Raw genomic sequence first — 115343 nt, 5'->3', positions numbered from 1 at the left:
CCCAGTTCCTTTTCCCACAGCTCGAAGAGGCTGGCGACGATGGCGGAGGATTTTTCCTGGCGCCGCGCCGCGCGGCTGACGCCATCCGCACATTGCGTGATGGCATCATGGACACCGGTCAGCGATGGGTGATCGACGCAGATATCTCGAAGTATTTCGACAGCATCGATCATGGGCATTTACGCAGGTTCCTCGACCTGAGGATCAGAGACGGCGTCATCAGACGCATGATTGACAAGTGGTTGAACGCAGGGGTGTCGGAGCAAGGCACCCTGAGCCGACCGGTAGCTGGAACGCCACAAGGCGGAGTGATCAGCCCACTTCTTGCGAACATCTTCTTGCACTATGTGCTGGATAAGTGGTTCGCAGAGGTGGCGAAGCCCCGCCTAAAGCGGAGGTGCCAGATGGTGCGGTACGCTGACGACTTCGTCATGAGCTTCGAGGATCACTTGGACGGTCGGCGCATGCTGGCCGTGCTGGGCAAGCGTTTCGAACGGTATGGGCTTCGGCTACATCCTGACAAGACGCGCTATGTGGACTTCCGTTTCCGGCGCCCTTATGGGCAGCATCCGGCAACGAGTGCCACCAGTTTCAATTTTCTCGGCTTCACCCATGTCTGGGGCCAGTCGCGGAGAGGGAAGCCGGTGGTGCGGCAGGTCACGGCCAAGGATCGGTTTGCGCGGGCCTTACGGGCAGCCAGGGAATGGTGCATCAAGCATCTGCACCTGTCGCTCACGGTTCAGCATCGCCACCTGACCCGGATGATGCGAGGCCACTACGCCTACTACGGGATCACGGGTAACGGACGACGTCTGACGTGGTATCACCACCAGGTCGAGCGTATCTGGAAAAGCGGGCTCTCGCGCCGCAGCCGATCTGGAAAGCCGAACTGGAACCGGATGGCCCAGGTCCTTGACCGATTTCCCCTACCGCCAACCCGGATCGTACATCAATGGAGCCGTATCTGAGCGAAACTGGACCGTGAGGAACCGGATGCGGGAAATCTGCACGTCCGGATCTGTGAGGGGCGGGGCTCGGTAACGACCCCGCCTACTCGGCACCCTGCAAGCTGGATCGTTTCGTTGCTGCCGGTTTTCGCCCGCGTCTTGGCGAGATTGGTATAGGCCGAGTAGCCGTCCACCTGCAGGATACCGGTGAATCCGGCGAGATGACGCGTCACGCAATCCGCGCCTCTGCTGTCTTCAAAACGATAGGCCACCATCGGCGGACTGGTCCCACCATAGGGGCGGTCGTCGCGTGCGTAAGCCCAAAGCCAGGCCTTGGTGGTTTTGCCCGAACCGGGCGCAAGAGTGGGCAGGGTCGTCTCGTCGGCAAAGATCCTTTCGCCCTCCTTGACCCTCTCCAGGATATAATCGGCCAGCATCTGCAGTTCGAAGCCCAGATGCCCCATCCATTGGGCCATCAGCGATCGGCTGATCTCGACGCCATCACGCAAAGAGATCGCTTCCTGCCGATAAAGAGGAAGACCATCGGCGTATTTGGAAACGGCGATATAGGCGAGCAGCCGTTCCGTCGGCAGGCCGCCTTCGATGATGTGTGCCGGCGCCAGGGCCTGGACCACGCCGTCGCTGCCCCGGAAAGCGTATTTGGGGCGACGCGTCACGATGACCCTGAACTTCGGCGGCACGACGTCCAGCCGCTCGGAGCGGTCCTCTCCGATCAGAACCTTTGCCAGCCCCTCGCACCCGGCCGGGATTTCCGGCTCGATGACTTCCTCGATGCGCTCGAGATGCGCAGCAAAACCTTTGCGCGGACGCGGCGCTCGCTTCGGTTTGTCCTTGGCCGCGCGATCGAGTTCGCTGCGGATTGCCGATAGGCCGGTTTCGACCTCTTCGAAGGCAAAGGAGACCTGCTCGTCATTGACCCCGAGGCGGAGCCGCTCAGAGCGCTTGCCATTTTGCGTGCGCTGCAAAACCTTCATGATCAAGGTCAGGTTGGCAATCCGCTCGTTGGCGCTCTTCTCAACCGCCTCCAACCGCGCGATCTCAGCCTCGGCCACCTTCAGCCGGACCTCTTTCGCGGCTTGTTCGCGCGCCAACGCGAGAACCATCGCTTTCAGCGCATCAACGTCGTCCGGAAGGTCGCTAAGGGGCAAATCCATGGGGTCATGTAGAGCACAAAAACAGCCGCTTTCCCAATCATTACAGCAGCATGATTCATCTTGCCGCAGTCCTGTTCAGCCCGTCAGCAACGGCCGTCTGACCTTGGTTGGCCGGATCTTCTTCCAATCCAGACCGGCCAGAAGCGCCATCAATTGCGAATGGTCCAGACGTATCCTGGCGGCCGATATGCCCGGCCAGCAAAAGCTCTGCTCCTCGAGGGTTTTCGAATAGAGGCAGACACCGCTGCCATCCCACCAGACGATGCGAACACGGTCCGCCCGTTTCGACCGGAACACATAAAGCGCTCCGTTGAACGGGTCGAGACCGCCATCTCTGACCAGAGCCATCAAGGATGCCGCACCTTTGCGGAAGTCTACCGGCTGGCACGACACGTAAACGACGACGCCGGACGCGATCATGCCTTGCGGACCGCTCGGAGTATCTTCACCAGGTGATCCGACTCGATGTCGCCGGCGACCCGCACCACGACATCACCGAGGACGATTTCGACCGTAGAGCTTGCTACCGGCTCAACGCGCGCGAACTTGACCTCCGTCTTCGCGGTTTCCGTCAGGGGCGCAACCAACCCCGATGACAGTGCCTTGCGACGCCACCCGTAAAGCTGCGAGGGATCCAATCCCTCAGCGCGCGCGATCGCGGAGACATTGGCTCCAGGCAACAGCGTCTCGGCAATCAGGCGCTCCTTTTCCTCGTTCGGCCAGTCTCGCGGTTTGCGTCGCGCCCGCACCGGCGCCGCCGTCAAAACCTCGAATGTTCGCGGCTGATTCACACTGTCACTCATAGGATTCTCCGCATGATTCATGCAGAAGATCCCCGATCAGCAGGCCAAATGAAACGTGGGGGTCCCTACGTGCTTACTGAGCAGCGAGCCGCCCACAAGAAAGAAGCGATGGGAAAACATCCGCCAACATCGTGGGGCCGAGCGCTGGGAGAAGCCTGGCGCAACCAGCCACCTGTCCAGTGTCGGAGACGCCCAGAATGTAAGTCGGCTGAAGTTCGTCGAAGCGATCGGATTCGCGTCCGTCGGAAACCTCGACGTCCCAACCCAGCCGATCAGAAAAGACACGAGCCCGCAGCTGATGGTGGGCGTGTAGAAGTCTTGCCTCGTTTTTGTTTCGGGGCGTTGAAATCGCGCGGATCTGCATGAATTCCTCCCATCAGTGGCGATCGGGAAGAAGTCAGCACGAATCGGATTGGCGCGGCAGTTGTAGGATTCGACAAGGTCGCACGAGTGAGTCGCAGGCTGAGTCGTTGGGGATGTTCAAAGACACAGCCTTTAGGAGCCAGCTCACGCAGGCAGCCCATGCAGGATTCACAGTAAAACCTATGGTGAACAAATAAGCGGAGACGATGACTAAGGTACTGAATTGAAACGAATATACGGCATTGAACTTAAACGCGGCGCCCGCGGCATTAACCATCTGTTAACCATTAAGTCCTTGCCAAGAAATGCCTTTTGCGTATCGTCACGCTAAATATGCCGAACCGGCAAAAAAACCGTGACGAGAGATATCAGCGTGAGCGTGGCGAGAAACCAACACCTTGAAGCTTTGCCCAGTGTCGATGAGACCATTGGCGAACAGGCCGATCTTCTAAGTTCACAGCTCCGGTCGATGAGCGAGGCGCTGTTTCCGCCAACGGCGCACAAAATTCTGCGGAAGTTCACGTCTGGGGAAGCCGCCCGGTTAATGAAGGTATCTGATTCTACCCTCCGGAAGATGACGCTCGCTGGCGAAGGCCCGCAGCCGCAAACCACGAGCAATGGCCGACGGCTATACACATTGGCCGAAATCAATCAGATCAGGCGTCTCCTGGCTCAGTCGACGCGCGGACGAGAAAGTATTGATTTTGTTCCCCACCGTCGCCCGGGCGAACATCTCCAGGTTTTGGCTGTAACGAACTTCAAGGGCGGATCGGGCAAGACAACTACTTCCGCGCACTTGGCGCAGTACCTGGCGCTTCAGGGATACCGGGTGCTCGCCGTAGACCTAGACCCACAAGCCAGCCTGTCCGCGCTCCTCGGGGTTCTTCCCGAGCTCGATGTTGCGTCCAATCAGACCCTTTATGCCGCGATCCGATATGACGATGAGCGTCGCAAACTGTCTGATGTGATCCGCACGACCTATTTCGACGGCCTCGATCTCGTTCCGGGCAACCTCGAATTGATGGAGTTTGAGCACACGACACCGAGAGCGCTGAGCGCTGGAACGACCGGCGAAACGCTGTTCTTTGCACGCGTGGCGGCAGCTCTCGACGAAGTAGCGGACAACTACGATATAGTCGTGATCGATTGCCCGCCCCAATTGGGCTTTCTCACTTTGAGTGGCTTGTGCGCTGCTACCTCCATGATCGTGACCGTGCATCCGCAGATGCTGGATATTTCGTCGATGAGCCAGTTCCTCTTGATGACGCGCGATCTTTTGGGTGTCGTGCGGGACGCAGGCGGTGACCTAAAGTACGACTTTATTCGCTATCTCCTGACGCGTTATGAGCCACAGGATGCTCCGCAGACGAAGGTGGCGGCTCTCCTCCGAAACCTGTTCGACGATCACGTGCTCACGAACCCGATGGTCAAGTCCGCGGCCGTTTCCGACGCCGGACTGACGAAGCAGACGCTTTATGAGATTGGCCGTGAGAACTTGACGCGGTCCACCTATGACCGCGCCATGGAAGCGCTCGACGCAGTGAATTCCGAGGTCGAAACCTTGATAAAGCAGGCGTGGGGGCGAGCGTAATGCACGCCCTCGAAATCACCAGCGCGGGACAAATTCCCCATACTGCGGAGTTTTGGAGAATGTTTCTCCTCGTTCGATGGACGTCGCTGGTGGTGACACCAGGAGACTTCAACAGCCGTAACTCTACAAATGACTTCACCACAAGCGAGGCGACATGAGCAGGCGAGATTCCATTGACTCTCTCTTCCTGAAGAAGCCAGTTGCAACGGCGTCCTCCGCGTCAAAATCTGCCGACCGCGTGCGTACAGGTGCGATCTCTGCAATGGGAACCTCGCTACACGAGATGGCCGAGAATGCGAAGCAGGCTACAAGACTTCAGCAGCAACTAGCTGAAGGCGAAGCCGTCATCTCAATCGAAACGGGTTCTATCGATAGCTCCAAGATCTTGGATCGCATCCCAATTGACGTTGATTCAGCCTTCGATGCACTTGTCGAGAGCATCGCAGAGCACGGACAGCAGGTCCCGATCCTTGTTCGGCCGAACCCGCAGGATTCTAGCCGCTTCCAGATTGCCTACGGTCGTCGTCGATTGAAGGCTGCCGAGAAGCTTGGCCGTCCAGTCAGGGCGATCGTCAGGAACCTCTCTGACAGCCAGCTCTATGTCGCCCAGGGCCGCGAAAACCTCGACCGCAAAGATCTGTCGTTTATTGAAAAGGCATTCTTCGCAAAGAACCTCGAAGATGGCGGATGCGACCGTCCGACGATCATTGCCGCGCTGGCCGCAGATAAAGCAGATGTGAGCCGCTACATTGCGATCGCGCGTCAATTACCCGATGAATTAGTGCGAAAGATCGGCCCCGCTCCGAAAGCTGGGCGCGCACGTTGGATGGCGCTGGCTGATCATCTTTCCTCTCCCGAGAGGCTGGGTATTGCTCAGGAACTCCTTACGAACTACGCGGAAAACAAGCTGGAGAGTGACGCACGTCTAGACTCGCTGCTTCGCGCATTGCTTAAGCCTGCCAAGAATTCCAAGCCTGACAGAGAAGATTGGCGCACCCCGCATGGAAAGCGCGGAGTACAAATTGAGGCGCGCGAGGGCAAGACGACGATCACTTTCGATGAGAAATCCGTCCCGGCATTCGCACAATTCGTATCAGGCAAACTGGACGCCCTCTTCAGGGAGTTCCAACAGCTTAAAGGCGAGGGAGAGAGTCGATGAAGTAAGCGTGTGATGGTTCGGTAATTCGCACTCACACGGCAAAGAAAAAGCCCCCCGAAACGAATTCCGAAGAGCCTTCTCCACTTTGGTCGGTTAAGAGAATCGCACTTCCCGGAATCCCCGTCAAGAGTTTTTGGCACCGTCTTCGGTGAGCGTTTTTCTGTTGCCTCTCTAAAGGTGAAGAAAAATGCAGAGTGGATATGTGACGACGCCTTTTGGGCGGCGGCCGATGACGCTTGCCCTCGTGAAAAATCAATTCGTCGCGGCGGATATCGAGGAAGGCAAATCAGTCGACAAGTGGAAGGTTTATCACGATGCCTGTGCGGCGCGTTCGCTGCTTGGTGTGCGTGACCGAGCGCTGGCAGTGCTCAGCGCGCTTCTGTCCTTCTACCCAGCGACGGATCTGCACGAAGCCTCGAACCTCATAGTGTTTCCGTCAAACGCACAGCTCACTGCACGTGCGAACGGAATTGCAGGCACGACCCTTCGGGAGAATCTGGCGATCCTGGTACAGGCGGGTCTGATTCATCGCCACGACAGCCCGAACGGCAAGCGCTACGCCCGGAAAGATCGCGATGGCACGGTCGAGGCCGCTTACGGCTTCAGCTTGGCACCGCTGCTCGCACGCTCCGAAGAAATCGCCCTCCTGGCCCAACAGGTCAATGACGAGAATCGTCGGCTGAAGGTGATCAAGGAGAGGGTTACGATCACGAGGCGGGATGTGCGCAAGCTCATATCAGCCGCGATCGATGAAGGTGCTGCGGGGGACTGGGAGAGCGTCGAAGCACAATTCATTGCGACCGTCGCGAAGCTGCGCACGGCAAAGGAAGCGGCGGACTTCGCCGAATGCCTCGACGATCTCACCCTTTTGCACGAGGGGATCGCCAACCTGTTGGAAGCTCAGCTTATTTCGGAGAAAAGCGCTGCCAATGATGACGAATTCCGTCGGCACATACAGAATTCAAATACCGACTCTAATATTGAACTTGAACCTAGCTCTAGAAATGAGCTCGGGGCGGGAGCGCAGTACGAACCGCGAAGTCGTAAGGATGCGATCTCGGCGTTTCCTCTGGGTATGGTCCTTCGGGCTTGCCCGCAGATTGCTGACTATGGGCAAAGTGGCCGAATAGAGAACTGGCGAGATCTGATGAGTGCCGCAGTAGTCGTCCGGTCCATGCTGGGCGTTTCGCCGTCTGCCTATCAGGAGGCTTGCGAAGCCATGGGACCCGAGAATGCAGCCGTCGTAACCGCGTGCATTCTCGAACGAGCAGGACATATCAACTCTGCTGGGGGATATCTCCGTGATCTTACTGGGCGTGCGGCACGGGGTGAGTTCAGCTTGGGGCCGATGCTGATGGCGCTTCTGCGAACTGGGGGAGCAACGCAGCGCAGATCGGCTTAGCGGTTACGTATTCGCGCGCCAGAGCGTGCGTTTGGCTTTCAGCAAGCTTAGCCGAGACATGACGATAGGTGGTGGGCTCTGTGCCAGGCACGACAGTTTCAGCAATTGAATATGGGCAAACGCTTCGGAGGAGATACGTGCCGCGCCGGCTCCCATATTTTCAGGACAACTGATCTTGGGCAGCCGGCGGTTAGGATCATTGGCCGTTCCCAAAAGGAGCTGCGGTACCCACGTCCAAAGGACAAGAATTCGATCGTTCTCCTCTGCGCCAGGCGCAAGGCTCGGCACTAGAATGCCAACGGCGCGACGCTGACGCAGTCGATGGTGAATCGCGCACGAGGCGGGCCGTCTCCCTTTGGCAAGGGCTGTAGCCAAGCTACGGGCCATCTTCTCCATCGAGACCGAATATGCCCCCTCCCCTCCCCCGTGGTCAGGTCGGCCACGTCGTCGCAATCGACATCGTAGTAGCGGCATTGCCGTACCGCGAATTCTCTTTATTCTGCACGAATAATGGCCATCGGATTTCAGAGATGAATACTTTAAACCGCCCAGACCTAAGCGACATCAAACATGGGGATTGGGTGGATCGCCGTCTGCCACAGGCCTGGCGTCCCTACACCAGACTTGCGAGACTGGATCGTCCAGTCGGCATATGGCTCACACTTTTCCCTTGCTGGGCGGCGCTCATTCAGGCATCGCAAGGTTTCCCTGACCTAGTGCATCTGACGGTATTTTCCCTCGGCGCTCTGCTGATGAGAAGCGCTGGTTCAACTGTCAACGATATCGCCGATAGGAAGTTCGACGGTCACGTCGAGAGAACCCGCTTTCGACCGCTGGCAAGTAGGCAGATGAGCGTCCCAAGTGCTCTTTTGTTTCTGGCGGTGCAGCTCGCATTGGCGGCCTCGCTTCTGGCGTTCTTGACACCTTACACCCGTCTCGTCGCAATCTGCGTTCTACCGCTCGTCTTCGTGTACCCGCTTTGCAAACGTTTCACTCATTGGCCCCAGGCCGTCCTTGGAGCGGCATTCAACTGGGGGATGCTGATGGCATGGTCAGAAGTCGTTGGAGAGATTCCGTTGGGAGCCGCCCTTGTGTGGTTCGGAGCCATCGCATGGCAGATCGGCTATGACACCGTCTATGCCTATGTTGATATCAAGGACGATACTCAGTTAGGTCTCAGATCAACAGCAATCCTGTTCGGCGAACGCGGCAAGACCTGGATTGGGGCATTCTATGCGTTGACCGTCGCCGCTTGGTCAATCGGAGGGTGGATGGTCGGCATGGGGCCGCTCTATGTTCTTGGCATGGCGGTGATCGCTGCGCATTTGGCTTGGCAGACTTCCCGCATCGACCTTTCGCGTCCAGAAATGAGCTATCGGCTTTTTCTGGCGAACATCCTTACAGGCGTCCTGCTTGCCGTAGCGTCCATTGCTGGGACATGGTGACAGCCCTGGGCCGAACTATGACCTCCAGGAGATTGTCCAACTACCGAATTCCTACCCGCGAGCGGCAGGAGTCGCTTAGGGTGTCATTTCGCCCTCAGCCGGAACCGACCCCCAGATTATCCTGCACCGTACTGTGCGCTATTCCCAACACGACGGCAATCTCGCGGGAGCTCGTCCCGCTTCCGGCAAGCCGCAGCATTTGTCGTACCTGCCTCATGGTCAGCCTTCTTTCCGCCTTTGTCTATGTAGAGTGGGATCTTTTTGGCCCGGACCATCTTCCTATCATATCCGTAAGCAGATTTATTGTGCAGTATATATGTATATATCTATATGAATGATGCCGCTGCAGTATCTCGACGGAGACCGTCGCGGCACTCCTGCACCCAGGGGTGCCCTTCCCTGCGCCAGGAAGCGTGCTCCTGAACACGGCTGGTCAACGCGCATAGGATCATGGCGGGCCGGCAGAGGTTGAGGAGAGCCTGCGCATCGGATGCCAGTTCGGGGGTGATCAGACTAAATGTCTCTGATCCGATTTCTAGGCGCCCTGACGGGGTGTCGCTCAAGTCGTTTTGGGTCATGCAGTTGCGCCGGTTCCGGTCAGCCCACGATCCTGTGCGATGGCAGCTGCCGAAGAGCACACAAAAGAGACGGCTCTTTTCCTTTGGCGACTACGCGGCCAACTCGCACCGACGTGTACGATGCTAGGAGTGACCGACTCGTCTGCTTCGGCGGCGAGACGCGGTTCAACGCCGGCGCGTGTTGGGAGCTCCCAACAAAGCTCTTCAATCCTCATCGGATTACGGGCGACGGTTCACCACGGCTCGGGAGACCCCGACTCCGAACCCGTTGCATCACCAGTTGTTTAGTGGCTTCGATAAGACTAGGAGATCGCTAGCTGGCGATTTCGCCCCGCGACTGTTTGACAACGCGCGAGCCGGGCACGCCTGGATGCCAGGGCGCCGTGACTTATGGCAATCGGCATCCGTGGATTAGAGACCAGTTTGTCAAGCGGCCCTGCCCGACGCACCATGGCGCTCGTCTGGTGTGAGACGAGGCCTCGGAATTCTGGCATGGCAATCCTCTCAGGTACTCGAAATTTGCGCAGTTGCTGTCTAAGAGCAAACCTGTTGGGAGCTCCCAACAACCGACGGGATAAGAGTGCGCGTGCGAGGCCGTGCGACCCCTCAAGGGAGAGGGAGAGAGTAGTCGGCTGGGGTCGCCTGACGGTGGCAGTTGGTAGCAGGCGAGAGGGGATCTGCCATGGCGGCACGCGTGGAATAACTCGCGTAGAGCCGTGTTGCCGGTACCTCGAGAGCAATGCCGATGGCCGAGGTACTTGCAGTATTACGCACCGGGGCGGGAGAGGGTAAACTCTTGATCGAATCCCATCCAGATCGGCCTGTCCGGCCATAGGGATGAGCCACGCCATAAGCTTGGCACCAGATTATCCACCGAAGCGATCGTAAAATTGCGCCTTGCCGACGCGTCTTAGCGTCGTCTGTTGGGCCTCCAAGATTGTCTCGATGAATAAATCAGCCGCTCGGTGACAATCGAGCGCGCGGTGATGTTTCTCAAGCTGACTGTCGTGCGCCTTCCCGCCATGTTCGATCGTGAAGGCGAGGGCGATCAGACTTGGTTGCCCGATGTCTTGTGCAAGGGACTTTTCCGCAAGCGCACGGCCGAGCCTGCCATTGCCATCTTCGACGAAATAGAGGGGGCAATACCGGCGCGCGTGAGTTGAGCCACTCGACATAAGCCGTCATGCCCTCTAGCACTCGTGGCGACGGTGGATCGTCGAAGTGGGTAACCGGGGTACCGTGCTTCCGGGGCACAATCTGCATGGTATCCTCGTGCGGTCGATAACCGCCAATCGTTGCGGGATGACGGTTTCAGGTCATCAACATCCCATGCCAGCGAAGCAAGGCCTCATCGTCGGCCGATTAAAGGTGATGGGCCGACGATTTTCGGTAGCAGGCTTTTGATTGCTGGGCAGGGGAGGGGGTTACCTGTCACAAGCTAACACCATGCCGCGAGGTAGCCGATGGGGAAGGCAAGCGCGTGAAGCGTATTGTCGCCCATGCCTTCGTTGGCAAGATGTTTGAGCGTGGTGACGTCGTCGTCGGTTAGAAAGGCAGCACGCTGATCGCGCCGGATCAAGGGTAGAATGGCGTCGAGATCGTCCGCGCGCTGGAGGGCCGCGCCGGCCAGTGGTTGGTTCTGCGGCCTATTGGGGCGGGATACCATTTAAGATCGGCCTCGCTACAGTCGAGGTGTTTCATCTGGGGAGACCATGTTCGTTGTATAGGTCGTCATGATTGGCCTCGCACCAGTCGGTACGGCGTGCCTGTTGCGAGGCGCAAGCCGTCGATTGGGCGGGCTAATTCGTGTTGGGGCGGTCGTTTGTGTCGCGTTCCAGCAGGACCACCCTCGGACTCCCAAGGGGAACGTAAGCTTCAATTACGCTGAGACGCGGCGCGAGCGCCTGCTTGAACTGACAAGCGCCCTGGGGGCAGACGAACTCGCCGCCGTCGAAACATCGACGACGTATCCGGGCCTCGATCATCTCAATGCCGAATTGCTGACGGAAAAAAGCCTGCTGCCGACTAACGTCAAGGTTCCTCACGCGTTCACAGAGTGTGTTGTCATGCCGCCTCTATGTCAGTGCGCGAGAAATCGTCACCCTTGAAGAGCAGCGGTTCACTACGCGTCTTGGCCAGCGCATAGGAGAAACAGTCCCCATAATTCAGACCCGCCGGATGTCGGCCCTTGCCGTAGTTGCGCCAGGCTCGCCTGGCCACCGCGATCTGATCGGCGTCGACGGCAACAACTTCGACTCCAGCCTTATAGAGCCATAGATCCAATTCTGCGGCACCTGCCTCGCCCAAGCGCGCCTCGATGACGATGGCGAGTTCCAGAATCGTCGCGGCCGAGATGAAGCGCCGTGGAGCATCGACAACTTTTTGTTCGAAGGTTTCGGCTTCAGGCTCATTGAATGCGATTGCTACAATCGCGGACGTGTCGATGACCATCAGCTGGGCAGCCCATTCTCGTCATACCCCAAGATCTCTTCGGCAGAACGTATGTCGAGTACCGGAAGCTTGGCCCAACGTCGCCGGCTGGCTGCAAGCTCCTCCAGAAGGACGTCACGGTTTCCGGCATTTGCGAGGCGCCGGAGCCGTTCTTCCAGAGCGCGACGGGTCGCCATCGTGATGGTTTCACCTGTTTTCTCGGCCAATGCCTTTGCGAGACGCTCCGTCTCTAAATCTTTTATGCTTAGCGCCATTTCTCGTCATCCTGGTTCCTAATTGTCTATATTCTACCTCGATCCGGCGGAGGCGCAAGTGCCGGACGTTCGGGCAAGCAATCGACATCAGGAGGGCACCAACGTCGGCGTTCCTGCCGCCATCACCAAGGGTACCTGCGCCGCTATCCACGCTGGCCTCGTCGAGCCTCGTGCGGTCGGACCTGTCCCGCCCTTCCTGCATGAAGCCTTCAGGACGTTCCGAGCAGGGGAGGGGCCGGAAGAACTGCCGCCCGCCGCTCAGGATGAAAGAGCTGAGCTCAAACTGCGGACCGATAGCGACTACCGGCGCCGCAGACCCTCAAAAACCAGGCCTGGAAGTTTATGCTGTCGAACGGCGGCAAGAAAAAGACACCGTGCCCTCAGCGGCGGATGAGGCCGAACAGGTGGGCTTCGTCCAGCAGGTCTCGGACCGAGGAGGGCTGCCACTTCTTGCCGCCGCGCGCAGGCCGTTCTCCCATCTGGTCCAGTTGAGCGGCAATGTCGCGAAGCGACAGATCGGGATCGGCAATGGCGATCGCCGCCACCAACTTCATCAGATGGTTCTCGGGGGCGCGACGAGGGGAGCGGGCCAGGAGTTCTTCCTCCGCGAGCTTTTCGCGGACCATGCGATGAACGGCGCGACGGAGGCGCTCGACGGTCCAGTCGTGACCGCGGCGATTGAGCACCCGAACGACATTGTCCCAGCTATGCCGAGGCCGGAGTTGCCGCACGAGTGGCAGCCACGTCTGCGCGGACGCAATGAGCTCATCAAGATAGCGTTTCTCGCGTGCTTGCGAGATTGCCTTGATCGCTTCCGGTCTTCGTTCTCGGAGACCCGGGTTTCCAGGAAGCTTGCCGCGTGCCTTGGCCGCCTTGATGCCGGCTTTGGTGCGTTCGGCGATCAGCGCACGCTCCAGCTGCGCGACCGCGCCGAGGACCTGAAGGGAAAACATCCCCTGCGGGGTCGAGGTGTCGATCGGATCGCGGATCGACCGAAAATGAACGCCCCGTTGCTCGAGGTCTTCGATCACCTGTAGCAGATGGCTCACGGATCGCGCCAACCGATCGAGGCGGACGACGACGAGGACGTCTCCTTCGGTGAGCTCCCCGAGCAATCGCGCCAGAACCGGTCGAGCACGCGATGCCCCGGAACCATGTTCTTGGTAGATCCGATCGCAGCCGGCGGACCGCAGCTCGTCCAGCTGGGCATCGTGCACCTGGTCATCCGTCGAGACGCGGGCATAGCCGATCAGCCGCTTTAAAGGCTGTCGGACGTTGACTGTTTGTCGCTTCGCCATAGCCCTTTTAACGGCCTCGTTTCGAGGTAATTTGTACAGATAAGGAAAGCGCTAGAAATTGGTCAGTTGCAAGTGTGTTTTAGACATCGAATGGCGGGCCGCCAGACTCGAAATGTCACCGTGGACGAGCAACCGAGCGTCCGCATGAGCAAACGCGCGTCAGCGGGCTTCTGAGGCGGAAATGCCGGAAGAACGGCGGTTTCGGAAATGGTTGCGAGAGCAGGAGCCTGCAGGAGGGCGCCGGCGCTCAGTTTCGGAAGCGGAGGCGGGACCAGGTGCGCCGACTGCGGCCGTCGAATTCTGTCTTTGTGAGTCCGGTCACCCCCGGGCGAAATCGCCTTGGAAGCCCGGAAAACCGGGCGTTTCCGGTGATCCTGGAGAACCGACATAGGCCGTTTGCGGCTGCGGATGCTTCATTTTCGATACTTAGGCCTTATCGATAGTGATATCGTGCAGAAATTGGCGTCCGGATGACGGAAGCGTGAGTCCGATTGACTTCCGTTTGTAAAATTAGGGACGTTAATTCATATGGTTAATGGACGCCTAAGATGACCAAGGCTGGCGGGGAGGGGGTAACCGGGGCAGATTTGGTGGCCGCGCCGTTTTGATGGGCGAAGCGCGTCGCGATGCGGATCATAGCATGGGACGCAGACATTCGGTTGATGCCGTCCAGCCGTTCGTAGGGGAGGGGCGCCTAGGCTTTGGTCGCGACAAGGGTGGCCAACGGCGGAATGGCCTGGCCTTCGAGACCGATGCGATCACCGAGATACTGCCAGAAGGAAAGTCCGAGCTTCCGGCAGGTCTTCATCAGCCCAAGCATAGTGTCGCGTGCGACGCGACCATCGCGGCTCATCGTGCCGCCCGAGATCTTTCGCTTGGTGACGAAGCTGCGCAGATCGTTCTCCGAGGCATTGGTGTGCAGCGGGATCCCTGGCCGCTCCAGAGCAGTTCGTCCTTTCGGCGACAAAGACGAGCCAGAAGCTTGTCGAGCTCTTGATAGCCGGTGCGCAGCGAGAAGATCCGCGCGAAGCGTTTGTGGAATGCGGCGGCAAGGCCGGGCGAGGGCTTTCGCCTGACGCTCTTCAGCGTCCGGTAGAATCGCCACACGAGATCCCGCACCGTCTCGACTTTGCGGGCCTGCCGCGGCGTTGCCGGCATCAGTTTTTGCAGCAGTCGCTCTGCGTGAACCCAACACAGGGCGTGGTTGCCGACCCGGAACTGGCCGGCATCGTCAGAGACGATCACGGTGTCGCCGAGAAGACCGTGATGGCGAATGGATCCCCAGATGCCGGCTTCCGCGAGCACGCGGACCGCCTGCCTGTCGAAGATGTCGATGCCCTTGCCGGCCAGATATTCGAGAAACGGCACCTGGTTGCAAAAGCGCCGCGGTTCGTGGTTGCGGAGTTTGGCTACAAGCGCCGGGTCGGCGCGACGGCCGTCCAGGTAGTCGAAGGCGTCGTCGTTGAGGACATAGTCTTGATAGCTGCCTCTGAGCAGCGACAGGAAGTTCAGCCGAGACTTTGATGCGGCTGTGCGGAAAACGCTAAAATGCTCAGACCCGATCTGGGTGGTGTGGCAGTTATCGCGCGCATGGCGGGCGCCGGTATCGTCGACGGTGATGTAGGGGGCCGAGACCAGGCCGGCATGCAGCACGGTCGCATCCTCGGCAACAAAGCCGTCCAGCCCTTTCGTCAAAAGGCGAACCACCTGGCGCTTGGAGACGTTGGCGCCGACATCGTTCAACAACGTTGTCAGCCGCGCCATCGTCACCTGTCCTTGCGCATGCAGCATCAGGCAAAACCGCCTGAGGTTTGGGCCGTAGCCGCCGACGACCCCTCGCGGCAACGGCGCGAGCACCATCTTGCCGTCCGGCAGGATCCAGCATTCGCGCCGGTAATGCACGAGCTCAGCTGTGACAATCAGTTCCCGGACATGGCAGCTTTTGTAGCCCTTGAAGCGCGAGCCGGGCGGAACATCGACGTGCAGGATTTGCTCGCGGCTCACCCGCTTGAGATCGAGCTTCGGGCCGCGCGGTTTCTTGCAAGTGGCTTGCGGCTCGTCCTGTTTGTCATCGGTCGCCTTCTCCATGCCCGATGGTCGAAACGGCGGTCGCGGTGGCAGGTTCTTCAGCCGCGCGATCTCGTCGCGCAAAAGCTGGTTCTCGACCTTAAGCCGGGTGTTTTCCAGCCGCAGCGCCGCATTGTCTTCCCGCAGGGCGGCGTTCTCGGCGCGAAGGGTCGTGACTTCTGTTGAAAGCTTCCTGACCTCATCGACCAGACCCGTCACAAGCTCGCGCAACGCCTTCAGCGAGAGCGTGTCGGCATGTTCGGGCGAGGCAAGTCGCTTCTTGGCCATGGACGAAAGGAATCATGATTTGCCCCCGGTCCGGAATCCCCCCGGCACCACACAACACATCCCGCCCTCACTTATTCACACTTCCCTCAGTGGACCGGCGAAAAGTCTGCCACCAAATCTGCCCCGGTTACGGGGAGGGCCTTTAAAGCGGAAGCGGGCGAGCGCGGCGCTGTTTGTTTGCGCGTCAACTCAGCTGGAACGTGCCCCAGATGTTTTTGAACGTTGCGCTCCTCGATATCGGCCGAGGAGGCAAGGCGGCGCGCAGCAAATGGCCGGTCCGGTTGCGGTTTCCGCTCAATCCGGCTTGAAGCCGATCACCATGGAGTCCGGCCCCAGCAACGGTTCGACGCGTGTGGAGACGAAACCGGCGTCGCGCATCCAGGCCTGGCAGTCGGCCCCGGTGTAGTCGAACCCTCCGCGGGTCTCGATCAGCATGTTCAGGCTCATCAGCAGGCCGAAGGCGTTGCTGCGGCGCTCGTCATCGATGACGGCGTCGTAGACGATCAGGGCCCCGCCGTTCGGCAGCGCGGCGAAGGCCTTGTCCAACAGCTTCCTCTTTTCGGCAAGATCCCAGTCGTGCAGGATGTGCCCCATCACGATTACATCCGCATTCGGCATCGGGCCGTCAAAGAAGTTGCCGCTTTGGAAGCGGATGCGGTCGGCGAGGCCCTGCCGGGCGACGAACTCGTTGAATATCGGCTGCACGGCGGGCAGGTCGAAGCCGATGGCCTGGAGGTGCGGATGGGCTCGCGCGATTACCACTGGCACCATGCCCTGCGCCGCGCCCACATCCGCGAAGGTCGTGTATTTCGACCAGTCGAACCTGGCGGCGATCGCCTGCGCCGCACCGGCGCTAATCCCGCTCATGGCCTCAAGGAACCCGCGCAACCGTGCCGGCTCCGCATAGATCGCGGCGAAGAAGTCTTCGCTGTGCTTGGCTTCGTTCTGCGGCTCTCCGGTGAGCAGGGCTTCGGTCAGCGAGCCCCAGAAACCATAGAGCCGGGCATTGGCCATTTCGAGGATGCCACCGATATAGGACGGCTTGGCTTTGTCGAGGAAGAGGTCCGTATCAGGGGCATTGCGATAGCGGCCGTCCTCGCGTTCGAGCAGCTTCAGAGCTACTAGCGTGTCGAGGAAGTCGCGGGCCGAGCGGGGATGTAGTTTCAGCCGGGCCTGCAGGTCAGGCAGGTCGGCCGGGCCGGCTGCGAGTTCGGTGAAGACGCCGAACTCGACCGCGCTGAGCATGGCCTTGGAGGCCCAGAACCCCATGCCGAGCTGCATGATGTTGTCCGGCGTCGTTGCCATCGCTCGTCTCCTCGTGGATCGTGTCGTCGAACGGCATCTGGGATTGGTGCGGAAATCGAAGTGGTCCGGCCGCTGCGAAGCCAAGACGTCCCGTCCCGTCTCGTCGAGGCACCCTGCAAGGGAAAATAGAGCGTTTCGCGATGGGGTGCAATTAATCAAGAATCACTAGCTCAGAGCCCAACCGAAAATTGCGTTGAGTGATTTCAGGTGGCAGGCGGAATTGCTCGCGTCGTGTCGTGCTGATGATTTCCCCGGTCCCGCTCGCAAGGCGCTTGCGCTATGCGTCGCGCCCTCATCCGAAATCGCTCGAGCGGCCGTTGAGGTTGATTGTGCAATCGCTTCGGCAAAACATGAGTTTCACTGAAATCGTTAGCGGAAAATTAGGTCGCATGTATCGGCTAACGCTAACGGACATATGACATTTTGCCGTTTGCAATGACGAAGTAAAACCCACACACGGGTAACGTTCTTGAACTCGGAAACCTTGATCTTCTCGCCGTGCCGATAGAGCGAATGCATGATGACGGCCGTCGCCGAGAGGTTGAGACCCTGGGCGAGCGTTGGTGATGAGATCGTGACCTTGAGCACGCCGTCGCGCAAGAGACGTTCGATCTCCTTTCGATAGGCTGTCGGCAGCGCGCCGTGGTGAAGCGCCACCCCAAGCCGGAGGCATTTCAAGATGTCGCTCTTTGCGCCGAGCCATTCCTCGCCAAGGGCGATAGCGGTCCGCAGGATGGCCGGATCGACGGTTAGCAGAGAGGAAAGCGCGCCGCGCGAGTGCAAATCGACAATGATCTTGGCAAACGGTTCCACGCTTCGGCGCTCCGGGCAGTAGATCAGAACGGTCTGCCCATCGCCAACGAGCCGCCAGGCTGTTGCCAGGCTCAGCTCCTGCTGGTTATCGGGGAATAGCCGAGTCCGGAGCTTTTTCGGAGGAACGAACCGTGGCGGAGCCGCGCCAGTTAGGAACCGAGGGACGAAAGGCCTTTCGTCCCCGACGCGAAGATCAAGCCGCGCGGTCGACGAATTCCATTTCACCTCGCCGAAACGCAGGCGAGTTGGCCGCCAGTCATCTTTGATGGGGCCGCCGGGCTGATCGCGGCGCAGCCACGCGGAGAAATCCTCGAGCTGGTCCCCGTCTGGAAGGATTGCGGAAAGACAGACAATGCGGCGTTGGTCGGCGTCCTGGCGGCGCAAAAGACGTTGGATCTGGACCTCGTATCGAACCTCGCGTTCGCCCGGACCGATCATGTGGCCTTCGTCGAAGATAAGCAGCCCGACTTTGTCGAGCAACGACGGGTCGTTCCGCAAAGCGAAATCGAGCTTTTCCGGAGTTGCTACGACAATGTCGCGCTCGCGTATAGCGTCCTCATCGAACCCGGAAACGCCAATGCTGCCATATAGGGCGGAAATGGTTTTGCCGAGGGGGCCAAAGGTGCGCTGAAGCGTGGTTTCCGTTTGCGCCGATAGCGCCCGCAGCGGCGTTACGAACACGACCCGCCGCCCACCGGCCAGGCACCTTAGAATTGCCAACTCGGCGATCCGGGTCTTGCCGGAGCTGGTCGGTAATGAGACGACGAGATTGTCGGATTGATCGACGGCGCGCGCCGCAGCCGCCGTCTGTGACGGCCACAAGTCCACCTCCGCCCTCGGGCGCCGAGCGAGCAAGGCGATGAACAGCTCTCGAAGGCTGCGCCATGAAGCCACAGCCGTGCCGGCGGGAATGAGAGGCACTTTCTCATGGAAGGTGCTGGACCAGAGATCGGAAAGCAGATGGATAGCAACCCGGTGGCCCCACCATTGCGGAAGAAGGTTCAATTCCCCACAGATGTCGAGGCCTTCACGAAGCTGGGCGATCGCCCGGTCGACGAGATCACGTTCGCCGCGATCGAGCGCGAGCAGGAACATCGAGAGAGCACCGAAGAAGGCGTCGGTCAGGGCCAGATCGAGACCCTCAAACAGGAAGTCATGTCCATCTCGATCATCCGCGTCGTCGGCCGTCTGCTCGGCGAGGCGGCGCTGAAAGAGGTCCGCAATGCTTGCGTCCGACCCTTCACCGTCAAGGCGGAACGCATGAACCCGGCTGCGCAGCGCGTCGATGTCCCGGCGCATGAGCAGGGCGAGCGCCTGTTCGATATAGGAGAAATTTTCCTCCACAGCGACGATCGCAAGCAGGGAGTAGGCCCGGGCTGACAGGTGGGCGAGGTGATAGCTCGCCGCGGCCATGACGAAATGAAAGTCGCGGTCAGGATCCGCACGGTGGCCTTTCGCCATAACAGCTTCAAGTGCGGTCGCCGCCTGTTCAAAAGCGATGCGCGCTTGGGTTGGATCGCCGCCGAGGTCGAGGAGCCGCAAACCAAGCCCAAGCAGCCCATAGGCGTAGCTGTGAAGATCATAACTGAGCTGGGGTGAAAAGAGCGGTGCCTCTGGAGGTAGAACACCGTCGCGCCAGATCATCCCGCGAGCCTGGCCTCGGGCAATCAGTTTGCCGCGAAATCCCGCGCTCGTCGCATCCGCAATGGCAGCAATAATTGCCTCAGGGCTGGTTGGCATCGGCGATAACCTTCACGTAAACGGCTCCGACAAAGGCTGTATGGCCATCGACGTGCAGGCCGACACCCCATTGTCCGATTGGGCCGGTATAGGACTGGAGGGCCTGCGTCAGCAGCGCATGCGGAGCGTTTCCGGAGAAAGTGAAAAGGAGATGTCGGACGCTGTCCGGTGCGATGCCGTGGTTATAAAGCGCGTCGTCGATCGCGTCGACGAGCGGCATGTCTTTGCCAAGCTCCATCAGCCTGGCCGCGATATATGACAGTGCATGTGGGGATGGGAGGCCACCATCCTTGTCCAGCCCCGCTCGCGCCTCGTTGAGTGTTTTCGTTTTGAGGGCGGCGCGGCTTTTTGCCTCCGTCTTGAGGAAGCGCAGGCGTTGGGTCTTGGGATCAAGGACTATTCCAATGACGTCGTCCCCGCGCATCGCCATGTCGCGGTGATCTCCCCAGCGAAGGCGCTTAATGGGCGCATAATAGCCGCTATGAGCGTTGATCCATTCGGTTGCATAGATTTCCCCAAGGTCGCCCGAGCGGATCTGCGCCGTTTGTGGAAGCAGATCGGTGATCAACTTGGCCGCCTTGGTTTTACCCATCCTTGCAAGCGCTCTCGCGATGCGTTCCTCGGCAGCGTAGTGAGCGGGCAGCGCTTTTGCTGTCACCTGGACAGCTGTTGCGGCATCGGCTCCGCGACCTGTCATGACTCGGATGTGGTGATTTCCGACAGGCGTGTCGTTGTAATCGCACCAGTCCTTGAATTGAACCATACTGCCTTTCCTCAATTCGCGACGAGGTCGCGAGCGCGTGAAAACGGCATGCCGGTTTCAGCGGCTCGGCGCAAGGCCTCATCGATCGTCTCTCTGGCGGCGGTGCTACCGAATCTTTCGAACGACAGCTCGGCCGATTGTCCATCGTGAGAAACTCGCCGCCACGAACGGAGCTGCCGAAAAAATGCTCATATATTTGTGATCGATATAGATCGTATTGCATACGTTTGTGTGTTCAAGAGCGATATCTTTGCTCATTTTTATATGCTATATATTCTCCGCAATGGACACAAATAGATGAACAAAAATCAAGCTGCGCTCGCGCGAAAACAGTTGGAACGACGCCTCGCGCCTGTGCGGGAGCTGAAGCTCATCGCACCGCCTCGGGGTTGGATGAAAGCCATCCGCGAGGCCCTCGGCATGACCACCCGGCAGCTCGCCATGCGTATGGGTGCGGCTCCCTCCCGTATACCGGCGATCGAGAAGGCGGAAGTTTCGGGTGCGACCACGATCAAGACGCTTCGGGAAGCGGCCGCGGCGATGAACTGCACCTTCGTCTACGCTTTCGTGCCAATCAAGCCACTAGACGACATCCTTCGCGAGCGCGCAGCCGAAAAAGTCGGCGAGCAGATGATACGGCTCGATCATACGATGCGGCTGGAAAACCAGGCGTTGGTTAAGTCGGACCTGGAGGACGAACGTCGTCGGCTCATCGATGCTTTGCTTGCAGACTCTGGGCGACGCCTGTGGGACGAGGATTGATCCATGGAGGAGGATCCTCTTTTCCAGGACGACGACGAAGCAAATACGCCGCTAACCGCTGAGGAGCGGGAGCAGCTGATCCCCTCCTACATCACATTGCGGCACGAATTGAACGAGGCCGAGCAAGTCAACATCGGCGAAGGTTTACGATGGGCGACGTCGCGAAAAAGGGACGTGCTCGCCCAGGAATTCCTCAGCGAGTTGCACCGCCGCATGTTTGGGGACGTTTGGCATTGGGCTGGCCAGTACCGGACAACCCCCCGCAACATCGGCGTCGATGCCTATCGCATTGCAATGGATGTGAGGCAGGTGGTTGACGATGTGCGCTACTGGGTCGAACACGAGACGTACCCGCCCGACGAGATCGCTGTCCGGTTCAGCCACAGGCTCGTGGCCATCCATCCCTTTCCGAACGGTAACGGCCGATTCTCTCGCCTCGCCGGCGATCTGCTCGCGCGCCAGCTTGGACTACCGCCGTTTAGCTGGGGCAGGGCAAACCTGGTGGATGCGGGCGAGACCCGCGCCCGTTATGTTGCGGCGCTTCGAGCAGCCGATGATCACGATATAGGACCCTTGCTGGAGTTCGCCCGATCTTGAGTGTTTCGAACATGGTAAGTGAGCTTCTCAAACTGGAAGCAAGAAAGGACTGACATGAAGACATTCACGCAGTCGCAGTTGCAGGCCATTGCGGATGCGCTGGGGGATACGGAACACGGCCTGACGGGTTCTGAAATCGCCCATCTTCTGGCGACGGTAAAAATCGTTGATACGACACCCCAGATGACCAAGCGCCACAGGCTTTATAATGCGTTTGCCAATGACCAGAACAGTCGCCAAATGCGCACCCACATCATCGCTTTCATCCGAAAGGCGATGAAGCCTGAGCGTTTCGCTCGTGAGCCGGAGCGCTTCGAACCGATGCGGCTCAATCTCAACCGGGCCTTGGCGTTCGCCGGCCTGGCTGTTGAAGCCTCCGGCGCTCTGGGGTCTGTCGAGGCGGCCGAGACCCTTTCACAAGCGACACGGCGCGCGCGTGAATTGAGGTCGGATCTGACCAGCCGCGGCGTTCACCCGGACGTTCTGCGCTTTTGCCGGGAGGAATTGCTCTCAGATAACTATTTTCATGCCGTGCTCGAGGCCGTGAAAAGCGTCGCCGAAAAAACCCGGCAACGTACCGGTCTGGCGGATGATGGGGCAGTCCTTGTCGATCGAGCCTTTGGCGGTGACCAGCCGATGCTCGCGATCAACACCCTGGCCAGCGAAAGCGAAAAGAGTGAGCAACGGGGGTTTTGCAACTTGGTCAAAGGCACTTTCAGCATGTTTCGCAACACCACCGCGCATGCCCCAAGGGTCCATTGGCAGATGTCGAAAGACGACGCAGAAGATCTTTTCTCAATGGTTTCGCTGATGCATCGCCGCATTGATGCTGCGGTCATGCTACCCCGAGCGTGAGACGTCGACCCCTCTGAAAGGCAAGCATATGATTGTCGACAAGCCAGCAACACGATCGGACGAGGTTGTTGCTGCCGCGTCGCGTCTTGATGAAGGTGGGCGGGAAACGGCGTCCCGCCCTTTTCCGTTCATGCGGCGTGAGCCAGCACCCGCGGCCCGTACATCGCAAGGACGATTGCACGATCCTCTTCCCGCGAGTTCCTGCTCCAGCCTCGAGACGCGTTCACCGTCTGCATGGAGATGTTGAGATAGGCGTCGTATGAATCAAACGCGGCACGCTTCACCGTGAAGCCCGTTGTGAGGGCGGCGGCGATAAGCATGCCGTTGGCGACGTAGTCGCCCAGATGGGTAAATAGGCCGAATGCTCGGGAGAGGTTTTCGGCGCGATGCTTCAGACTATAGCTCCGCGCCTGGCGGTTGAGCGACTTGATCCTGTCCTGCCGTGCGAGGAAAATCAGCGCCAATTCGAACTGGTCAGCGGCCCAGTCGCCGTCATAGGCTTCGCGCCGCCTTTCTGCAAAAAGAGCTTCCCGCTCTGCCGTCGACTTGCGCAACTCATTGTGATTGCCATGCCAGATGGAATCGAACCCACGAAGTGTCAGATCCGGATGCTGGTCAAGCACGTTGCGCAGCATGGCTCGCGCAACAGCGCGCGAAAGAGCCCGGTCGTGCTTGCCACTGTTTACGATCGGGGGAACGCACAGACTGGAACGATAAAGCGCATCGTCAACGCTCACCGACAGTCCGCCGGTATTCAGTGAGTCCAAGAAACTGGCATAGGTGAAGAAGCCGAAGCCCTTCGCGGCCGCCTCGGTGCGGTGCGTTGGCTTTGTTTCAGGATGGGCCTTTCTTAGGCTCTCCTTAATGGATGGCAAATCGGTTCGATGGACAAGCAAATGCATGACGAAACCTCGTTTCGGCAGCCGGACGCCATTTAATCAGCAGCCGATGGACAGGGTTCGGCGTGCACGGTCGAGGCAGGGGGTAGCTTTTAACTTGGCGACAGGTTGGGAGTTACGGTCCGTGCAAAAGCATCGCGAGAGGGCGGTGATTCGTCAATGGCTCACACCTACCGATCGTTATCGGCCGTAGACCGACACGCTGCTCACCTTGTCGTAGAAGCGATCGAGAAGCACCGGGTCATCCACGCGAGCGACGCGGATTGGCCTGCCGATATTGGCAGCACCGGCGTTGGGAAAGGCCCATTTCAGGTCCGGGTTGCGCTGCAGGCTTTTCACTGCGAACAGGACCCCAAACGGTCCGCGTATGCCGGCGTCGTCGAACACACGTTGGATATCGCCCATGTAGCGGGCGAATGCGGAACGAAACTCATGGATCGTCAGGCGGCCTTCGCCCTTGCGAACAGCGAACGGATGGGAAACGTAGGAGTGGGTGAGCCAGTCATCCCCGATGAAAAAGCGTGAGATTGAGCGGCCTTCCTGAAAGGTCTTTTCCAAGACCTCGACGCCGTCTTCGCATCCCTTGTAAACGCCACCATCTTCGGCGTGATAATAGCGCATCCTTTTCAGAACGCCCCGTCCGGGATCGAAAGGCGCGCGATCTCGTTCGTAATGTTCTTGCGGCACGATGGCGATATGCAGGGTAGCGCCGTTCTTCTGCATGATGTCGCGCGTCTCGACTGCGGAGTTTTCACGCTCCATCAGCTTTGCAGTATCGGCCTCCAGCTTCTCGATCGGCGTGAAAAGAGCGTGGAGCTGGTCGCGGGGGATCGGCGTGTTCTGCGCGCCAGTGCGGAGATAGAAGCCACCCGTGATCTTGTTTTGATAGGGCCGAAGCCGATGATCGGGAAGATCGAGGCATAGGACGAACCTTGATGGGTCGAGATCAAGGAACTCAACACGCACGCCCAACGGCTTGGGTTCGATGTTGTCCTGGATGACCGAGGTGATGCGGCGCTGCAAGGCGTCGCGATCGCCATCCAGAGGATCGAACCGTTCAAAGGCGCCCTTCTTTTCGTGTACGCCAACAACAAGAAAACCGGGGCCGGAATTCAGGAAGGCCACGACGTCATCGATGAAGTTCGATTTTCCCCTTTGCTCGTCGAGATTAAGACGAGCCTTGAACTCGTAGTGCTGCCCCTCGGTCACGAGGCCGGAGGTGATGCCATCGATGGTCGGCGGAGCCGCTCGTTCGTTCATTCTGCAGCCCTCGCAATGTTTGCCGACAAATTCTGTTGGTAACATTTCATTCTGTCGGATCGAGATCAACGCGCGCTTGAGAAGAGCACCCTTAAGCAACAGTATTTTGAGATCAAAGACGTCCGGAAAGCAGAAGTTGCACCTCGCCGATATCGACCTCGACATTTTCCTCGATCAGATTTGCTCGATCGACCGGCGGCCCCGGGCACCGTCAACGATGCGTCCATGGGACGAGGACAAGCTTCGGGATTTCCTTGAAGGCCAGTGCATGCTGAAGCGCGGACCACTGAGGCCGAAAGGTCGGTTTATCATCCATCATGACGAAGCCTTCCCCATCCTGGATGCGCTGTCTGGGAACGGCGCTACGCCACTCACCCTCACCCATATCGACGCCCATTCCGATCTGGGAACGGGTTTTGGCGATGCGTCGTGGAAGGATATCGGTGGGAGGCTTCTTGGCCTGGCGCCAAAACAGCGCGTTGGAGCGATCCCACGCGAAGGAATGCAGCGCCTCGCGCCGAGCAACTATCTGTCCTATGCACTGGCATGCCGTTGGCTCAGATCATTGACTTATGTGCATCATGCGCATGGCGGTGATGATTTGATGCCTTTCCTTTTCCGGGATTTCGACACGGGCTGCGGTGCGATGGAGTTGCGATACGTCCCCCGTCTCGACGAGGCGAGCTCGGGGGAGGAACTGCGCACCCTACCGCACGTCTTGGAACCAGCGATCCCGTTCGAGAAGGTTTCGGTCGACCATTATCAGGCGACGGAGCCATTCGACTACGTGATCCTTTGCCAATCGCCAGGGTACACGCCGGTTGAGGCCGATGTCCTCGTCTCGGTCTTTCAGGACTATGTCGACTTCGATCAGGATGACTTCCTGGGTGTCGGGTTGAGCCTTCATCCGGGCGCTATGGGAGGCATCCGGTGACCCTCGACGGTTTCTTGAGTTTTCTCGCGCTTTTCATCGCGTTCTACGCCATCGTTTCGCCGGTCACGCGCCTGCGCGCGCAGTTGCACCTTGCCGTTCAGATCCCCTTGGCGCTTCTGGCGGTGTTGCTTGTTCTTTATTTCGAGTTCTTTGCACTTCTCGGGCAACCGTGCCGACTGCCAAACGCCGACGCCTGCCGCTGGTTGGTCTTTCCGAGTGACGGCCGCTTTGCGCCGCCGCAGGCCGCTTTTCTTGTCGTGTTCGTCTGGATGATCGCGGCAGGCGGCCTTAGCTTCCTCCTGAAACCCGGGCCGCGGTCGCTGACCACCATCGGCAAAATCGTTCAGACGCTGCTTTACGAGCAGCGCTTTGCGGAACTGCTGGATTTCATACGCTCGCATCTAGGTCTGATAGAAGCAGCGGCTGGGCGGCGCCTGCGCCGGCAGAGGATGCACGATTGGGTGGCCGATGCGAACTGGGTTCGCCGCCGGAATATCCGGGCGATCATGCCGGTCGAGTTGGAGGAAGATGAGAAAGAGCAGCCGGAGGCAGGCTATGGCAAACGGATCTACGAGGGCTTCAGGCGCCGCATTCGCTGGATAAGGTATGTCCTCCCGGCCGGCCACAAAGCCGAGGCCGTCGCGCATGACATCGCACGCGTTCTTTTACGCTCGGAGGAGTTGAGGAAATTCCTCGTAACGCTGCGGCCGGACGCTCTGCCGGACCTGATGGCTATCAAGCTACAAATTCGCTTCGACTTCTCGGACAAGGTCCTTCGGGACTTGATCGCCGACACTGGCAGCAGGCTCTACCAGGAGATCGAACACAACCAGAATCTCCGCGACAAAGGTGGCTATGCAATTCCGGAGGAGAATGTCCTTCTTCGATATCTGTTTGGGGATGCCGAGGTCGCTCATAAGCTTGGAGCCTGGAAGCCTGTCGGCGACGAGATCCTTAACATGATCCGTGGGGGGGCGAAGAGCGGCTACGCTGACGACCTCAACGACCTTCCGGATAATTTCGACGACCAGCGGTGGCGAGACCCCACCTTCGTCTGCGTCCGGTACTTCGACATCATGGTGCACGAGGCCATGCGACAGGGTGTGCCCTATCACATGTGGCTGTTTTACCTGCCGCTCATCCTCAAGGAGCTGGACGATATCTACGATACCTCTCGCGAAACAATCGACACACTCGCCGAGTTTCCCACGCGCAATGCGCGCCTGATGTACGAAATTTTCGACGTGCTCGGCGATTGGGTAAAAAATATCCGGCACCTCGACAAATCGTCGCCGCATGCCGCGGTCTCCGATGACGGCGAGTTTGCGTCAGGCGTTATCCCGATGGATGCTGCCGTAGCTCTTGGCACCGCCATGGCGACCGTTGCGCTGTCCAACAGGATTGGCGACACCTTTGCCGGCTATCTCCATGACTGCGTTCTGTCGGACATTGCTTCTCTTTCGCGAAAAGGGTTGGAAGGGCAAATGCGCGCAATGCTGATCCGCTCGATTATTTCAGGGGGCAATCGCCATCTAAAGGGGCGATATGGCGAACGGCTCAAAACCTTTGTCGCCATGGCGGACCCTGTGCTGCGTCACTCGGTCAAGGATTATACCGACGCACTCGCGGCTGCGTTCCCGGAGCCAGGTGGCCGACGGTGAGGCTTTAGAGGCCGCAGGCGAAAAATACTCCCATAAACCGGATGTTTATATTGAACTTCCGGTTTATGGATGTTATCTAGTGACCATGGCTAGACCCCGAAAAGACGCACCCATCAACCTGTTCACATCCTCCGAGCTTGCGCTGGCCGCACGCATATCGCTGCGCAATTTCAATGTCCTGATTGAACATCGGCTTGCTCCGCCGACGGATCATGATAAGTCCGGCAAGCACAGCACGCGATACTGGGACCAGTTCGGCATCGGCGAAATGGCGCTCACCGGCGCTTTGATCCGGGCGGGCGCCGAGTTGTTCACTGCTGCGCGCCTGTCTCACGTCATTCTCGATGATTTCACCTCGGCGCGAGGGCGGCTCCCCTCTCGTCTCGATATGTTCCTGGACAAGGACTACAACAATCATCACCCCAAGTTTCCGTGGCCGGCAAACGCTGCCGAGGGCAACTGGGCGGACGATGATTTCTGGCTGCATCGCACACTTCGCCTTCACTCGGATGTCTATCTTCCCGATACCCGGCTGAATGGCGACATGATCCTGGAGATCGCAGACCGCAGGTACGTCTACACCCGCTTCGACTACTTCGGTCGGATCCCAAATGTCAGCCGTGTACAGCCTTGGGGCCTCACCGATGGCAACGAACCCGACGTCGAATACGAGATCGTCGGCTGGGAACGAGGGCGAGAAGCAAGCCTGCGCCATTTCGCAGACCTGGTGGATCTCTCCGGCATGATGGACAATCCGGAAAAGAAAAAAGCCGCGAAAGAGCTTGAGGATGAGTGGTTGACAGCTCGGCGCAACGCGCTGGGGCTGCTGCGTGTTAATGTGTCACTGGCTATTCGGACCGCCTTTGACGCAATCCATGAGAGCCGCGCCGGCGAAGCGGACAGCGTTACCAACGCCAAGCGAATTTGAACTTGACCTTTCAGGCGCAGGTAAGGGGAAACCGAGGTCCGTTTGGCAGAAGTGGCATCTAACCGAAGCAACGCTTCTTTTCCCCTTGGGACCGGACCTCGTTTAACATCACTTGTTCAAGGCATCCTTGAGTGCTTTGGCCGCGTGAAAGTAACCTTCTTTGCAGCCGCAACCTTAATGGTTGCGCCGGTTGCCGGATTGCGTGCCTCGCGCTCTGGCGTGTCCTGTCGGGTAGGAACGACCCGTTGCCGGGTCGCTCCTCCCTAAGAACCGTACGTGCGAGTTTCCCCGCATACGGCTCAAGCCTCCACTAAGCCCTGTTTGACCAGAGCCGCCAGTTCCTGTTTGTCGGCAGAGTGGGCGGTTCCACCAGGCCGATCCGTAGTTTCCGAGGGCAGACCACGCCATGCGGCGAAGTAGCGGTCCCACATCGGATCAAACGGATTCGCTTCGAGAAGTTGCACGTCAGCGATGTGGAGGCGATTGGGGAATCGAACGCAGAGTCAGATCCTGCTCTGATGCGGAGTATGCGATCTTTCCGACGATGTCGCTTGCGGCAGCAACCTGACTGGAGATGCGCGTCAGCGCACCGCCTGTCTCCTGGACGAGACGCACTCCATTCTGGACCTGACCCGAGGAACGAAGGATTTGGTCCTTGATCTCCTTTGCGGCGGCCGCGGAACGCTGCGCTAGCTCTCGAACCTCCTGGGCTACGACCGCGAAGCCCTTTCCTGACTCGCCGGCGCGAGCTGCCTCGACCCCTGCATTGAGAGCGAGCAGGTTGGTCTGGAATGCGATCTCGTCGATCACACCGATGATCTTCGAGACTTCGTCCGACGAACTCGCAATGTCGTTCATGGCCTGGATCGCTTCCGATACGACGATGTCGGAGTGGTCTGCCTCAACGCTCACCGATTTCACGCGCTGGGCGGCGTCGTTTGCACCTTCTGCAGTCTGCCTCACCGTAGCTGTCAATTCGTCGAGGGCGGCAGACGTCTCTTCGAGGTTTGCGGCTTGGCGTTCGGTACGCTAGGACAGCTCGTTGGATGCCCGCCGAATTTCATCTTTGGCGCCTGCGATGTCTAAGCCCTTTGCGTTGACCTCCGCCATGGCTGTTTCAAGATGGTCCAGCGCTTGATTAAAATTGGTGCGAAGCGACTCATATGCTGGGCCAATGTCGCTGCATCGAACGGTGAGATCACTTGTGGCGAGCTTCTCCAGGGCTTCGCTGATCGTGGACACGACGCGGGCCTGACTTGCTGCGTCCCTTTCCTGCAAGGCGTAATTCTGCTGGCGCTCGCGATCGAGTTCCCGCCTTTGCTGTTCTTCGCGCTCGGCGATGGCATGGCGCTCTCGGATCTTCTCTTGCAAGGCGTGCGTAGCCTTCGCCATGGTCCCGATCTCGTTCGACATCCCGGTGTGCGGAATTGTTGTTAGGACGTCTTCGTCGGCCACGGCCTGCAGAGCGACATGGACCGCGGCGAGTGGTTTCGTGATGTTACGCATCACGACGAAGGCGGCAACGAGCGCAAGGAGAAAGGCTGTGAACCAGGCCGCGGCGACTTCGAAGATCGTCTTGCTGATCTCCGCCTCAAGATCATCGGTATAGACACCCGTCGCGACAACGATTTTCCAGGGTTCGAAGACGCGGGAATAGGTCGCCTTCTCGAAAAACTGACCCGAAGGCTCGCCGGGCTTTTCCCAGTAGTAGAGGGTGATGCCTCCGCCGGCTCGCGCTTTTGCAAGCATATCCTCACGGAACAGATTGCCTTGCCTGTCCGGCTGACCCTTGAAGTTCGTGCCGACCAGCTTCGAGTTGTAGTGGAACCGCACCGTGATATCGGAATCAAATGCCCAGAGATAGCCTGACGGCTCGAACTTGACGGCGGCGGCCGTTGCGTAAGCCTGGCGCTGGGCGTCCTCTCGGCTGAGTTCGCCCGCTTTCTCGCGGTCATAGTAGAGTTGAAGGATGGACAGCCCCGATTCCACCTGCGTACGGAGCATGTCGTAACGCTCCTTGTAGATCGCGCCGATGGAAGTTCGGACCTGGTAGTAGGTTACGGCGGCGAACGCCACCATCAGGACTGCGACGAGACACAGCAACTGTCGAGATATTCTCAAGTTTTTCATTATATCGTCCGTGTTCAGTTGGCCTCAGCGTTTGAAGCGAAGCCAATTTTAAAAATAGCAATCTCGATAACAGCGTGCCGTCCCGAATATTAATTCGCACGTATCGCTAATGAATTACATTGGGTTCTATGTTTGAATAAAAATATAATTTCTTCAGTTTGAGAAAAGTGAGATAAATATGTTCGGTATTCGCACAAGATACATGTAAAATCTCGGCGGAGACAAAGTAAGCAACTGATTGCAGGGAGCCTTGACCCTAAAGTTGACTTAAGGGTTATGGTGCGCATTGACCCCACTAGCTTGCCGGCGGCACGCAGCGACAAAATTCGAAGAGGCTTCCTCTATATGAGCAAACGCATTCTCCACGTAGTCAGCAACGTAGCGCACTACACGGATCCGTCGCATCCAACCGGCCTTTGGCTTTCAGAGCTCACGCATGCGTATGATCTCTTCGCAGAAAAAGGTTACGAGCAGCACATCATGAGCCCCAAGGGAGGCGTTTCACCGCTAGAGCCGCGAGCCCTCAAATGGCCGCTTTTGGACGCTTCCGCCAAGGCTTGGCTTGCGGATAGAAGCCGATCCGCGCTCCTGACGTCGACCCTAAGACCTGATGAAATCGATCCGGCTGACTACGACGCCATCTACTTCACCGGCGGCCATGCGGTCATGTGGGACTTTCCGGAAGACGAGGCCCTGCAGAGGATCACCCGTGCCATTTGGGAGCGGGGCGGAATCGTTTCGTCCGTGTGCCACGGGTATTGCGGCCTATTGAATACGCGCCTTTCCGATGGAAAGCTGCTTGTCGCGGGCAAACGGGTGACTGGCTTCTCCTGGGCCGAAGAAGTGTTGGCAGGAGTAGCCCGGAAAATGCCTTACAATGCTGAAGCGGAAATGAAACGGCGGGGCGCCCGCTACGAAAAGGCTTTGCTGCCGTTCGTTTCCTATGCGGTTGCGGACGGTCGGCTTGTAACAGGCCAGAATCCATGGTCGGCCAAGGCCACGGCTGAAAAGGTCCTGGCTCTGCTCTGATCGTTACTGCCAACCCTTGCTAACTAACCGCCGGTAGATCGGCGCCGATTTGCTTTTGCGAGCTTGATGCCGTTGGCCCCGGCCCCTGTCGCCTCCACTTCTCTGCCCAGCATTCGCGTAAGGACTCTGCGCGCGTTGGTGGCGCAGTCGATATCATCCGGCTTCGTCTCTATATCGTTGATGAGGGCGATGAGTTGGGCTTTGCTTTGTGAGAGTCGAACCTCCATCGCTTCAATATCAGCTACTTTCCGGCGAAGCGTTTCGGTCAGTACGCCGTGTTCCCACTGCTCCAGGTCGGGCGGCAGCAGAGTACGGATTTCATCGAGGCTGAAACCGGCATTCTGCGCAGTCGTAATCAATTCAAGTACCAGAACGGCCTCCGATGGATAGGTTCTGTAGCCGTTCGGCCGGCGCTCCACGGTGTTCAACAAGCCTGCGCTCTCGTAGAAGCGAATACGTGAACTCGTAAGCCCGGTGCGCTTGGCTAGTTCTCCGATATTCATGTTCGACACCTTCAAAAAAATCCGCTTGACCCTCAAGTTAACTTAAACGTTAGGGTCTGTCCAAATCTTTTTTGGAGACCTTCGATGTCACTCTTTTCCCCCCTGACGCTGCCCAACGGCGCTGTCATCCCGAACCGTATCGCCAAAGCCGCGATGGAAGAGAACATGGCCGACGATGATCATGCGCCTTCTTGCGCCCTGCTCCAGCTCTATAAGGCCTGGGCCGAAGGTGAAACTGGTCTGATCATCACCGGAAACGTCATGGTCGACGCCCGCGCCATGACTGGCCCCGGCGGCGTGGTGCTTGAAGACGACCGCCACCTCGACCGTTTCAAAACTTGGGCGAAGGTTTCGCGGTCGCGAGGCGGGCAGGTCTGGATGCAGATCAATCATCCGGGCCGGCAGATGCCTGCGGGTCTCGGTCAGGAGACCCTGGCGCCTTCGGCGATCGCACTTGATCTGGGAGCGCAGTCAAAAATCTTCGCTCTGCCGCGGGAGATGACGGCGGCCGACATCGCCGATGTTGAACGCCGTTTCGTGGCAACCGCGCGGCTTGCGGAGCGCGCCGGCTTCACTGGCGTCGAGATCCATGCTGCGCATGGCTATCTCCTCAGCCAGTTTCTCTCCCCCCTGTCGAACCACCGGCAGGACCGCTGGGGCGGCAGTTTAGAGAATCGCGCACGCCTGCTCATCGACATCGTGCGCGGTGTGCGCGCTGTGGTCTCTCCCGGCTTCGTGGTGTCCGTCAAACTCAATTCGGCCGACTTCCAGCGCGGTGGCTTCTCACCAGAAGATGCTCTTTCCGTGGTCGAGATGCTTAATCCCCTCGGCGTCGATCTCGTCGAGCTCTCTGGCGGCAGCTACGAGGCGCCGGCAATGATGGGGACGGCGCGTGACGAGCGAACCCTGGCGCGCGAGGCGTACTTCCTTGAATTTGCCCGTGAGATTGCCGGTGTCGCGGCGATGCCCCTGATGGTCACCGGTGGAATTCGGCGGCGCGAAGTCGCGCAGCGGGTGATCGACAGCGGTGTCGCGATGGCTGGTATCGCCACGGCGCTCGCAATTGAGCCAAACCTGCCGCGCAACTGGCGGAAGGGCCAGGCGGATGCGCCGACGCTTAAACCGATCACTTGGAAGAACAAGCCTGTTGCGTCGTCCGCCCACATGGCGGCCGTCCGCTACCAATTGGCGCGCCTGAGCCGCCAGCGGCGCACGGCACCCGGCGTGTCACCTGTTTGGGCGCTGATTTGCGCGCAAACCGAAGCAAAGCGCCGCGCCCGTCAATATCGCCGCTGGATGGAGCAACGGACAGTTGCCGCGTGACGGTCAGCCGTCGTGATCGAACGCAAACGGAAGGATCTTCATTGAATGCTTGACCTTAAAGTTGGGTTTAATCTTACCATCAACGGACGCGCTGGTGACTGGCTGTCCCTCAAGGGGGAACTGTCCGGCCAGTCGTCCAGCGAGGCGGTCACACATGGATAAGTTCATGGCAGAAGTGGAGTTCGGCGGGCAGAAGGTCGAAGTGCCTGCTGGCGGATATTATGATCGCTTTCGGATGAACCCGGATCTCGGCGAGATTGCACGGGATCCAAAAGCCGGAAACATCGACTTCTTTCGCCGGATACCCAAACAGCAGGTGGCCACAAGAGTAGGTCCAACATGGGCTCCGAACTTCTACTACCGCAGCAACAGCGTACAACTTCTGTTCCTGGCCCCTGTCGATCGACTCCGGGCGACGCTGCCGCAACCTCTTGAGCCCCTGCGTGCGTTTCCAGGTCATGGGCTGGTCGCGCTGACGTTCTTCTCCTATTCGGTCTGCGACAATGACCCCTACAACGAAGTGTCCGTCGCAGTGGTTATCCGCCAGCCAGACGCGCAGCGGTCACATGCGCTGGAATTGCTGAAGGATATCAAACGTCGAAGCTTCTTTGCGCATGTGCTGGCGCTGCCGGTCAACACGGAAATCGCGCGCGTGCGCGGTGTCTACGGCTACCAATTACCAAAATGGCTTGCTGAGATCGATGTGAGCATTGGAACTGACGTGCGGGCCAGTATCGCTTCGAACGACGGCAAGCAGGATCTCATTCTCAGCACACCGCTTCCGGCCCTGAAAACTGTGCCGTCACAGTCCCGCATGGGCACGAACACCATGATCCACCTGATCGATGGCCAATGGCACCAGACGGTTGTGCAGACCAATACGATCTCGTTCGCCCAAAAGCTGTTTCCGAAAGGTGTGAGCCTGACGCGCAGTGGTGGGCCGTTAAGCGAACTACTCGACGGCCTGGGGGTGTCCACCATTCTCCGCCTGGACGTGGTGAAAGACGCTCAACTTGTTTTGAACATGCCCACTCCCTTGAAGGGGTTTGGTCGCGCCCTATCGTGAAAAAGCAGTGCCTGCCCGTACCCAATACAAGTCTCACCAAATCAACAAGGAGGAGTGACGATGACATTCGTAACAACAAAAGACGGGGTTGATATCTTCTTCAAGGATTGGGGGCCAAAGGACGCACAGGTGATCCACTTCCACCACGGCTGGCCGCTCAGTGCCGACGACTGGGATGCGCAGATGCTGTTCTTCCTCAAGCATGGTTACCGCGTTGTCGCCCACGACCGGCGCGGGCATGGTCGTTCGAGCCAGGTCGGCGAGGGCCATGACATGGACCATTATGCCGCAGATGCCTCTGCGGTCGCGGAGCATCTCGATCTTCGGAATGCCATCCATATCGGCCATTCGACCGGCGGCGGACAGGTTGCGCGCTATGTCGCGCAGCACGGTCAGCCACAAGGGCGTGTTGCCAAGGCGGTGCTGGTCAGTGCCGTTCCGCCGCTGATGGTCAAGACAGCCGGCAATCCAGATGGTACGCCGATCGAGGTGTTCGACGGTTTCCGTGCCGCGCTCGCCGCCAACCGCGCGCAATTTTTCTTCGATGTGCCGTCCGGTCCTTTCTACGGATACAACCGGTCGGGTGCGAAGCCTTCGCAGGGCGTCATCGAGAACTGGTGGCGGCAGGGCATGATGGGCAGCGCCAAGGCGCATTACGAGGGCATCAAGGCGTTCTCGGAAACTGACCAGACGGAGGACCTGAAGGCGATCAAGGTGCCGACGCTCGTCATGCAGGGCGATGACGATCAGGTCGTCCCCTACAAGGCGGCGGCGATCATGCAGGACAAGCTTTTGCAGAACAGCAAACTGATTGTCTATCCCGGCTTCTCGCACGGGATGCTTACGGTCAACGCCGATGTCGTCAACGCGGACCTGTTGGAGTTCATCCGCGGATGAATGCAGCGCGCCGGACGACCTCCGGCGCGCCCTTCTCAAGAGATACAACGCGATGTTTCCAGCTCATCCCAATCCCAGTTTTGATATGACGGCCTTGCTGGCCGGTCAGCGCTCCGCGTTCCTCAGGGACGGACCGCCAAGTTTTGCCGATCGCAAAGACCGGCTGAAACGCCTGCGTGCGGCCGTGCTGGCGCACCGGCGCAAGGTAGGCGAAGCGATCAGCGCTGATTTCGGGCATCGCTCCCACCACGAGACCGATATCATGGAGATCGTCGGCGTAATCCAGACGATCGACTATCTCATCCGCAATCTGCGTCGCTTCATGAAGCCGGAGCGCCGGCATGTCGGCCTGTTCTATCGCTCCGGCCGAGCTCATGTGGAATATCAGCCCAAGGGTGTCATCGGCGTGATGGCGCCGTGGAACTATCCGTTCTCCCTGACGATCATTCCGCTCGCGACAGCGCTCGCCGCCGGGAACCGAGCGATGCTGAAACCATCCGAACTCACACCGCGCACCAGTGAAGTGATCCGGCGGATGCTCGAGGAGATCCTTCCGACCGATGAGGTCGCCGTCGTGCTGGGCGGCCCGGACGTCGGTGCTGCCTTTAGTGCGCTTCCCTTCGATCATCTGCTCTTCACCGGCAGCACTCAGGTTGGCCGCAAGGTCATGAAGGCTGCAAGCGACAATCTGGTGCCGTTGACACTCGAACTGGGTGGCAAGAGTCCCGCGATCGTAGCGCGCGGACATGTGAATGGACGAACAATAGCAAGCATCGTTTTCGGCAAGTTAGCCAACGCCGGCCAGACCTGCGTTGCGCCTGACTATGCCCTGGTTCACGAAGACGACCTGGATTCGTTCGTCACGCAGTTCAATGCGGCAGTTGCGCGCTTCTATCCGGATGGTACGATCGGCACGGACTACACCTCGATCATCAACGAGCGGCACTATGAGCGCCTCAAAGCCCTCGTCGAGGATGCGAGAAGCAGCGGCGCGCGGGTCATTGAAATTGGGGTACGACCGGAAACTGCCGCCGACAGGCCCCGCGCACTTCCTCCTACGCTCGTCATCGGTGCAGGTGATGACATTGCGATCATGCGGGAGGAGATCTTTGGTCCTGTACTGCCGGTGCGGACCTACCGCAGCCTCGACGAAGTTATCGACTACGTGAATGAACGACCACGGCCGCTGGCACTCTACTACTTCGGCACCACGGATGCTGACTGTCAAAGACTGCTGCAGCGTACCACATCCGGCAATGTCGGTATCAACAACACGATGATCCATGTCGCGCAGGACGATCTGCCTTTCGGAGGCGTGGGCCCAAGCGGAATGGGTGCATACCATGGGATCGAGGGCTTCCGGGCGATGAGCCACGCTAAGGGCGTGTTTGTTCAGGGCCGTTGGAATCTACCGACGCTGCTGAGAGCGCCCTTCGGAAGGCTTGTAGATCTGGCGCTCAGGGTGACGTTGGGACCGAGCCGGCGTTGAGCGTTGAATCCAGCGTGGTTCCTGCCGGCTTGGGGTGAGAGTGCTCCCAAAGCGGCCGTCAACGACGTGGCGTGCATGGTGTTGAAAATATTAGAGGCACAGTCTCGCGATTGAATAGCTTCCTGCTTGGGCCAAGTGGCAAGGGTCGCCCACGTAAGGACGAAATTCTGCATATGTTCATGTTTTGGACTTTGAAGATCGCATAATGTATCAAACGGGACTACGAGTTCTCGCTACGATCTTTGTCGGTCTCACGGGCGACGACAGCATCTCGCACTCTTCCCAGTCGATCCCGAATATCCTCAATCTCGCTCGCAAGTCCGCCATCGTTCTCTGATGCAAGAGCGAAAGACCGTTCCAGGCGCTCTACGATTTCTGCCGTGACGGATCGCGCATTCGTACGCGCCGCCGCCTCGATTTGCTGTTTAAGCGCCTCGGGAACGCGAAGTCTGAAATGAGGGTCCTGACGCGTCATTTCGACCTCGATACACTTTTCACTTGCATCAATGACGCACCGTGTGCTATCCGAATTAATGACGCACGGTGCGTTACTGTAGGTCTTAACAGTCGTGGAGGCAGCGAAAATGGATTGGCACTGCCGCGGCTGACGGAGGACAGCTTCGTCGCGCTCAAATTATGCACCTCCATAGTCAGCTGCGTCAAACGCCCGGCTGTGCTTGAGTTCGCGTGCACTGCGAACAGGTTGTCGTTTTATATCGCGGCGGTTGGCCTCTGCGCAAATTCATAACCGGGTGGGACCCTTCTTTCTCCACTGATTATCAATCTTCGAACCGAGCCACACTGACCGGAGTTGGAGCCGACATGGAACTTCGCCAGCTGAGCTATTTCGTGGCGGTTGCCGAGGAGCTGCATTTCGGTCGGGCGGCAGCACGGGTGCATATCGCCCAGCCGGCCTTGAGCTGTCAGATCCAGTCGCTGGAAAAGGAACTCGGCGTTCGCCTGCTGGAGCGCTCGACCAGAAGGGTCGAACTGACCAGGGCAGGGGAGATCTACTACGATCGCTGTGTGAGGATCCTCGGCGATGTCGATCTGTCGGCCGAACTGGTGCGCTCGGTTGCCGGCAAGTCGATGAGGAAAATCCGGATCGGAACCGTCTATCCGGCAACGATCGGTCTGCTGCCGGCGTTTCTGGCCCGCATCGGCCGCAAGTATCCCGATATCGAGCTGCATATCTCCAGCGGCTCCACCAACGACATCATCCGTGGACTGGAGAACGGTCAGATCAACCTCGGCTTATCCGTCCGGTCGAAAACATCGGCTCGCTCCGGTTCTTCTCGATCGCGCATGAGCGCTATCTGCTGGCGGTGGAGAAGAACAGCGCACTGCTTGCTCGAAGCGAGATCGGCATCGAGGATCTGAAGGGCGAGAAGATCATCTCGTTCTCGCGTCAGAACCTGTCCTACACGGAACGCTACTTCGCAGAGAAGTTCGAGGAGAACGATCTTTCAAAGAGCGTCGCCTATACGTGTGACGACACCTTCTCGCTGGTATCACTGGTCTCGGCCGGCCTTGGCATCGGTTTTGCGCCGGAATGGACGCTCGATCTCCCCAACCGCAATTTCGAGCTCAGGAAGGTGCGGGGTGTCGACTTCCGCATCGGGCTTGGAGTCGCCTGGTCCAAGGATGACCCGACGGCTGCGAGAGATGACATAATTGACATCGCCCGGTCGCTGGTCAGGGCGGGCAGGTGAGGGGTGGGGTCACTCCTTCCCGCATTTGTCTGTTGTGCTTTCCTCACCAGGATGTTTGACATACGCGAATGTACGTGGAGATCGGCGGGGAAGTGCTTTGAGCGGATGGAGCGAAGATCGGGCGCGCGATGCGGCTCAGTTTCTACAGGCGATAGCCCATCCAACACGCCTTCTGTTGCTGTTGCTTTTGACCGAACGGCAGTTGCCCGCGAGCAAGTTAGCGCGGGCCGTCGGCGTTTCCCAGCCGGCGGCGTTTCGACATCTCCGGCGATTGGCCGAAGTCGGCATCCTTTCGGTGAGTTCAAAGACCACAAGCATGACCTTCGCCATCGCCTCACCCGAAACGATGCGGGTTTTGCTCGAGATGAAGGCGGCCCTTTCGGCTCAACTATAGTTGGTCGACCGATGTTGGTGATCGTGCACGGGACTGGTCACGCGGGACGCACTAGCACATTGTCGCATTCTGCACAGTATCGAGCTTCTGGACCCAGGCCGGCCGCTGCCCCAGTCTCAGCAGGATCATCCTGTCTTTCGGCAGTGGATTGATTTCGTCGCCATTAGTGAGGTGACAAGCCGAGATGTGCTCGGAGGATGAGTTCTTGCCCTCGCTCCGCCGCGTTGGCCGCAAAGACCGAGCTCCGAATAGCCGCCTGGAAAGCGATGTGTCCAGCTATATCGGGTGAGAATGCATGGGCTGGACGTACCCCACAAGGGAACCGGGGTGTCGAGATGGTTCAAAGATTTTCTTTGAGCAGCACTTCGATTCGGATTTTGTCTTGTGCGGCGTGGGCGCCCCACGCATCGACGGGTGCTCGCATAACTTGGATGGCACTCCTGATAGCGTGTCCACAGTCCTGGACGATTACAGCATCAATGCGCTCGTCACGTAAGCCGCTCTCGGTGAAAGGTGTCCGTTCGTGTACGACGACCGCCAGGCGCTGAAGATCGGTAAAGGACGCAGCGCTTTCCAGGGGGATCCTCGCCTCCGAGCTCAGGACATAGATCGCGACGACGTCCTGGTTTGTTTCCAAGGCTCTTCTGAGAATCTGGCTGGCCTTGCTTTCGTCCCCATAGGTTTCGACAGAGGGCAAGCACTGGAGGTGGGTGAACTGCGAGCTGATGACGCTGTCGAATCCAAGGCGCCGCTGGATGCTGTCGAGGGTTCGCATCGTCTCGGCAACGATCATCACCTTTCCCGTTTTACCGCCGACGAAACGACCGATGATTTTGGCAGCGGTGGCCCCGGCGGCGAAGTTGTCGACGCCGACGAAGTCGGCCCTCGGAAGCTTTTCCTTGCAGCAGAGAAATTGCACGAACTTGATTCCGCGGCCGGTGAGACGGCTTATTGCGTCGCGAACCTCCGGCGAATCCGGTGCCATTAAGGCGACTCCATCGAAGTCGTTCACATCCATGTCGGACAAGTATTTCGCAACTTTGGACGGGTCATCGACAGCGATCTGGACGATGTCGAGATCGACAAGGTCGCCCTTCACGCTGGCTTGCGCCTCCTTCATGCGTCGGATCAGTTCTATAAGATACAGGTCGCCGATCGTCGGCAGGATGAACTGAAATCGATAGCTCTTGTTGCGCGCAAGACTAACGGCTGCAGGATTCCGAACAAATCCTATTTGTTCAATCGTCTCGTTCACTTTACGAACGGCCGCCTTGCTGACGTTGGGGCGGTCGTTCAGGACGCGGTCCACGGTCGCGAGGCTCACCCCCGCGACCCTAGCAAGGTCCTTGGCCGTCGGACGCATGATCAGTCAAGGTTGGGCGAAATGGCGTCGAGGCCCGCCTGCGCGCAGCTCTCGTCCTGATCCTCACTCGCGCCACTGACGCCGATCCCGCCAATTAAATCGCCTGCTGCTGTCTTGACGGGCAGCCCGCCGGCAAAGGCCACGAGGCCGGGAACAAAGGCAGCGCCGGGTAGTCCGGCATTCACACCGTCGCGTTTCGCTCCAAAGGACAGATCAGCCATGGCACGGGTTGGCGCAGCATAGAGCGAAGCAGTTATCGCCTTGTTTTCTGCGATGTCGGTGCAGGCCTTGCAGGCACCATCCTGCCGTGCGGCGGCAATTAACCGGCCGCCGTCATCGACAACGACAACATTGACCTTGGGATAAGCCGCAGCTTTCTGAGCAGTAAAACAGGCGGCAATCATCGTTTCGGCCACCGCTTGTGTCAGCACGGGTTTTCTTGGCAGGTCCTCGGCCCGCAGAAGAGTCGGTGCAAATGCAATAAGAACAGTCGCGGCAAAAAGCCCCTTGGGCATTTCGTCCTCCCCCTCAATGCCATCAAGCCCTCAGGTGATTACCCGATCAGATGCGCACCTCAGTAAATAAAACGACCGTACCAAGCGATCTATAGCGTAAACTCGCGATGCCGACTTGGGCCGTCAATACAGCCTACACGGCGGCGTAAGATTTTGAATTGTCTTATAATTCCGCTGTGGCGTGGAGGCTTGCTCCGCGCGCGAACGCGACCCTTGTCAGAAATTGCGATCCGCGTTTGCTCATCGCGAAAATAGATCGATCTTCGCGAGCAGGCTGATAAGGGTGGATGTACTTGAGGCACCGGTCTTCTGCCGGATGCTCCTGAGCTGATGATCGATCGTCGAAATGGACCTACCGCGAATTAAGGCAATTTCCTTATAGCTCATGCCCTTCGCAACCAGCCTTGCAACCTCGATCTCTGAGCCTGTCAGCCTCACGGCCGATACACAGTCAGAATTTCCTTCGGCAACAATTCCTGGATTACCGTCAGGGGCAAGTCTGCGGCGACGAGCGCGATCCCCATCGTCGATCGCCTTTGCAACGGCAATGATCGGGCTCAACACATCGGCCACCGTCTGCTCGAAGCGATCGTATATATTTGAGTCACTTGGAGCAAAGTGCTCGGTCCAGTCGGCGCAAATCAGGCCATAGCTGCCGCCGCCGGCACGAAGCGCGCCTCCGAACTTAGTTTTCGTCCGTGCTTTCGAAAGCCGCTGCCGCAACCTTATCTGAACGCGGCGGTCCTGCTTTATATCCGCGAATATTACGGGGCGAGGTGCGAGCCACATCGCCTGCATGACAGGGTCATGATTGTCGACCGCCGATCCGCCCAGCGTAGGCACATCAAAGTTCGCGTCCTTTGCCTCCGCATAGCTCGGGAAGTACTGTCTGGCATGGGGGCTGCCGAACCCGCCGTCGACTCGGTGGCATCCAATCTCGGCCCGCAGCCAGTTGGTTGCGAGGGCCCAGCAAGCCGTAAGATCATCGAGACGGAGAAGCATATGGGCAGCAAGGTCGCGCGCTGGCATGTATCGGATGAAGGAACCGTCAATGAGTTGGGCTCGCAATCGCCGTTGCGTTGCGAAGACATCGCCGCAAAAGCCATCCGCGATGACCAAGGTGCTCCACGGTTTTGGATTTCTTGGATCCGACAACTCGTTGCCCTCTTTCTGCCTCCCATGTCCGCGTCTGCGTTTTAACGAAAGTAATAACATCAGCGCTTCGCGGAACGCAGGCGATCGGTAATAGACAACCCTATTCTGGGCCCTGCTGAGTCAAATAGAAACCGGTCCCTGAAGAATTAGGCAACGCGAGCGATCGCCGGAGGCTAGAACCCCAAAGCCCCGGTCTTCGGCGCCGGTGGGTTGGTCCGGCGACGTCATCGCTCAAGGATATTTTGCCCGATCAGGAGCCCATTCCGCCTCGAAGGAGGATGAGGCTCTAGCGGTTTCAGGTGAGCTGAGGTTCGCGGCAAACACAATGCGAGCTACACTTCACTTTGGGTCGACGTCAGTGAAGTGTTTGAGACTCTTGACAAGGCTGGAATAGAGGTCCTCATCGCCCTCTTGGCTCGCGGCATCTCTTTGCATTCTCTGCCGCACGACCCGCGGATCGGCGAGACGCCGGTGGTGTTCTCGCATAGCGGCATTCACCGCCAACCTGAACAGGTTCGGACTGATTGGCTTAATTGCAAAGCGATAGATCTTTCCGCTGTTGATCAGCTTTATGACAGTGTCGCTTTGAGGAGCTTCCGTCATCACCACAACGGTGATAGCCGGATCAACGTGCGCCAACTGCGAAAGCAGATCGGTCATGTCGACGCCTTCTACCTCGGCGTTTGTCACGATTACGCCGATTTGCTCCTGGGCAAGAATTTTGATCGCCTCGCTAATTGAAGGCGCTGCATGCACACTGTAGTCGCGCGCAAACATTTCGACGACTTCCTGGCGATCGGCGTCGCAACCGTCGATGGCGAGAAGCTGCGATGAAATGCTGAACTGCGGTTCGTTTTTAGTTCCCGTCCACACGGGAGAAATAGCCTGCCGCGCTGACCGGGAAGCTCTGGCTCTTTCGACCGCCTCGGCGATCACGGTACGCAGCTCCGTCTGGTTCCATGGCTTACTCAAAAAGCGATATACTTCGCCCTCGTTGACCGCTCCGATGATCGCGACGAGATCGCTGTAGCCTGTAAGCAGCACGCGAACGGTTTCTGGCCACCGCGCACGGACTTGCGACAAAAGCTCGATGCCTGTGATCTCCGGCATCCTTTGATCGCTTGCCAGTACATCAACCGGAATAGTTTCCAATAGATTTATCGCTTCGCGCGCACTTAGGGCAGTATAAACATCATACTCTCGGCGAAACATTATCTTGAGCAAACGGACAATACGCTCTTCATCGTCCACGAAAAGAACTACAGGCTTATCATTCATTTCAGCAGACCTCAGAAGCATTCCATAGGGGTTTACGAGCTTTATAGGGCAGGCCGGGTACTGTCGAGTTCCTTATCGGCGTTGTACTTGCGCTTGTGGCCGCTAATGAGCAACTTCCGTGGATTTTTCGTCCTGTCTTGGGAGTGTTACCGTGAATACGGTGCCTTTCCCGAGTCTTGAATTGACCGCAATCGTCCCGCCATGATTTTCGACTATGCGATAGCTGATGGACAACCCCATACCCGTTCCTTCGCCAATTGCCTTCGTCGTAAAGAACGGATCGAAGACCTTGGCTAAATGCTCTTCAGAAATGCCAGGCCCGTTGTCACAGAATTCAATCTGTACGGTATCTGAGGACGTCAGTCTCGTGCGTACAATCAGAAGGCCACGGCGATCCATCGTCGCCATCGCCTGCGCGCTATTAATGATGAGGTTGAGCAGCACCTGTCTCAACTGTGACGGTGAACCAATAATGTGGGGTACCGAGTCGTACTCTCGCTTAGTATCCGCGAATTGCTTGAGTTGCGGTTGAGCTATGAGCAATGCGTTCTCGATTTCTTGCTCCACGTTAAATCTCTCTACCTCACCCTTATCGAGTCGGCTGAAGTTTTTCATGGTTCGCACAAGGGCAGCCATTTCCTCTAGACCATGCAACCCATCGTCCAGCAGAGTCTCCAACTCCTCACGCCACTCTCTTGCGACGTCTGCGTCATCTTCATCCATACCATCGCTGGCAATCATTTCGGGTTCCGAAACCACGCGCTCCTTGATGACCTCGAAGACAGCTTTAACGTAGGCGAGAGGCGTGTTGATTTCGTGGGTGATGCCTGCAACCATTTGTCCGAGGGACGACAATTTTGCGGATTGCATTAATTGTTGTTCGACGGTTTCGTTCGCTTGGTGGAGCATGCGATTGTCTTTGTTCAGTTTTGCGAAGCGACGCCATATGACAATGACGATAGCAGCCAGCACAAGGGCGGAAAGTCCGCCCAGCAGGGCCCTGCGTTGCGCCTCTGTGTTGCGCAACTCAAGCGACTGAAGCCGCGCTTGGATATCGTTGGAAAGCGCCGCGCTTGGAATAGCGGTAATATCGAGCATCACCGCATTTCCGCGTTGCCGTTCTTTTATCACCACTTCGCTCTGGACCAGGAAGCGTTCGATCGCGTCAGAAAGTCCTGGAGGCAGGGACTTCGTTGCCGCGCGTGTTGCCGAGAGGCGCTCCAGGACCGTGTCACGTAGCGAGGCCGTCGGCGCCGTCGCAAAGCTCAGCATACTTGTTATGGCCTCGGTGATAAGATCCGAGGGACGCCTGTTCAGCTCCGCAATGGGCTGCGAAATTGCAGGGTGTCTGTAGGCGTCTGAAACGGCATTCGGTAGCACGCTTATGGAGTTGCGCAACATAGCGTAGCTGGCTTTGACTTGCTCAGATAGCCAATCTTTCTGCTCGATCGCTTGCCGGTAGGCTTGCACTCCAGCCAGAAGCGAGGCCAAGTCGTCGTGCAACGAAACTGACTTCTCCAGGTCCCTGACGCCAAGCTTGAGATCGCGTGCGCTACTTGTCACTCGATCGTAATTGGAGGCGATACCGAGCTGCAGCGAAAGAATTTCGTTGTCCCATTTCGTTTCCAGATCTCGCATTCGTTCGAACTGCTGGCGGAAGTCCGTGAGCGTGTCTTTTGATGACTGAATTGACCAGAAGAGCGCCGCTAAGGTGACGGACAGAATAACAAAAAAGCCGGCATAGAAAGCCCACGCTCTGTTCGAAGCAATGAAATTCACCGACAGTTTGTTCAAGGTCGCAGCTCTTCGCTTCACTGTTAATCCAATGGCTTTCGATTCAACTCCATGCGAGCTCAAAGGTCACCAACCGAGATGCCCTGGTATTCCCCTGTAAGAGAATTGAGGAATGCTTCAATTTTCGTGATGTCTTCATCAGGTACATCACGCCCAAGTTGATATCGGGTCATGGCGCTGATTGCAGCAGACAAAGTTTTCGCTGATCCATCGTGAAAATAGGGCGCAGTATGCTGCACGTTTCGCAGGCTGGGCACCCGAAAGACAGCGCGATCGTCAGCAATTCCGGAGTTCTTGGCGGAGCCAGGTGTTGTCGGCCCCGCGGCAGATCCTAAAGGTGTGCCGAATATCCCAAAGGCCCCAAGCATGTTTCCTCCCAGGTTGACCCCTTGGTGGCAAGAAACGCACCCATATTCTTCAAACAGGCGGTACCCCGCCTGCGCGTCGTCGCTTATCGCCGCCTTGTCGCCGCGAAGATATCGGTCGAAGGGCGCGTTGGGCGTCGTGAGCGATTTTTCAAATTCTGCGAGCGCGTTAATGACAGTTTCGCGCTCCAATCCGCCATCGTATATTTTTTGAAATGCCGTCGTCAGGTCCGTATCGCCCCGTAGCAGGGCGATCACGTCTGGCCAATGAGCTCCCATAGCACGTTTATTTTCAACCACGCGTTCGATCTGTTCCTCAAGCGTCTGCGTCTGCCCATCCCACCCCAATTTGGAGTTGAATCCGACGTTGAAAAGTGTTGGCGTGTTCGTCAGACCTGGGTTTTCAGGCAGCCCAGGCGAGATTGGCATCTCGTCTGTCAGCCCCTTCTCAAAAAAGTGGCAACTCGCGCAGGAGACGCGGTTGTCTCCCGATAGGCGGCTATCGAAAAACAAACGCCGTCCCAATACCACCTTCCGCTCGTCCAACCCCAACTCGAGCGGGATTGGCGTGATCCGCTCATCTACCGCGGGCCCAGTTGCGCTCACGAGGTGCGGCGTCAGCACAAAGGCGAGCAAGCACAATAGGGCGATCGCAGAGCTTTTTTTCCGTCCGACTGAGCGGATAGTGGGCGAGATTGGCGAAAGGACTAACATTGAAACGTGGTTGCTCGTCAGCGTCTGGTTTTCCGACCGACTTCCGGTCTTCGCACAACTATCTGTTCTCAATGAACAATTCCTCTCCTGCACATCGATTGCTCGTGAACAAAGCGCTCTATGCGCGATCGTGTTTGGCTAGCTGCATTCGGCCACAGGCCGACGCAATTGAGCTCTCAAGCCACACCTTGTCTTTGCGATAGGGGATGACGACTGGGAAGAACACGCGCTCGGCCTAGAACCGAAGTTCGCATGAATAGGCACTAGATTTGCAGCCTATCAGTCACACGCGCGGCACCATGATCTTTCCTATTGCATGAATCTCTGCCAAAGCCCCGCTGCCCGTAGGCCGCCAGCTCGTGACACCGTTAGGTTGTCTGTAGCTGGCAGATAATGACTCTTTGTTCAAGATGTTCCCCCGAAACTTATGCGCGCAATTTTTGCGTTAGGTGTCCTTGACGGCTGCATAAATTACTCGTTATGGGTGTTTAATCAACGAGCAAAATCACTAAACTCTCACTAAACTCGGCAAATCAAATCGACGAAGCTCCGCCGGCGATTTTGGGGGAGGGAGGGGCAATTTCGACGGCATTTACTTGTTCTTGGTGGAGATAGTCCGGCCTAGATAGGCAGGCGCCTTCTTGCGAGATCATGGAAGCGAAGTTGCTTGGCGACTTAGCGCTCATATCCCAAGGAGACCCTGGAAAGACTGCACGACACTCCTTCAATGAATTTACGAAATAGGGGCGAAAGGCGGTCATGCATTGGCAGCGTTGCATTGAGGCAAAAGAGGGTGCGGTCGGCGACGAAAAGAACAAGCCAGATGTTTCCCTGGAGAGGAAACTAGCTGAAATTGATTTGAATCTTCTCGTGACGCTCGAGGCGCTGTTAGTTTGCCGCAACGTAACCCATGCGGCCAAACGAATTGGGCAAACGCAGCCTGCGGTCAGTCGGGCGCTTGCCAGATTGCGAGATGTCTTGGGCGACGATCTTCTCGTCCGCGGGTCGGCAGGACCGACGTTGACGCCGCGCGGCGAACATCTTGCCCAGATTGTACCCGTGACGATGTTGCATGTGCGCGATGTGATTTCTTCTCGGCAGGGAAAGACCGAGGTCCGCATGAGCATCAACGTGAACCTTGTGCCGACACTCGTCCCTACCCTTTTGCAATCGGCTGGGCGGGAGAAGGAAATCCTCAAGCTCAATACGCATATGACGTGCAGCGAAGGCATATCGCATCTGCGCGCACGCACAACTCAACTAATGCTTTGCATGGTTGGGGATACGACCGGCGAATTGGAACGCCACGCCTTTCTCTCCGAGGAGTTCGTTACACTATTGGCATCCGAGGGTCGGCATTGCCGCAGTGTGGGCTTGGGCGAGAACAGCTATTTTGAGCTCACGCACATCAACCTCATAGAGAACGGAAAGGATGTTTTTCCGCAGGCGGCCGAAATGTTCCTCGGCCATGGAGTGCAGCGATCGCGCATGTTGCAGATACCGGACATCAGATCGGCAGCCATGATGGTGTCGGAGAGTGAATTGGCGATGACCGTGCCTCGATCAATCGCTGCCTGGTTAATGAAGACCCTGCCTTTGCAGGCTTTTCGACCGCCAATCTTTATTCCAACCCAAGAGGTGGCGATTTGTTGGCTTGCTGGAGCGGCGGATCCCGACCGCCTCCAATTGATATTAGATATGGGCGAAGCGGCTAGAGATGCGATGATGGAAGATCAGCGTTCAATCGAAAAGCTGGGGCTCGTCAGGCCGGAAGCATAAGGTCGATGTCCGCAGTTTCGGCGTTGAAGATCGACGATCTTGACCACACGCTTGACCTAAGCGGCTTTGATTTAAACCTGCTCCTCATCCTCAGCGCACTGCTGCGTTGCCGTAATATCACCCAGGCCGGAATCGAGATGCAACTCAGCCAGCCGACAGTCAGTCGGGCACTGGCTCGATTGCGTGAGCAATTCAATGACGAGCTTCTCGTCCGGGATCAACGGTCATTCGAGCTCACGCCGCTGGCAAAGACTCTCGTTCCCAAGGTTGAGGCCGCCCTTGAGAACATAAAGGAAATATTCAGCCGTCGGATACCAACGCCGGAGCGTTTTGCGCTTGCTATGCCGGACTACTTGGCACTTTTGCTTGTCAAAAATCTCTCCGGATATTTCCGTGAAGTTTCACCGACCACCGTTTTTCTGCCAATCCTCGGGCTGTCGGATGTTCTCGCGCAGCTCGAAGGCGGGCAGCTCGACCTTGCGATCGGGGTTGCCGACGACACGCCATCAGGCTTTTTTTGCCGCTCACTCCCAGCGATACCGTCGCTGTGTTTGAGTAGGAAAGGACATGCCGCCGCGGAGGGCCATATCGCCTACAAGGATCTGGGAAAATTTCTCACGATTCGCATCGGCTCATCCCACAATACGGCATTTGGTGAGGTCTACGACGGACTCAAGGAACTTCGTCCGCGTGGCGGCGAAACGGTGACCGTTCCTGATATTCATACAGCGGCCCGGCTCGCGCAGGACACGGATGCTGTGCTCGTTCTGCCGGCCCCATCAGCGATTTACATCGCATCGCGGTACCAACTGGAAACCTATACCCCTAGAAAAGGGGCCGGATTACCTTCCTACCGTGTGTCGCTGATCTGGCATGAGAGGTGGAACCGCAACGGCATTCACGCCGGCGTCCGTAGCATCATTGCCGCCCACATTCTGGAGGGCGTGACCTAGAGACTGCTGGGCGATGTCCGGTTGGCAGCCTTGGGAGGCTGGCCCGCGCGAGCGAGCACGGCACCTTCGAGAATGCTATGCGCCGGCGTCACGCTGACACCGGGCTTCCCCGTCAACTTCACCTCTTCAGACTTGGCTTTGCAGCCTGACCTTTCGTCTCTGCAATCCCTCTCTCCGGTCTGACAAACGGCGCCCTATTTCGGTGTCCATGAACCGTCAGCAGATCGATCATGCGGTGTGACCAAAGCTGCGCCAGTCCAGTCATTCATTTTGAGCATGGCGGTATGCTCGAGATGGCGATTGTGACCAGTCATCGGAGTATCTAGGCTCCTTGCATAGGCTTTCAGAGCTGCTCAAACGGGCCTTTTCCGATGGAGTGGCGACGAAAAACATTCCCGCCTTGGACGCGACCCGCAAGTAAGACAAAGCATCAATATACGCCTGGCTGGCACTCGGCTTGAGACCGTAGTCTGGAAACGGCAGATCGCTGTACCGCGCTGTACAGCATGGTCCGTCGTTAGGGATTGGCTGCGCGAGTTTCGATCCGGCCGCTACTATGAGAGGGAGGCTGAAATGACGACGACAGCAATGGTTGGCTTTATGCCGAATGCAGGTGCGCCGGTGAACGGTTCGCCGCGTGTGTGGTTCGATGATGTGCTTTCAATCGATGTCCAGACTGCTGCAGATGCGGCCCTTTTGTCCAGTCAGTTGCCTGGCATGCGGCAACGGCTATTCTCCCCAGTCGATGACAAGAGCCTTCGCAGATTCTCGTGTGGCGAAGCGGCACGCCTGATCGGCGTGTCTGACGGCTACCTGCGTCAACTTTCGCTCTCCGGTGAGGGGCCGGAGCCTTCCCATGTCAGCCGAACCGGGCGCCGGGCCTACACGCTGGAGGTCGTCAATGAAATGCGGGCGTATCTCGCCTCGCAGAGCGGCGCAAAAGCCGGACAATATATAAGGCATCGCAACGCGCAAGCCGGCGAGCAGCTGCAGATCATAGCGGTCACCAACTTCAAATGCCGCTCTGGAAAAACCACGACAGCGACCCATCTGGCTCAACACATGGCGCTTCAGGGCTATCGCGTGCTGGCGATCGATCTCGATCCGCAGGCTTCGATGTCGGCCCTTCTTGGCTATCAGCCAGACGTCGACCATTATTCAACGGCATCGATCTACGACGCCGTGCGTTATGATTGCGAGCGGGTTCCACTCGGCTCTGTGATTCTCAATACCTATTTCCCGGGCCTCGATCTCGCACCGGCCAGTTTCGAACTGCAGGAATTCGAGCATGCGACGCCGCGTAGCCTGGCCATGCGAGACAGCGGCAGTCCGGAAGCGTACGAAGGGCTATTCTTGGCTCGGATAAAGACGGTGATCGCCATGGTTGCCGACCGCTATGACGTCGTGATTCTGGATTGCCCACCGCAGCTCGGCGTCTTGACCTTGAGTGCTCTGTACGCAGCCACCGCCGTGATCGTCACTGTGAATCCGCAAATGCCGGACGTCGCCTCCACCAGCCGGTTCCTGAGAATGACCTCGGATCTTCTGTCCGAGATCCCGGTGGCTTGTGGCGAGCTGAACGGCAAACTTCTGCGCTATCTCATTACCCAATATGAACCCAACGACGGACTGCAGACGCAGGTAGCGGCGCTCTTGCGCGCGCAGTTCGCAGAGAGGGTTTTGACGGCTCCCATGATCAAATCGCCGGTCATTTCCGATGCGGGTTTGTCAAAACAGACACTGTATGACGTCGGCCGCGAAGGGTTTCCCCGGGGCGCATATGATCGCGCGATGGAATCGCTGACAGCTGTCAATTCGGAAATCGAGGGCCTCGTCAAAGCTGCTTGGGGTCGAGCGGATCGATGAGCAATGGCAAAATCCGTCGACGTACCGGCCTGAAATAGCCGCATAACGAAGACGTGTCGAAGGTGGAGGTGGGGAGCCTCCACGTCCGGCAGGCAACCGGAAGCTCCGGGCGGCATCGAAAGATCACCGCTCCCAAGGGCCGATGGGCCTGCTGGCCCGACGACGCCGTTGGCTGCGTGTTTCCCGGCTTATTTTCTAGAGACGAAATTGAGATCGACCCGCGGGCGGCGGCCATTCTGTAGCCGCTCCTGAAGACTGCCGTGTTGGCCGAAGACTTCAGACAGATTGGCGAACGCTGGGATGGGTTCGCCAGCCAAATGCCGCGCCATCGCCGGCACGAACAGACCCAAGATCAAATCCGCAAGAGTGGGACCGCCTGGCCAGAGCCTGTCAGGCGGCCGGGTTTCCGAATGAGGTTTTTTGTGTCCTCGCCAGATAACGAAGGAAACGTCATGAAACAATCAGGTTGGCGCAAGCCGACGCCTGGCCTTTGTAGGGCGAACATACTCGCCGACGACGGCGAACGGGCACCCACGTCCAAAAGCCGGGCAATGCTGGCCGTCAGGCGCGTCGCGCCTGTTATCGGCGTGAGACCCGGCGACCTCATGCTGCTTGATACCTTGGTCGCTTTCACCAGCCCTCCCGATTGGGAAGAGGGCGCCAGACCGATTGTCTGGCCATCCAACGAGTATCTGATCCATCACACGGGATACTCTCTGTCTGCGATCAAGCGTCATCTGCGCAATCTCGCGGAAATGGGTCTCATAGCCTACAAGGACAGTTCCAACGGCAAACGCTGGGGACGCAGGGGCGACGACGGTCGAATAGTCGAAGCCTATGGCCTCGATCTTTCCCCGCTCGCGGCAAGGTCGGGGGAGTTTGAAACCCTTTATGCGTCTGTCCGAGCCCAACGAAATCTGACGAAAGAGCTGAAGCGGAAGATAACGATCTTCCGGCGAATTGTCTGGGCAATTCTGCAAAGCGATTACGCGCGGCAGCCAGACGACCTGTGGTGCCAAATCAGGCAGCGCTATGAGGCGCTTGCGGAGGCACTGGCCTGCAACACAAGTGGCAATGCCGACCTGTCAAGCGTCTGTGATGCCTTTGAAGCGCTGAAAAACGAGGCTGAGGAGAAGCTGCGCAACGTGGAGCCGGAAAGCCCCGAAGAGAATAGCTCAACTGGTTGTTTTGAAAAAGAAAATCATTCTTTTATGGACCCCACGGGCGCCGCTCTTGAACCTCACATACAACCTACAAACCACCTTCAAAGCGTAAGATGTAAGAGCATCGAAAATGCTCCGGCGCGGTCGGGCCCGGCAGAGCGGACCTGGAACGTTGGCAAGAATGATGACATCGGAAATACGAGTGTTCCCCCGCGGGAAACCGAACGAAATCCAGCCACAGCCGCGCCGCCGGTTTCTGTCGGCGACGTCACGATCCGGTCGGTCGTCTTTGCATGCCCGGCCTTCGCTGAAATGGCGCATGGAATTGATGCTTACATACGCAGCTGGCGCGATTTTGTCACGGTTGCGGACAAGATCCGGTCGATGATCGGGATTTCAGGCGATGCTTGGGCAGCAGCGCAGGCGGCGATCGGATCCGAAGCAGCCGCGGTTGCGGTCGCCCTGATCACGGACAAGTATTCGGAGGGCAAGGTGGTTTCACCCGGTGGCTACCTGCGCGGGCTGGTTCTGAAGGCGCAGAAAGGCGATCTGAACTTGGCGCGTAGTGTCTTCGGGCGGATGAATGAACGTCATGGAAAAGCTGAAGGCTAGGAGCCGGCTCGTCGGGCGCAGCCTGGCGAAGATCGATGTCGGCGGGCAGCAATCATCGATGATACGAGAATTGGACTGGGAGGCACCGCGCTGAACCAGTTGCGCGGAGGCGACAACGCCGCGCGCCAAATATGACGCGCAAACGACACTTTCACATATTGGACTTGCTGCATAATTCCTTAAATCACCCCTGATGAAAGGAGCTATGCAGTGGTAGGCCAAAACCAAAATCCCGACTTCAGACTTAAGGCAGCATCAGCCCCACTGTCCCCGCCCGAACGCGCGGCAGGGCTGCCCTCAAAGCTCGATAGTGGACGAGCGGCTACGCTCGCGATTGTCGAGTTGCTGGCGCTTTGGCTGCGGCCCTTCGTTCGAGCTGGTGTCGTAACGTTGATCGACTGGGGTTTCTTCCCGCCTGCGCTTATCCACCCGGCCCGCTGGGTTTGAAGGTCCGGCCGGAAAAATTGAGGCGGCCCCCTCGTCGTCAGACGCGATCGCGATGGCCTCACTTGCCGACATCCCAAGCCTATTGCCAAACCGCCGCGACGTCGGGTTATCCAGATATTGCACCTCGTGATTAGTGCGGGCGCTTGAGCCGTCGACCACGGAGGTGGACACGGAGCGACTGCGACCGTGCTCTCGGCGCCCGCCACCAGCGTTTGTGAGGGATTGTTGATCGGTTTCATCGTCCGACGAGATCGAGATGGCGGCACTGGCCGAGGTACCCATCCAGTTTTCCGCGTGTTGCATCCTCGTTGAAGGCGGGTCGTAGAACTCGACCTCAATGTCCTGGTCCCAGGCGTCGTCCAGGGACGTTGACACGGACCGATTGCTGCGCAACCTTTGCTGCCGGGGAGCGGCGTGCGTGCCGCCGCCATTGTCGTCATCTGATGAGCCTTGGGTAGACCCGCCACTGTACGAGCTTCCCTCCTCGCTCTGCCATTCATCGATCATGCTTGAAGCGCGGTGTCCTTCAGCATCCGACCGATCGCTCGCGTCGTCCGTCCCGTCGTGCTCGGCCACGCCTATCTCCTCGACAGAGTTTGCCCACTGAGCTGCTCGAAGATTGGAAATGGCTTCGCCAGCCCACTTTGCCAAGCATCGCACTGCGTGCCCAGTGCAGGTGGCCAACAGCGCCCGGGCGTTGCCATCCATATCACCAAAGTCACGAATGCTCTGTCGCGCGGTGCGGTCTGCTGCCTCCAAGATAGACTCGATATCTTGGCTGCGCAGATACTTGGCGTTCTGTGCTAGATCTGCGAAAGCGGGCGCCGCATTTTCATAGTTCCCATCGCCTGCGGCGAATTCGAGTTGGCGTTTGACTAGTCTCGTTCTCTGATCTGGGGTGAAGTACGCAAGATTATTGCAAATATTGTACTCAGTTACCTCTATTGAGAAATCATCGTGAAAGTATTGCTGTGCTGAAAGGCCGTCGTCCTCTGCCTCAGGAGCGATTATCCCGGAAAAGTAGGCTTGTCTTTCTTCGATTGTCAAATCCTTGATGCGAGCGCTGAGCGCATATGCGAACGACGCATGCTGTTCTTCACCTTGCTCGAGCGCGGTCGCGATAAAGTTACGCCGCTGAACTTCAGGAAGTTGGGTGATGAGCTGCGCTTGTGCTTCGAATCGCTGCGGGTCGGTTCGCTCGGTCGTTTCTCTTAGGTGGCCGTTGACCTCATGCCATTGCGGCGGGCTGAGATGCGCCCGATGGGCCGACAAATGAAGGAGTGCTTCAATCTTGCAAAAATCGGCTCTGACATACCAGGCGGGTTCTGGCGTATCGTTTTCATTCGTGTCAGATGTGTAATTGGCGATGAAATAATCAGCGACTTTCCCCTGATCTCCCAAAGCAAGGCTCGGCAAATGTTCGGCGAGATAGCTGATTGCCTGCCATTTTCCCTGATTGTCAGCCGGTAGCCGGATAATCTGGTCAGCCAGTTCTGCCCTGTTTCGCGGCGAAAGTTTGTCAAGATGCTCGGCAAAGCAGGCGAGCGAACGTCCCTTTTCGGCGCCGTCTTTATAGATATGCGACAGAACTTGGGACTGGTCGTCTTCACTGAGAAGATGCGCTTTTTCGGCCCAGAACTCCAGCAGTTCACGGCGGTCTTCGGGGAGGAGGATGCCGCAGGAGGTAGCCACAAGCTTGGATCTGTCGGCAGGCGCCAGATGTTCTGCTTTTTTGATCGTCTGCAATACTAGCCTTTCCGCCATCGGCGAAAGTGCGTATTCTCTTTTCTGCAATAAATGTTCGTGGAACGAGCAGACGTGCGTTGAAACATGGCTTCTCTCTTCCGGCATCAGATATTCCAGATTGGATATCAGATTGCTCATCGCATGCTCGGGAAACGCGTCGAATTTATAGTTCAATAGTTTCTCTTTAGTCTCGCTTCTATCTTTGACAGAGCGAAGCGGAATGAAATTGGCTCGAACAGTGAGAGCTTGCAGCTCCAGTGAGTTGTGGGTGAACCCTTGCAGGTTACCGATCGGGATCTCGTTCAGGCTCGCCGTGTTTCTTAGAAGAATAGTGTTGATCTGCCCTATCGTGTCGGAATTAAGCGCGGCTTTTGCGTAGTTGTTTAGCGACTTATTGAGACCCCGCAGGTTGTTGAGGCTCGTCAGCGTGCCGACAAGATCGTTGGGGTCAACGAGAGGGCCGGTAATTTTTTCGAGGATTTCTGTCGGCAAAGTCTCAAAAGTTGATGGCATTGTTTTCTCACTGATTGGGTCGCCGGGGGCTTCTGGGCCTCGACACTTACCGGTTGAGATCAGGCGCAGTTCGCGTCACTGCCTTGTGTCGCCCGATAGCGTTTCCCCGAGTCTGATGGGCAATCATCCGCTCCGGCAGCTCGCAGCCGGCAGCGACCGAACGCCGTGTTCGATTGGCCTTTGAAGCGCTGTTGACGTTCTCGCCTGTGGCCGTTGGGTCTGAGTTTTCAGAGCGCGTCGAAATACAGCTGAGCGTGACATGCCGTTTCCCCCCGGCACGAGGAGCAGTGCCAAACTTCGAGTGGGTCGCGTTCACCTGGTGCTGCATGTGAGCACCGCATCCGCGAAATTCACAACAAGGCGCATCGTCGTCCTTTGTATAATAGTTCTGCTGAAAGGAAATCGACAGATAGTAGATGATTATGCAATGATAAAATCAGAAAAGTCATTTATATTCACGGATAACTGAATATCATCGTGTTAATTGACGGTCAATATGTCGATTTTCAATTAATTCAGGCGACAATGAATATTCTGCTGAAAATTATACAATTACATTAATGAACGATATTACGATTATACACTCAATCAGTCGGATCGTTGCTCGAAGCAGGCTATTGTGGTTGTGTTCACCGCTGGTGCGCAATTCGAAGCGCGGCGTTGATCAAAATCAACAAGGACCGGCCGGCTGGCCCAGATGTCCGAAACGCGATCGGCAGGAACGCCGGGATCCGCCAGATGTCGCCGTGGTTGCCGATGAACGTCACTTGTCGCTGTTTCGTTTGAATGGGTGGAGGGAGTGTGTTTGTGATGGACGGGCAGATGTCACGCTCGTTTGAGCGAATGGGGCCCCATCATCGTCCCAGGGCGAGCTCGCGCCGGTGCCGGCAGCACCCTGGCGATCGACGAGTGCCGGCGTCGAGCGCTACTCGACTGGCTTTTGACGATTGAGCCTCGGCACGGGCAGGCACATTCTGTGCTCGGCGGAACGGCTTGTGGTCAACGTCGGAACAAAGCGGCTGAATGTTTTTGTTTCCCTCGTCATCAGGACAGGGGCTCTGTCGGCGCTCCACAGAAGTCCGTTGGCGGCCCTCAACCGGCGGGAGATGGTCGGGGCACTGGCAGGATATATGCAGGTGTAGTCAATCGCCTCTCCTCGAGAACGCTCAAGACAACCGACTGAGCTGGTTCGCAGGGCTGCCGTGTCGGCCGTATTGGCGGCAGAGGCCGTTTGCAGCCAGGAAGCCTGCCGGCAGCGCCCGGGAGCGTTATGAGGCGCGTGGCCGGGCACGGGCTCTGCCGGTACTCCAGTGACGGGCGGCGTTTTGCTGGCATTCGAGCTTCGGTGGCCGAAGGCAGGGTTGGGGCGCTGGAGGTGATTTGCGCTTCTCGACAATGTCCGCGCCAGGTTGGGCACTTCAGGCAGGCTTCCGGGTAAGAGGCGAACGACGCGGCCACGGCTGCAGAATGAGGTGCGCCGAATACCGGAGGCAATGCGCCAGCCTTTTGGCTGCTGGCTGGCCGTTGTCGGCACTGGGCGGTCTGGTCATCGCTGCTTTGAGTGTTGCGCTCTGTCGCCGTTTGCGGGGCGTCCCATGGCAGGGCAATCTTGGAGGTGGCTGCTTTCCGATCACGCGTAGACCCGGCACTGGCAGGATATATGCAGGTGTAGTCAACTCCGCGCGCTCAGCCTTCCAGGGACCCTCCTCACACTCCGCCTGGGGCTGCGCTTCGCGCCCTCGCAAGCTCGGAGGAGCCCCGAGGCTCCATTCCCGGAGGGTCCCTTCTCGGCTGAGGGCGCTTACGTTGACTACACCTGCATATATCGTGGGAGCCGATCTGGTTCTCGCGCTTATGTAAGCGCATGCATGATGTCACTTATTTAATGGTTACACGCAAGAACATACAAACAATTACACAAATTTATATTTTAAGCTTGGAACAAATAAAATCTTGATTTTATTTAAAGAAGGCCACTTTTAGTGCGGGGCATATTGGGAAGTACTATAAATAATATTCCGGTCCGAAGCGTCCCGTGGCTTGCGGATGGCTGCGCTTAGCCACGGGCAGCATCAAGGGCGGTAGACCAAGCAACAGCCAACTGGGCAACAGCCTCTAGGAATGCGGCGGTCTGGTGTGTGCCAAACAAAAGCCCGTTGACGTAGTTGGGGATCGTCATGCTCTCGCCGGGGGGGACCACCTTGAATGAAAGGCCGCCCATGTCCTTAACCCCTTGCTGTGCCGCGATGTCATTCTTGTCATCCCCGAAGAACAGGACGAAGGTTCTGCGGTCGGCAAGGTGGTTCAGGAAGTCCACAAGGGCACGCCACTTTCCAGGTTTGTCAGCGGGCTCAAGTGTCACGCCGATGGTGTGGTCTTCAATGGCGACGCCATTCTTGGCAAAGGGAGCGAGTAAATCATAGATCTCTTGGTAGCGAGGGTGAGTTTTGTTGATAAAGACGCCCAAAAAGTGGCCCATGATCTGGAAAACCACTGGGGGACCAGCATCGTTTGCGAAGTCGACGGCTACTTTCGAGGGAGCGGAATAGTCGGGTTTGCGCACAACATTGGTTTTCTGCCCGTTGATCAAAGTGACGCAGCCCTCGTTGGCGGCCAGATTGATGCCTTCAATGAGACCAAAGAGGTTGTCGAGAAGCGTGTATTCCCGGGCAGACGCCACGAGGACGTGGCCTTTCGCCTTGATCAAGCGGGTGAGGGAGGCAGCGATCGTGGGCTGGAGAACAGGTTCGGAGGAGGTGGCGGGAAGGGTCAACGTCTTGTCAACGTCGGTACCGACGACGATTTCCACAGCGGCCTCGATTTGGCTTCGGACGGTTTCAAGGTGCGGGAGGAGCTGGTCGTAGTGGGCGTCGCAGGCGTTCTTGAGGCCGTCACAGATATCCTTCCAAACGGTCTCGGGGATGCGGATCTTGGGAGACTCGTTCATCGTGGTAGGGAGGTGGGTATGGAAAGCGGGTGCTTGAGTGCTTGAGTGTTTGTGTGTGGAAGAAGAGAAAGTGGAGGTAGATTGTTGAGAGTTGAAAGAGGAGGGAACGGCCTCTTTTTATAGCTTTGAGAGAGGTTGGACTGGGGCACGCCTGGGCGTATGACCCATGCTTATCGGCTGATCTTTGTTGATAGGGGGGCGCATGATGCGATGGCGTGATCTTGCCAAGCACCAATCAGATGTGGGGGCAGTGGCACGTTTTGGGGATGGGAGAGGCTAGACCATGTCGCATGACACAAACAACGGAGCCCGTTTCTAGATAAATTGCGGCGAAGGGGACTGCGAATGACGTCAGGTGGCAGGATATGGGATGATGTAATGTTCGTTTGTTTATGTCTTCCTGAATGCAATTGTCTGTGCGGGACAAAGTCGATGCGCGCGAAAGTCGGCGCTACTTGATCGTCTCTCGTCTGTTGCGAAGGAAGACTGGGAGAGTTGATGGACGCGCGAAAGAGGCTGAGGCTCTCAATGGCCACGATGCCGGCCAGGCGTGTCGCCGCGGCGGCGTGCCGCGATTGCTGCGCTGCGCGTGCTGGAGTTCACTTGGCTTGCTGAAAGTGAAAGAAGAGGGGTCCTAGGGCCCCAAATCCCATCCTGGAAAACATGGTCCCCGGCGCGTCTCCTACGCTTTTCTCCGGCGGGGCATTGGCTGCCTGACGAAGCAAAGCAACGGGCAAACCAAGTATCGCGCAGGAAGGCAGCTGGCGGCGTCCAGGAGCGGCAGAATGCACATGGCCGGGGAAGTGGGCCCCGCCGATCACCCAGGCCGTCAGCGCCGTTCTCCGGGCGCCTGGATGGTCTCGACGATCTCGACGATCTGAAGGGCATTGCGGCTCGCCTGGCAGGATATATGCAGGTGTAGTCAACTCCGCGCGCTCAGCCTTCCAGGGACCCTCCTCACATTCCGCCTGGGGCTGCGCTTCGCGCCTCGCAAAGCTCGGAGGAGCCCCGAGGCTCCATTCCCGGAGGGTCCCTTCTCGGCTGAGGGCGCTTACGTTGACTACACCTGCATATATCGTGGGAGCCGATCTGGTTCCCGCGCTTATGTAAGCTCATGCATGATGTCATTTATTTAATGGTTACACGAAAGAACATACAAACAATTACACAAATTTATATTTTAAGTTTGAAACAAATAAAAGCATGGTTTTATTTAAAGTGAGCCACTTTTAGTGGGGAGGCATATTGGGGACTACTAAAAAGTATAGTCCGGGCTGAGCTGTCCCGTGGCGTGGGGTTTGGGCATTCAGCCACTGATACCCTCGAGGTGAGAAATCACGACCTGGTTCACGGCGCGGAAGAAGCCCTCGGCGTCGGCGTCGGCGTCGGCGGGAACGGTGGCGGTGCCGTTGTACTGACAAGCATGCGAGAGGCGATCGGCGTTGATGGTAGTGGACATGGCTTTCTTTGCGTACTTGTTAGCCAAGTCCTCTTTCATGACCTCTTTCTCGGACTTCTTGAGGGTATCAACTAAGAGCTCTCCGGTTTCAGCGTCGAAAAGACCCGAGAAACGGAGGTGGCGTGCGTCAGTCGAGTACACCGCGCTGGCGTCATCGATCAAAGCGTAGAGTGCCTGATCCATGGGGAGTGGGCGCTGACCGGGACGGCGCAGGTGCCAGGCCCAAACGCCGCACGAATTTGCGCTGACGTGAATTCCGAGGGAGGCTACTTTGCCGCGTTCATGGGAAAGCATGATGAGCTCCCGAACGATCGTCGCTTCCGTCATCTCATCAGCAGTAAGGTCATGCTCAAGGACAGCAAAAGTTTCGTAGATGACCTTTTCCGGGTCGCCCACACTGGCTGAAATCACGCGGTTGAACGAGTACGGGTTCTTGCCCGCCCAGTAGGCATCGACGACGTTGGGTTGGCCAAGCTTGCTGTTGCGTGGATCCGCATACAGTTTCTCGAAGGGAGATGCAGGAGTTCGCAAGGCCTTCGATAGCTTCCGAGCAGCGTAGATTTCGGAAACCATTTCATCCCCCTCCTTAGTCAGCGGACGAGCGAAGGTGTCAATGCCGGTGTATGAACCCCAAGGGTTACCGTCCTCGGGAGCGAACCTGCACTCGGCGTGAATGCCGCGTTCCTCGCCGAGGCTGGTAAGTGCACGCTGTAGGCCGACGTAGAGCTTGCCGCCCTCTGTGGGAGCAGTGCCGGCTCGGATACGGTCCAGATCGGCGAGACAAAGCACGTCGGAGTTCGCGATGATGGCCTCGCCAGGGGTCTTGAAGTTGGACACAGGCTGGAAGCCGAGTTCGCGGGTGGCGCCGGCGGCATCGGGGTCCTGTCGAGCTATTCTCGCGTTCTGTGCTCCAATGGCAGCGAGATCACGGTCGCTACCTTCGTAAGAACCCATGGCGGTCGCGCTGGCGACTCCGGGAACCAGTTTAGAGAGGGCCGAGACAGAAGCACCCTGGGCGAGCTTGGCGTAATTGAGCGGTCCATAGACACCGGTGATGAACGGCTGGGCGGAGGACATGCTGTTCAAGCGGCGGTTAGTTTCCAGGTAGTGTTAAGGGATAGAAAGAAGAGTGCGAGTGGATACTTACGTTGCGTCAAAGGTAGGCGGTTCTTGGTAAAGTTGTTTGAGTGTTTGAGCGTTTGTGTGTGGAAGAAGAAAAGAAGAGTGCGTTGGTGATGATTGAAAGAGGGGGAGCGGCCTCTTTTTATACCTTTATGAGAGGTTAGACCGGGTCACCCCTGGGCGCGTATGACCCATGCTTATCGGCTGATCTTTGTTGATAAGGGGGCGCATGATGGGATGGCGTGATTTTGCCAAGCACCAATGAGATTTGAGGGCAGTGGCACATTTTGGGGATGGGAGAGGCTAGGCCATGTCGCATGACACAAACAAAGGAGCCCGTTTCTAGATAAATTGCGGCGAAGGGGACTGCGGATGACGTCAGGTGGCAGGATATGGGATGACGTAATGTTCGTTTGTTCATGTCTTCCTGAATGCAATTGTCTGTGCGGGAGAAAGTCGATGCGCCCAAAAAACCTCGGTCCCGTCTGAACGAGCAAAAAAAGCGATCGCAAAATTAAGGCTTGCAGCTACGGGAATCGGAAGTCGCGGCTGGTCCCCCCGCGGCTTGCACTGTGATCGAAACACGTCTAGCACTATGGGCGGCGACGGGATGGAGGGGCTCTATCTAGGAGCCGTGAATGCCCCATCGTGAACATGAGATGCCCGCCGTCCAGTATTTGCAGGAAGTCGTTCGGCGTCGGATGCTGCCTTCTGCTCTCGCCGATAAGATCAGCATCGCACAGCCGGGATCTGATGAATCCGCTCGTCGGTCCGAGACACACCAGATCGCCCGATCCATCGACGACCTGTTAACGACGGCTATCCCCGCAGGTCCGGAATACAACTTTCAGCGTCTCTATGCGCTTAGAGCCATTCGTGGCGCGGGTTTCGATAGACAAGATCCACAATCGGAAGCCGGCTCAGCCAATATTCGGGGCATCATCGGCGCCATCGACCGCAAGCGGCCGCAATTCGCTCAAAACGTTTCGGTCGAGATTGTTGATGAACTGTACAAGAAGCTTCAGAGCTATTCAAAAATCAAGGGCGGCGATCCGCGGGAATTCCCACCCATAGACAACCTGGGCCATCGCTACGACGAAGTGTCACGTCAACGTGGAAATGTCGCTCGCAGAGGCGCGATGATCCATTGTGCTTCGCTGAGCCAGATGTTTGCGCCTGCGCCAGAACGGGAATGGCCTTCTTCTTCGGGCTGTTCTCGTCTATTGCCGCGACCTTCCGAACTGCTCGACGCTGGTCAGTCACCGCATCCCGAATTGGCCTGAGAATAGACTTTCCGACCGACATGTCGGCGCCCAGCCGATGACCGCAGCCCCATGGACCCAGCCGCCAAATCTTGCGGGTGGTATGAGCGACACGGCCCCGACGTGGCGGCCGCCCTTGGGGTGCGGGATCATTGCAGCTGTCGCTATGAATTCAGAAGCTCGCGCAAATTCGCGTCAACCTGCTTCATGTAACCGGGCTCGAAGCCGTTGAGCGCAAAATGCCCCTCCTTGGATTGAAGGACCTTCAGAGTGGCATTTGGCATTTGCTGTGCGTCGGCCTCGCACTCGTTTGGCGGAAAGAACTGATCGTGGCTGATGGGCATGACATATGTCCGTGCCTTGATGCGCCCGAGTGCGGCGGAGAGATCACCGTTCGTATGCCTTGAGATATCGGCCCGCTGCCACTTCCAGATGGCGCTCAAAAGGGCGTTTGGGTCCATCGGCTCGAAATAGGCCTTCATCACGCCATTGATGAAATCGGCAAGCGAAGACATGCCGAGCACGGTGCGCCACCGTTCCTCCTGGTAGAACTCGCGGCTCCATCCGAGGCTGGCAACGATCTTGGCCATGCGGTCCATGCCGTCACGCACGTCGGTGCCCTGACGGTACCAGCCGCCATTCCACGCGGGATCGGACGTCAAAGCGTCCTGCAGCGTCTCGGTGAAATTTACCTGGTGCAGGGAGATCCGCGCCGTCGCTGCGATTGGTGCAGCGCGCTTGACCATCTCGGGGTAGCGTATCGCCCATTCATAGACTTGCTGACCGCCCATCGAGCCGCCGACGACGAGGGCGAGTTCGGTGATGCCGAACTTCTCTGTCAGCAGCCTGTGCTGGGCGCGCACGTCGTCGCCGATACGGATCTTGGGAAACTTGCCCATCGCCTGCGGCGCCGGCGTGTTGTGCGGTGAAGACGAGGTGCCGCAGCCGATCTGATCGACGATGACGATGAAGTACTTTTGCGGGTCGAGCGCGTGATCCGGGCCGACATAAATGTCCTCCATGACCTTCCCTGTTCCCGAGAACCATGTGGTGACCAGGATGGTATTGTCGCGCGCCGCGTTTAGTTCGCCGAAGGTGCGATAGGCGAGCTGACAGTTCCTCAGCGTTTCGCCCGTCTCCTCAAGCACCAGGTCTCCGATGCCGTGCAGTTCGTAGTGCCCCTGAAACGCGGGCGCTGCGTAGTAGGTATTCTCGATCATGATTGCCTCCCATATCACGGAGCGACCCTCCACGACCGCACCGTTACTCCTCCCAAAAATCACTAAACTCAAGTAAATGTTTTTGCAAGAGACTGGCGCGAGGCGCCGTGGTTTTATTGGCAAAGCACGAGTATTGTCGCCGTCGATATCTAGTTATCTCATTGAAAACAATGTGGAATAGATCGTTTGATCCTACGCCTCAGCAAATTTGAGTCCCTCCTCTTGATAGTTTAGTTTATTTATGTTTAGCTTAAATGAACGCGGCGCGAGGAGGCGCTTCGTCGGAGGCGTATCGGCAATCCGCAAGGGTTGCGGGAGGAGATTCACATGAAAAGACCGAAGCTGGCGATCAGGAACGCCACGAAGGTGTATGGCGCTGGAGAGAACCGTCTCGTCGCGCTCGACCGCATCAATCTCGATGTGGAGGAAGGGGAATTCGTCTCCCTCGTCGGCCCATCTGGCTGCGGCAAGACCACGCTTTTGTGGTCCATCGCGGGTCTGCATCGGTTAAGCGAAGGGGCGATCGAGCTTGATGGCGTCGCGATCGAGGGGCCGCATCCGCAGATCGGCATGATGTTTCAGGAAGCCAATCTTCTGCCTTGGCGCAATGTGCAGAAGAACATCGAGTTTCCCTTTGAAATTCGCAGACAGAAGCCGGCGCGTGCGACGATAGAAGCGTTGCTTTCACGCGTCGGCCTTGGAAGTTTCGGGTCGAAAATGCCGCGAGAGTTATCCGGCGGCATGCAGCAGCGCGCTTCGATCGTACGGGCACTCTCATCCGACCCGGACGTGCTTTTGATGGACGAACCATTTGGTGCGCTCGACGCGTTCACGCGCGACGAGATGAACCTGCTCATGGAGGAAATCTGGCTCGAGACGCGCAAGACCATCGTTTTGATTACCCACAGCATCCAGGAGGCGGTGTTCCTTTCCAACAAGGTTCACGTCATGAGCGCGCGCCCGGGGCGCATGTCCCGGACATTTGACGTTCCGTTCCCGCGCAAGCGCTCGCTTGCACTCACGGAGACCCGGGAGTTCTTCGACCTGGTCAATGAAATCAAATCGGAAATTCAACACCAGCCCGGCGTCCGTCGCGTCGCGGCAGCTGCTGCGGAGTAAGACGATGGGCGATAATACAATGAAAGCGGCTGTCGATTTCGGTGGCAACGCACCGGGCGGAGGCGTGGCGGCCTCTGGGCTCGCAGGCAACCCCGGTATCCGCAGTGCTTCGGAGATTTTTGCGGTTCTCGCCGTGGCGGTGGTGATCATCGGCGGAGCGGAAGTGCTGCTGCGCCTCTTTGAGGTGCCAGACTTCGTCATGCCGACGCCGTCGGCGATCGTCACGGCGCTCTTTCGCAGCATGCCAGAGATCGCGCCGCATCTCGGCTATACGCTCGTGGAACTTGTAGTGGGATATGCCATCGGCGCCTCCATCGGCATGATCCTGGCGGCGGTCATCACCCAGTTCCCCTTCGTCGAGAAGATCATCACACCTTACATCCTGCTTCTCGTGACAACACCCATGCTGGCGCTGGTGCCGCTGCTGATCCTCAATTTCGGCTTCGGCTATACCCCGCGCATCATTGCGGTGGCGCTCGCATCCGGGCCTATGGTGATGATCAATTCGGCGACAGGTTTCCGAAGAGTGGATCGAGCGAAGATTGCGCTGGCTCAGGTCTATGGTGCAACCACCTTGCAGATCTTCATGAGGATCCGTGTGCCGATGGCCATGCCGATGATCATCGTCGGTTTGATGATGGGCGCGATCTTCAGCGTGATAACGGCGATCGGTGCCGAGATGTCGGGCGGTGGCTTCGGCCTTGGAAGCAGGCTTACGACATTCTCCTCGACCCTTAGAACAGCCGATTTCTTCGCCGTGATCCTGATTCTCGCGGTCATGGGCATCCTGATCTACGCCTTCTTTTCCTGGCTCGGCAGGAGGTTGGCTGGCTGGGAAAGCTGACGTAGCCGGCGGGCCCGTGGAACCGCTCGCAGGGCCCGCCGCAATTCGCGAGCGGATATCAAGTGGAGGAGATGGACATGAAGACTGTTTTCGAGGCTGGCGTTTCACGCCGCCGTTTGTTGCAGGTGAGTGGCGCAGGTGTCGTCACGATCGCGGCCCTTGGCAGCGGCATTCTGCCTGCCCGTGCAAAACCCTATGACGGCAAGTTTACCTGGATTTCGCCACGCGGCACGATCGAGGTGATGGACGACTATGCGATCTGGGTTGCCAAGGCGATGGGCTACTACGACGATCTCGGCGTGGAGGTGGAGCTGCAGCCGGGACCGCCGGGTGGGACCGCGGTCGTGCAGTTCACGTCGGTCGGGCAGGCGGACATGGGCTTTCCGGCCCCGGGCATTCTCGGCAATTCGATCGAAGCGAACATGGGCCTCGTTTCTGTGTTCGGAACAGGCGCACGCGATCTCTTCAACATCGCCTTCCGCAAGGGCGAGGGTATGCAGGATCTGAAAGGGCTTGAGGGCAAGACCGTTCTCCTCGGTTCGGCCGCATGGCAGTCCATTGCCGACCCCATGCTGGCGGCCGTCGGTGTCGACACAAGCAAGGTCACCTACCTTGAGGCGGGGTTCCCGAACTGGACGAACGCGCTTGCTTCAGGCCAGGGCGACGCATGCCTTGCCTGGGAAGGCTTGCGGGCGACGCTCGACGCCAAGAAGCTTGAGTTCGACTATTGGATGGGCATGCTGGGCTCGCCCTTGCCTTCCAACAGTCAGGTCGTGCGTCGTTCTGATGTCGACGACCCCGATCGAAACGCCTTCCTGAAGAAGTTCCTCAAGGGACTGGCCATGGGGCACGCCTTTGCGGAGTACAACCCGCGCGCGGCGACCGATATCATTTTCAAGGCCCTGCCGGCGACCCGGGAGGCGCTCGGCCCGCGTTACGGGACCGAAAGCCTCATGCAGATCCACCGCACCTTCAAGGGGCCGATGACCGAGACCAACGGCTGGGGCCACCACGACATCAGGGCCTTCGACCTCTTTTTCAAGATCCAGAAGAAGCTGGGACTGCTATCCGTCGACATCGACGCGCAGGACTATGTTCTCAATGACTTCATCCCCGAGGCCAATGAGTTCGATCACCAGAAGGTCAAGGCTGCGGCGGAGGCCTACGACCTTCCGGAAGATCTGGCAGCGGTGGACATGGCGGATGTCGAAGCCCACTTCTATGACCGCGCAATTAATCAACTAAACTAAACTGTTCACTGGCAGAGCCCGGCGTTATGTTGGCTGGGTCTCGAGTCGGCGAGGAGACGTTCCGGCAGGTGGATCCCCACGGATCCACCTGCAGAAGGTGTCGGAGGACGAGGCGATGAGGAACCGGAAATGGCAAGCCAAAGCGAAATCATCGGGAAAATCGTCGATCGGTGCTGCTCGTCCATACAGGAGAACCGCGCGGCCTTGACCGGTCTCGACCTGGCGATCGGTGATGGCGACCACGGAGACAACATGGCGCGCGGTTTCGCGGCGGTGCAAAACACCTATCGAGAGCACCTGGGTTTGGAATTTCGGGAGTTCTGTCACACGCTCGGCATGACGCTGGTGATGAATGTCGGCGGCGCGTCGGGCCCACTTTTTGGGTCGATGCTCATGGATTTTGGCAAGGGGTCCGGTGCCCTGCCGAACGATGCGAAGGCAGCCTGCGACATGCTGCGGGCCGGGGCCGAGGCTGTCAAGCGGCGCGGCAAGTCGGATGCGGGGGCAAAGACAATGTTGGATGTGCTCGTGCCCCTCTGTAAAGAGCTCGACAGGCCGCTGGTCGCGCTCAGCGACGTGCGGGCCTGTGCCGCACGCTCACTGGAGGACACGAGGGACATGATTGCTACAAGCGGGCGCAGCGCCTTCCTGGGTGCACGCTCACGCGGCCATCTCGACCCGGGGGCGATGACGGTTTGCCTCCTGGTGAACGCGGTTTGTGATGTGCTTGAGGAAACGGCATGAACAGGAATGTCGCTTTGGTTATCGTTTCGCACTCCAAGGCAGTTGCCGAAGGAACGCGGGACATGGTGCGCCAGATGGTTGGCGGCGAGGTTGATGTGGTCGCGTGCGGCGGCAATGCTGAGGGCGGCCTGGGCACCAATATTGTGGAGATCATCGCGGCGTTGAAATCTGTCTGCCGCCCCCAGGGTGTGCTGATCTTCGTCGATCTTGGTGGTGCGGAGACCAATTCGGAAATGGCAATCGAGATGCTGCCTCCCGAACATCAGGCGTATTTCGCGATTTGCGATGCGGCCATTGTCGAAGGAGCCATCATGGCGGCGACAGAGGCCGTGTCCGGTGCGGCGCTGGAGCAAGTCCGAGCGGCGGCGGAGGAGTACAAGTCGTGAGCGAGAATGCGACCGGCAGTGCGACGATTCTGGACCCGACGGGCCTTCATGCCCGCCCGGCCGTGAAACTTGCGCGGCTGGCCAAGACGTTTGATTGTTCGGTGGAGGTCGCGGCCTCGCCGGAAGGGGCGTGGATCAATGCGAAATCGACGAACTCGCTCATGAAGATGAAGGCGAGAAACGGTGCGGCCATTTTCATCCGCGCACGCGGAGCTGGCGCCGATAGCGCAGTTTGCGAACTTGTCGCCCTGATATCGAGCAATTTCGGGGACGACTGATGAGGCACTATCACGGCACTCCGGCTGCAGTTGGCCGCGCGCGGGGAAAGGTTCTGGTCATGCGCAGCGACACGCAAGCGGCTGGCTATGCACCTGGTCTGCCGGCTCGAGAACGTGCGCACCTCGAAAGAGCGATCTTGCATGCGGTGCAAGAGCTACGCGATCTCGCGGGCGGGGTGGATCGCGAGGCCGCCGACATCCTCGAATTTCAGTGCGCGCTTCTCGATGACCCGGATTTCATTGCTGAAGCTTGGCACGCGGTCGAGGCAGGGCTGAGCGCCCCGGTCGCATGGCGGCAAGCCCTCGATGCCGAGATCACTGACTACCGGGCTGGCGGCGGCGCCTTGAGCGCCCGAGCCGACGACGTGGCCGACCTCATGTTGCGCGTTGAGCGCCATTTGTTCGGCGCCGGCACGCCACACGATATCCTAGACAAGGCCAGCGGCGTCATCCTGATTGCCGACCTCCTCACACCTTCCCGCCTGCTGGAATTCGAACCGGGTGCCATTGGCGGCATCGCGACCGTTGGCGGAAGCCCCGCGAGCCATGTCTGCCTGCTGGCGCGGGCGCGCGCTATTCCCATGATTGTCGGCTGTGGAGCGCTCATTCGCGCAATCGAGGATGGCTCGGAGGTTGTTCTTGATGCCAATCTTGGATCACTGGTGGCGGGATCAGCTGACGAACTGGCGCCTTTTCCTCGGTCATGGGAGCACCAAAGCGCCGTCGATAAAGATGCGGAACGGCGGCAGGTGGAGCCTGCGATCACCAGGGACGGCATCCGGATCGGCATCCACGTCAATCTCGACAATTCACGGCTGCTTCGCAGTCTCGACGTGACACCGTTTGACGGCGTGGGATTGGTGCGCACCGAGTTCCTGTTCAACGACGGTGTCCTGCCGGATGAGGACCGCCAATATGACGCTTATCGCGAAATTCTAAAGTGGGCAGCCGGGCGACCCGTCACCGTTCGGCTCCTCGATGCCGGAGGCGACAAGCCGGTCGTGGGACTGACGGTCCCCGGGGAGGCAAACCCGTTTCTTGGCCTTCGTGGCATTCGGCTCTTCCAAATCCGCCCGGAGGTGTTTCGCACCCAGATGCGGGCGCTCGCTCGCGCTGCGGCACACGGCAATCTCAAGGCGATGGTGCCGATGGTCACAGTCCCGCGCGAGCTTTCCGAAGTTAGGCAGGGCTTCGTAGAGGCTGTTGCAGAGCTTGAATCCAAGGGCGTCGCTTGCCGCATGCCGCCACTCGGCATGATGGTGGAGGTGCCATCGGCGGCGCTGATGGCGGCGGAGTTCGATACCGAGTTTTTCTCGGTCGGAACGAATGATTTGGCACAATACGTACTCGCTGCCGCGCGCGACGAGCACCGCCTAAATGTGCTCGTTGGCGAGGGCAACCGCGCCGTCGCGAGGCTGATCGAGCTGGTCGTCGAAGCAGGGCGAAGAAAGCAGGTGGAGGTTAGCGTCTGTGGCGACATGGCTTCGCAGGCGGAGCAGACCGGCCTGCTCCTGCGCGCTGGCGTGCGCAACCTGTCGCTCGCCCCGGCCTCCGTCGCATCGGTAAAGCAGGCGGTTCGTGATTGGACCGACAAGGTGGTGGCAGATGAATGACACGCAGACCCCGAACGATCTGATTGCCGCCTACAAGGAGCTGTTGCGCGACTTTCTCGCCAAGCGCCCCTCAGGGCTGCGCAAAAAAATCTCCGACGCGATCGGTACGAACCGAAGCTTCGTTTCGCAGATCACCAATCCAAAATATTCGGTGCCGATTCCCTCGCACTATGTGCAAAAGATCATCGCCGTCTGCCATCTGACGCCGTCCGAACGCGCGCAGTTCCTAGAAGCCTATGTGGAGGCTCATCCGGGGCAGGCAGAGCTCCTGACAAATGGTGCGCTTTCCGATGCAGACGCAATCACGATTGATCTTTCTGCGGTCAAGGATGAAGCCCAACGGGACCTTATCCGTCAGACACTTAAGTATACAGCAGAAAGCTTGATTGGGCTTGCGACCGGCAGGCGGAAAGACCGGCCATGAAAAAACTGATGAATGCGCCGGAGACCTTGCTGGCTGACGCGCTCGCTGGTTTCGCCGAAGTCCATGCAGATCTCGTGCGCTTCGATCCCACGAGCCGGTCGATCTTTCGTCGCGTGGCCAAGGGAGAGGGCAAGGTGACGCTCGTTTCAGGCGGCGGGTCCGGACACGAGCCTATGCACATCGGCTATGTCGGGCGAGGCATGCTCGATGCAGCTTGCGCCGGTCAGATCTTCAGTGCCCCAACCCCCGATCAGATGATGGCAGCGGCCGCAGCTGTCGATACCGGGGCTGGCGTACTCTTCATCGTTAAGAACTATGCCGGCGACGTCATGAATTTCGACATGGTCGCTGATCTGCGTTCGGGTATCACTGACCGCGTGCTCGTCGACGATGACGTCGCACTCGTCGGGCAACCGGCCGGACGGGCGCAGGGTGGCCGCGGTGTCGCAGGCACGGTCGTCGTCGAGAAGATCGTTGGCGCGGCGGCAGAACAGGGCGCTCGCCTGGAAGAATGCGCCGCGATCGGGCGAAGGGTGACGGCAAAGACCGGCTCGATGGCCGCGGCGTTGAGAGGCTGCACCGTCCCGGCAGCAGGCCGGCCAACATTTTTCCTGGGCGAGGGGGAAATCGAGCTCGGTGTCGGCATCCACGGTGAAGCGGGACGTGAACGCGTCGCCATGAAGACTGCCTCAGAGCTGGCCGAGATTTTTCTCGACGGCATCCTTGATAAGATCCGGGCGGAGCGCGGTGAGCCGCTGCTTCTGATGTGCAACGGCCTTGGTGCTACCCCGCCGATCGAGCTCTACTCATTCTACCATGCGGCCCGACAGGCTCTTGATCACCGCGGCTATCGCGTGGAGCGCAGTCTCGCAGGCACCTTTTGTACTGCCCTCGACATGGCCGGTGCGTCTCTGACCGTCACTGCTCTTGATCAAGACACGTTACCGCTCTTTGACACCCCAGCCCAAACGCCGGCCTTCCGATGTAGCTAGCAGGGACGAGCCGCCTTCTCACCAACTCGTAGAAAATTGGCGACCCGCCAAAAGGAGAACTCATGCGCAATTTTTATAACACCAGAGACAACATCGTTTCCGACGCGCTCGACGGTTTGATTGCCGCTCGGGGCGGTGAGGTCCTTCGGTTCGACCATTCCAGTCATGCGCGTGTCGTCATCCGAGGCGGCTCAGACAAATCGAAGGTTGCGGTCGTTTCCGGCGGCGGCTCGGGCCACGAGCCCGCGCATGCGGGCCTTGTCGGAGCGGGTTTGCTGACGGCGGCAGTTTGCGGCGATGTCTTTGCCTCGCCGAGCGTCGATGCGGTGCTCTCGGCAATCATCGCGGTCACCGGCCCGGCCGGCTGCATTCTGGTGGTCAAGAACTATACCGGCGACCGGCTGAATTTTGGGCTCGCGGCGGAAAAGGCCAAGGCGTTGGGCCTGCGTGTTGAAATGGTGATCGTGGCCGATGACATCGCTATTCGCGACGCGGTCCAGCCGCGCGGCGTAGCCGGCACGGTTTTCGTGCACAAGATTGCCGGCTATCTGGCGGATGCGGGTCGGAGCCTGGGCGAGATCGTCTCGGTGGTCGAGCGGGCCAAGCGCGGCATCCTGACCATCGGCGCGGCCCGCGATACCTGCACCGTGCCCGGCAGCCCAAAACAGGAACGAATGGCTGACGGTGAGGTGGAGATTGGCCTAGGCATTCACGGTGAAGCCGGCGTCGAACTGGTCCGCCCGCAGTCATCGGTCGAACTTGTGGAGATGCTCGCTTCGCGGCTTCAGGAAAGGCTCGACCCGGGCGCCCGCTATGCGTTGCTGTTCAACAATCTGGGTGGCCTATCGGGCCTCGAATGCTCGGTGCTCCTGGCCGACGTCATGCGCTCGCGGGTGAAGGACCGGATCGCCTATGTGGCAGGCCCGGCCAGCGTGATGACGGCGTTGGACATGCCCGGGTTCTCGCTCTCGTTGCTCGAGCTCACGCCGGAATTCGAGGAAATCCTGCTGGCGCCGACCGGATGCCCGGCGCTGCCGCCCTTTACCGCCGTGCGCAACACCACTGCGATTGCTACTCCAGCCATGGAGCAGGCCTCCGCGTGGGTGCCGTCCACAGACGAAACAGTCCGGAAGATCGTTGAGGCGATAGTCGAAACGTGCATCGCGATGGAGAGTGATATCAACGACCTCGACGCGAAGGTCGGCGACGGCGACACGGGCAGCACATTTGCTACCGCGGCACGCGCCGTGCGCCGCAACATTGACGCCCTTCCATTCGCATCGGGCGCTGCCCTTCTGTCGGCTCTCAGTGAAATCAAGCGCAAGGCGATGGGGGGCTCTAGCGGCGTTTTGTTTGCGATCCTGCTCGCCCGCGCTGCGGAAGCCTACGGTCAGAAGGACGATTGGACAGCGGCTTTGACCGCCGGCGTCGAGGCGATGCAGAAGTATGGTGGGGCTCGCATTGGGGACCGGACAATGGTCGACGCACTCAAGCCCGCCTTCGACACGCTTGCGGCAGGTGGTGACCTGAAGGTTGCCGCAGCCGCTGCACGCAAGGGTGCAGATGCGACAGCTGGGATGCTGCGTGCAGGTGCCGGACGCTCTTCCTATCTCGATGCTCGTTCCTTGGAGGGAAACAAGGATCCGGGTGCCGAAGCCGTCGCGCGCGTTTTCGAGACGCTGGCGATGGTTTAATCGGCCCTTTCATCCTATGCCGCCGTGGCGGTGGTGTAGGATCTAGGCAATTGTGGATGCTTGGGCAGGCTCGATCGGGGGCGATGTTGCAATCGCCCCCGATGCGGAGCTTTGCGCGGTCGTTGTTAACATGCCCCGTCGGGGGCTCCCCGTTGCCTCATTTGCGCTTCTCCTCCCTCTCGAAAAAGCAGGCCAGCGCCGCGCATGCCAGCTTGCGACCAAACGCCCGTGTGCTCTCAAAGCCGAGCGGGTCGAAATGCGTACGGGCGATGTCGATCAAGCGGACAGGCATCATGCGCGAGGTCTGGATGATCGCCGGTTTGTCTTTGTTCCCAATCGCATACTCGGCTGCCGACGCCCGGTACGAGCCATCATCAAGCCGGGTTTCATAATCGTCCAAGGCCCGGCGTAGGATCATTTGAAGCGCTTTTGTCGCCGAATATTGCTTGGTGAGTGCGTCATAGCTTGCCGAGACACCGCGCGCGGGGAGCGGCGCCGACAGGAACACCTGGATTTTGGGTTCTTCCGGCTCGAACTCGGGAAAGACGAGGCCGGTGAACATAGGGCTAGGCGTGGTTGCAACTTCCTGATGAGGAGCCACTGCTGCTGCCGCAAGTTCTTCCGGCAGGATATCGGTCCGCAAAGACTGGAATACGGCCCTTGGACCGGGCCGGCTGTTTTCGGTGGCCGAAGGGGCTTGCGGCAATGGTGCCGAGGCCTGCGTCGCCAGTGGTGCCGTTTCCTGGCTCGGGTCAGTCGCCTGACTGCTCGCCTTGTCCTGACCGTCGTCGGCATCCGGTCTCAATTTTGCTAAACGTTTGGCTTCCTCGACGGAAACACTGGGCTTTCGGATCGCCATTTCAACCCTCCAGCGCCGATGTCAAGAATGTCCGAAGTGCTTCCACTTCGCTCATTGCCGCGGCGTAGTTGCGCGCCATCAACCGCATCGCCGGATTGGTCGTCATGTTCTCCAGGATCAAATGCAGCATGCCTCGCTTCTTCATCGCCGCGTAGGCGTCGCGCTCATACATCGGCGTTTCGAATTGGGGCAGGACGCTCAGCATATCCGAGGCGGCCCGTTGCGAGGCCGTCACCCGCCCGATCGGGACGCGCTGTTGCAGGATCGCGGTTTCCGCATGCAGATTTTCGGCAACGAGAAGCTCGATAATGTAGCGATAGGTCGCCAACGCTTCATCGATGTCGAGCGGCGTCAGCATCGTCGGGATCAGCAAAAAATCCGAGCTGGCGATAATCGTATTGTTCAGCTCGCTCGACCCGCCATGGGTATCGGCGAACGCATAGTCGAACCCCTGATTTTCGGCCTCCTGATAGGCCGCTTCCAGCAGCGGCAACTCATCGGCGACGAAAACGCTGCACCGGTCATCCCAGGTTCCGTTCTCCTTGGCGTTTTCCCTCCAGGTGGTCAGCGGCCGGTTTTCATCGGCCTCAAACAGGGCGACCGTTTTGTTGTCGGCCACAAGCGCTGAGCAGAGGCCCATCAGTGCAGTCGTTTTGCCGGCGCCGCCTTTGAATGAGCAGAAAGTAATAAGCTTCATTGCAGTAACCCTTTTTAATCGTAAATCCGGTAAAAGTCGTATCTACAAATATTTGTACATCAGATTGTTTGTTTGTTCGTATCAATATTAAATACTATTGCAATTTTGATTGGTCAATGACGATTTTTATTGACGGTGATATTGATTTGTAGTTCGTATACGCCATATTGTTATTGAGTTTATTGGTGATTGTAAGCGGTATGGCTTGCGTGCCGATTTTGATCGAATGGGATGTTCCGGCCATTGCCGGGTCCGTTTCTGAAAAAGGCGATTGCAAAGTATGGCAACAGGCAACCAGACAGGCCTTTTTGGCGAGTGGCCGATTTCGACCGGTGCCACGAAAAACCCCGCCGAACACGGCGGCTACAAAGTCGTCAGCGTCCGGCTCCGGCACGCGGAGTTCGTGAGTTTTTCGGAGCAGGTGCAGAAACTGGGGCTGACCAACAATATGGCCCTGCGCATCGTTGCGCGCCGTGTCGCCGGGTTCCTCGAGGTTGACCGCGAGACGCGTCATATGTTGCGGCAGATCTCCAGCAATATCGGCGAAATCTCGGCAAGCCTGAGCCATTTGCAGCGCGATGCGCAGCGGTCCGGCAGCGGCGACGTGGACAAGCTGTTCGAGCTTCGCGCGGCCTTCGGCAAGGAATTCGCAATGCTCGATGACAAGCTGCAAACGCTGCTGAACGTTTCCAAGCGGCGGATCGACGGCCAGGTTCTGCTGAAACGTGCAGTGCGCAAGTCGTAGCCTTGGACGGTCTTAAGCAAATGGGCGCAGCAAATGCCGGTTGAAGCAATGATCAGGAGGGTTCCCAGAGGCGGGACTCGGTCCGTCAAGGGATTGGCAAGGCAGCTCGGCTACCTGTCTCGCCAGACGGACCCCCGACCCGAGGTTCTATTGGTGGGCGCGCAGCGCCACCAGTTCAACCCGGGCACACCGGATGCGATCGACCCCAACGCTGTCTGGGCCTTTGCCCGCCGGGTGTACGAGCGCTCGGGCCATCTTCCGCATGGCGGTGCCAATGCCGTACTGAACCATGATCTGACGATGCATTTTGTCATCAGCTTTCCGGCCGGTACGAATGCTGCGGCTGCAGAACGCGCCGGGCGCGACTGGGCGGAATCCGTTTTCGGCCATGGCTATCCCAATGCTGAGGGCTATGTGAACCGTCATGACTATGTAACGGCGTTTCACAACCACGGGGCGGAGCACAATCACCCGCATATGCATGTTGTCGTCGATCGGGTTCCGCTCGGCGGCGGTCATCTCCTCACTCTCACACGAAACCACGCCCATTGGAGCTATGACGCCATGCGCTTGGCCGCAGTTGAGGCAGGGCGCGACCATAACATCGAACTGGTGGCAACGCCCTTCGGGGCCGCGATACCGCCGCCGGCCGAAGCGGCCCGCAGGGTCCCTTACTATGATCCGAGTTTTGACGGAGAAGGGCAGGCGCCCGGGGTTAATGAGGCTGTCAACGTTCCCACACTGGAGACCGTGCTGGAGACGTGCGAACCGGTATTTGTTCCCGATCCGGATCTTGGCGACGGTCCTGGAGACGATCCGGGCGATGACGGATCGGACGGCGGGAGCGAAGGCGGCGGCGATGGAGGAACGAGTCCGAACCGCACTTCCCAAGTGTCGAGCCGGGAGACGTCTACTTCTGGCATGGACGTCTATTTCGACTTTGACGCCGCTGCAGCCGGTGTCGACAGGGAGATGGCGCCTGCCGATGACAACGACGGAGAAGGGTCGTCAGTCCCCCATCAGCAGCCGGCCCGTTTCGATCCGCTGGATCACCCGCAAGCTGTCGCCGGCTCGTCTCGCAGTGCGAATAGCCAGCTGCCCACGATGACGCCGGACGATCTCGCGGAACAGAGAAGAGAAGCTCAAAGGTGGGCGGACAGATTGCGGCGCGAACAGCGAGCTGAAGACGAAGATGAGCTTCGGCATCGGCTGCCCCAACGTCCCGAAGAGGTGGCGATGTCGGCGAGCGAAGCTGAACCGCCGACCGACCTTGCGCATGAGGAGTTGTTGCGGCGCGAGCGAAGACTGAAACGGCCTGCGCGCTCCGGCACTGCCCCACATGAGGGGAGCAGTTCGGAAGCAGATCTGTCCGCCTCTGAATTGGATAATGCAGACGACTCTGACTTGGACGTCTATTTCGACTTTGACGCCGCTGCGGCCGATGTCGACAAAGATATGGAGCCTGCCGATGACAATGGCGGAGAAGGACTGTCAGTCCCCCGTCAACAGCTCGCCCATTTCGGTCAGTTGGATCACCCGCAACCGGACGAACCTTCGGTCGCTCACCCCTGGGAACTGGAAAGCGAAGCTCAAAGGCAGGCGGACAGGGTACGGCGCGAACAGGAAGCTGACGACGAGGAGTTTCGGCATCGGCTGCCTCAACGTTCCGCGGAGGTGGCGATACCGGCGACCGAAGCTGAGCCGCCGATCGACCTTGCGCGTGAGGAGTTGTTGCGGCGCGAGCGAATGCTCAAGCGGCGTGCGGGCTCCGGCGCTGCCCCACAAGAGGGGAGCAGTTCCGAAACAGATCTGTCTGATGCCGGCCCGTCAAGCGGGCGCGAAAATGACCCCGGCTTCCAGCCGCCGTCGCAGATTTCGCCTCAGCGCGCAGCCAGGATCAGGCGAGACAACGCCAGGGCAGCATTGAGAGACCACAAGCTGGCGAGGCCGGAGGGCGGATCGCAGGAAGAACTGCGCGCTTGGCGTATCGAGCTGAAGAACCGCGAGAAGGATGCCAAGGAGGCGCGAGTAGCCGTTTACCGAGCCGACTACGGCAAGCCAAATGTAACAACACGCGCGGCTTCGAAAGCGCAGTCGGACGCCGCAAGACAAGCGCAGGCCGAGGCCGCGCAGCCACGCCAAAGGCAGGTGGAGGGGGCGCATGGAGAAGAGAACCTGCGGCATAGAACCCCTACGAACCGGCGGCAGCAACAGGCGCCCACGCCCGATGCAGCTACACAGACCGGTCTCCCTGCGCGGCAAGCCACAGCCGAGCAGACCCGAAATGAGCGCAACCGGCAGGAGCCTGACCCGTCGCGCTCGACCAATAGTCGCACTGAATAGATGCAGGCGGCATCAGCAATCAACCAAAGGAGTTTTCCATGACGTTTCGCAAACTTAACGAGCAATCGCGGCATCTGTTGCAGTCTGTGGTATCCGGTCAAAGTGTCGGCTCAGTTTCTGTGGGCAATACTGATGGATCTACGGCAAAGAAACGGAATGATATTTCCGGTGAAGAAGAAGGGTATAATATGGTGTTGGCATGCCTAGATAGTTTTGAAATAGAAAGAATTCGACTTCAGGAGACAATATCCAGAATTACGATAAAGAGATGATTGAGTTATAATCTATTATTTACAATACTTCAATTTACAGATTTGATTGGATTAACCGAATGCCCAAAGAAGATCAAAGTATGAAATCTCCCGATTACCAGGAGCCAGCAGATCACATCGCTGCCAACGGTAGCGGACGTGGCGGAAATGTTTATGGATCGAATGTTCAAAAACCCGCTCTTCTCTTGAACGATAAATCAACTTTATTGTTTGCCGATCCAAGTCACGAGCAAAAAGGTGAAACAAATTGGATTACAGGAAAGAAATATAGCGAAATATACGCTGCGATGAATAAAGGCTCCCGCCCGTCGACGCGGCACATGGAGGGAGTTCGATGCATCGTAAAAAATGCCGAAGGTAATTACTTCCCAAAGGCGACGCTGGCCGAGAATATATGGGTCGAACGAACAAAAGAGATGAATAATACGGCGTATTGGGCAAAGAAATACGCCGGTGCAAGAGCAATATTGATGAATAATGGATTGTCAGGCGAGCTCTATAATGGGGTAAAGATGCAGGCCGGAGGTGGTTATGACTTGCCGATCGATAAGCGTTGGCTAACGACAAGCACAGGATCGAGAAAGCAACAAGTCGAGTATGTAAATCCTCTGCAGGCGGGAGTAGACAACGAAAATATCCTGTTGTTTAACCGCAAGGATGGAACGATCAAAAGTTTTGATATCACGAGAAAAGACCCTAGGGCTGGGCTCTCGGTACGTGAGTTGGAGGAGGAGTTGGGGGGGCAAATTCAACTCAAGTCCGAAAAATGCAACGGTTACCACTCCGTTGGTTACTTGGATCATGTGAGCAGCAGTAAAACTGGAGGGCAAGACAGATATAATTCACAAGTATACAGGGACGTTAATCCCAATGGTAGCTTGCCAAAAGTCGGTATCATTGTCGGGGGACGATTATTTAATGTTGATACGATCTTTAAGGAGGCAATGGATCGCGAAAATAGCCGAAAAGAGCTCGAAGAAGTTAAGGTAGAGGAAGGCGAACAAAATATACCAGCTGAAAAAAAGAGCGAAATTGAGGTACTTGCTGATTTGATCAAGGCAGGAGACCCGAGCATTGCTCCCCTTATCAGAATTCGCAGTAGAAAAGGTGGTTATCATACCGCAGAACACGCAAGGCAAGACGATCCGACGTACTTCAATGAGCTGATGCCGGAGCATAAGATACCAGTTGCGGTTGCTGATTGTAACTGCAGTGACGATCAAATCGTACGAGATACATTCAATTTCGACATTCCGACTGTTCTAATTGATACGGGAGACGGCTATCTAGAAGATGAATCGAGTGTAATTGCGAGGCTTGGTGAGAATGAGACGATTCTATCTAAGTATAAAAAGAGTCAGATTCTTGTCACGAATATTGGAAAAGATGGAAAGGCAACCGGATTTTACGGACAAATAGGTATTTTGGAGAAAGATAATGGCCTTGGAAAAGTGCATCCGCATGCGATGAAGTTAATACAGATGGACAGGGAAATTAATGAGCGTCCTGATTTGGTGCAGGGTATCCTAACTTACCCATCTGAGGAGGCGCATGTTAAGAGAGGTTATGAATCTAAGAATAGATCCAGTTATGGGAGATCGTAGTTCCGTTTATTTGGACGGAAACGCAGCATTGGATCAATGAAACGCCTGTTGCGCTTCAACGACGTCGGCTCGACTTCATCGTCGGCATGATTTACCTTTTCTTGTAAGCTAGAGGCGGTCCCGTAGGAGGATACGAAATGGCTGCAGATATACATAAAGACGTTAAGGAAAAAACCGTCAGGGCCGGAGGATTGCTTAATAAGCAAAACGTCTATGGCCGAATCTACGGTAAAGTTCAGAAAGCAAGTAAAGACGGGAAGAAATTATCCACTCAGACCGAGTGGTTCTTTGGTCTGCGGCGTTCGGAAGAAAAGTTTGTTTTTGATCGACTTGGGGAGGATGGCGAGAGTATTTTCCATCGCACCCAGAAAGTCTCATTCAACGGTCTTCGGACGAAGATATCAAACTACAATGAATCAAGCGGCAAGAAATCGGAACATCGGAGATATTTGGGCGGCCTTTTCAAAACGGCCTACGAATATGACCTGGACGGGCGGGTTACAAAGTCATCGTTTTCGGATCCAGTCGGCACTGTCACTCGGTCAATTAAGGGTCGGGAGCTTTATCATGAGGAAAAGAATTTCGGGGGACTACATTCCAGCCGTCAGGTAGCTTTGTGGTCTCCAGATGGGGATGACGTGAAATGGAGAACGATGGAGCGGAAAATCGGTCCATATTCAATGAAGATTAAGCTTGATGCTGTTGGAAATGGTGAGACCAAGACACATGTTTTCGGTCGCCTCTTTGGCAAAAAGCTCTTTGAGCATGAAGTTCATTACAACTTCGACACCAAAAAAAAGACGATACATTATAAGGGCTTTTTTAGGGTGCGCGATAAATACGTCGATTTAACGGATGAAGAGCTGGAGAAGTTCGAGGAGCGGAAAGAGCGTGAAGAGGCCGTCTTAAGGGAGTGGGAGAAACGAACGCCAGAGAAGGTTGATACGCATCGCGAGGGGACCGGCATCGAAACGCGATCATCGTTCGTGACAGGACGATCAAACGTTTCGTCTCAACTGGGGGCCAACATGTCGGGCAGTTTGCCTAACGAGCAGCAGCGCCAGGCAGGAGGTTTTTCAAACGATCACACTGCAAAAAACCAAGAGCAACGAGGGCCGTATATACCGAACGATACGTTCGGTATATCGGCAGGCCCGATCGCCAAGAACAACGAGAGCTTGCCACCACAGAAACCCAAGACACCAGCCATAACTTCCGCGCGATTGAACGAAAGTGTGAAGGCAATGTTTGCAGGGGCGAACGCGAATGGTTCCGAGGTGGATGGTGATAACGTCGGTGTCAACGGTGCATCGGCTACAAAGGCGAAGCCGCAACTAGATGGATCTTCAAACGTCTCGGCGACAAAAGACGAGGCGCCACGAGGGCTGTATAAACCTAGTCAGCTATACGGTAGGGCGGCTGGACCTCCTTCGACGACAGATTGGTTCACGATGGCACCGAAGGCAGACCCTGAAAAAGAGGCCAAGGTCGCCGCGCTGTTGAACAAAAGTGTGAGCGAGATGTTTTCAAACACTGACTTTTTCCCTGGCAATACGGGGAAGTCCCTAAGCTCCGGGATAAGCTACCATGGGGGCGGCAACGTGGTAGATATGCGAAAGACTCAAAAGGGTGGTTCCAGCGAAAAGCCATCTCTGTACGTAGAGCGCGACAGGAGCACGGACGGGATCAGTGCATCGAGCGGGTAAGGAAATGTCTGCCCATGTCGCTGCTAACCTAGCATCAAATTGATCTTTGGCTTTGGAGACCGGGAACGGAGTCAGGCACTAGGTGCGTTCGAAACAGAGCTGCCGGTATCGTTGCTGAAAACAGCCGAAGGCACTCCGACTATTGACGGGATTGATTAGGTCGCATCCATGGTAATACAAAACGCCAACAGCAAAGTGAACACCCTGCTTCTTGCTATGGTCGGCGCGTTGCCGGTTGGGCTGATCTTCTCAAGCATCTATGTGACGTTTAAAAACGGGTCCGGTCTTCGTGGACTGAAGGACATGGATCTTCTCGCCTTCTGGTATGAGACGCCGATCCATCTGGGGGCGGTTACCGATGCCTTTCTCGTTTGCCTCGGCATCGTGGCTGCGACATCGTTGATCGTTCCGCTGATCCTGACGGTCTTCCTGTTCAAGAAAAAGCACTTCGGCACAGCCCAATGGGCCCGGTTCCAGGACATGGCCAGAGCGGGCTACATCAAGCCCTACCGGAAAATCGCCGGGCCGATCTTCGGCAGGACATCCGGGCCGCGCGGCTTTGGCCAGTACCTGACCAACGGCGAGCAGCCGCACAGTCTCGTGGTCGCACCAACCCGCGCCGGCAAGGGGGTCGGTATCGTCGTTCCCACCTTGCTCACCTTCAACGGTTCGGTCCTGGCGCTCGACGTGAAGGGGGAACTGTTCGAGATGACGTCGCGTGCCCGGCTGAAACGCGGCGACCGGATCTTCAAGTTCTCGCCATTGGACAAACAGGGCAGAACCCATTGCTTCAATCCGGTGCTCGACATCGTCGCCATGCCGCCTGAACGGCGGTTTACCGAAACGAGGCGCCTTGCCGTCAACCTCATCGAGGCAAAAGGCAAGGGCGCGGAAGGGTTTATCGACGGCGCGCGCGACCTGTTCGTTGCCGGCGTTCTTGCCTGCATCGAGCGGGGCAATCCGACCATCGGCGCTGTCTACGACCTGTTTGCCTCTCCGGGCGAGAAATACAAGCTGTTCGCCCAGCTCGCCGAGGAAAGCAGCATTCCCGAGGTCACCCGCATCTTCGACAACATGGCCGGCAACGACACCAAGATCATCACCTCCTATACCTCGGTGCTCGGCGACGGTGGGCTCAATCTCTGGGCCGATCCGATGATCAAGGGTGCAACCTCGAGGTCAGATTTCTCGATCTATGATTTGAGGCGGGATCCGACCTCGATCTATCTCTGTGTCAGCCCGAACGATCTGGAGGTGATCGCGCCGCTCGTGCGCCTGTTCTTTCAGCAGGTGGTTTCGATCCTTCAGCGCGAAATGCCCGGCAAGGACGAGATCTTCGAAGTCCTGTTCCTGCTTGACGAATTCAAGCATCTCGGCCGGCTGGAAGCCATCGAGACGGCGGTGACGACCATTGCCGGCTACAAGGGCCGGTTCATGTTTATCATCCAGAGCCTGTCAGCGCTGACAGGAGCCTATGAACAGGCGGGAAAATCGAACTTTCTCTCCAACACCGGCGTCCAGGTTTTCATGGCCACTGCCGACGACGAGACGCCCGAATATATTTCCAAGGCGATTGGCGAATACACCTTCACCAACAAATCCACGTCCTACAATCAAAAGGAATGGTGGTCCGCCAATATCCAGAAGTCGGAACAGGGCGCCTTGCTGATGCGTCCGGAACAGGTGCGGCTGGTCGATGACGACAAGCAGATCGTTCTGATCAAGGGCCGCCCGCCGCTGCATATGCACAAGGTCAAGTATTACTCGGATCGCCACCTGAAACGTCTCTTCGATACCCAGACGGGCGAGTTGCCGGAACCCAAGTCACTTCTGGGCAGCGGACACGCCGACGTGTTCGCCAGCGGTGCGGGCGAGCCGGTGCGGGCTCAGTCAATCGGAAATCAGCAGGACGATTACGAGCCAGATCATGATGTGGTGGGCTTCGAGGACGCCTTCGCTGAACCGGACCCAGTTTTCCAAATGCCCCCCAAATCCGCCGTTGAAGCCGACCCACGCCCCATGGCGGAATACGCGGAGATCCGCAAGCAAGCGCAGTCCAGTCAGCCAGTGCCCAAACCAACGGCACAGACGCAGACGACGCAACAGTCAAACACCGGCGCTAACGGCGGTGTTGGTGGCGGCGGTGGAGTGGATATATCGGTGCTTGCGGGGCAGCGCGAATTGCTGCAGCGGATCAAGTCGGTGCAAGAGCAATATCGCGCGAATCTTAGCGATTGATGTACGCGTCCGGGTTGCCGCCAAGCTAGCCACCCGCGCAGTCTCAATCGTTGGCGGTCTGGCGTTGGGCCGACGGGTTAGGACCACCGTCGCGTCGTTTAAACGCGCCTGCGCAATGCCTCAAATCTAATCCGAACTCGGCATCTGCCAGCAAAATGCTGGAGCTATTGCCGCAGAAGGTGGTCCGCCAGTCGTCGACCTCACACCGCAGCCCGGACCCGCCGATGCACCCGAAATGTGAAGGCTGGATCATTGCGTCGATTGTGTGCCGAAAGAACGTCCAAGCTGCGCCCGACTTCAATCGGGGAGGGCGCTGGTCAGTGCGCCGGGGAAACGCCGTCCAGATAGGCCCCCGTGCCTTCAATTGTCTTTTTGCTAAAGACGCCGGCTGGCGCCGGTCGCCTCAAGAACATTTGGCTGACGTTACGTGACTAATGAACTCATTGAAGTAAAAATAAGCATTAATTACAATTGAAGTTACGATTATTATCGAATAGACGAATATTATTCGTAATAAGTCCATAATATATTTGCAGATTCAGCGTTATTTGCTATTGATAACCTAAAATTTGATGATATAAGTGAGGAACATTATGACCAAGTAATTTTATATTTGTTTCGAAAGAGCAATTTATGTCTTTGTTTCCAAAAAGACGATCAAGCTATAGTAGGAAATTGATTTGCGCAGCCTATGCATCAGCGGCAGTTGCATCGTCGCCGGGGCAGAATATGCAAGCCCAGGCGGCGGTATTTGAACAAACTTGTAATGGTACAGTCGTTGTGCTCGGAGACGGCGCGCCCACCAGCGCGCCTTCTCTGAAGCACGGCCCTCTGGTGGTTGAGGATAACGCCACCTCCTCTTCAGTTATCGAATTCGGCAGGCCCGTAGTGGCGGCCGTATCCAACGTTCCGACCGGCGAACCAATGGTTGCAGGCCTCCCCCGCCTCTCCTCCCACTGCACCAGTTCTCCGGTCGGGACGCCCACCAACAGCGCGCTCGCCATGCGGGCCGTTCAAAAGTCCTTCTCGCTTCCAGCGCCGCGGCGATTGTCCCAGGCGCTCAGCGATAAACAGCTGCAGATGCGCCAGCTCGCCGCCAGCGTCGGAGCGCAGTTCGCCCATGCACCGGGCGTGCGCGAGGCAAAGCTGGATGAGCCTGCGTTCGTCAAGCTGTTTACGACGCTTGTCCACCGGGAGAGCAACTTCTGGCCGCACGCGGTGTCGCCGGCAGGCGCCCGGGGCTTGGGGCAATTGATGCCGGGAACGGCACGCGATCTCGGTGTCAAGGACAGTTTCGCGCCCGAAGAGAACTTGATCGGTGCCGCCACGTACCTGACCGACATGCTCAAGCAGTTCGGCTCACCCGAACTCGCGCTCGCAGCCTACAATGCCGGCCCAGGCGCGGTTGCCAAACACGGAGGCATCCCGCCCTATCGGGAAACGCGCCAATACGTCGCCGATATTTTTCACGAAGTGCTGCGCGAGCCAATTCCCTCTCGCGACGAGAAAGAGTTGAGCGATGTTGCACGTCGCGGGCTCGCGGCGTTTGTCGCCGATACGAATGTATCGGCGAGCGGCGAGAGCCCTTTCGACAAAATTTTGACCGAAAGATCGCAGCAGCAATCAGGCATGCAGGAACAGAACGTTCTGGCCTTTGCCGGCAAGTCGGAAGCCGCAACCACCATTTCGGCCGGAGGCGGGCAAGCTTCGGCACGGCCGGGCGGGCATGCGAACGCTCAGTCGGAGAAGGCGTCGAAACCGGACCAAGAGCCAGATCCGATGATGTTGGCAATGAACCGGCCATCGCCGGCTTTGAGCACTCTCCCAGAGCCTCGGGCGTTTGGCGGCGCTCTGACGAAATCGCAGCTCGTCGTGCGCGACCTTGCCATCGACATGGCCCTGGTCCATTCCAGAGCGCCCGGTGTGAAGGCGGCGGGCTTGAGCGAGGAAGCGTTCGTCACGTTGTTCGTCGCGTTGATCGGCCGCCAGAGCAGCTTCAACCACCGTGCGGTTTCCCCTGACGGCGCCAAGGGGCTCGGTCAGCTGATGCCGGACACGGTCCGTGTGTCCGGGATCAAGGACGCCTTTGCACCACAGGAAAACCTCGAGGTGGCAGCGAGCCGGCTGATCAAGCTGCTCGATCAATTCGGTTCACCCGTCTTGGCGCTCGCCGCCTACAATGCCGGCGAGAAAGCGATCACCGATAGGGCCGTTATTCCTGACGCTCGCGACACCCGCCAGCTTGTCGCAGATGTGTTCTACGACATAAAGAATGATCCGCGGCCTGATTATGTCATGGCACGCTTTCAGGCGGTCGGCCGAATGGATGTTGCTCTGGTCGGTAGGGTGCCTGGCGACCGTCTGGGCTCCACGCATCAGAGCATCTTGGCCCCACCCTGAACGCGACAGACGTTCCCCTCGATTGATTTCATGGTTTGGCGGCGACCTTGGGTTGGCTCAGGACCAGCCGCGCCGGGTGGGTCCCCCCCCCTCGACCTCAACGGGCAGGATTGCACCCGACCGGAAGATGTCGGTTGCCCTTTGAAAGAAGGCGGCTCGGCCCGCAGCCCTGCATTTCAGGAAGAGAAGAAGCCCGGAGGCTCTTTTCTTCGAAAGTACACGAAAAGTAATCCACTGGGTAAATGGAGAAGAACATGACGATTTTTAAGTGCACGGTCGATGGCGCCAAGGTTTTCCGCATTGTCGCTGCCGCGCTCATGATGACGTTAGCCCTCGCGGAACCGAGCGCTGCTCAGGATTTTGGCGGAGTGACGACCTTCCTCGAGGCGATCGTCGAGGCGATCACCGGCCCGATCGGTATCGCTATCTCTGCACTGGCGGTCATGGCTGTCGGCTTTTCCTTCATGACCGGACGCATGGATTGGACCTTCGCGGTCTCGATCATCATTGGCATCGCAATCGTGTTCGGTGCCGCCACGTTCGTTTCGTCGATCACCGCATCCTGACGAAGGCGCAACATCTGTCCCCGATCGGCGGCATCGTGAGTGCCGTCGATCGCCACTGCAGTTGCCAGTGTGGACTGACATCAGGGCCCGTCTAGCCTGATCGAAAGGGAGTGACGACTATGAAAACCACAACACTATTCATTGGCCTGACACGAGAGGTTGCCTTCGCCGGTCTTCCGATCATGTATCTGGTCGTACTGATTTCCATCGTGATGCTTGGCTTTATCTTCACGGGTTCGTTTATGTATTTCGTGGTGATGAGCAGCGTCGGCTACGTGGCCCTCAGGGCTCTTGCAGCTTACGATCCCAAGATCATTGATGTGTTCATCGCCACAATGAAGAGCACGCGAATGAGCTTGGCGCTCCTTAAGGGTGAAGGAGCGATCTATCGTGCTTGAGGCTCCACTGACCAAGGCGACGCACAGCGTCGAAGACAGGCACATCAACAAGGGCGAACTGCTTGTCAGTGGCCTGCCATATCTCAGCGTCGTGGACGACACGACTATCATGCTTCGTGATGGCGACCTCATGAGCTCGTTCGCAGTCGAGGGCATCAACGCCGACACGATCGACAGCCGGCGAACGATGGAACTGTGCAACGCCTTTTCCCGCTTCATCGCCCAACAGCGCGGCGACGTCGCCTACTACGTTCACCGCATTTCGGTGGAGACACGGCCGACGATCAAGGCGGTAGAGGGGCATCCCTTCAACGTCGAGATTGACCGTCGGTGGCAAGATTACCTGCAGACCATTGGCCTTCGCGACCGCATCACCATGGTCACAATCGTCATCAGGCCGCCAAAGAGGATCACCAAGTTCCTGCACCTGCTTTCGAACAGAGGAGGGTATAACCGTGAGGAGGTGAAAGTTCGTGCGGTCCGCCTCGACCAGATGATCAACACGTTCATGGTCGGCGTCAGCGATGGCAAGCCACGCCGACTGACGATCAACGACGGCGAATGGCTCGGTCTCCTGCGCACGCTGATCGACGGCTCCAGCGGGCGCCTAATTCCGGGAATGAAATTCCTGCCTCTTTCCGATCTCCTGGCGAATTCGGTGATGACGTTTCGCGGGAAGGTGTTCGAGTGTGACACACCCGACCCGAACCGCAAACGGTATGGCACCATTGTCTCGGTCAAGGATTATCCGACCGAGACCTATCCCGGCATTCTCGACCGGCTGAACCTGCCCTACGACACGGTGGTTACGCAGAGCTTCACGCCGATGGACAACATCTCCGCCCAGGGAAAGATCGCCCGAGTGCGCAAGCAGATGAAGGCGGCCGAGGACGCCGCGGTTTCGCTGATGGCGCAGCTTGAGGATGCGGAGGACGATGTTGCCTCCGGCCGGGTGGTTTTCGGCGATCACCATTGTAGCATCGCGCTGTTCTGTGAAAGCCTGGCCGAGCTGGAAGAGGCGATGGCCTATGTGACGCGCGCCATGCAGGATGCGGGGGCCGCCGTCGTGCGTGAAAGTTTCTCGTCCCGCGCCGTCTATTTCGCGCAGCATCCGGGCAACTTCACATACCGCACCCGCCCGTCAATGATCTCGTCGCAGAATTTCGCCGAGCTGTGCGCCATGCACGGCCTGTCGAAGGGCAATCCGCCGGAAAACTGCCCCTGGGGCGATTGCATAACCATCATCCCCACGGCCCGTGGCGAAACGTTCCGTTTCAACTTCCACCTTGCCGGCAAACTGGGCCAGCGCACCGTCGGTCATTCGCTGGTTCTCGGGCAGACCGGTTCGGGCAAGACCCTTGGTACTGCCTTCCTGCTCAGCCAGGCGCAACGCCTCGGCGCCCGGATCATCGTGTTTGACAAGGACAACGGTTTCGAGATGGCTGTCCGGGCGATGGGCGGGCGGTACTCTTCCGTCCGCATGGGCGAGGAGACGGGCTTTAACCCGATGCGTGCCGAGGCGGACAACCGTGGCGCCGCCTGGCTTGCCGACTGGTTGACGGCGCTCTGCGACAATGAGGGCGGCCATCTCAATCCGATCCAGCTCCAGGCGCTGACCGATGCGGTGCAAGCGAACAGCTCCGCCGATCCTCGTCTGCAGAATTTCGAGCAGTTCCGCGGCCAGCTCCGCGCCACGGACGATGACGGCGATCTCTACAACCGTCTCGGCCGTTGGGACGAAACCGGGCAGTTCGGCTGGCTGTTCGGAGGCAAGGGCCTGGATCCGCTCGCCTTCGACGCCGGGCTGACTGCCTTCGACCTCACCGAGATTTTCGACAACGACACGGTGCGGACTGCCTGGCTCAGCTACGTGTTTCGCAGGATCGAGCGGCTGGTCGAGGATGAGAACCCGACGCTGCTGGTGCTCGATGAGGCCTGGAAGCTGCTCGACGATCCCTACTTCCAGCTCCGCCTTAAAGATTGGATGCTGACCATGCGTAAGAAGAATGTCGCGGTCGTTTTGCTGACACAGCGCGTTTCGCATCTGACCAACAGTGCCGCAGGGGATGCCATTCTGGAAAGCGCGGTTACGCGTCTCGTTTACCCCAGTTCCTACAACACCGAGGGTGAGTTGGCGCCGCTCCACCTGACCCCGACCGAGAGCGCTTTTCTTCAGACCAGCAACGTCGACAACCATCTGGTGCTCATGAAATCCGGCTCCGACAGCGTCGTGCTCGACTTCGATCTCAGCGCGATCGGCAAGGGGCTGAACATCCTCGGCGGAGGCCGTGGTGAAAAAGCGCCGGCGGGCTGGCGGGATAATTCTGACTTTCAGATGGAGATGTTGCGATGAAAAAGAGGGCATTCACACTGATGATCGTGCTCGTCGGACTGACGTCTTGCCAGAGCATTCCGGCAGAACGCAAAAACAACTGCGCGTGTCTCTGGGAAGCCGTTCCCGTGCTGTCTGAAGGAGCTGTGTCATGAAGTGCTTCGCAAGAACGCTGACCACCTCCCTTCTTCTTGCAATGGCGCCCTTGGGTCCATTTTTGACGGCAAACGCGCAGACGCCGACGGTCACGCCCCTGACCCGGCCAACCATCGGCGCGGTTCCGACCGCAACCGCGACCGAGCAGGAGACCCACGACGTCGATACGATCGAACAACTCATGTACTTGGTTGAATTGTCGCGACTGATAGGGGGCGGCATCTCTCAGATACTCGGCGCCACCCAGCAGATGAGCACTCTGTTGGGGGCTATCCGTGACGCCGCAAACGCCCAGCTCACCGCCATCACTGGCCCCAAGACCTTTCCCATAGGCAACGGCCCGGATGAGGTGAGTGGTCGCGGTGGCGGAACGACGATCCGGCAAATGGTGACCGATGGGCTTGCGGGCAACCTTTCGGGCCCGCCGGATATCGCCAGCGCATTTTCGCAGTTTGCGACAACCTACAAGCTTGCCTTGGCCTTTGGCTACAAGGACAGTGATACGCTTGCCGAGGCGGTTATCGCTTACATGGCCGCCAATGGAGCGGTTGCCTCGTCGATTTCGGAACATTCCTATCTCAGCGCAAACGCAAGCATGGGCCGGATCGATGGTTACATCACCGCTCTTGGCGCCAGTCCCGATCTCAAGACAAGCGTTGACATCAACACGCGTGTCAACCTTGAGGTTGCCCAGCAATTGAACGAAATGCTCCGCAATCAGGCGGCGCTGACCACCCTTGCCGGTTTCTATTTCATGGGAACCGCAGGCGTGCATGCGGACATGGAGGACAATCTCGACTTCACCAGGCTCAAGGATATGTTCAGATGATCGCTTACCTCGTTGGCCTGGTCGATAAGACGTTGCTGGCCTATCTGGAGACGGTTTTCGGCTATATCTCCGGTCCGCTTGGTACTTTGCTGCAGGCGACCGCGCTTGTCGCGCTGCTTTTTATCGCCGTCAATCACGTGTTGCAGTTCAAACAGGTAAGCTACGCGGATTACCTCACATGGGGGATCAGATATGTTCTGATTTCCATGTTTGCCCTCGTGTGGGGCAATTTCAGCGCGATTTACGATGTCATCACCCAAACCCCAGGTGACTACTCCGCATTGCTTGTGAAGGGTGTAGCCGCGAAGTTTGTCACGCATCGCGCCGATATTCTGGACGTCTCCACGATAACCGACGAATACACCGCCATGGATGCGTTTACTTATGCACTCTTCTGGATGGCGAGGGATTTCTTCAGGGATACCAGCATTTGGGATATCGGCATGTCGCTCAAGAATATCGGCCTTGGTATTCTCATGGGCATCATCGGTGCCATTTGGACTGCCGTATGCGCAATCGTTATCATGATGGCCAAGATCGGCCTTATGATGGCCCTCAGTCTGGCGCCGCTTGCGATCTGCATGTTGATGCTGGAGCAGACGCGCCAGTATTTCGAGGCCTGGTCTCGGTTCGTGTTCAGTTTTCTCGTCATACCACTGCTGCTCGCCTCATTGACCTCGATCGTCCTTTATGTCGCCAGCTCTTTGCTCGTGGAGTCGAACGCCGGCAGCAACAACAAGGAAGCCTATCTGATGTTCGCGGTGATCATGATCGCTGCCTTCGTCCTGATATGGAAACTGCCGGAGATGGGGCAGGCGATTGCCGGGTCCGCCATCGGCGCCGCGGGTGTCGGAATGGGTCGTGCAATGACTTCAATGGCGCTGCGATCTCCCAAGACGGTTGCCAGTTCGCTTTCCAGTGCGGGGGGGCGCGTTCGCGACGGCTACCAAGTGGGCAGCGCAGCGCGCAAAGGCGGAGCTTCGACCGCCCAATCCGTATGGGGCGCGATCAGCGCCATGCGGCAGAGCAAGATGGCCCGTGTGAACCGACGCGACGATCGCCGTGCTCAAAGGTTTATGAAGTTTACCAATAGCAACCCCAAGAATTCAAAGGAGCCGGAAGCGCCAGATGGGGGGTCGAAAGCCGAAGGCGCCAAAGAGAATAAATCAGAAGAGTAGTCAATATTATCTGTAGCGATATTTATTAAAGTAAATTTCTCTTAATATTAGGCGGAGGATCGATGAAGATTCAATCGACCCAACATGCATTTGAAGACGAATTGTTCTTCACCTTGCGGAATCAGCGCAACAATTGGGCAAAAATTGCCGTCGGCAGTGTGGCGGTAGCAGTGCTCTCTCTGGTCTGCTTGATTGTCATCCTACCCTTGAATGAAACCAAACCCTATGTGGTTATGGTTGATAAGACGACGGGTGAAGCCGAGAAGATCGTGCAGGTGCGCCCGGCGACGCTCGACCAGCAAGATGCTGTCCTGCAGGCCGAACTTGTTTCCTACGTGGCCGATCGGGAGACCTACGACCAATCCGACAATCGCATCCGCATCCCAGATGTCTTGGCACGTTCATCCGACAGGGCCGCGGAGACATTGACTTCGCTCTGGAAGTCGACGTCCCCGAACTATCCGCCGAACGTTTACGGCAACGATGTCCGTGTGCGTGTTGTGGTCAAGTCGATCTCGCTGACCCCGTCTGCACGGCGAGGCGGCGCCGATCTGGCGCGCGTCCGTCTGACCAAGATCCGTGAGGAGAAAGGCAAACAGACGGCGCAACGCTCCTACGTTGCAACTGTCGCTTATCAGTTCGCTCCCCAGGAAAGCGCGACACTGGAAACTGTCTGGAAAAATCCACTTGGCTTCAATGTTGTGTCTTACAGAATTGACGCGGAGACCGCCGACTGATGAACGAATAATAGTTGAGGAATTTTCATGTTTAAAAGATTTATTCTATCTCTTTCAATTCTACTATCCCTTTCCAGTTTATCATTTGCTGAACAATCTCCGATCGGATTCAAGTCGGATGTGCGAATTAAACGCTACGTATATGATGAAAACAACGTCTATAAACTTAATCTTTACTTGAAATCCGTCACCGCCCTTCAGTTCGCTGATGGAGAGCAGGTCGAGTCGATTCTGATAGGCGACAGTGCGTCCTGGGAAGTGGTGAAGCTGAGGATGGGCAACGTAGTCAGTCTGAAGCCGATTATCGTGAACGCACTCACCAACATGACGGTCTATACCGACCGCCGCGTTTACACGTTCGAACTGTTTTCTGCCGGTGAAATCAAGGCAGGCATGAAGGCTGGAGCTGACCAGTCTTTCCGTACCGTCTTCACCTATCCGCAGGACCAGTTCACCCCGATCGACAAGAGTTTAGTCAAGGGTGGGCCGGTCAACCAAAACTATCTTGTCTCCGGTGTTGGGCCTTTCCGCCCGATAGCGATTCACGACAACACACTTCAAACCACGTTCGTGTTGCGCAAGGGAGCGCCGCGCCCCGCCATCTTCAAGGTTGGCCAGGATCGTGAGGAAAAGTTGGTGAACTCGCGCACCGATGGCGATCGCATCATCGTTGACGGCACGAGTGACTACTGGGTGATGCGGATTGGCGATGAGATGATCTGTGTTGGCAGGGCAGGCTTGATCCACACATCCCAAATGGAAGCGAAAGGAGCCAACTATGTCAAGTGAACGGGTAAAGCCGATCGACGAGACGTCTCTGGCCCTTCAGGAGCGCGAAACTTTCGAGGGGACTGTTGATCTTCCGGGACGGCCGGCCTCCGGCGGTGGGGAGCAGGGGAGGGCAGGTGGCTCTCGCACTGTTCCACCTCTGACAGCAGCAATGGATCTGGGAAACGGGGCCTTCGCGCGCCTTCTAATCCCCCGAAAAGGAGCCGCCCATGGCTGACCGCACGCGTGAAGAATACCACGGCGACAATGGCCCTGTTGACAACGCCGAGGCGGAAGCGAACGCCCGTCAAGCGGCCGAGCGAGACGCCCTTCTCGAAGAGCGTCGAGCGCGCCAGATGGGGGGGCAAAAGACCAAAGGCGGCAAGCTCTTCATGGGGGGGCTCTTGCTCGGCCTCGCCGGCCTTGCCTTTGTCATCGCCGTCGGCCCGAGCCAGGCCGTCAGGCTCATGGGCCTCATCAAGGACGATGAAGCTCCGCAGACATCGCAGGTGGATCTGGAGGTTGAGAAACAAGCTAAGGACCGGTTCTCAATGGATTTTCTTATGCCGGAGGGTCCACCTGAGCAGGCTCCGCCCGATCCGAACGTCGAGTGGAGCAAGCGCTTCGAAGAGCTGCAGAAGCAGCTTGCCGATGTCGCACGCGCGAACAAGAAGCCCGAGGTCTCAATCCGAGACATGCAGGACCTTCTGAAGAAATACAACGACCAGATGGCGGACAAGCTCGAGGAGGAGCGAAAGAAAATGTCTGCCGAAAACGCCAGGTTGCGGGCCGAGGCCGAGCGTCTGCAAGAAGACAAGAGGCGCGCTGAAGAACTCGCACAAAAGGACGCGATGCTCCTGAAGAAGCAACAGGAAATCGACAATCTTCAGCGGGAATCGAAAGGCGTGGTCGTCGACGGTTCCGGCGGTGAGCGGGTGGGAGCGGGAGCGATGCCTGCCAATCCGGACGACCTCGATGGGAATGCACGATTCCTGGCATCTGCCGCTGGCTCGGTGTTCGAGACCTCCATGTCGACGCGACTTGCAGATCCCTCACGGACGGTGGTTCAAGGCACCATAATATCTGCGGTGCTTGAGACGGCGATTGACACGGAACTGCCCGGTAACATCCGCGCGCAGGTTATGGAGCCAGTGTTCTCCTTCGATGGCAAGCGCATCCTGATGCCGGCTGGTACAGCACTGATCGGCACGTTCAACAATGACGTGGAGGTCGCGCAAAAGCGTGTTCTGATTGCCTGGAACCGGGCGGTCACGCCACAAGGAAAATCCATCGCCCTTGGCTCGACGGGTACGGACGTCCTCGGCCGAGCGGGAACCGGCGGAAACGTCGACAACAGGATCGCGACCAAATTCGGTGCGGCGATGCTGATCAGTTCGATCTCAGCGATCCCGACCGCCATCGCGGCCGCTACCGGAAACCGGTCGGGGGGTGGCACGACGATCAACGTTGGCAACAACGGCTCTTCCGGCTCGTCGGGCGGCAACAATGGCGGCCAGCAGGTGGCATCGGACATGGCGGGGAAAGTCTCGCAGCAGAGCCAGGACATCCTGGGTAAATATCTTTCCCTGCCCCCTGTGATCCGCGTTCCACAGGGTCAGGAAATCCGTGTCTTCGTGAATAGGGACCTTGTTTTCCGATGAATTCTCACGTTCAAACCCGCGAAATTTCTTATGTCGAGCAGTATCTGAGCCCGCTTCGCAAGTACCTTGTCGATGACCGGATCAACGAGCTTTCGATCAATCCAGATGGTTCGATCTTTATCGAAGCTGCAGGCGCCTCACATATGGAGGAAATCGACGTTACGCTCGCACCACATGCCATCAAGCGGCTCGGAGCACAGCTCGCGGGCGAAACAAAGAACACGCTCGGTGCGCTCAACCCAATTGTCTCGGGCCGCGTGATCGTGTGGGGGAGTCCTCAGCGCGTCCAGGTGGTTATCGAGCCCGCAATCGAGCAAGGCGTTTCACTCTCGATCCGCAAGTACCTCAGCCGCACGCTCGAATGCGCGGACATCAAGTTCGTCGATGGCGGCCAAATCAAGGTAGAGGACGACCGGCGCGAACGACACAAAGCGATTGCTGAAATGGCCGAGAATGGTAATCTGCAAGGCCTGTTCCGCCAGGCAATCGACGAGAAGTTCAACATCCTAATTTCGGGCGGCACATCCTCCGGCAAGACAACGGTCGCGCGCGCGCTTCTGTCCATGGCGGACGCGAACGAGCGTATCATTACCATCGAGGATGCGCAGGAACTGCATCCACCCCACAAGAACCAGGTGGGGTTGATTGCAGATCGCAAGGAGAAGTCGGCACGTAGCCCATCACGGCTTCTGGAAAGCTGCCTGCGGATGCGGCCGGATCGTATCATCGTTGGCGAAATCCGTGGCGTCGAGGCCTATGATTTCCTCGAAGCGATTAACACCGGCCACCCGGGCGCGATCACCACGATTCACGCCGACAGCCCGGAGCTTGCCTTCGACCGGTTGGCATTGATGGTGATGCGTTCCGGTGTTCGCATGAGCCATGGTGAGATTATCCAATATGCCAAGAAGACCATTGATCTGGTCATCCAAGTTGGCCGCCGCAACGGTCAGCGTGGGGTTCTGGAAGTCTACCTGCCGTCACAGAACATGAACTGAAAGCCACTTGCTGCCAAACGTGGACATGGAGAAAGAAATGCTTGTCGAGGGGGAAGAGGTGGCATTGCGCCGTCCTTGAGCGGGCGTCTCCGCTTCTCGCAAACTGGGACTTTAACCGCCGACCAATGTTTGGGCACCTCCGCAAATGTTGCCACCAACAACCGAAGGCCACCAACAAGCGAAGGCAAGTGCGGCGTGTTGGTCGTGGGGTACTGCACGTTCTGAACACTCGATACGTCGAGGCCTGGAACGGGCGGCTTGGCTCGGAAAGCCGACTACCGTTTCATCCGGAAAGCGTAGCGCGCACTGGCCCGTCCGACCAGCAACGCTCGGTGCCGCCGAGAATGAGCTTGCCGTCTCTTCATCCAGAGCCACCCGGAAGGTCCGTCACGGCATGAGCCTTTTCATTTTTTTGGCATCGCCACTCGCCCAATGGTCCGGGATGGGGGATAGCGGGTTCCGCAGGACGGGGCCCGGTCACTCGCATTCCTCCGTTACACGTAGCCGTTGACCACCCGCTCTCTCAGCGTAGCTAGGTCGATGGGGCCGAGGTCGGGAAGCAGGTCATTCTCTTTGGAAAAATCTCGCGCGTAGCAGGCGCTCAAGATCCGGACGCCGCCTTCATGCAATGGTACGGAAACGCCGGCTGCTTGTGCGAGGCGCAAGATCGGGATCAGACCGAAGGGAATGTCTTCGAGGACGTAACGCGTATTGACGCTCTTCGGTCCGGCCGGATCGCTTCCTCGTTCAACGAGAATAGATGATATCTCTGAAACGGATTGACCGGATACATCGAAGGACAGCCTGAAGTGATCGAAGGTTGATCTGACCTTCTTTCCGAAGGCTGATGCGATTGCGAGCCTTTCGAGGTCTAGCGCTTCCAGGAAGCGGCCGACGGCCGGCGTAACATTGGTGTTTTGACCCCAATCCTCCGCCCGCTCGATGCGAGACAGGTTGCACAACGCTATGCCCATATGGTCCTGGGGATTGAGATTGCTCAAGGCGATCGTGAGGATGTCGTCTTTCACTGCGAAACGATTGCCGAACAGCGCGACGCATGTTCCGTGCGCTTGATGGGTCAAACGCGAAGGGACCGTTGCCATATCGACCTCTGCACGTACTGCACCAATGTTGAATGTGTTTTCCGCCAGTGGTTTGCATGTCAGGACAGTCGTACTCCAGGCCGTGATCGGGATTTCGATGCTGCGTTCGGCTAGCTTCCTGGCGAGATAGAGCGCGGCAAAGGAAAGATGCGCGCTGATAATGACCGAGTGACGTGTCGTGAGGTGCGGCAAAAGAGCATCAAGAACAAAGCGGTGTCCGTAGGCAGGCAGCGCGAGAACGATGACATCGGCTTCTGAAAGCTCCTCGGCGTTCGCACATATATGAACGTTAAACTCGGCACTGATCGCGCCCCTGATCTTCACTGGATTTCGAGCAGAGGAAGCTGCGGATCGCGACCAGATCATTGGCTCATGGCCGTTCTGCACAAGAAGTGCTGCATATCCCATGGCGATCGATCCTGCGCCGGCTATACCAACTTTCATTTCTGGTCCTCTTGAGCTTCGGCGGTTGTTTCCGATGTGCGGCGAAGCCAGATCACACCGGCGAAATCCGAGTATTGAGAATGATGCTGTCACCCGATCGAACATGTGCGAGCCGACACACCTGCGGCGAGGCCGGTTATGACGAGGGCCGTGTGTCGTCCCGGCAATGAGCTGGAGATTGAGGGACGTCACGAGATCTTCACCGCAGGGTATGTCCGTGACCAGCGCATTTCCCGGAAAATGGACTCACCCGGAATCGTACAGGCCGATTACGGGATCTCGGCATCGAGGTAGACCCGCTATCGACAGTTGACGTTGCTGATACGACCGCCGGAAATGCCCAGGCGCGTGCGATCCTCCGCATGTCTAGAACTCGATCGTCGACGACGTCTCTATCGATCCTGAAAAGCCGGTGCCTCTCCTCCGGGTCGATCGTGGCGGTGGCCGAATGATCACTCATGGCTCGATGCCGAAACAACCTCCACGGCTTCCTGAGCGGCCAGCATCGACACCGTCACTGGGACGAAGGGCGGCCGCGGATTGAAGAGGCCGACCTCGATGGCGCCAAGCCCCCGGACGGATTTCAGCAGTTCGTGGACTGGGTAACCGCACTGCCGCCCCTGACAGGGACCCATTCCCGCGCGGGTGAAACTCTTCAGCTGGTTGGGGCCTCGGCAAGCACCGCGAACTGCGGCATCCCTTAACGCGCCTGCGCTCAACTCCTCGCAGCGGCAGATGATCGTGGCATCGTCCGGTGGGTTGCGAGCAATATTCGGCGGATAGACCCCATCCAGAAATCGCCGAAACGCCTTTTGCCGGGCGTGAAGAACTCTAAGCGGCCTTGCCTCGGCATCTGCCTGGGCGGACGCCAGTATGCCGGCGTGAAGGAGGATCCCGATTGCGGCGATCGCTCCTTCGATCTGAGCGTTGGTTGCGCCGCCAATCCGCGCACCGTCCCCGGCGATGTAGAGGCCATCCTGGCCGGCGTTCATCCAATCGTCGCGCTCAAGCCGGAACGCCGACTGCCCGACATCCCACATCAGCTGTGCGCCGACCGACACTGCAAGGTGATGGCTCGGCACCAGCCCCTCGTGAACAAGAAGCGTTTTGATACCCAACTGGCCAAGCCGGCCGTTTGACGTTTCAAACCGCAAGGTTTCCAGTCGTCCGGCTCCTTCGGCGCTGATTTTGACAACATTGCGCACGTGCCGAACGCCACTGAACTGCGGTTGCCAGGCAATCCCCTTCAGGATCTGGGCAGGCTCCCGGAGCGCCCCGCCGACACCGCGCAGGGAACGGTTGATTAGGCCCGGAGGGGTGGTGTCGAGATAAGCAACGGGCTTTGCCCCGGCGAGCCGCATCTGCTGCATGTAGAGCAGGGGCAACGGGCCGCTACCGATGACGACAACCGGGCCTTGCGGCAACTGACTTGCCGTCTTCAACAGGATCTGCGCTGCACCGACCGTCATAACGCCGGGAAGTGTCCAGCCAGAGAACGGAACCGGGCGTTCCTGTGCGCCTGTTGCAAGCAGGAGATGCCGTGCGTTGATGGAGAGGATTTCACCGTCCTTGACGTATTCCGCAGTCCAGCCCCGGTTGAGCCGGCTTACCTGGGCCTCCGGGATGTAAACTGCGCCACAGGCCAGGAACGTTTCAACCTGCCGGATCCCGCGATGATATTCCGCCCCCAGAACGTTCATGACTGGGCTCGTCGCGTTGCGGGCGGCATTACGCCAGATCTGGCCTCCGGGCTGAGATTGCGAATCCAGCACGACGACGGATAGACCGCCCCGCACAGCCCGCCTCGCGGCGGCCATCCCGGCCGGACCAGCTCCGACGATCAACAGGTCAGCAATAGAACTTCGTTTCATTTCAGCCTCTTGGGATGGTCGTGGCGTTCGACCTTCATGCCGGCGCGAACCGTTTGCTGACAGCTGCGGATCGTGCCGACATCTTCGACATGCACGACACATTCGAAACAGACGCCCATCATGCAGTAAGGCGCCCTGGGCTGGGTGGAAGGAAAGGAGGTGCGGGTATGGATGTCGTCCAGACGCAGGAAGACGGCAGCCAGCGGTTCTCCGTCACAGGCGCTCACGGTCCGACCGTCGATGGTGATTTCCACGGGCGGGCCGGTGGGAAAAAGAACTTCATCGCTCACGCCGCGATCCCCTTGGTGAACCGGCTGCCGCGGAAAGCTTCGTAGGTCGGCTCCATCCCCCCGGCTGCCAGCCATTCGGCAAATGGACCTGCATGCAGGGCGGCAAGGGTCACGCCGGAATGGCAGGCGACGATATGGATGCCGGGATATCGACGGGAACGGTCATAGACGGGCACCCCGTCGGGGGTCAGCACACGCAACCCTGCCCATTGCCGGATGACACGCAAAGCGCCGATGTCGGGCATCACATTAATCGCGCGATTGGCGATGTGGCGCGCGCCGCCCGGTGTCACGTCGGTCGATCGGCCCACACGTTCATTCGTGACGCCGAGCTGAAACGTGCCCGTCACGGTCTGGCGAATGCCGCTGGCGGCGTATGGGAACACCGGGGCAACCCGTTCCGTAATCAGGAGCTGCCCGTTTTCTGGGACGAGCTGAAGCGGCAAGTCCAGGCTTTCGACAAACGCCATGGAGTCGTTTCCTGCGGCAATAATCACCCGTTCCACCTCTATCGTGCGGGCATCCGCCGCCAGCCGGAAACCGCCAAGGGTTGGCGTTATGCTGTCGACGTGCGCCCCCGTCACCAAGGTTCCGCCCAGGCGCATAAATCCGTCCAGCAAGGCGCGAAGCACCAGGAGCGGATTGACATCGCCGTCCATATGACTGAACGACGCCGAACAAACCTTCGGCCCGAGGCGGATTTCGGGAAGCATGCGCTCAAGGCGCGAGCGCTCCAGCATCTCGAAGCGATAGTCGGGGTGGATGGCAGCCATCTGGTCGCCGATGGCTTTTTCTTCTTCCGCTTGAGTTTCCGACACGCAGAAGAGTAGGCCACCGTTACGGCGGTACTCGACGTCGACACCGGTCAGTTCTTTCAACTCGGATGCAAAACCTGACCACAGCTCGGCGCTTTGCCGAGTGATGCGATGATATTCAGGATACTCAAAGCCCTTGCCCTGAACCCAGATCAGGCCGAAATTCGTTCTGGACGCACGCAGCGCAGCGTCAGCGCCATCGACAATGATCACCCGGCGCCCCAACTTGGCCAAGCCGTACCCGATTGCGGCGCCCACAACCCCGCCGCCAACGATGGCTATCTCGAACTCGCGATCCATCTAACTTTCTCACAATAGGAAGGCGTCCGTGCCCGTGCGAGCAGCTCGATCCATGGCCACTTGCCTCCATTGAACCAGACTAATCCTTCAACCAACGTCGGCTATACAGCGTGTCCGACTGTCGCCCTTTGACGGTCAGGTCTTGCAGACCTTCTTTGCTTCGGCTTCATCGGTCTTGCGCGATGATCACCACATGAACAGGCCCAGTTGACGTCTTGCCGTCTTGGAATTCGTCCCTAGGGATAGGACCTCGCCATCCATGCCGCAAGGGCAGGATTAGGCATGTGGCGATGCGCAAATGTTATGGAGGTTGGATCCGTCTCGGGGGCGCTCGCCCAGCGCCGTGATGAGGGCTCGGCTCAGCGACCTTCGCCGGACGTCGGTCTTTGGCCTGTCGCAAACCCGTCTTCGCGCCGATTGATTGCCAGCGCCAATCAATCGGTGCCATATGCAAATTCTCCAAACGGGCTGAGCAGCATACTCATCGCTGAAATACGGCGATGATCATTCGAGGATGGAGACAAGTATCTGCCGGCGTATCAACTCACTTTGCGAGCGTTACGGTCGTGATGGTGTCAAGGAGGGGATGCACGACGTCATCCACCACGCGGAGACAAAGGCCCCCGCGCGGTTATCAGGGCAATCCGGAACGGTGTCTATACCTTCTCCGACTATCTGGAAGGGATCCATGATGGTCAACTCGGGTACGACATCATCCCGGGTTGCCGCAATCAGGCGCGACTGGAGGGGCCTGCCGCGGCCGGCGGCGGTAGTGCGGCGTCATTGTCGTTTCGGCACCCGATCCGCGTATCGGCCGCGACTGTGCCAACGCAGTGGGTACGATCGACGGCGGCGCACGCCGTGGTCGGGACGGTTTTGGCGGATCGGACGTGCGCTACTCGCAACGTAGCGTGCCAGTCGAAGTCATGGCGATCGAAACGGCTCCACTCCACGCGTCGCGTGGAGTGGAGTGGATGAACACGTGCACGCCCATGAGCTCTTCGAGCCGCTTGACCTGCTGGCTGAGCGCCGGTTGCGAACATGTTCAGTCGGATCGCGGCTCACCGATACAAGGCAACGTATCATTCGAACCCGTGGATTTGCATATTCCGTCGACAGTCGTCGCAACGCTCTCGTTCGATCTGCGCGGCAACGGCGACTCCCGCCTCCTAGTGCGTCTCCGCTGCCTTCGGCGCCATCCCGCCCACTCGGGCGCGCATGTGGGGATTAAGCCACCACTCCGCGAGCATGACCAAACGACTGACAACGAAGGTGATGAAAAGGTAGATCGCGCCGGCGACGATGAACACCTCGACCGGCCGATAGGTGGCCGAGATGATCTGCTTTGCCAGGCCAGTCACTTCCACAATCGTGATTGTCGAAGCAAGCGACGTTGATTTGATGATGAGCATCACTTCATTGCCATAGGCGGGGAGCGCCTGCCGGATGGCGATCGGGAATACGATTCTGCGAAACTGAAGAAAGCGCGACATGCCGACGGCACGCGCGGCTTCGATTTGCCCAAGCGAAACCGACTGTATGCCGCCCCGGATGATTTCGCTGGTGTAGGCTGCAGTGTTGAGGCCGAGAGCCAGAATCGCGCAGAACCACGGTTCGCGGAATGACGACCAGAGACCAACTTCAGTGAGAAAGCCTCTGAACTGAGCCGACCCATAATAAATTAGAAACATTTGTACCAGAAGCGGCGTCGATCTGATGATGTAGACGTAGCCGTATGCCACCGAAGAAACGAGCCGGTTCTTCGAAAGCCGCATCAGCGCGACAGGCACCGACGTAACAAACCCGATGAGGAGCGATATGGATGCGAGCGCCAGCGTTGTGGGAACGGCGGCGACGAGCTTGGGGAATGACTCTACGATGAGCTGAATGTCCATTATTGGCTCCTCACACCACGGTTTGCCCACTTCTCAGCTTTGAGAAAGCCTCGGTTCGAGAAGGAGGAAAGCAGAAGAAAGAGCACGAAGGCGCTGATGTAGAAGGTAAAGGGCTGCTTCGTGGAGCCCGCGCCCATCGCCGCTGTCCGCATGATCTCGACCAGGCCGACAACGGAGATCAGTGAGGTGTCCTTGAGGGTGAACTGCCAGACATTTCCAAGCCCAGGGAGCGCGAACCTGGCGGCTTGTGGGATAAGCACCCGGCGCAGGCGCAGCCAGGGGCCCATGCCAATCGATTTGGCCGCTTCGATCTGACCCGGAGGGACAGCAAGGACGGCTGCGCGAATGACTTCTGTCGCATACGCTCCTGCACTCACGCTGATGCAAAGCACGCCGATGACGAAGATCGGTGGCTCGACGTATCCGTCGTATCCGAACAGCCCGGTGGCAACGGTCCGCAGCAATGTTCCGCCGCCGAAGAAAACCAGGAAGATGATGAGCAGTTCAGGAACGCCGCGAACGACTGTCGTATAGATGTCGCCGAGCAGGCGCAGCAACCAGAAACGAGAGAGCTTCGCGGCGGCAAAAATCGAACCGAAGATGATCCCGAAAAAGTAGGAACAACCTGCGACGACAACTGTCATCAGTGCCCCACGTGCCAGTTCATCGCCCCATCCGGCATCTCCCCATTGTAACAGTGTCAGGTCCATAGCTTACGCCTCAAGCTTGGTAAAAACGCAACGAGCGCCGGCCACACGAGTGCCCGACGCTCCAACGAAACGAGAATTACTGCTTGGGAGAGGCGTCGTAGCCGAACCACTGCATCGACAACTTCTCGACCGTGCCATCGGCGACAGCGGCATCGATCGCCTTGTCGAACATCGCTCTTAGGTCGGTATCCTCTTTGCGGATGCCGACGCCGACGCCCTTGCCAAACACCCCGCCTGTCATTCTCGGGCCGAACATCGTAAGATCCTCGTTTTCGGGCTTATCCGTCAGCGGCTTCAGGAAACTGACCGAAGAAAGGCTCACATCGATCCGGCCAGCTTTGAGATCCATCACAACATTGTCGATTGTGTCGTAGGTCGAGATCTGTACGCTCGGCATCATTTCTTTCATGAAGGTCTCATGCGAAGTGCCGGCTTGAACGCCGAACTTCACCCCTTCGAAAACCTTGGTAAACTTGCCCAGTTCGGCCTTCTGTTCGGGTGTGATGTCGGCGAGTGAGAGGCTCACGAGCGAGGCTTCGGTTTTCAGGAGCGGGTTGTCCGCCGTGGTCAGGAACGTCATCGGCGTGAGGAGATACGGGCGAGAGAACGAAATGACCTTCTCGCGCGCGGGCTGAATACCCATCGCCGCCATGATGGCATCGTAGCGGCCGGCCGTAAGAGAAGGGATGATCCCGTCCCATGCCTGTTCGACAAACGTACATTCGATGTTCATCCGCCTGCAAAGGTCGTTTCCAAGATCGATCTCGAAGCCGATCAGCTTGCCGCCAGCGTCCTTGAAGTTATAAGGCGCATAGGACCCTTCGGTCGCAATCGTAATGCTCTTGTAGTCCTTGGCCTCGGCCGGACCGACTGCGACAACGGCACCAACTGCGATCGCCGCAAGCGTGTTCAAGTAGAAGAATTTCATAACGTTCACCTCTTTTGCTGTTTTTTTGTTTGTTGTCGATTGCCGACTCATCTGCGCGCTTGTGCGCTCACAGAACGCTGGACAGGAACGCGCGACACCTTGGGGACGTCGGGTTCTGGAATACCTCCTGCGGCGTTCCCTGCTCTTCGATTTGCCCCTTTTCGAGGAAGAGGACCTTGTTTGATACGTCGCGCGCAAAGCCCATCTCATGCGTGACCACGATCATGGTTCTTCCCTCTTCGGCGAGCTTCCGGATAACCTTCAGAACTTCGCCCACCAGTTCTGGATCAAGGGCGGAGGTCGGCTCATCGAAGAGAAGGGCGCTCGGCTGCATCGCCAGAGCGCGTGCGATGCTGACCCGCTGCTGCTGCCCACCTGACAGTTGAGACGGATAGGCGGCGTGTTTGGCGGCGATACCTACCTTGTCCAGGAAGTCCATCGCGCGGTCGCGCGCTTCGCCCTTCGGCTGCTTGAGAACGTAAACGGGGCCTTCCATGACGTTCTGCAGGACGGTCATATGCCCCCACAGATTGAAGCTTTGGAACACCATGCCCAGCTGCATCCGCATGCGTTCGATCTTTTTGCGATCAGCGCAAACCAACCGGCCAGCCGCATCGGTTTTGACGACGATTTCTTCCTGCCCGACAGCGATGCGGCCTTTTTTCGGAATTTCGAGGAAATTCATGCAGCGCAGGAAAGTGCTCTTGCCGGACCCGGAGCTGCCGATAATCGAAACCACGTCGCCCTTGTTGGCTGTGAGGGAAATGCCCCTGAGAACCTCGAGCGTTCCGAAATTCTTATGGATGTCTTCTGCCACCAGGGTGGGCTGCGCACCGTTCATTCGCGTTCCCTTATTCTCTAGCTGCCCCGTCCGAGCGAAAATGCGCAAGTCCTTGAATGCAGGGCTGTTGAGAATTGCGCGCCAGCATCTGCAAGGTGTGCGATCTCAACCGTACGGCGTGTGTCGAAGTGCCCGCCGCCGAGCTTTCTGCGAGAGTAGGACCCAGTATTCCATTGTTACTAAAAGCTTGCCTTCCATATCGCAAGGGCAGTAATGAGTATGCGCCCATGCGCATATGTTATGGAGGAATCATGATTCAATCGCGCCAACTGGAAGCGTTCCGGGCAGTGATGCTGACGGGTGGCATGACGTCGGCTGCAGAACTTGTCAGGATCACTCAACCCGCAATCAGCCGACTGATCAGAGACCTCGAAGGAGAAACCGGGCTTCGTCTTTTTGACAGGATAGGCAACAGGCTAAGGCCGACGCGCGAAGCCGGCATCTTGTTCAAGGAGGTCTCGCGCCATTTCAACGGCATCCAACATATCGACAGGGTCGCGGCGGAACTGAAGAAGTCTCACATGGGATCGCTCCGGGTCGCCTGTTACACGGCTCCGGCTCTCAGTTTCATGTCCGGCGTCATTCAATCATTTATCGCCGAACGACCCGATGTGTCGGTTTACCTTGACACAGTCCCCTCCCAGACAGTCCTCGAGCTGGTGTCGCTGCAGCATTACGATCTTGGAATATCAATATTGGCCGGCGACTATCCTGGCCTGACGGTCGAACCCATCCCTTCGTTTCGTGCGGTCTGCCTACTGCCACCTGGTCATCGGCTTGAAGATAAGCAAGTGGTTCATGCCACCGACCTAGAAGGAGAGTCGCTGATTTGCCTCTCTCCGGTCAGTCTCTTGCGCATGCAGACCGATGCGGTCCTAGACAGCTTTGACGTCCACTGCATCCGCAGAATTGAAAGCAGCTTGGCGCTGAACCTCTGTGATTTGGTGAGCAGGGGAATGGGGGTTGGCATCGTCGACCCCTTTACGGCAGACTACTATAACGCAAATCTGGTTGTTCAGCGCCCTTTTGAGCCAGTCATTCCCTATCATTTCGCCATAGTTCTTCCGTCCGACAGCCCTCCTCCACGCTTGGTTAGCGAGTTCAGGGCTGCTTTGCTGAATGCTCTTAAAGCACTGCCTTATGAAACGATCTAGGCATTCCCCATTCGTCTCGCCCACCCGGCGAGGCGATGGGCACGGCGCGGCCGTCGTGCGCAGGCGCCGTGCGAGCACGATGTTCTGACCGACGACGGCTCTCGGTGAAGTCCCAGCCGGCGGAGTGGCATCCGAGCGCGTCTATGCGCCGGAGTTCCCGTGCCTTGGAAGGCACCCCCCGTGAGCAACCTGGTGGCCTTCATCGGGCGGCATGACGGAGCACATTCTGAACGGCCCGGCTGGGCCCCTTCGCCATGTAAGCAAATCGAGCGCCTCTCTCATATGCAATGGGCGTTGTTCTGAAAGCCGCATCGTCACATCCTGCCAGAACCATCCGTACGGCGAGCGCTGAAGGTCCTGGCAGGATATATGCAAGTGTAGTCAACTCCGCGCCGTCAGCTTCGCATCCCCACCTTTCATTCCGGCGGAGCCGGTCGCTCCGCTCCCCTCGCAAGCTCGGTGGCACCTGCCTACATTGCAGGTGGGGGCCCCGCTTCGCTGACGGCGCTTCCGTTGACTACACTTGCATATATCCTGAGTAATATTTAATATTATTTCTATTTTTAGTTAATTACATCTCTTAAATTCAAATATATATAAATGTTACACAAGTAAATTTTGGAAAATCAATTGATTTATTATAGCTGGACTAAAAATATCTGATGAAGACTATTTATGCCCCGGATAGGACGTCGGGGGCCAGCTGGTCGCATTGGTGTCGATTAGCCACGGTTGTCGGCAGCGAAGGTGGCGCCAAAGCGAACAAGATCAGCCTGAGTGTAATGAGGGACCTCGGTGTTGGTAGCGGTCACGACATTGGTGAGCGCCATGAACCCTTCAGTGATGGGCAGCTGCAGACCGAGGGCTCTGGCGATGCCGACGAGTTGCCCGATGGCCTTGATCTCCTCGGTGAAATAGCGATGCTTCACACTGTTGGGGCAGGCGAACTGCACATTGTGGATCGGGAGGGCGGTTGCGAACTCTTGAAGCGTCTTGTGGGCGGTGCCGTACTCCTCGTTGCACTCCTCGAGCAACGTGGACAGGCCAAGGCCGCAGGCTGAGCCGACCATCAGTCTCTCAAGATCGGCCGCGGTTTGGGCGCGGCAGACAGGTTCGTTCATGCCTTGACCGTAGAAGTGCCATTGGTCCGGGATGGGGTGGCGCGCGTTAATCGTCGCCAAATTGTCGTTCACAATTTGAGGAAGATCCTCCGGCTTGTCCTGGAGGCGGCCCACGTTGAGCAGCGCAGCGACAAGATGGGTAATCCAGAGCGACGTAAGCGTCATCTGCAGAGGCGTGACCTGAGTGAGGGCTATCTCGGGGAAGAGGGTCTTGAGCTTGGCCTTGAGATCATCGGGCATCTCGATTGCCTTGTCGTCATGCACGGAGAAGCACGAGACTCCGAGCTTCGACTTCCATTGTTTGACATGCACCCACTGATTGTCTTTGACAAGCTTGGCTGCGCCGGGGAAGTTGTCGGTTTCAACGGTGCGTCTGACGTTCAGGGACCGAGCATAGTCCACCGTGTAGCCTTGACCGGCAACAACGATAAGGTCAGCCTTGCTGAGGTCATGGTCCTTAAGGGCGGCAACAAAGCCTGCGTGGGCATTCGCAACGGACACGAAGAAGATGAGGTCTGCCCCTTTGACGGCTTCGCCGATCTCGTAGGTGGTTGGCAGCGGAACGGCGTTGGCGGTGGTTTCGCCGACCTTGTAACCAAGCTGGTTGCCGCACGTTTTGACGAACTCAATCTGGCCCGGATGGTTCTCGGGAGCCCAGACGACGGCCTCCTGACCAAGAGAGTTGAACTTCATCGCCAGCGCCAGGGCGCCGTTGCCTGCTCCCAGGATAGCGATCTTCATGGGATGGGCCAGAGAGCCGGGAGCCGAGCGCACAGCAGAAGGAGGAACGAAAGCTTGGGAATCCATTCTGGAAGTGGTTGAGGGTGTGTTTGTTTGTATGAGTGTGAATGCGTGAGAAAGCGGATGATGGTTGAAAGAGGAGGGGGAGTGCCTCCCTTTTAAATGTTTTGGGCCGGAGCTGATCGGAAGCGAAACGGCGAAATGGCCGCGTCAGCGGTGATAAGGATTACTCATCATGCGATTGCGTGATTTTCGATCCGAGGAGAGGACCAATCAGATTTTGGCGCAGACTGCGGAGCGTGACACAATCAATGGACCCAGATCTAAAAATCGAGCGGCGCGTCGCCTAGGTTCTTTAAATAGGTTCGTCTAGGAGAAACGTGATCGTGAGAGACATCAGGTGGGAGACACAAGGCGGGGACATCGGGTGGCAGGATATGGGTGATGTAATGTTCGTTTGTTCAAAATTTCGTCAGTTCGATTGTTTCTGCGAAACAAAATTCATGCGCCCAAAGATGAGCCTTGGTCGAGGGGCGTTTCCGCTCCCGACGCGGCTTGTTCACGGGTAACGAGGCCCGATTGGGCGTAGCGCGGCGCACGGCGTGCCAGGTAAGAATTCAGATTGTTCCAGACGGAATGCAGCTGGCGAGTATTGTCACTCGCCACAGGGCGGGCGAGCATTGCTTATGAAAGCGCGGCTCGCGGAAACGACGTCGAGGGGGGTGGCATTTGGCGCTCTCCGACGCCGCAATACCTATGGTGTATGCCTGTCGTTTGGCACTTAAATGGGGTCTTCCTCACTTTGTGTGGTGGCGATTTTGGTCGAGTGGCAGCATGCGTGCCCTGAGCAGCTCCGGGCCAGCTCTGCCATACATCGTATCCATCCGAGCAGGGCCGCAGGATTTTGAGCGCCGCGCGTGGTAACGTGGGTTCATGGAGATCGATGAGGACAAGATCGACGATGCGGTTTTGGCGCTGCTATGGCTGACGCTGCATAACGAACGCTGTGCCTGGAAGGGCTTCGACTGGGCAACGACGGATCGGCTTCACAAGAAGGGCTTGATCGGCGACCCGGTCAACAAGTCGAAGTCATTGATCCTGACCGATGAAGGCTTGGCGCGTTCGCAAGCGTTGTTCCGGGAGCTGTTTACGCGACCGCCGCAATAGCCGTCCCTTTGTGGGCCTTCCATTGCCACGGCAGCAGTTCGTGCAGGCGGGAGACGGGAAGATCGGCGATGCGGGCGAACACATCGGCGAGCCACGCCTTTGGGTCGACGTCGTTGAGACGGCAAGTCGTGATGACGGAGAGCATGATGGCGGCTCGATCGGCCCCACGCTGGGAACCGGCGAAGGTCCAGTTTCGACGCCCGAGGGCAATTCCTCTCAGCGCGCGCTCGGCGGCATTGTTCGTCAGACAAATCCGGCCATCGTCGAGGAAACGGGCAAAGCCATCCCAACGCTTCAGCATGTAATCGATCGGCTCGATCACCTCGGACGATTTGCTGAGCGAGGCGCGCTCCCGTTTCAGCCACGCGTGCATGTCGTCGAACAGCGGTTTGCTCCTTTCCTGCCGCGCGGCCAGTCGTTCTGCGGCGCTCAATCCATTGATCTCGCGCTCGATCTCAAACAGCGCGTCGTACCGTTGGACGGCCTCCAATGCGATCGGCGATATCGGTTTGCCCTTGCGTTTGCGGTCGCGGGCATTTTTCTGGATGTCGGCCAGCTCAAAGAATTTGCGCCGCGCGTGCGCATGACAAAAGGCGAAGGTGATCGGTACCGCTTTCTTTTCGGCGACACTGAGCGGCTCGAAGCCATTGTAACAATCACTCTGCAGAATGCCGCCATACTCGGCCAGGTGCTTCTGCGGGTGCTCGCCGCGGCGGTCGCTCGAAGCATAGTATATGGCCGCCGGCGCTGCCGCGCCGCCGTAGGACCGGTCATCGCGCACGTACGTCCATATTCGCCCGGTCGTGCATTTGTCTTTGGCCTGGATGGGAATGGTGGTGTCGTCGCCAAAAAGGCGCTCGGCCGCGAAGACATGCGCCTCGATCAGTTCAAAGATCGGCAGGAGCGCGGCCGTTCCATGCCCGACCTGGTCGGCCAGCGTCGAGATCGAAAGCTCAAGGCCCTCGCATTTGAACCGGGTGCTCTGGCGGTTGAGCGGACTATGCATCCCAAACTTATCGAACAGGATCGTTGCCAGCAGATGAGGACCGATGAAGCCGCGCGGCGTCGCATGGAACGGCGCTGGCGGCTGGCTGATCGCCTCGCAGTCACGGCAGGTAAATTTCTCGCGTACGGTTTCGATCACGATAAACCGGCGCGGGATCTCCTCCAGCGTTTCGGTCACATCCTCGCCCAGCTTGGAAAGCCGGGATCCGCCACAGCATGCACAGGTGCTGGGAGGATCGATGACCACACGCTTGCGTTCGACATCCTCCGGCCACGGCTTTCGCACCGGCCGCTTGCGTGTGAACGGACGCACGCTCGCGGTCTTGGCGGCTGCCGCCTGCGCTGCAACCTCGTCCTCTGTCGCGGCCATCACCAGCTCTTCGAGCTGCAATTCCATCTGGTCAAGCAATCGCGCGGTGCGCTCGGAACGCTTTCCGCGAAGCTCCCGCCTCAGCTTTTCGATTGCCAGCTCCAGTTTGGCGATCAGCGCCTCGCTGTCGGACAGCATCGCCTGGGCATTGGCGGCTTGCGCCACCGCAATGTCCCGCTCGGCGACGACAGTATCGCGCTCGGCAACAACGACATCATGTTCAGCCTGCAACATCTCACGCTCGGAAAGCAGCGCCAGATAGGCGCTCGCAAGGTCCGCAGGAAGATCCACAGGCTTCGAAGTCATGAAGCCACTCGATCAGATTCACTCAATATTTTCAATGCAATAATGCTATCCGACCCGTGTCGGACGCCAGGTTTCCTGCGGATTGCGCCAGTCGATCCCGGACAACAGATAAGACAATTGCGCCGGTGAGATCGCTACCACACCGCCCTCCATATTCGGCCAGATAAACCGGCCCTTCTCCAGCCGCCGGGTAAAAAGGCAGGCGCCCAGACCATCATGCCAGATGATCTTCAAGATATCCGATCTGCGCCCCCGGAAGACGAAGAGATGCCCTGAGAATGGATCATGCTGCAGAACCTCCTGCACTCGAAGCGCCAGGGAGGGAAAGCCACAGCGCATGTCCGTATAGCCCGTCGAAAGCCAGACCTTGACCCCTGTTCCCATCGGAAACGGATTCATCGCAGCGCCTCCAGTCCACGCAAGACCCGAAGCAGCGCTTCAACGTCGACATCGCGGTCCACGATCACACGGCGACCATTGGCGCTGACAACCTCCATAAGGCCACCTTGGGCCATTGAAGGCTTGGTCGCCGTCGCAGCGACCGGCATGCCTGGCTCCGGGACCAACAGTGCAGGAACAAACCCTTCACTCCCCCGGCCATTGCCGAGCCGTCCCTCGCGAGCTGCCTTACGCCAGTCGTTCAACTGAAAGCGCGTGATGCCATGTCGGCGCGCCGTTGCCGTGACCTGCCGCGGGGCGGAATAACTCTCCGCTACGATCGCAAGTTTGGTCTCGTCGCTGAAACGGCGACGTCGACCGCTATCGACAATCTCCATACGGCTGACTTGCGGCCGCTTCTCTATCGTTAAATCCACGGTTCTCACACTGTCTATATTGACGTCCATATAGACAGAACATCCAACTCCGCTCACTTCTCAGCAAGGCGGCCCTCCTCGGATGCGTACCATACATCGCACGCTTGATTGTCTTCAGGCGGTTGATTTGGCCCTCCGCCTGGCCGTTGCTCCACGACAGTTCGATGGCGTTGTAGACGGCGTCAAGATCGCGGTAAAGGACGCGTGCGAACCGCTCAATAGCGACCAAACCCGAGTTAACGGCATCGCCAATCCAGCTGTCGAGCTTGCCCGGATCGCGGCTGCGAAAGATTCCGCGGAAGCGCAGAGCAAGGCTGCGCATTGAAGCGAACACAGGCGAGCCCTGTTTCAAAGCATCGACCCTTCTCGCCTGGCTGATCGTCAACATGCCTCGCGGCTTCAGGGTGAGCGTCCGGCGAATGCATTTTTGCGGTCTACGAGGCGCGTTTTAGAACTTGCGGCTTAGCTCATCGGCCATGATGCGCTCGATCATTTCGGGATCGCATTGTTCATCGACAAGGAACTGGCGGATTCCACCATCCCACGTCCGTATGTCGGCCAGGAGATCTCGAAGGTCGTCAATTCCATTTTCGGTCAGGCCTTTTGTGCCATCTTCACTGCCATCGCGGACATATATCAATTCGCCCTCGGCGATATTGTCCGAGTTGGCGGTCACCTCCTCGATTAATTCGAGGTTCTCGCCGATCATGCCGGCGACTTCTTTCAGCGTATAGATGAACCTCGAGCGTGCCATCACGCAGCCTCGTATCGGTCTTTCGCTGGCGCCCACTGCCACGGCAGCAGTTCCTCAAGGCGATCTTTGGGGTGATCCTGGATCCTGGTCAGGACGTCTGTGAGGTAAGTCTCGGGATTGTGGCCATGGAGTTTGACCGTTTCTATAATGGTCAGGATGTTGGCGATGCGCTCGCCGCCCTTATCCGAGCCGGCAAATAGCCAGTTTTTTCTTCCGATTCCAAGCGGACGCATGGCACGCTCAGCTATGTTGTTATCGATTTCGACACGGCCATCGTCGATGTAAACGCTCAACGCTGTCCATCGCGAGAGGGCATATCGCATCGCTTCAGCCAGCTTCTGCTTCTGTGGCAGCGCCGAAAGCGTCTCTTCTATCCAGCGCTTGAGGTCCGCCAGAAGGGGCCTGGCGTGTTGCTGGCGCAGTGTACGCCGCTGGTCAGCCGACATGCCGCGGATACGATCCTCGATATCGTAGAGCGCACCGATGCGCGACAGCGCTTCGTCAGCGATCGGGGATGGCTTCAGCTTGATCACATCATGGAACTTGCGGCGCACATGCGCCATGCAGGCGGCCTCGACGATCTGGTTGCCGTAGAGCTTCTTATAGCCACCATAGCCATCCGCGTGCATCACGCCGCTGAAGGCAGCGAGATGGTCGGCCGGATGCGCGCCCTTGCGGTCGGGGCTATAGTAGTAGGCAATGGCTCTTGGAGTGGGGTCTCGATAGCCGCTGCCATCGAAGACATAGACCCACACCCTGCCGGTTTTGGTTTTTCCTCGCCCAGGGTCGAGAACATCGACCGGGGTATCGTCCGTATGTATTCGGTCGACCGCCGCAATATGAGCCCTGATTAGCAAGACGAGTGGCGTCAGCAGAACGGACACGCGGCCGACCCAGTCCGCCATGACAGAGCGGGAGATGTCTATTCCCAGCCGGTCGTACATCTCGGATAGGCGGTAGAGCGGGATGTGATCGTCGAATTTGGCGACCATGATATGGGCCAGCAATCCCGGTCCGGGTTTGCCTCGCTCGATCGGCAATGTCGGCATTTCGCCTGCCACCGTCGTATCGCAGTCCCTGCAGATCATGCGTTTTTCGACGTGGCGGACAATCTTTACGGACGCCGGTACGTGCTCCATCACCTGGACCACCTTGTCAGCAGCCTTCAGGAACGATGTGCCACCACAGGTCGGACAATTGCAGGGTGCTGCATAGACCAACTCTTCGGTTGGAAGACCATCCGGCAATGGTTTGCGCTTCGGCTTGTCCAGTGCGTCATCCAACTCCGGCAAACGAGCTTTCCCGGAGCGCATCTCAGCCTCAGCACGGGAGGTCTCGATCTCCTCCAGCATCAGTTCAAATTGCTCGATCTTCCGGTCGATCTTTTCCGAAGAAGCGCCATGCTGCCGATGTCGGAGCAACTCCAGCTGCGCGCGCAGAAGCCCGATAATGGAGTCGCGCTTGCAGACTTCGGCTTCTTGCTGCTCAAGTTTCACCGCCTGTTCAGCGACGAGCGCGCGCAAAACAGATAGCTCGTCCTGACTGTCCAGCGGCGTTGTTTCCATGCCCGCATACATAGCCGATTTGCGCCGGAAGCGCTAGCATTATGCCCCGGATGTCCTTGCAAAATATAGCTTTTAACCCGTTCGACCGGGCGCGGAAGTCCATGCTGGTCGGCGCCAGTCGATCCCCTCAACAAGCATCTCAACGGTAAGGCCTTTTGTATCGACGACATGGCTGGCACAGCCACCGGCGGTGACCGCGAGCGTCGCTTCGGCCAGACCATACGCGGCGACCAGCGCGTCGGGGCGAAGACCATGAGGGGCAAAGCGCGTACGAAAAGCGCGGCAGATATCCGGCCGGACTGGCTCCGCACCGTTCATCATCACCCGCAGAGCCGAGAGATCGATGCCGGCCAGCTCTTCCTCGCCAATCGCGCCGTCGCCCAGGCAATATTCATAGGCGAAGTTGGGTGCTGCCGCGAAAGTCGCCCGATGTTGTGACAGCAACCGCAGCCAGAGCCCCGGCTGCCGTAGAAAGTCGGTCGGGGCAATGCCATGCGATCGTCCGCCGCGCACGATCGGAAACAGGCCGAAACCGATCAGGCCCATGTCGTGGAACTGCGGCAGCCAGGAAACGCCAACCGGCGCGTGATCGAGCAGTGCTCGCGCATTGGCGATAATATTGGCGTGGGTAACGGTTACGCCTTTGGGCAGGCTAGTTGAACCGGACGTATATTGCAGCAAGGCTATGTCGTGCGGATCGTCCCGCCAGTTGGGCGCTGGCGCCAGCTCGCCATCGGTCGCGCAAAGTGTCGGCGGATCCTTGACTCCTTCCGCTTGCTCGACAGTCTGGGCCTGCAGTCCGAGGGTCACGGTCGGCCGGCAGTCCGTGACGATCGCGGCGATGCGTGTCCGCGCTGCGGCCGTGCGCCAGCCGCTTGCCGAGGAGATCGGCGCTACCACCGGGATTGCGCCTATGCGGCAACAGGCGACAAGCGCAACGAGAAGCTCAAGCCCGGGCGGATGGATTAGCAGCGCACGTTCACCGAGGGACAGCCCGTCGGCGCGGAGCCGGGCCGCCAGTCGAACCGATCGGTCGGCAAACCCGGCATAGCTGTAGCAGGCCGTTTCGGCCCGAGAGCGATCGTGGAAGGCGAACAAGATTTCGTCGGGTTGCTGCCTGGACCAATTATCCAAGCATGAAGGAATAGTATCCATGCGGCACAGGTCCATCAACTCGTCCGAGTCACTATGCTTCAGCAGGTATATAAATCCAACGCAATCTCAAATAGCGTTAATTATGCTCGACTATTTTCGGACCATATCTCCTGTTTTAGTGAGTTTTAGGGGTATCTTACTGGCTGAAGCGGTTTCTTTTCGGGACATGTGATGGTGCAGTCCCTTCGAGGCTGTGGTCGAAGGACATGTCATTCGGCAGCTAAACGTGAGAATGCGGCTGCTTTAGCCAGACTTCTGTTTCCAAGATGACCTGCCACTGAACTTTCATCCAGCGGCGACGAGAGCCCCGGCGGTTTTGAATACGCCAAGTGGCGCGGTGTGAGCAACCGGCGGAAACGCGAAGCTTTCATCTTGCGCAGCGTTGGAGCCGGTTGCGGCGATGGTCCCGGCAAAGTCTGCCGGGGTTTTGTATCCGAGCGATGAGTGCGGCCGGAAATGGTTGTAATCGTCCGCCCATTCAGCAATGGCGCTTCGGGCATGATCGAGGCCGAAGAACAGGCTTTCGTTGAGCAGCTCGTCGCGCATGCGCCCGTTGAAACTCTCGACATAGCCATTCTGCATCGGCTTTCCCGGCGCGATGTAGTGCCATTCGACCTTGTGATCTTTCGACCAGGCGAGGATGGCATTCGACGTTAGTTCGGTGCCGTTGTCGGAGACAATCATTCCTGGCTTGCCGCGTCGTTCGATCAGCATCGTCAGTTCTCGGGCGACACGTCGACCGGAGATAGATGTGTCCGGGATCGCTGCCAGGCATTCGCGCGTCACATCATCGACAATGTTGAGCACGCGGAAGCGTCTGCCGCAGGCAAACTGGTCATGCACGAAGTCCAGCGACCAGCGGGCATTGGCCTTCGCTTCAACCAGGATCGGTGCATAGATCGTCAATAATTTGGCGATAGCGGTCAGGCCCGATTTCAGCTTGATCCGTGTGCCATGCCCCACAAGCACAACGCCGCTCGCCGTCATCACATTAAGAAGATGAAATTC

93 protein-coding genes and 11 pseudogenes (1 of these 104 running past the window's edge) are annotated in these 115343 nt (G+C 58.1%); 52 read left to right on the top strand and 52 right to left on the bottom strand.

What is annotated here, in order from left to right; genetic code table 11:
* Nucleotides 1-77 (bottom strand): annotated as a pseudogene (locus BC363_RS15000) (transposase) (its annotated part extends 349 nt beyond the left edge of the window); the annotation flags it as partial.
* A gap of 30 nt (nt 78-107) precedes the next feature.
* On the opposite strand from BC363_RS15000, the gene BC363_RS14995 reads away from it, so the two are divergent.
* The gene (locus BC363_RS14995; RefSeq protein WP_244519881.1) at nt 108-968 is read left to right on the top strand and encodes a reverse transcriptase domain-containing protein; all 861 of its coding nucleotides are present in this window, start codon (nt 108-110) and stop codon (nt 966-968) included.
* A gap of 89 nt (nt 969-1057) precedes the next feature.
* On the opposite strand, the pseudogene BC363_RS14990 reads toward BC363_RS14995, so the two are convergent.
* The 4 genes and pseudogenes from BC363_RS14990 to BC363_RS14975 form a co-directional block, all read right to left on the bottom strand.
* A pseudogene (locus BC363_RS14990) lies at nt 1058-2122 on the bottom strand (IS66 family transposase); the annotation flags it as partial.
* Nucleotides 2123-2197: 75 nt separating this feature from the next.
* Nucleotides 2198-2470: an IS66 family insertion sequence element accessory protein TnpB gene (tnpB, locus tag BC363_RS14985; protein WP_011970902.1), complete on the bottom strand. Its 273-nt coding sequence runs from the start codon at nt 2468-2470 to the stop codon at nt 2198-2200.
* A 68-nt stretch (nt 2471-2538) separates the two neighbouring features.
* Nucleotides 2539-2925 carry a transposase gene (locus tag BC363_RS14980; RefSeq protein ID WP_065782610.1) on the bottom strand — a complete coding sequence of 129 codons (387 nt, stop codon included), beginning with the start codon at nt 2923-2925 and terminating at the stop codon, nt 2539-2541.
* Nucleotides 2926-3004: 79 nt separating this feature from the next.
* Nucleotides 3005-3289, bottom strand: a pseudogene (locus BC363_RS14975) (acyl-homoserine-lactone synthase); the annotation flags it as partial.
* Between the two features lie 372 nt (nt 3290-3661).
* Here BC363_RS14975 and repA (BC363_RS14970) point away from each other — a divergent pair.
* From repA (BC363_RS14970) to BC363_RS35110, 5 genes are all read left to right on the top strand, one after another.
* Nucleotides 3662-4879, top strand: a complete 1218-nt coding sequence (gene repA / locus BC363_RS14970) for a plasmid partitioning protein RepA (RefSeq protein ID WP_065782636.1) — start codon at nt 3662-3664, stop codon at nt 4877-4879.
* A 154-nt stretch (nt 4880-5033) separates the two neighbouring features.
* Nucleotides 5034-6038 carry a plasmid partitioning protein RepB gene (repB, locus tag BC363_RS14965; RefSeq protein ID WP_065782608.1) on the top strand — a complete coding sequence of 335 codons (1005 nt, stop codon included), beginning with the start codon at nt 5034-5036 and terminating at the stop codon, nt 6036-6038.
* A gap of 187 nt (nt 6039-6225) precedes the next feature.
* Entirely contained in the window at nt 6226-7440 is a 1215-nt protein-coding gene (repC, locus tag BC363_RS14960; RefSeq protein ID WP_065782605.1) for a plasmid replication protein RepC, read from the top strand.
* A 530-nt stretch (nt 7441-7970) separates the two neighbouring features.
* Nucleotides 7971-8885 (top strand): 4-hydroxybenzoate octaprenyltransferase, encoded by a 915-nt coding sequence (gene ubiA / locus BC363_RS14955; RefSeq protein ID WP_065782634.1) that lies wholly within the window; start codon nt 7971-7973, stop codon nt 8883-8885.
* A gap of 1564 nt (nt 8886-10449) precedes the next feature.
* Nucleotides 10450-10626 (top strand): hypothetical protein, encoded by a 177-nt coding sequence (locus BC363_RS35110; RefSeq protein ID WP_161952463.1) that lies wholly within the window; start codon nt 10450-10452, stop codon nt 10624-10626.
* Nucleotides 10627-10828: 202 nt separating this feature from the next.
* Here BC363_RS35110 and BC363_RS14945 read toward each other — a convergent pair.
* The 10 genes and pseudogenes from BC363_RS14945 to BC363_RS14905 form a co-directional block, all read right to left on the bottom strand.
* Nucleotides 10829-11129: pseudogene (locus tag BC363_RS14945) on the bottom strand (integrase); the annotation flags it as partial.
* A 398-nt stretch (nt 11130-11527) separates the two neighbouring features.
* Complete coding sequence (locus BC363_RS14935; protein ID WP_065782596.1) at nt 11528-11914, bottom strand: type II toxin-antitoxin system VapC family toxin; 387 nt, start codon at nt 11912-11914, stop codon at nt 11528-11530.
* Nucleotides 11914-12168 carry a type II toxin-antitoxin system VapB family antitoxin gene (locus tag BC363_RS14930; RefSeq protein ID WP_065782594.1) on the bottom strand — a complete coding sequence of 85 codons (255 nt, stop codon included), beginning with the start codon at nt 12166-12168 and terminating at the stop codon, nt 11914-11916. Before BC363_RS14930 ends, BC363_RS14935 begins: the two co-directional genes overlap by 1 nt.
* Before the next feature lie 380 nt (nt 12169-12548).
* The gene (locus tag BC363_RS14925; RefSeq protein WP_065782591.1) at nt 12549-13466 is read right to left on the bottom strand and encodes a recombinase family protein; all 918 of its coding nucleotides are present in this window, start codon (nt 13464-13466) and stop codon (nt 12549-12551) included.
* 694 nt (nt 13467-14160) lie between these two features.
* Nucleotides 14161-14319, bottom strand: coding sequence for a hypothetical protein (locus BC363_RS35960; RefSeq protein WP_244519880.1), 159 nt, complete (start codon nt 14317-14319; stop codon nt 14161-14163).
* Nucleotides 14316-15821, bottom strand: a complete 1506-nt coding sequence (locus BC363_RS35955) for a transposase (protein ID WP_244519879.1) — start codon at nt 15819-15821, stop codon at nt 14316-14318. The genes BC363_RS35960 and BC363_RS35955 overlap by 4 nt, the downstream gene beginning before the upstream one ends.
* Before the next feature lie 86 nt (nt 15822-15907).
* A pseudogene (locus BC363_RS35950) lies at nt 15908-16098 on the bottom strand (hypothetical protein); the annotation flags it as partial.
* 17 nt (nt 16099-16115) lie between these two features.
* Nucleotides 16116-17126, bottom strand: coding sequence for a methyltransferase (locus BC363_RS14915; RefSeq protein ID WP_065782589.1), 1011 nt, complete (start codon nt 17124-17126; stop codon nt 16116-16118).
* 369 nt (nt 17127-17495) lie between these two features.
* Nucleotides 17496-19679 carry a DEAD/DEAH box helicase gene (locus BC363_RS14910; protein ID WP_244519878.1) on the bottom strand — a complete coding sequence of 728 codons (2184 nt, stop codon included), beginning with the start codon at nt 19677-19679 and terminating at the stop codon, nt 17496-17498.
* Nucleotides 19663-20442: a Hachiman antiphage defense system protein HamA gene (locus BC363_RS14905; protein WP_065782587.1), complete on the bottom strand. Its 780-nt coding sequence runs from the start codon at nt 20440-20442 to the stop codon at nt 19663-19665. Before BC363_RS14905 ends, BC363_RS14910 begins: the two co-directional genes overlap by 17 nt.
* Nucleotides 20443-20739: 297 nt before the next feature.
* Here BC363_RS14905 and BC363_RS14900 point away from each other — a divergent pair, with 297 nt between their 5' ends.
* From BC363_RS14900 to BC363_RS14890, 3 genes are read left to right on the top strand one after another with little or no spacing between them, the layout of a single operon-like run.
* Nucleotides 20740-21204 (top strand): mobile mystery protein A, encoded by a 465-nt coding sequence (locus BC363_RS14900; protein ID WP_065782585.1) that lies wholly within the window; start codon nt 20740-20742, stop codon nt 21202-21204.
* 3 nt (nt 21205-21207) lie between these two features.
* On the top strand, nt 21208-21801 hold the full coding sequence (locus tag BC363_RS14895) for a mobile mystery protein B (protein ID WP_065782583.1): 594 nt from the start codon (nt 21208-21210) through the stop codon (nt 21799-21801).
* A 54-nt stretch (nt 21802-21855) separates the two neighbouring features.
* Complete coding sequence (locus BC363_RS14890) at nt 21856-22656, top strand: TIGR02391 family protein (protein WP_065782580.1); 801 nt, start codon at nt 21856-21858, stop codon at nt 22654-22656.
* 128 nt (nt 22657-22784) lie between these two features.
* On the opposite strand, the gene BC363_RS14885 is transcribed toward BC363_RS14890, so the two are convergent.
* Complete coding sequence (locus BC363_RS14885; RefSeq protein WP_065782575.1) at nt 22785-23558, bottom strand: hypothetical protein; 774 nt, start codon at nt 23556-23558, stop codon at nt 22785-22787.
* Nucleotides 23559-23735: 177 nt separating this feature from the next.
* Entirely contained in the window at nt 23736-24815 is a 1080-nt protein-coding gene (locus tag BC363_RS14880) for an ATP-binding protein (RefSeq protein ID WP_065782569.1), read from the bottom strand.
* A gap of 136 nt (nt 24816-24951) precedes the next feature.
* On the opposite strand from BC363_RS14880, the gene BC363_RS14875 reads away from it, so the two are divergent.
* The 3 genes from BC363_RS14875 to BC363_RS14865 are packed head-to-tail and all read left to right on the top strand — an operon-like array spanning nt 24952 to nt 28338.
* Nucleotides 24952-25749 carry a UPF0489 family protein gene (locus tag BC363_RS14875; RefSeq protein ID WP_065782567.1) on the top strand — a complete coding sequence of 266 codons (798 nt, stop codon included), beginning with the start codon at nt 24952-24954 and terminating at the stop codon, nt 25747-25749.
* Nucleotides 25746-27410 (top strand): hypothetical protein, encoded by a 1665-nt coding sequence (locus tag BC363_RS14870; protein ID WP_065782566.1) that lies wholly within the window; start codon nt 25746-25748, stop codon nt 27408-27410. The genes BC363_RS14875 and BC363_RS14870 overlap by 4 nt, the downstream gene beginning before the upstream one ends.
* The gene (locus BC363_RS14865; RefSeq protein WP_141690319.1) at nt 27397-28338 is read left to right on the top strand and encodes a hypothetical protein; all 942 of its coding nucleotides are present in this window, start codon (nt 27397-27399) and stop codon (nt 28336-28338) included. The genes BC363_RS14870 and BC363_RS14865 overlap by 14 nt, the downstream gene beginning before the upstream one ends.
* A 108-nt stretch (nt 28339-28446) precedes the next feature.
* Here the strand turns inward: BC363_RS14865 and BC363_RS33505 are convergent.
* Nucleotides 28447-28565: pseudogene (locus BC363_RS33505) on the bottom strand (HU family DNA-binding protein); the annotation flags it as partial.
* 262 nt (nt 28566-28827) lie between these two features.
* A pseudogene (locus BC363_RS33500) lies at nt 28828-30468 on the bottom strand (methyl-accepting chemotaxis protein); the annotation flags it as partial.
* A 345-nt stretch (nt 30469-30813) separates the two neighbouring features.
* Between BC363_RS33500 and BC363_RS14850 the strand changes: the two are divergent.
* On the top strand, nt 30814-31497 hold the full coding sequence (locus BC363_RS14850) for a type 1 glutamine amidotransferase domain-containing protein (RefSeq protein WP_065782633.1): 684 nt from the start codon (nt 30814-30816) through the stop codon (nt 31495-31497).
* A 23-nt stretch (nt 31498-31520) separates the two neighbouring features.
* Here the strand turns inward: BC363_RS14850 and BC363_RS14845 are convergent, their stop codons facing one another.
* A complete protein-coding gene (locus BC363_RS14845) occupies nt 31521-32000 on the bottom strand; it encodes a MerR family transcriptional regulator (RefSeq protein ID WP_065782556.1) in 480 nt (159 codons plus the stop codon).
* Between the two features lie 84 nt (nt 32001-32084).
* On the opposite strand from BC363_RS14845, the gene BC363_RS14840 reads away from it, so the two are divergent.
* From BC363_RS14840 to BC363_RS14825, 4 genes are all read left to right on the top strand, one after another.
* On the top strand, nt 32085-33323 hold the full coding sequence (locus tag BC363_RS14840; RefSeq protein WP_065782555.1) for an NADH:flavin oxidoreductase/NADH oxidase family protein: 1239 nt from the start codon (nt 32085-32087) through the stop codon (nt 33321-33323).
* A 154-nt stretch (nt 33324-33477) separates the two neighbouring features.
* The gene (locus tag BC363_RS14835; protein WP_065782553.1) at nt 33478-34389 is read left to right on the top strand and encodes an acetoacetate decarboxylase family protein; all 912 of its coding nucleotides are present in this window, start codon (nt 33478-33480) and stop codon (nt 34387-34389) included.
* A 60-nt stretch (nt 34390-34449) separates the two neighbouring features.
* A complete protein-coding gene (locus BC363_RS14830; protein ID WP_065782551.1) occupies nt 34450-35286 on the top strand; it encodes an alpha/beta hydrolase in 837 nt (278 codons plus the stop codon).
* A gap of 52 nt (nt 35287-35338) precedes the next feature.
* The gene (locus tag BC363_RS14825; RefSeq protein WP_065782549.1) at nt 35339-36775 is read left to right on the top strand and encodes a coniferyl aldehyde dehydrogenase; all 1437 of its coding nucleotides are present in this window, start codon (nt 35339-35341) and stop codon (nt 36773-36775) included.
* A gap of 220 nt (nt 36776-36995) precedes the next feature.
* Here BC363_RS14825 and BC363_RS14820 read toward each other — a convergent pair whose 3' ends face one another.
* Nucleotides 36996-37250: an Arc family DNA-binding protein gene (locus BC363_RS14820; RefSeq protein WP_065782543.1), complete on the bottom strand. Its 255-nt coding sequence runs from the start codon at nt 37248-37250 to the stop codon at nt 36996-36998.
* 347 nt (nt 37251-37597) lie between these two features.
* Between BC363_RS14820 and BC363_RS14815 the strand changes: the two are divergent.
* A pseudogene (locus BC363_RS14815) lies at nt 37598-38487 on the top strand (LysR family transcriptional regulator).
* A gap of 734 nt (nt 38488-39221) precedes the next feature.
* On the opposite strand, the gene BC363_RS14805 reads toward BC363_RS14815, so the two are convergent.
* The 6 genes from BC363_RS14805 to BC363_RS14780 form a co-directional block, all read right to left on the bottom strand.
* Nucleotides 39222-40244, bottom strand: coding sequence for a LacI family DNA-binding transcriptional regulator (locus tag BC363_RS14805; RefSeq protein ID WP_065782540.1), 1023 nt, complete (start codon nt 40242-40244; stop codon nt 39222-39224).
* A gap of 2 nt (nt 40245-40246) precedes the next feature.
* The gene (locus BC363_RS14800; protein ID WP_083223462.1) at nt 40247-40759 is read right to left on the bottom strand and encodes a heme-binding protein; all 513 of its coding nucleotides are present in this window, start codon (nt 40757-40759) and stop codon (nt 40247-40249) included.
* 240 nt (nt 40760-40999) lie between these two features.
* Nucleotides 41000-41974, bottom strand: coding sequence for a helix-turn-helix transcriptional regulator (locus tag BC363_RS14795; RefSeq protein ID WP_083223461.1), 975 nt, complete (start codon nt 41972-41974; stop codon nt 41000-41002).
* Nucleotides 41975-42253: 279 nt separating this feature from the next.
* The gene (locus BC363_RS14790; RefSeq protein WP_065782536.1) at nt 42254-43192 is read right to left on the bottom strand and encodes a response regulator; all 939 of its coding nucleotides are present in this window, start codon (nt 43190-43192) and stop codon (nt 42254-42256) included.
* A gap of 102 nt (nt 43193-43294) precedes the next feature.
* A complete protein-coding gene (locus BC363_RS14785; RefSeq protein WP_065782534.1) occupies nt 43295-44986 on the bottom strand; it encodes a DAHL domain-containing protein in 1692 nt (563 codons plus the stop codon).
* A gap of 59 nt (nt 44987-45045) precedes the next feature.
* Nucleotides 45046-46137, bottom strand: a complete 1092-nt coding sequence (locus tag BC363_RS14780; RefSeq protein WP_141690316.1) for a cytochrome c peroxidase — start codon at nt 46135-46137, stop codon at nt 45046-45048.
* Between the two features lie 687 nt (nt 46138-46824).
* Here BC363_RS14780 and BC363_RS14775 point away from each other — a divergent pair.
* The 3 genes from BC363_RS14775 (at nt 46825) to repA (BC363_RS14765) (ending at nt 50663) form a co-directional block, all read left to right on the top strand.
* Nucleotides 46825-47844: a LysR family transcriptional regulator gene (locus BC363_RS14775; protein ID WP_065782532.1), complete on the top strand. Its 1020-nt coding sequence runs from the start codon at nt 46825-46827 to the stop codon at nt 47842-47844.
* A gap of 5 nt (nt 47845-47849) precedes the next feature.
* Entirely contained in the window at nt 47850-48797 is a 948-nt protein-coding gene (locus BC363_RS14770) for a LysR family transcriptional regulator (protein WP_065782531.1), read from the top strand.
* Between the two features lie 573 nt (nt 48798-49370).
* Nucleotides 49371-50663: a plasmid partitioning protein RepA gene (gene repA, locus BC363_RS14765; RefSeq protein WP_244519877.1), complete on the top strand. Its 1293-nt coding sequence runs from the start codon at nt 49371-49373 to the stop codon at nt 50661-50663.
* Nucleotides 50664-50851: 188 nt separating this feature from the next.
* Here the strand turns inward: repA (BC363_RS14765) and BC363_RS35105 are convergent, their stop codons facing one another.
* Nucleotides 50852-51013, bottom strand: a complete 162-nt coding sequence (locus BC363_RS35105) for a hypothetical protein (protein WP_161952461.1) — start codon at nt 51011-51013, stop codon at nt 50852-50854.
* A 102-nt stretch (nt 51014-51115) separates the two neighbouring features.
* Here BC363_RS35105 and repC (BC363_RS14760) point away from each other — a divergent pair, with 102 nt between their 5' ends.
* Nucleotides 51116-52438, top strand: coding sequence for a plasmid replication protein RepC (repC, locus tag BC363_RS14760; protein WP_065782530.1), 1323 nt, complete (start codon nt 51116-51118; stop codon nt 52436-52438).
* Nucleotides 52439-52735: 297 nt separating this feature from the next.
* Here repC (BC363_RS14760) and BC363_RS14755 read toward each other — a convergent pair whose 3' ends face one another.
* The 3 genes from BC363_RS14755 to BC363_RS14745 form a co-directional block, all read right to left on the bottom strand.
* Nucleotides 52736-55144, bottom strand: a complete 2409-nt coding sequence (locus tag BC363_RS14755) for a hypothetical protein (RefSeq protein ID WP_065782527.1) — start codon at nt 55142-55144, stop codon at nt 52736-52738.
* Nucleotides 55145-57200: 2056 nt separating this feature from the next.
* A complete protein-coding gene (locus BC363_RS14750; RefSeq protein ID WP_065782525.1) occupies nt 57201-58091 on the bottom strand; it encodes a hypothetical protein in 891 nt (296 codons plus the stop codon).
* A gap of 1306 nt (nt 58092-59397) precedes the next feature.
* Entirely contained in the window at nt 59398-60636 is a 1239-nt protein-coding gene (locus BC363_RS14745) for a hypothetical protein (RefSeq protein WP_141690315.1), read from the bottom strand.
* Nucleotides 60637-61310: 674 nt separating this feature from the next.
* On the opposite strand from BC363_RS14745, the gene BC363_RS14740 reads away from it, so the two are divergent.
* Nucleotides 61311-61955, top strand: a complete 645-nt coding sequence (locus BC363_RS14740) for a hypothetical protein (RefSeq protein ID WP_141690314.1) — start codon at nt 61311-61313, stop codon at nt 61953-61955.
* A 143-nt stretch (nt 61956-62098) separates the two neighbouring features.
* Here BC363_RS14740 and BC363_RS14735 read toward each other — a convergent pair whose 3' ends face one another.
* Nucleotides 62099-63154: an alpha/beta fold hydrolase gene (locus BC363_RS14735; protein WP_065782517.1), complete on the bottom strand. Its 1056-nt coding sequence runs from the start codon at nt 63152-63154 to the stop codon at nt 62099-62101.
* A gap of 327 nt (nt 63155-63481) precedes the next feature.
* On the opposite strand from BC363_RS14735, the gene BC363_RS14730 reads away from it, so the two are divergent.
* The 10 genes from BC363_RS14730 (at nt 63482) to BC363_RS14685 (ending at nt 72498) form a co-directional block, all read left to right on the top strand.
* Nucleotides 63482-64273, top strand: a complete 792-nt coding sequence (locus BC363_RS14730) for an ABC transporter ATP-binding protein (RefSeq protein WP_065782515.1) — start codon at nt 63482-63484, stop codon at nt 64271-64273.
* Nucleotides 64274-64277: 4 nt separating this feature from the next.
* On the top strand, nt 64278-65117 hold the full coding sequence (locus BC363_RS14725) for an ABC transporter permease (protein ID WP_083223457.1): 840 nt from the start codon (nt 64278-64280) through the stop codon (nt 65115-65117).
* Between the two features lie 77 nt (nt 65118-65194).
* Nucleotides 65195-66367 (top strand): ABC transporter substrate-binding protein, encoded by a 1173-nt coding sequence (locus BC363_RS14720; protein ID WP_244519876.1) that lies wholly within the window; start codon nt 65195-65197, stop codon nt 66365-66367.
* Nucleotides 66368-66496: 129 nt separating this feature from the next.
* Nucleotides 66497-67111: a dihydroxyacetone kinase subunit DhaL gene (gene dhaL / locus BC363_RS14715; RefSeq protein WP_065782510.1), complete on the top strand. Its 615-nt coding sequence runs from the start codon at nt 66497-66499 to the stop codon at nt 67109-67111.
* Nucleotides 67108-67497, top strand: coding sequence for a dihydroxyacetone kinase phosphoryl donor subunit DhaM (gene dhaM / locus BC363_RS14710; protein WP_065782508.1), 390 nt, complete (start codon nt 67108-67110; stop codon nt 67495-67497). Before dhaL ends, dhaM begins: the two co-directional genes overlap by 4 nt.
* On the top strand, nt 67494-67775 hold the full coding sequence (locus BC363_RS14705) for an HPr family phosphocarrier protein (RefSeq protein WP_065782506.1): 282 nt from the start codon (nt 67494-67496) through the stop codon (nt 67773-67775). The genes dhaM and BC363_RS14705 overlap by 4 nt, the downstream gene beginning before the upstream one ends.
* Complete coding sequence (gene ptsP, locus BC363_RS14700) at nt 67775-69388, top strand: phosphoenolpyruvate--protein phosphotransferase (RefSeq protein ID WP_065782504.1); 1614 nt, start codon at nt 67775-67777, stop codon at nt 69386-69388. The genes BC363_RS14705 and ptsP overlap by 1 nt, the downstream gene beginning before the upstream one ends.
* Nucleotides 69381-69812, top strand: a complete 432-nt coding sequence (locus BC363_RS14695) for a hypothetical protein (RefSeq protein ID WP_065782499.1) — start codon at nt 69381-69383, stop codon at nt 69810-69812. The genes ptsP and BC363_RS14695 overlap by 8 nt, the downstream gene beginning before the upstream one ends.
* Nucleotides 69809-70804 (top strand): dihydroxyacetone kinase subunit DhaK, encoded by a 996-nt coding sequence (locus BC363_RS14690; RefSeq protein ID WP_065782497.1) that lies wholly within the window; start codon nt 69809-69811, stop codon nt 70802-70804. Before BC363_RS14695 ends, BC363_RS14690 begins: the two co-directional genes overlap by 4 nt.
* Before the next feature lie 62 nt (nt 70805-70866).
* Nucleotides 70867-72498 (top strand): dihydroxyacetone kinase subunit DhaK, encoded by a 1632-nt coding sequence (locus BC363_RS14685; protein ID WP_065782495.1) that lies wholly within the window; start codon nt 70867-70869, stop codon nt 72496-72498.
* A gap of 157 nt (nt 72499-72655) precedes the next feature.
* Here the strand turns inward: BC363_RS14685 and BC363_RS33495 are convergent, their stop codons facing one another.
* Together BC363_RS33495 and BC363_RS14675 are read right to left on the bottom strand one after the other, a co-directional pair.
* The gene (locus BC363_RS33495; protein WP_083223456.1) at nt 72656-73357 is read right to left on the bottom strand and encodes a VirC2 family conjugal transfer protein; all 702 of its coding nucleotides are present in this window, start codon (nt 73355-73357) and stop codon (nt 72656-72658) included.
* A gap of 1 nt (nt 73358) precedes the next feature.
* Nucleotides 73359-74054, bottom strand: coding sequence for a conjugal transfer ATPase VirC1 (locus BC363_RS14675; protein WP_065782491.1), 696 nt, complete (start codon nt 74052-74054; stop codon nt 73359-73361).
* Between the two features lie 280 nt (nt 74055-74334).
* Between BC363_RS14675 and BC363_RS14670 the strand changes: the two genes are divergently transcribed.
* The 17 genes and pseudogenes from BC363_RS14670 (at nt 74335) to virB11 (ending at nt 94985) form a co-directional block, all read left to right on the top strand.
* Nucleotides 74335-74799, top strand: coding sequence for a DNA mobilization endonuclease VirD1/MobC family subunit (locus tag BC363_RS14670; RefSeq protein WP_065782489.1), 465 nt, complete (start codon nt 74335-74337; stop codon nt 74797-74799).
* Between the two features lie 153 nt (nt 74800-74952).
* Nucleotides 74953-77142: a relaxase/mobilization nuclease domain-containing protein gene (locus BC363_RS34400; RefSeq protein WP_161952459.1), complete on the top strand. Its 2190-nt coding sequence runs from the start codon at nt 74953-74955 to the stop codon at nt 77140-77142.
* Between the two features lie 38 nt (nt 77143-77180).
* Entirely contained in the window at nt 77181-77414 is a 234-nt protein-coding gene (locus BC363_RS34395; RefSeq protein ID WP_141690311.1) for a hypothetical protein, read from the top strand.
* Between the two features lie 59 nt (nt 77415-77473).
* Nucleotides 77474-79018, top strand: a complete 1545-nt coding sequence (locus BC363_RS14655; RefSeq protein WP_141690310.1) for a hypothetical protein — start codon at nt 77474-77476, stop codon at nt 79016-79018.
* A 137-nt stretch (nt 79019-79155) separates the two neighbouring features.
* Nucleotides 79156-80724: a hypothetical protein gene (locus BC363_RS14650; protein WP_065782481.1), complete on the top strand. Its 1569-nt coding sequence runs from the start codon at nt 79156-79158 to the stop codon at nt 80722-80724.
* Between the two features lie 168 nt (nt 80725-80892).
* Nucleotides 80893-82962, top strand: coding sequence for a type IV secretion system ATPase VirD4 (virD4, locus tag BC363_RS14645; RefSeq protein ID WP_083223455.1), 2070 nt, complete (start codon nt 80893-80895; stop codon nt 82960-82962).
* Between the two features lie 1170 nt (nt 82963-84132).
* Nucleotides 84133-84426, top strand: a pseudogene (locus tag BC363_RS35940) (lytic transglycosylase domain-containing protein); the annotation flags it as partial.
* Between the two features lie 165 nt (nt 84427-84591).
* Nucleotides 84592-85362: a lytic transglycosylase domain-containing protein gene (locus BC363_RS35935; RefSeq protein ID WP_348272163.1), complete on the top strand. Its 771-nt coding sequence runs from the start codon at nt 84592-84594 to the stop codon at nt 85360-85362.
* A gap of 254 nt (nt 85363-85616) precedes the next feature.
* The gene (locus BC363_RS14635; protein ID WP_065782625.1) at nt 85617-85928 is read left to right on the top strand and encodes a TrbC/VirB2 family protein; all 312 of its coding nucleotides are present in this window, start codon (nt 85617-85619) and stop codon (nt 85926-85928) included.
* Between the two features lie 119 nt (nt 85929-86047).
* A complete protein-coding gene (locus BC363_RS14630) occupies nt 86048-86326 on the top strand; it encodes a VirB3 family type IV secretion system protein (protein ID WP_065782476.1) in 279 nt (92 codons plus the stop codon).
* Nucleotides 86319-88679, top strand: a complete 2361-nt coding sequence (locus BC363_RS14625) for a DUF87 domain-containing protein (RefSeq protein ID WP_244519875.1) — start codon at nt 86319-86321, stop codon at nt 88677-88679. The genes BC363_RS14630 and BC363_RS14625 overlap by 8 nt, the downstream gene beginning before the upstream one ends.
* Nucleotides 88680-88809: 130 nt before the next feature.
* On the top strand, nt 88810-89643 hold the full coding sequence (locus tag BC363_RS14620) for a type IV secretion system protein (protein WP_065782475.1): 834 nt from the start codon (nt 88810-88812) through the stop codon (nt 89641-89643).
* Entirely contained in the window at nt 89640-90821 is a 1182-nt protein-coding gene (locus BC363_RS14615; protein ID WP_065782473.1) for a type IV secretion system protein, read from the top strand. The genes BC363_RS14620 and BC363_RS14615 overlap by 4 nt, the downstream gene beginning before the upstream one ends.
* Nucleotides 90822-90883: 62 nt before the next feature.
* Nucleotides 90884-91558, top strand: coding sequence for a type IV secretion system protein (locus BC363_RS14610; RefSeq protein ID WP_065782471.1), 675 nt, complete (start codon nt 90884-90886; stop codon nt 91556-91558).
* 27 nt (nt 91559-91585) lie between these two features.
* Nucleotides 91586-92347: a TrbG/VirB9 family P-type conjugative transfer protein gene (locus BC363_RS14605; protein WP_065782468.1), complete on the top strand. Its 762-nt coding sequence runs from the start codon at nt 91586-91588 to the stop codon at nt 92345-92347.
* A gap of 209 nt (nt 92348-92556) precedes the next feature.
* On the top strand, nt 92557-93987 hold the full coding sequence (locus tag BC363_RS14600) for a TrbI/VirB10 family protein (RefSeq protein WP_244519874.1): 1431 nt from the start codon (nt 92557-92559) through the stop codon (nt 93985-93987).
* Nucleotides 93984-94985, top strand: a complete 1002-nt coding sequence (virB11, locus tag BC363_RS14595; protein ID WP_065782466.1) for a P-type DNA transfer ATPase VirB11 — start codon at nt 93984-93986, stop codon at nt 94983-94985. The genes BC363_RS14600 and virB11 overlap by 4 nt, the downstream gene beginning before the upstream one ends.
* Before the next feature lie 494 nt (nt 94986-95479).
* On the opposite strand, the gene BC363_RS14590 is transcribed toward virB11, so the two are convergent.
* From BC363_RS14590 to BC363_RS14555, 9 genes and pseudogenes are all read right to left on the bottom strand, one after another.
* The gene (locus BC363_RS14590; RefSeq protein ID WP_065782464.1) at nt 95480-96532 is read right to left on the bottom strand and encodes an NAD/NADP-dependent octopine/nopaline dehydrogenase family protein; all 1053 of its coding nucleotides are present in this window, start codon (nt 96530-96532) and stop codon (nt 95480-95482) included.
* 452 nt (nt 96533-96984) lie between these two features.
* Entirely contained in the window at nt 96985-98403 is a 1419-nt protein-coding gene (locus BC363_RS14585) for an NAD(P)/FAD-dependent oxidoreductase (protein ID WP_065782462.1), read from the bottom strand.
* Nucleotides 98400-98693: a (2Fe-2S)-binding protein gene (locus BC363_RS14580; protein WP_065782460.1), complete on the bottom strand. Its 294-nt coding sequence runs from the start codon at nt 98691-98693 to the stop codon at nt 98400-98402. Before BC363_RS14580 ends, BC363_RS14585 begins: the two co-directional genes overlap by 4 nt.
* The gene (locus tag BC363_RS14575) at nt 98690-99808 is read right to left on the bottom strand and encodes an FAD-dependent oxidoreductase (protein ID WP_065782458.1); all 1119 of its coding nucleotides are present in this window, start codon (nt 99806-99808) and stop codon (nt 98690-98692) included. The genes BC363_RS14580 and BC363_RS14575 overlap by 4 nt, the downstream gene beginning before the upstream one ends.
* Nucleotides 99809-100703: 895 nt before the next feature.
* Nucleotides 100704-100809: pseudogene (locus tag BC363_RS34385) on the bottom strand (hypothetical protein); the annotation flags it as partial.
* Between the two features lie 168 nt (nt 100810-100977).
* A complete protein-coding gene (gene nocM, locus BC363_RS14570) occupies nt 100978-101703 on the bottom strand; it encodes a nopaline ABC transporter permease NocM (RefSeq protein WP_065782456.1) in 726 nt (241 codons plus the stop codon).
* Nucleotides 101703-102413 carry a nopaline ABC transporter permease NocQ gene (gene nocQ / locus BC363_RS14565; RefSeq protein WP_065782454.1) on the bottom strand — a complete coding sequence of 237 codons (711 nt, stop codon included), beginning with the start codon at nt 102411-102413 and terminating at the stop codon, nt 101703-101705. The genes nocM and nocQ overlap by 1 nt, the downstream gene beginning before the upstream one ends.
* 76 nt (nt 102414-102489) lie before the next feature.
* On the bottom strand, nt 102490-103341 hold the full coding sequence (locus tag BC363_RS14560; RefSeq protein WP_065782452.1) for a lysine/arginine/ornithine ABC transporter substrate-binding protein: 852 nt from the start codon (nt 103339-103341) through the stop codon (nt 102490-102492).
* 67 nt (nt 103342-103408) lie between these two features.
* Nucleotides 103409-104182 (bottom strand): ABC transporter ATP-binding protein, encoded by a 774-nt coding sequence (locus tag BC363_RS14555; RefSeq protein ID WP_065782450.1) that lies wholly within the window; start codon nt 104180-104182, stop codon nt 103409-103411.
* 251 nt (nt 104183-104433) lie between these two features.
* Here BC363_RS14555 and BC363_RS14550 point away from each other — a divergent pair, with 251 nt between their 5' ends.
* Nucleotides 104434-105336 (top strand): LysR family transcriptional regulator, encoded by a 903-nt coding sequence (locus tag BC363_RS14550; protein WP_083223454.1) that lies wholly within the window; start codon nt 104434-104436, stop codon nt 105334-105336.
* Nucleotides 105337-106058: 722 nt separating this feature from the next.
* Here BC363_RS14550 and BC363_RS14545 read toward each other — a convergent pair.
* Entirely contained in the window at nt 106059-107198 is a 1140-nt protein-coding gene (locus BC363_RS14545) for an NAD/NADP-dependent octopine/nopaline dehydrogenase family protein (protein ID WP_065782448.1), read from the bottom strand.
* Nucleotides 107199-108131: 933 nt separating this feature from the next.
* Here BC363_RS14545 and BC363_RS14540 point away from each other — a divergent pair.
* Nucleotides 108132-108365 carry a DUF6429 family protein gene (locus BC363_RS14540; protein ID WP_065782447.1) on the top strand — a complete coding sequence of 78 codons (234 nt, stop codon included), beginning with the start codon at nt 108132-108134 and terminating at the stop codon, nt 108363-108365.
* Here the strand turns inward: BC363_RS14540 and BC363_RS14535 are convergent.
* The 8 genes and pseudogenes from BC363_RS14535 to BC363_RS14500 form a co-directional block, all read right to left on the bottom strand.
* Complete coding sequence (locus BC363_RS14535) at nt 108346-110046, bottom strand: IS66 family transposase (RefSeq protein WP_065782446.1); 1701 nt, start codon at nt 110044-110046, stop codon at nt 108346-108348. The two genes, BC363_RS14540 and BC363_RS14535, sit on opposite strands and share 20 nt — an antisense overlap.
* A gap of 45 nt (nt 110047-110091) precedes the next feature.
* Nucleotides 110092-110445 (bottom strand): IS66 family insertion sequence element accessory protein TnpB, encoded by a 354-nt coding sequence (gene tnpB, locus BC363_RS14530; protein ID WP_065782445.1) that lies wholly within the window; start codon nt 110443-110445, stop codon nt 110092-110094.
* Nucleotides 110442-110891, bottom strand: coding sequence for a transposase (locus BC363_RS14525; RefSeq protein ID WP_018328349.1), 450 nt, complete (start codon nt 110889-110891; stop codon nt 110442-110444). Before BC363_RS14525 ends, tnpB (BC363_RS14530) begins: the two co-directional genes overlap by 4 nt.
* 58 nt (nt 110892-110949) lie before the next feature.
* Nucleotides 110950-111270, bottom strand: a pseudogene (locus BC363_RS33490) (transposase); the annotation flags it as partial.
* Nucleotides 111271-111309: 39 nt separating this feature from the next.
* The gene (locus BC363_RS36350) at nt 111310-111615 is read right to left on the bottom strand and encodes a hypothetical protein (protein WP_010069757.1); all 306 of its coding nucleotides are present in this window, start codon (nt 111613-111615) and stop codon (nt 111310-111312) included.
* A complete protein-coding gene (locus BC363_RS14510) occupies nt 111615-113180 on the bottom strand; it encodes an IS66 family transposase (protein ID WP_065782619.1) in 1566 nt (521 codons plus the stop codon). Before BC363_RS14510 ends, BC363_RS36350 begins: the two co-directional genes overlap by 1 nt.
* A 72-nt stretch (nt 113181-113252) precedes the next feature.
* A complete protein-coding gene (locus tag BC363_RS14505; RefSeq protein WP_280137929.1) occupies nt 113253-114335 on the bottom strand; it encodes an AMP-binding protein in 1083 nt (360 codons plus the stop codon).
* Between the two features lie 285 nt (nt 114336-114620).
* A partial coding sequence (locus BC363_RS14500; protein ID WP_244519873.1) for an integrase core domain-containing protein occupies nt 114621-115343 on the bottom strand: 723 nt, incomplete at its 5' end.

The sequence above is a fragment of the Ensifer sp. LC384 genome, assembly GCF_001695865.1.
Lineage (GTDB): Bacteria > Pseudomonadota > Alphaproteobacteria > Rhizobiales > Rhizobiaceae > Ensifer.
The sequence above is the reverse complement of the archived record's forward strand: the minus strand, read 5'-3'. Positions and strand labels throughout refer to the sequence as shown.

Bases quoted from the DNA above. Each gene is read 5' to 3' on its own strand.
- BC363_RS14995 (WP_244519881.1), top strand. From the start codon at position 108: ATGGACACCGGTCAGCGATGGGTGATCGACGCAGATATCTCGAAGTAT.
- tnpB (WP_011970902.1), bottom strand. From the start codon at position 2,470: ATGGCTCTGGTCAGAGATGGCGGTCTCGACCCGTTCAACGGAGCGCTT.
- BC363_RS14980 (WP_065782610.1), bottom strand. From the start codon at position 2,925: ATGAGTGACAGTGTGAATCAGCCGCGAACATTCGAGGTTTTGACGGCG.
- repB (WP_065782608.1), top strand. From the start codon at position 5,034: ATGAGCAGGCGAGATTCCATTGACTCTCTCTTCCTGAAGAAGCCAGTT.
- repC (WP_065782605.1), top strand. From the start codon at position 6,226: ATGCAGAGTGGATATGTGACGACGCCTTTTGGGCGGCGGCCGATGACG.
- ubiA (WP_065782634.1), top strand. From the start codon at position 7,971: ATGAATACTTTAAACCGCCCAGACCTAAGCGACATCAAACATGGGGAT.
- BC363_RS35110 (WP_161952463.1), top strand. From the start codon at position 10,450: ATGTTTCTCAAGCTGACTGTCGTGCGCCTTCCCGCCATGTTCGATCGT.
- BC363_RS14935 (WP_065782596.1), bottom strand. From the start codon at position 11,914: ATGGTCATCGACACGTCCGCGATTGTAGCAATCGCATTCAATGAGCCT.
- BC363_RS14930 (WP_065782594.1), bottom strand. From the start codon at position 12,168: ATGGCGCTAAGCATAAAAGATTTAGAGACGGAGCGTCTCGCAAAGGCA.
- BC363_RS14925 (WP_065782591.1), bottom strand. From the start codon at position 13,466: ATGGCGAAGCGACAAACAGTCAACGTCCGACAGCCTTTAAAGCGGCTG.
- BC363_RS35960 (WP_244519880.1), bottom strand. From the start codon at position 14,319: ATGAGCCGCGATGGTCGCGTCGCACGCGACACTATGCTTGGGCTGATG.
- BC363_RS35955 (WP_244519879.1), bottom strand. From the start codon at position 15,821: ATGGCCAAGAAGCGACTTGCCTCGCCCGAACATGCCGACACGCTCTCG.
- BC363_RS14915 (WP_065782589.1), bottom strand. From the start codon at position 17,126: ATGGCAACGACGCCGGACAACATCATGCAGCTCGGCATGGGGTTCTGG.
- BC363_RS14910 (WP_244519878.1), bottom strand. From the start codon at position 19,679: ATGCCAACCAGCCCTGAGGCAATTATTGCTGCCATTGCGGATGCGACG.
- BC363_RS14905 (WP_065782587.1), bottom strand. From the start codon at position 20,442: ATGGTTCAATTCAAGGACTGGTGCGATTACAACGACACGCCTGTCGGA.
- BC363_RS14900 (WP_065782585.1), top strand. From the start codon at position 20,740: ATGAACAAAAATCAAGCTGCGCTCGCGCGAAAACAGTTGGAACGACGC.
- BC363_RS14895 (WP_065782583.1), top strand. From the start codon at position 21,208: ATGGAGGAGGATCCTCTTTTCCAGGACGACGACGAAGCAAATACGCCG.
- BC363_RS14890 (WP_065782580.1), top strand. From the start codon at position 21,856: ATGAAGACATTCACGCAGTCGCAGTTGCAGGCCATTGCGGATGCGCTG.
- BC363_RS14885 (WP_065782575.1), bottom strand. From the start codon at position 23,558: ATGCATTTGCTTGTCCATCGAACCGATTTGCCATCCATTAAGGAGAGC.
- BC363_RS14880 (WP_065782569.1), bottom strand. From the start codon at position 24,815: ATGAACGAACGAGCGGCTCCGCCGACCATCGATGGCATCACCTCCGGC.
- BC363_RS14850 (WP_065782633.1), top strand. From the start codon at position 30,814: ATGAGCAAACGCATTCTCCACGTAGTCAGCAACGTAGCGCACTACACG.
- BC363_RS14845 (WP_065782556.1), bottom strand. From the start codon at position 32,000: ATGAATATCGGAGAACTAGCCAAGCGCACCGGGCTTACGAGTTCACGT.
- BC363_RS14840 (WP_065782555.1), top strand. From the start codon at position 32,085: ATGTCACTCTTTTCCCCCCTGACGCTGCCCAACGGCGCTGTCATCCCG.
- BC363_RS14835 (WP_065782553.1), top strand. From the start codon at position 33,478: ATGGATAAGTTCATGGCAGAAGTGGAGTTCGGCGGGCAGAAGGTCGAA.
- BC363_RS14830 (WP_065782551.1), top strand. From the start codon at position 34,450: ATGACATTCGTAACAACAAAAGACGGGGTTGATATCTTCTTCAAGGAT.
- BC363_RS14825 (WP_065782549.1), top strand. From the start codon at position 35,339: ATGTTTCCAGCTCATCCCAATCCCAGTTTTGATATGACGGCCTTGCTG.
- BC363_RS14820 (WP_065782543.1), bottom strand. From the start codon at position 37,250: ATGACGCGTCAGGACCCTCATTTCAGACTTCGCGTTCCCGAGGCGCTT.
- BC363_RS14805 (WP_065782540.1), bottom strand. From the start codon at position 40,244: ATGCGTCCGACGGCCAAGGACCTTGCTAGGGTCGCGGGGGTGAGCCTC.
- BC363_RS14800 (WP_083223462.1), bottom strand. From the start codon at position 40,759: ATGCCCAAGGGGCTTTTTGCCGCGACTGTTCTTATTGCATTTGCACCG.
- BC363_RS14795 (WP_083223461.1), bottom strand. From the start codon at position 41,974: ATGTTATTACTTTCGTTAAAACGCAGACGCGGACATGGGAGGCAGAAA.
- BC363_RS14790 (WP_065782536.1), bottom strand. From the start codon at position 43,192: ATGAATGATAAGCCTGTAGTTCTTTTCGTGGACGATGAAGAGCGTATT.
- BC363_RS14775 (WP_065782532.1), top strand. From the start codon at position 46,825: ATGCATTGGCAGCGTTGCATTGAGGCAAAAGAGGGTGCGGTCGGCGAC.
- BC363_RS14770 (WP_065782531.1), top strand. From the start codon at position 47,850: ATGTCCGCAGTTTCGGCGTTGAAGATCGACGATCTTGACCACACGCTT.
- repA (WP_244519877.1), top strand. From the start codon at position 49,371: ATGACGACGACAGCAATGGTTGGCTTTATGCCGAATGCAGGTGCGCCG.
- repC (WP_065782530.1), top strand. From the start codon at position 51,116: ATGAAACAATCAGGTTGGCGCAAGCCGACGCCTGGCCTTTGTAGGGCG.
- BC363_RS14755 (WP_065782527.1), bottom strand. From the start codon at position 55,144: ATGCCATCAACTTTTGAGACTTTGCCGACAGAAATCCTCGAAAAAATT.
- BC363_RS14750 (WP_065782525.1), bottom strand. From the start codon at position 58,091: ATGAACGAGTCTCCCAAGATCCGCATCCCCGAGACCGTTTGGAAGGAT.
- BC363_RS14740 (WP_141690314.1), top strand. From the start codon at position 61,311: ATGCCCCATCGTGAACATGAGATGCCCGCCGTCCAGTATTTGCAGGAA.
- BC363_RS14735 (WP_065782517.1), bottom strand. From the start codon at position 63,154: ATGATCGAGAATACCTACTACGCAGCGCCCGCGTTTCAGGGGCACTAC.
- BC363_RS14730 (WP_065782515.1), top strand. From the start codon at position 63,482: ATGAAAAGACCGAAGCTGGCGATCAGGAACGCCACGAAGGTGTATGGC.
- BC363_RS14725 (WP_083223457.1), top strand. From the start codon at position 64,278: ATGGGCGATAATACAATGAAAGCGGCTGTCGATTTCGGTGGCAACGCA.
- BC363_RS14720 (WP_244519876.1), top strand. From the start codon at position 65,195: ATGAAGACTGTTTTCGAGGCTGGCGTTTCACGCCGCCGTTTGTTGCAG.
- dhaL (WP_065782510.1), top strand. From the start codon at position 66,497: ATGGCAAGCCAAAGCGAAATCATCGGGAAAATCGTCGATCGGTGCTGC.
- dhaM (WP_065782508.1), top strand. From the start codon at position 67,108: ATGAACAGGAATGTCGCTTTGGTTATCGTTTCGCACTCCAAGGCAGTT.
- ptsP (WP_065782504.1), top strand. From the start codon at position 67,775: ATGAGGCACTATCACGGCACTCCGGCTGCAGTTGGCCGCGCGCGGGGA.
- BC363_RS14695 (WP_065782499.1), top strand. From the start codon at position 69,381: ATGAATGACACGCAGACCCCGAACGATCTGATTGCCGCCTACAAGGAG.
- BC363_RS14690 (WP_065782497.1), top strand. From the start codon at position 69,809: ATGAAAAAACTGATGAATGCGCCGGAGACCTTGCTGGCTGACGCGCTC.
- BC363_RS14685 (WP_065782495.1), top strand. From the start codon at position 70,867: ATGCGCAATTTTTATAACACCAGAGACAACATCGTTTCCGACGCGCTC.
- BC363_RS33495 (WP_083223456.1), bottom strand. From the start codon at position 73,357: ATGGCGATCCGAAAGCCCAGTGTTTCCGTCGAGGAAGCCAAACGTTTA.
- BC363_RS14675 (WP_065782491.1), bottom strand. From the start codon at position 74,054: ATGAAGCTTATTACTTTCTGCTCATTCAAAGGCGGCGCCGGCAAAACG.
- BC363_RS14670 (WP_065782489.1), top strand. From the start codon at position 74,335: ATGGCAACAGGCAACCAGACAGGCCTTTTTGGCGAGTGGCCGATTTCG.
- BC363_RS34395 (WP_141690311.1), top strand. From the start codon at position 77,181: ATGACGTTTCGCAAACTTAACGAGCAATCGCGGCATCTGTTGCAGTCT.
- BC363_RS14655 (WP_141690310.1), top strand. From the start codon at position 77,474: ATGCCCAAAGAAGATCAAAGTATGAAATCTCCCGATTACCAGGAGCCA.
- BC363_RS14650 (WP_065782481.1), top strand. From the start codon at position 79,156: ATGGCTGCAGATATACATAAAGACGTTAAGGAAAAAACCGTCAGGGCC.
- virD4 (WP_083223455.1), top strand. From the start codon at position 80,893: ATGGTAATACAAAACGCCAACAGCAAAGTGAACACCCTGCTTCTTGCT.
- BC363_RS35935 (WP_348272163.1), top strand. From the start codon at position 84,592: ATGCAGGAACAGAACGTTCTGGCCTTTGCCGGCAAGTCGGAAGCCGCA.
- BC363_RS14635 (WP_065782625.1), top strand. From the start codon at position 85,617: ATGACGATTTTTAAGTGCACGGTCGATGGCGCCAAGGTTTTCCGCATT.
- BC363_RS14630 (WP_065782476.1), top strand. From the start codon at position 86,048: ATGAAAACCACAACACTATTCATTGGCCTGACACGAGAGGTTGCCTTC.
- BC363_RS14620 (WP_065782475.1), top strand. From the start codon at position 88,810: ATGAAGTGCTTCGCAAGAACGCTGACCACCTCCCTTCTTCTTGCAATG.
- BC363_RS14615 (WP_065782473.1), top strand. From the start codon at position 89,640: ATGATCGCTTACCTCGTTGGCCTGGTCGATAAGACGTTGCTGGCCTAT.
- BC363_RS14610 (WP_065782471.1), top strand. From the start codon at position 90,884: ATGAAGATTCAATCGACCCAACATGCATTTGAAGACGAATTGTTCTTC.
- BC363_RS14605 (WP_065782468.1), top strand. From the start codon at position 91,586: ATGTTTAAAAGATTTATTCTATCTCTTTCAATTCTACTATCCCTTTCC.
- BC363_RS14600 (WP_244519874.1), top strand. From the start codon at position 92,557: ATGGCTGACCGCACGCGTGAAGAATACCACGGCGACAATGGCCCTGTT.
- virB11 (WP_065782466.1), top strand. From the start codon at position 93,984: ATGAATTCTCACGTTCAAACCCGCGAAATTTCTTATGTCGAGCAGTAT.
- BC363_RS14590 (WP_065782464.1), bottom strand. From the start codon at position 96,532: ATGAAAGTTGGTATAGCCGGCGCAGGATCGATCGCCATGGGATATGCA.
- BC363_RS14585 (WP_065782462.1), bottom strand. From the start codon at position 98,403: ATGAAACGAAGTTCTATTGCTGACCTGTTGATCGTCGGAGCTGGTCCG.
- BC363_RS14575 (WP_065782458.1), bottom strand. From the start codon at position 99,808: ATGGATCGCGAGTTCGAGATAGCCATCGTTGGCGGCGGGGTTGTGGGC.
- nocM (WP_065782456.1), bottom strand. From the start codon at position 101,703: ATGGACATTCAGCTCATCGTAGAGTCATTCCCCAAGCTCGTCGCCGCC.
- nocQ (WP_065782454.1), bottom strand. From the start codon at position 102,413: ATGGACCTGACACTGTTACAATGGGGAGATGCCGGATGGGGCGATGAA.
- BC363_RS14560 (WP_065782452.1), bottom strand. From the start codon at position 103,341: ATGAAATTCTTCTACTTGAACACGCTTGCGGCGATCGCAGTTGGTGCC.
- BC363_RS14555 (WP_065782450.1), bottom strand. From the start codon at position 104,182: ATGAACGGTGCGCAGCCCACCCTGGTGGCAGAAGACATCCATAAGAAT.
- BC363_RS14550 (WP_083223454.1), top strand. From the start codon at position 104,434: ATGATTCAATCGCGCCAACTGGAAGCGTTCCGGGCAGTGATGCTGACG.
- BC363_RS14545 (WP_065782448.1), bottom strand. From the start codon at position 107,198: ATGAAGATCGCTATCCTGGGAGCAGGCAACGGCGCCCTGGCGCTGGCG.
- BC363_RS14540 (WP_065782447.1), top strand. From the start codon at position 108,132: ATGGAGATCGATGAGGACAAGATCGACGATGCGGTTTTGGCGCTGCTA.
- BC363_RS14535 (WP_065782446.1), bottom strand. From the start codon at position 110,046: ATGACTTCGAAGCCTGTGGATCTTCCTGCGGACCTTGCGAGCGCCTAT.
- tnpB (WP_065782445.1), bottom strand. From the start codon at position 110,445: ATGAATCCGTTTCCGATGGGAACAGGGGTCAAGGTCTGGCTTTCGACG.
- BC363_RS14525 (WP_018328349.1), bottom strand. From the start codon at position 110,891: ATGGACGTCAATATAGACAGTGTGAGAACCGTGGATTTAACGATAGAG.
- BC363_RS36350 (WP_010069757.1), bottom strand. From the start codon at position 111,615: ATGGCACGCTCGAGGTTCATCTATACGCTGAAAGAAGTCGCCGGCATG.
- BC363_RS14510 (WP_065782619.1), bottom strand. From the start codon at position 113,180: ATGGAAACAACGCCGCTGGACAGTCAGGACGAGCTATCTGTTTTGCGC.
- BC363_RS14505 (WP_280137929.1), bottom strand. From the start codon at position 114,335: ATGGATACTATTCCTTCATGCTTGGATAATTGGTCCAGGCAGCAACCC.